Genomic DNA, 113,907 nt, shown 5'->3' with positions numbered 1-113,907 from the left:
GTCTTCGAAAAATCGATCGATGTCGGATGGAATCGACAAGTCGACTGGAAAGAAGTTGATCCGTCCTTCACCGCGACGTTCCAAATCGTGACCACGTTCCTCATTTCGTCCAAGCGCAAGGACAGTATGTCCTTCTTGTGCCAGTTGTAAGGCGGTAGCTTCACCAATTCCGCTTGTTGCACCAGTCACTAGATACGTTTTCATTTTGAATCGTCCCTTCTACATAAAAGTATGTCATTCATAACAAATTACAGGAGGGGATACCATGTTGCGACGTGTCCAATTACTTATGACGCTGCTGTTGACAGTCAGTCTGATCGGATTTCTTTCTTATTACTGGAGTGTGTACATGGTAGGATGGCTCTCTCTCGTCATCATTCTCGTCGTACTGAGTGTCTTCGTCATCATCTTGCTTGAGAACCGGAATCCGGAACGAACGCTTGTCTGGGCACTTGTCATGATGGCATTACCGGTCGTCGGTGTTTTCGTGTATTTCACCTTTGGTCAAAATTATAGACGAAAAAGAATGTTTCGTCTGAAAGCGATGCTCGATGAAGAGTCTTACATTAAATATCGTACCCAGTTTGATCATGGGATACACAATCGGGTGTTCCGACATGGACATTACACGAAAGTTGTTAAACTTATCGATTCGATCAGCCGATTGCCGATTTCGTATAATAGCCATACGAAAGTATTGACGAACGGACAAGAGAAATTTCCGTTATTGTTAGCAGAAATCCGTCAAGCAGAACGCCATATCCATTTGGAGTACTATATCGTCCGGGATGACGCACTTGCGCTAGAATTGCAAGAAGCATTGATTGAACGTGCAGAAGCGGGAGTAGAGATTCGTTTTTTATATGATGCTGTCGGTTGTTTCTCAACGGACAAAACCTACTTCAAAAAGATGGAGGCGGTCGGAATCGAAGTGCGCCCATTTTTCCCTGTCGTCCTTCCTTTTATCTCGAGTAAATCCAATTACCGGAATCATCGGAAAATCGTTGTCATTGATGGTACAGTTGCTTTCACCGGTGGAATCAATGTCGGAGACGAGTATATGGGAAAAGATAAGATGTTTGGATTTTGGCGAGATACCCACCTGTTGGTTAGGGGAGAAGCAGTCTCGGAGTTGCAACTGATTTTCCTTCAGGACTGGTACTACATGACGGGAGAACGGTTGTTTACACCGTATTACATGAAACCGCTCGAAGTCATGGCGGAAGCGACAGGGGGTGTTCAAATCATTGCGAGCGGACCGGATGAACCACATGAAACAATGAAGTCTTTATACTTTGGTTTAATCACGGAAGCCCGCAGTTCGGTTTACATCGCTTCTCCGTATTTAATTCCGGATGAGGACCTGATGACAGCTTTGAAGACCGCCGCCATGTCTGGTATTGATGTCCGAATCCTCTTGCCGAGTTTTCCGGACCATAAAGTTGTTTTTTATGCCAGCCGCTCTTATTTTGAAGACTTATTATTAGCAGGTGTAAAGATTTACGAATACAACAAAGGGTTCATGCACTCGAAAGTCATCGTAGTCGATGATGCGATTGCGACGATCGGCACAGCGAACATGGACTTAAGAAGTTTCCATTTGAACTTTGAAGTAAATGCCTTTTTGTACGGGACAAATTCAGTCCATGAATTGACACGTGATTTTTATGAAGATTTTTCGAATTCTTCACAGGTCGAACGGAGTGTCTTTATTCAAAGAAGTTTTAGTCAACGTTTGATCGAATCCATTTCGCGGTTATTTTCACCGTTGCTCTAATAAGGAGGAGTAAGATGTTTGAGGCGATGGATGAGCAAGGAAATCGAATCAACAGTCAGCTTGAGACCTTACAATCGTTAGCAGGTAAAATACTTTACTGTCCGTATTGCCAAACACGCCTTCGGATCCGGCAAGGGAAAAAACGGCTACATTTTGTTCACGTAACGGCCTGTACCGGTGAATCGTCAGAACATCAATTTTGGAAAACACGACTTGCTGCCCATTTTGAAAATTTACGATTTAAGGTTGAAATTGAGGCGGTACGGGGGCGAAGACGATTTGACCTTTTAATATGGCCCGGAGAAATCGGGATTGAGATTCAGCGCTCGAAAATGAGCGCTGAAGAATGGCGACGAAGATGGTCGATCGATCAACAAGGCGGATATCAAGTACGGTGGATCGGGTTTCATGAGTCGAGCGGTCAGTTTCTTAAGCTCGATGGCTGGATGAAACCGGCATTTATGAAGAATGGTTATATTGATTTAATCGAGCAGGAACGAATTATCCGCTACATGCATCCACTTCCGTTCGCACAACGTTTTGTAATCTGTCAGCGCGTGTCCTTGACAGTGGAGCAATTTCTTTTCCCACGTCCGGTTCCGCGACAATTCCTCGAACGACCATGGACGACACTGATAAAACACTATCGGCTTCGTCCGTTTTTTTCTTCGTTACCGCATCGTTATGTACGCTTTCCTCTTTATCACTCCAATCTTTATGTCTCTACACTTCCATCCTGGTGTTTTTTGCCCTTATCTGCGTTACTTTCCGTACCCGTCCATCCTTTTGAAATTCAAATAGCAGTTTACCTGCGTTTAAAAGGAAATTACTCCGTGCCCAATCTCCTTTCATTTCTCACAGAATGTTTGACACAGATGAAGATTCGATTTGAGCTAGCTGATTTATATGCTCTGATTGAAGAGTGGATGGCGATTATCAACTTTCTTCAATACCACCTGTCTGAACTTTTTCAAAACCGTCCTGCTGATTTATCGGCTCGTTTGGAAGAAGATCAAAGGTTAGCAGGAGCGCTTCGTTTGTTTGTCGAAAGGGAAACAGGTATAAATGAAGTAAAGGAGTGATTCATATGGCAGAAGTATTAACACGGAAAGACGTCAAGAACGAAGAAACGTGGAATTTAGAATCGATTTATGAAACGAACGAAAAATGGGAAGAGGAGTTTGAGTCAGTGAAAGCAATGCTTCCACTACTTGTCGAGTATAAAGGGCGTCTTGCACAGTCGGATGCAACTTTATATGAAGGACTTCAACTTCGTGACGAAATCTCAAGACGGCTGCATAAGCTCTATACATATGCACATATGCGTTACGATGAAAATACGGCGGATAGTTTTTATCAGGCGATGAATGACCGTGCCCGGACGCTGGCTTCGCAAATTGGTGCAACATTAGCCTTCATGACACCTGAGCTGTTGGAAGTTCCAGAAGAGACGATCGCTTCGTACTTGGATCAGAATCCGGATCTTGCGCTTTACCGTCATGCATTTGACGAGTTGAACCGTGAACGGGAACATGTCTTGTCAGAAGCGGAAGAGGCAATTCTCGCAAAAGCAGGAGAAGTTCTCGGACAGTCGGGAACGACATTTGGCATGTTAAATAATGCAGATATGAAATTCCCGAAAATCAAAGGTGAGGACGGGGAAGAGGCAGAACTGACGCACGGACGTTTCATCACGTTCATGGAGTCAAAAGATCGTTCTGTCCGCGAGGACGCGTTTAAAGCGATGTATGGGACGTATAGTCAGTATACGAACACATTAGCCTCTACTTTAGCCGGTTCCGTCAAAAAAGATAACTTCTATGCCGAGGTCCGGAAGTTCAAAACGGCCCGCGAATCAGCGTTACACGGAAACACGATTCCGGAGCAGGTATATGACGGATTGATTGAAGCGGTTCACGAACACCTTCCGTTGTTACACCGTTATGTTGCTTTACGTAAACGGATTTTAGGCGTCGATGAACTGCATATGTATGATATGTATACACCGCTCGTCAGTGAAGTCGAAATGAAGGTGACGTACGAAGAAGCCAAACAGTTGATGGTGGATGGATTAGCACCACTAGGACCTGAATACAAACATATTCTTGAAGAAGGTCTTGCGGAACGCTGGGTCGATGTCCGTGAAACACGTGGTAAGCGGAGTGGTGCCTATTCGTCAGGCGCATACGATACACAGCCGTTCATCTTGATGAATTGGCAGGATAACGTCAACAACTTGTTTACATTAGCACACGAGTTTGGTCACTCCGTCCATAGCTACTATACACGTCAGAATCAACCATACGCTTATGGTGATTATTCAATCTTTGTCGCTGAGGTAGCATCGACGACAAACGAAGCACTCCTAAATGATTACTTGTTGAAACGTGTGACGGATAAAAACGAGAAACTGTACCTCTTGAACAACCAATTGGAAACATTCCGTGGAACGTTATTCCGTCAGACGATGTTTGCAGAGTTCGAACACCAGATTCATGAAGCGGCACGTCTTGGACAAGCGCTGACACCTGAATTCTTAACTAAGACGTACTATGCCTTAAATGAAACGTATTTCGGTGAGGGTATCGTGTTAGATGAAGAAATTGGTTTGGAATGGGCACGGATTCCACACTTTTATTACAACTATTATGTCTATCAGTATGCGACAGGTATTTCTGCAGCAGCGGCACTGACTTCGCAAATCTTAGAAGAAGGAGAGCCGGCGGTCGAGCGCTACATCAATAACTTCCTCAAAGCAGGATCAAGTGATTATCCGATTGAAGTCCTCAAGGCGGCAGGCGTCGATATGACGACGAAAGCTCCGGTTGAAGCAGCCCTCCGTCAATTCGAACGGGTACTCGATGAATTTGAAGCACTGCTCGGAGAATGACAATTTTGTGAAAATATGAACAAAGGGCTTTCGAAGAGGGATGTATTCGATTATACTAAACATGTGAAGCGAATCACATTCCCCCTGATGATTCTCTTTTCCCCCATCCGAGTTTAAAAGAACGACAAAGAAGCTGCTTCCGCGATTGACGTGGAAGCAGCTTCTTTAAGTTAAGCATGGGCAGAATCTTTTAAATGACGCCATACTTTACCGTCACAATACGTCAGTGAAACGCATTTTTGTTGAAGCATTAACTTTTTCAATTCGTGTTCAACCTGCGCTTCTGTTGCATCATAGATAAATGCAATTTCAGAAGTCGTTGCGGTGTCATACCGTCTCAAGAATTGTTCGAGAGGAGGCTTTGCCTGTTTCTCAAACGGTTGTTCTAACAATTCGTTCAGAATCGATACATAAATCAAGTATTCATAATGGCCTTCAGCCTTGATTGCTTCCTCATCTCCAACAAAAGCAAGCGTCGGGAGAATACGTACGTCCCAATCGGTCACCAGTTCAGTTTCCTTTTCGAGCATCAATTGAATGGTATCTGATTCGATATCACGATGGAATTCTGCTAAATCAAGACCAAATTCCGTTAATGCTTCTGCCAATCGCATCAGGGAAGAGCGCGAATAAGCGCTTTTTCCTTCGACATTATGCAACATGCGTAAACGACGCATGAATCGCATGCCAAACGTTTTCCCCTGCAATTCAATTGCTTTTAGAATCAGCAGAGGTGACATATCACACGCTGATCGCGAAGGCGCACAAGGAATTGTTGCAATTGTCCGAAGACGGAACAGATGACCGTATTCTAATTCTAATTTCTTGAGAACGGGAATCAACCGTAAACCATCCGTTTGTGTGATGTCTAGAAAATGATAGATTTCTAGTGGTTTTGTCGGTTGTTGAATTGATGGTTCGTCCAATGAACAATATGAACCGTTGCATTGTTCGTGTTCCATCCGTTCACCCCTTTTCTTTTTTAATATCGTTACCCTATTTTAGCAACGAAAAAAAAGAAAGAGCAAAGGTTTTGCTTGTACATTTCTACACGATTAACGTGTAAGCGCTTTACGGTCCATAAAACGGACGATTTTATTTTTTGTTTCACGAAGGGGAATCTTGTTTGTTTGCAACAGTTCTTCGAACGCACGTTTACCGGCCGCGTAGTTTGTCACTTCAAATTCAAGTTCATAATCTGTGGTGCCTAAATACGTACTTTTATCTAAAACTAACAAACCGCTTTCCAGTTGTTTCTCGAATCGTTCTGTTTCAAGGCGTCCTAAATGTTCAAGTGAAGTCGTTAATTCGAATTTTTCCAACTGCTGATTCATTTCAGGAGAGTGGATCAAACCGTATTGGAATAAATCTTCCGCCTCTTGTTCGGACAAAGACACATGTGTTTCAAGTAACCCGTCGTCCTGCGGTTCTTTCAAAGTCAAAACCAAACCGGTCTTCTTTTCACGAATGCGCAATGCAGCACCGTAGCTACGAAGTTCAAACGTAGGTGTATCAAAATAGTCATTTGCTTGCCAAACAGAAGACCCGGATGTATTGTACCGTTCCATCAGTTTGGTGTAATCCGTTTCGTTTAACAGGTTTTTAAATTCAATTTCCATTTCTTGTCTCATTTCCGACCACACCTTTCTAGTTGAATGCTTGAAAATATGATACCATGAATGGTGTAGTGGAACGAATTGAACTAACAATTTAGACTAAAAGTGGTGACAATAACGATGACAAAAGAAAATTGGGACTTATTTCTCGCACCGTATCAAATCGCAGTGGATGAATTAAAAGTAAAATTAAAAGCCATTCGAAAACAATTTCAACAACGTGGGGAACATTCACCGATTGAATTTGTCACAGGACGTGTCAAACCTGTAAAGAGTATCTTACAGAAGGCTGAACGAAAATCGATTGATATCGAGTTATTGGAACAAGATATGCAAGATATAGCAGGTCTCCGGATCATGTGCCAATTCGTGGATGACATCATCCATGTCTTAGAACTGTTACGTTCACGGGGAGACTTTAAGATTGTCGAGGAACGCAACTACATTACACAAAAGAAGGAGAGTGGGTATCGTTCGTACCACATCATCATTGCTTATCCTGTCCAAACGATTGAAGGAGAAATCCCGACACTTGTTGAGATTCAAATCCGGACACTTGCAATGAATTTTTGGGCGACGATCGAACATTCTTTGAATTATAAATATCAGGGGAACATTCCCGAAGAGACACGGGAACGATTGAGGCGTGCGGCTGAAGCAGCGTTTCTGCTCGATGCGGAGATGAGTCAGCTGAAAGTAGAGATACAAGATGCTCAAGTCGTTTTACATGAACGAGAGGCGACCGAAGCAAAGAATCGAACAAAAGAGTAGGGGGATGACGATGCGTTTTGCGGTTACGGCTCGGGGCGATGAACGTTCCCATATGCTGAAGGAACAAGTAGAACAGGCGTTGATCGAACGGGGAAGTCATCGAGACGTCGTTACTCCGGAAATCGTGATTTCAATCGGCGGGGATGGTACGATGTTGCAAGCCTTCCATTCTTATTTGGATCAGGTCGAGGAAATCACGCTGGTCGGAATTCATACCGGGCATCTCGGCTTTTATGCCGACTGGAGACCGGAAGAAATGGATGAATTGATTCAACACATCGCGGACGATAACATAGCGACCGTTGAATATCCGCTACTTGAATTATCGATCGATTATGCAGACGGTTCGACGAATAAACTGTTGGCATTAAACGAATGTACGATTAAAAGTTTTAATCAGACATTGGTCTGTGATCTGTCGATTCGCGGAGAGTATTTTGAAACGTTTCGTGGTGATGGTCTGTGTATTTCAACCCCATCCGGTTCAACAGCCTACAATAAAGCACTGGGCGGGGCCATTGTGCACCCGGCGCTCGAGGCGATCCAGATCACAGAAATGGCTTCAATCAATAACCGGGTGTACCGGACGATTGGATCCCCGATGTTATTGCCGAAGCACCACGATGTCGAGATTCAACCGGTCAATCCGATTGATTTTCAATTGACATACGATCATTATGCATCGATTGTGCATCAAAATGTTAAGTCAATCCGTTGTCGTGTGTCCGATAAAAAAGTCAAATTCGCCCGATTCCGCTCTTTCCCGTTTTGGCAACGCGTCCGAGAATCATTTTTAGCAGAAGAAAGAAGTTAATTATAAAGAGGTAACGTGATGGCATTTCAAATTGAACAACAAGTAACTTCTATTGAAGATGGCTGGAGTGTCGGTCATTTTTGTACGACACGCCTCCATATTTCCCGAAAAATGTTAGTTTCGATCAAGCACCACGGGAATATTTTACGGAATGGACAACATGTCAACGTCAACGAGCCCGTTCATGAAGGCGACCGGATTCATGTCCGGTTTCCGGAAGAACAGCCTGCTCAGGACATGCATGCGACAAGCGGGGAACTCGATATCCTCTTTGAAGATGAATGGCTGTTGATTGTCAATAAACCACCGGGCATGGCTTCCATTCCGTCCCGACTCCATCCAGAGCGGTCATTATCGAATTTCGTGCTCGGTTATTACCGGCAACATCAAATTCCATACGCGATTCATATCGTCAATCGGTTGGACCGTGACACGAGTGGTTTGGTCGTTTTTGCAAAACATGCCCTTGCGCATCATCAGTTGAGCAAGATGCAACAGAATGGTTTGCTCGATCGCCGGTACGTGGCGTTGATTGAAGGATCAATCAAACCTCAGACAATTGATCTTCCGATCGGTCAAACCGATCATTCCTTCATGGAAAGAATGGTCCGGGAGGATGGTCAACAGGCAGTAACGCATATCTTAACGAGTGAGCGAATTACTGCGTTTTCGCGTGAATTGTCCCGATTGACGATTAAACTGGAGACGGGAAGGACGCATCAAATCCGGGTTCACCTTACTGCACTTGGTCATCCGTTAGTCGGAGATACGATGTATAAAGGGACACCATTGATTGCGAGACAAGCACTACACAGCGCATCTGCTACGTTTCCGCATCCGGGGACAGGTGAGGTGATGACATTCGTCGCACCGTTGCCGGACGACTTAAGTCTTTCGTGAATACCAAAAGAGTGGCACCCGACTGGATGCCACTCTTTTTTGAAGTTAATCTTCATCAAACATCGAGATACGGGACTGTGAAGCAATTGCCATGATCAAGCCGAGTCCAACCAAGTTAACAATCATCGTCGACCCTCCGTAACTAATGAAGGGAAGCGGGAGACCGGTGATCGGTAAGACACCCATCGTCATACCGATGTTTTGGAAGATTTGGAATGTGAACATGGCGACATAACCCGTTACGATATACGTTCCAAACGGATCTGCTGTTTCCAGCGCGATTTGAATCAACCGGTAGATGAACAGGAACAAGATAATTAGAACGACGGCTGCACCGATAAAGCCGTAGTGAGCTGAGATTGCGGTGAAGATAAAATCGGTATGCAGTTCGGGAACTGATACTTGCAGTTTTCCGTACCCGACACCAAACATCTGACCTGAGCCGATGGCGTTAATCGATTGGACCAGCTGATAGGAAAGGTCATCCGCATACTCAAACGGTTGTAACCAAGCCATAATCCGGTTCATCGCATGCCCCGGGAAGAAGGTGGCGAGTAAATCATTCTGGAAATAAAACAGATAAAAGAATCCGACAATTGCGACGGTCAACAAGCCGAACATAGTAAGCAACCATTTCCAGTTCAAGCCGGACAGTAACATCGCACACGCTAAGATGACGCAGAGAATCAAACCGATTCCTAAGTCAGGTTGAATGATGATTAAAGCAAGCGGAAGCAACGTAATCGCGGCCATCTTGACTAACAGCAGGAAGTCCCGTTCATGTTGGACATACCGGGCATTGTGTTCCGAAATCACCGCAGCTAACGTAACAATCAGAAAAAACTTCATGAACTCAGCCGGTTGAACGGTTCCGATGACGGGGAACTGATACCAACCGTACGCCCCTTTAATGTTTGCGACCAACGGCGTATTACGTAAAACAACGAGACCAATCAGGGAGATGATCCCTGCTCCATATAAGTACCAGTGAAAACGTTTCAGCTGCTCATAATCGATGAGAATGACGACAGACAGTGCGATAAATCCGATGATATACCACTGAATCTGTTTTGCCATGAAATTGATTTCACTGATTGCCCCTTGTAAGAAAGGTTGCGCGGTATAGATTGCGATGACACTGATGACCATCAAACAACCGAGCAAAAAAAGCAACGTGTTATCATAACGTTGTGTAAATGATTTAAAACGGTTCATTCCATCCCTACTTTCTGTCTCTTTCTATATTACCGTAATTTATCAAAATCGCAATATCAAGAGCGATGGTTGACAGAAGCGTTACGTTTTTGTAACCTAGATATAGGTGTTATTACCAGGTACTAATTTAAGGGGGAACTCATAATGAATATTTATCCTTCGCTTGAGGGAAAGACGTATGTTGTAATGGGTGTCATCAATCAACGGTCAATCGCATGGGGAATCGCACGTGCTCTTGATGCAGCAGGGGCAAGTCTTGCCTTTACGTATGTCGGAGAACGCTTCAAGGCGCCACTCGAAAAATTAGGTCAAGAACTTTCACGACCGGCGACGTATTATACGTGTGATGTCACGAGTGATGCTGAAATCACACAAGTATTTGAAACGATTCATGCCGATCACGGACAGATTTCAGGAATCGCTCACTCGATTGCTTTTGCCGATAAAGAAGCATTACGTGGTGAATTCTCAGGTGTGACACGCGAACAGTTTGCGCAAGCACTCGATATCTCGGCATACAGTTTGACGGCTGTTGTGAAAGCGGCAAAAGATTTCTTCACGGAAGATGCCTCTGTTATTACATTGACGTATCTTGGTGGCGAAAAGATGGTCCCGAACTACAACGTGATGGGCGTCGCGAAAGCGGCACTCGATGCAAGTGTCCGTTACTTAGCAGCAGAGTACGGAAAGCAGGGTGTTCGCGTCAACGCGATTTCAGCCGGTCCGGTCCGAACGGTTTCTGCAAAAGGTGTCGGTGATTTCAATTCGATTCTCGAAAGTATTGAAGAGAGGGCACCACTTCACCGTAACGTCACGACAGAACAAATTGGTCAAAGTGGATTATTCCTCTTGTCCCAGATGTCGAGCGGTGTTACGGGTGAGATTCTTCACGTCGACAGCGGTTTCCATATCTTATAATATAATAAGAATTTTCGTTCATTCCGAACTAAACTGTACAGTTAAAACCAAGGGAAACCTTGGTTTTTTGTTTTTCTTAAAGAGATTTTGGGAATAACAGAATAACGAGCTGAACTTTAGGGAGGGATATTCTATGTACCAAGTAGATTTTACGGTAGTCCAATATGTGAATCGGCAAGTAAGAGTCGATTTGGAGCGGAAAACAGAACCGGTCGCCCGCATCAATCCGATCAAGCGTGTCGAGCCGCATCATGCTGAGCTGGAAGAACAAGCAAATGCTTATGGGGTTTTGCCAGAACTAAAACTTCCCGGTCGCAAGTTCGACCGGGAAGTTTGATGTTATTGACCTGTAAATCGGAACGTTTCGTACACACTCCATGAACCATTTTCGAGTTCATACAGAAGAGCCATCTTGGTGACATCTTCTTGGAAACGGATATCTTCCATTTTCAATCGTTCGAGAACGTCGAATAATTCGACATCGGATAAATCTTGACCGATTGTAATGTGAGGTAAGAAATCATACTTCGGTGTGTGACTAAGATCACCCGAATGCAAGGCTTGATGTAATTGTTCCAATTCATCCGTCGGCATGACTTTTAAAAATAAGACATTATTCGTCGGATGGAAAGACCGAGCGCCTTGGATATGAAGTGAAACCGGTTTCGTTTGCTCTGCTACCTGATTGAGAGCAGCTACGATGGAATCAAGTTCGGTATCATCGACACTGATCCGTTCTCGCATCGTAATGTGTGGTGTGATTAACGCATACTTGGAATCGTACCGTTTTCGGTATGAATTCGCAAAATCCTGAATTCGTTTCGATGGAAACAAAACTACCCCGATGTTCATCGAAAATCCCCTACTTTCCCCTGAAATGATAACGCTTTACAGGATAATCATGACGGATTATCGGTGTGATGTCAAAGAAGTTTGAGGGGAGAGCAGCAATCCGTGTATACTTGTGAAGAACTTTGTCAGAGAGGTGGATTTTGTCATGAAAGAAAAAGCACATTCTAAAGAAGTAAAACAAGCAGCAATCGATAAGCTGCATGAGCGAGGTGTCACGATTCATGCAATTGCTGAAATCGTGTATCAAATGCAAGCACCATACACGATTGAACTTACGCTTGAAACCTGTGTCAGCTCCGTGGAACGTGTTCTCGAAAAACGGGAGTTGCAGCATGCTATTCTCGTTGGGGCAGAACTCGATATTTTAGCCGAAAAAGGATTGTTATCTGAACCGCTTTTATCCATCATTCGTAGTGATGAAGGATTGTTTGGCGTCGACGAGACGATTGCAATTGGAGCTGTCAATACGTACGGTTCGATTGCCGTAACGACGTTTGGTTACTTGGATAAGGCTAAGATCGGGATTATCAAAGAGCTGGATACAAAGGTCGATGACGGACGCGTCAATACCTTCATGGATGATATCGTAGCAGCCATCGCTGCCAATGCGTCTGGACGTCTTGCACACCGATTACGTGATAAAGAAGATTATTCGGCCGAAGAACTTGAGCAACGGAAAGGGACGTATTGATGAAACTAAATCGAAAAGCTTTAGCTGTTTCAGGAATTGCGTTCGTCATCTTTCTCGGAATCGCTATCTCCATCCGGTTGACGGGCTATTTTTTATTTGACGCGCAACTGTCCAATCGCATGTCGAAACAAGTCCCGGCTGACTATGTCAGTTGGTTCACGCAGTTAGGATCAGGAGTAGGAGCCGTAACGGTGACACTTCTGTTAACCGCCATCAGTTATTACCTGTGGCGAGATCGGGTGGGAAGTATTTGGTATCTGTTATCCTTTTTGGCGGTGGCCGTTCTCAATCAAGTTGCTAAAGCTTTTTTTGTCCGGGATCGTCCTTCACTCAATGAATTGGTTGGCGGAGTCGGCTACAGTTTTCCGAGCGGTCACTCGTCAATGGCTTTTGCAGTGTACGGTGGATTTTTGATTTTGAGTTGGCGGTTTTTAAACCGGGCCGGGAAAATCATTTTGGGAATCTTTCTTAGTCTGTTGATTTTAGCAATGGGTTCGTCACGTATTATCTTGAACGTGCATTACTTCTCAGATGTTGTTGGTGGTTTTTGTTTTGCTGCGTTCATCTTGTGTCTGTCCTATGCCTTCATCTCATCGCGACGTAAACAAAAGGAGACCGGTCATCATGTTATTAATTGATATCGATCACAGTCTGCTTTTTGATGAAACGGCGATGAAGACGATTGCAGTTCCTACTTTATTAGTAGAGCGAGTAGGAGAAGAAAAACGGTTCATGACGATGCGGACGCATTTGCGATTGAAACGTCTCGTTGAAAAGAACGGTTTGATTCCATTTACGAGCCGCACGTTTGAGGGATTCCGGCATTTGGAGTTGTTTCAAATCGATGCGAAGCCGAAATGGTCTATTCTTGAGAGTGGTAGAACCTTGCTGAAGGATGGGAAACCAGATAAACGTTATGCAAACTGGTTACGACAATACGAAGAAAACCCTTCTCTGGAAACGGTACTCCGTTATTTAGAGGAAGTGGAGCAGTTCGATTGGACCGTTTATCCGGCAGAAGCATGGGAAAAACGAATCACTCGTCCGCATCAGACGATTTTGCGCCAAGAAGATGAAGCGAAGATGCTTGATGATGTCTTTAAACAAATGAATGATTTGCAGCAAGGATAACACTTACCCGAATGGGGACACTTAATTCAAAGGTCCCATTCGGTTTTTTTGTGTAGATGGACTGTTATACGGGCACTAAAAAAGATGACTCTGATGTAATATCGGAATCACCTAATAAGCGGGAGCAGCGTCCAAAATAAAGGAAGTCGTTCAAGGTTACTTCTTATACGTTGACAGTCAAATCATCGAACCAGTACACACCAACGGTTTCCGATCCAGCGTGCGTGAGAATGGATGGACCAAACTGTGTAATTTCGATTGAAATCTGTGGCAATTTTGTTTGCAGCAAATCGCGTAATTGTTCGGCAGAAGACCGCGCGAGTGTATGGCCGATGTAAAGGGTCTGATTGTATAAACCAAACTGTTCGATTTTAGTAGCGATCTCGAATGACATTTCGTGAAAAGCTTTTTTAATCGACCGCACTTTTTTAAACGGAACCAGTTTACCGACCTCGTCGAACTTCACGATCGGTTTAATGTTCAGCATGTTGGCCAGTAAAAATTGACTGCTGGAAACACGACCACTTCGACGCATCGTCTCCATGTTGCCGATAATCAGATAGAAATGAGAGTGGTGCTTGAACTGTTCCAAGACTTGCATGACTTCTTCCGGCTGCTTACCAGCTTGCGCCATTTCGATGGAAAGACGTAACATGTTTTGTTGATTCGTAGCACCGGTGTAAGAGTCAATGGCATATAACTTAAAACCGACAGCATCCGCAGCGGCGACAGAACTGGCATACGTCCCACTTAAGCCGCTCGTGATGTGAACAGCATACGCATAATCATAACCGTCTGCTTGTAAACGCTCGTAAAGTTCAACTAACTCACCAAACGACGGTTGTGAAGTCGTCGGGATGACAGAAGAATTTTCGCGCATTTTTTGATCCAGTTGTTCAATCGACAGATCAGCATATTCCCGGTATGATTCTCCGTTGATGATGATGACTGTTGGTACGACATGGACTCCGAGTTTTTCAGCTTCCCCGGATGGGAAAAAAGCCATACTATCGGTAATCCAAGCAATCTTATCCATTAAAGCGACGCCTCCAGTAGAATTTCATTTTTTTAATCATACCATAGCGATGAAAGCGGCATCACTAGCCAATCTGTTTTTCAGGAATAGAATTTGGAGAAACGTGTCTAATCGATGAACTGATGAAGAAGGTGATCAAAACAGGCAACAGCCAAGCTAAACTTTTATCGGATAACGGCAAGAATGAATATACAGCGACTATCGGATTAGGCAAAACTTTTAACGTATGGAGAGCACTTAATAAAGAGAACAAGGCCGTGACCGATAAAGTGATTCGATACACAAGTGATGGTCTCTTCAGCAAAGAACGGATAAAGGTCAAACCAATCAGGACGATGACAATCGGATACAGGAACATCAAGATAGGTACCGCAATCGCAAGTAAGGCATCAAGTCCGACAATTGAAACGGAAAAACCTAAAACGGTTGTGATAATGCCGGTGACCGGAAGTGTGAGACGGGTTGAGAGCGACATCATATATTCTGAAAAAGCTGTGACAAGACCAACAGATGTCGTTAAACAGGCAAGCAAAATAGCGACTCCCAAAATCATCAGACCAATCGTTCCGAATGTACTTTCGGCATATTGTTGTAATAATGAAGGACCATTGATTACCCCGACTGCTCCAAAACTATTCCGACCAATGAAGCCGAGTCCGGTGTAAACCAGAGTCAGTGATAGTGCAGCAATCAATCCGGCTTGTGTCACGGTCTTTAATTGGACTTTTCGACTTTTTAAACCTCTGACATGTAGCGTATGCAGGACGATGACACCAAATACAAGAGCGCCGAGAGCGTCAAGCGTCAAGTATCCTTGAAGAAATCCCTGAATGAATGCATCTGTAAAACCATCGTACGAAGAGGCGGGGGGTTGAACTGCCGATAATGGCGTTAAGATACTGCTGATACTGAGTGTCGCAAGTGCCAACAGCAACAACGGAGTGATAAAACGACCAATGATATCGAGCAGTTTGCCCGGTTTAAGGACAAGATACAACGTGATTAAAAAGAAAACGGAAGAAGAAATCAACAGCGTCGTTTGACTAGGACCACTTAAGAAGGGAACAACACCAAGTTCATACGTGACGACGGAAGTCCGTGGAATTCCAAAAAAAGGTCCGATGGCGACATATAAAGCAAAAGTCAGTAGAGCACCGACGAATTTAGGAAGCGGACGGGCAAGTGTACTGATTCCCCCGCCGACCCATGCGACAGCAATCAATCCAGTCAGAGGTAATCCGACACCGGTAACAATGAAGCCGAGTATTGCAGGAAAAAACTGTGTTCCGGCCAGGGCACCGAGTTCAGGAGGAAAAATCAAATTACCCGCACCAAAGAATAATGCGAAAATCATAAAACCTAAAGCAAAAACATCTTTTTTACTCATAATATATCTTACCTCCTGTTTTTTTTTACGTTATTCACTATATCACCGGATGAGAAGTGATGAAAGAATTTTTAGAAAATTCATTTGTTTTCAAGGTTTATTTTTTGACTTTACCAAAAAAAGCCCATGTCATGGTTAGAAGATCTCTAACGGTGACATGAGCAGGATGTTGCAGGAATGATAAAGTAAAGGAGTAAGTGGTTTAGCTAGACGCCATGAAACGACCTTTTTTTTGTCGTCTTAATTTATGGAGGAGCCAAGCGTGAACGACTTCGCACGATTGACGAGGGAGGGTCAGTTCCACGAGTGGTTCTTGCTGCTGACCATGGATAATAAATAATCCTGTTTCTTCATCAATAGGTGAGATAGTCATTGAGCTCGCTTCATTCAACGATACTTTCAGTTCGCCTGTTGTGGCATCCTTCAATTTCAGGATGTTTCCGTTCGTTGCAAACTTGGTGAATGAACCGATACCGTTCACTTTTAACTGATCCATGCTAAATTCCTCCTTCGGTTGATCCAAACTTATTTAAATCATCAGAAAAGCGGTTCCAACTTCTAACTTCCAAAAGGTTAATCTCATTATAACGAAGTCTGGACCAGATACCAGTCTTAATTTATGTGAAAATTCCGATTAATCAGTAATGGTATTGTCATATAGAGGATTATACAAAAAACGAGCAAAAAGTACCGTATGAAAAATATGAGAAAACTATCCTGTTATCAAGTAAAAAAAGTGATTAGGATCAACGTAACTCCAAACTCCAATTTTTTTTACGATGGATCAACTCACCACGAAGGATGATCGATTCTTTTTTTGTCTCAAGATCTTCTTTCAGAACATGCATGTCTTCGTATCGACCGGCGATATAAACCGGAATGGTCGTTTGACGTGTGAACATCGATTGCCGTGTATGCGTGAAATCGATCAAAATTCCTTCTTGTAACAATTGACGCAGATTAATGATGATTTCCGCTGTAAGAGGTGAAAGGGTCGGAATACGGAGTTCGCGACGGATTTTTTGTTGCACTAATGTGGATAAGACTTGTTCGATACTGGGCCAATCTTTTAAATAAGCCGTTGCCTGTGTCCCATCATGCTCACTGAAATAGGCCCATTCGTTTTCGACGGAAGTCATGAATGGACTAGGCATTCCGCGTTTCATATGCATTAAAAACAACAGCTCTGCAATTTCAACATCTGTCAGGATATCCAGGGAATGAGAAGAACGGATATCAATGGCGTTCAGTGGAAAACGTTCTACATCATTCGATTGGACAAATTGTTCGACTTCATGCGCCTCGACATAATGAAAGGCGGTCCGCGAAGAATATTTGATGGATTTGAAAGCGGCTCCTGAGACAAGCAGGGCACTTTTTGAATCAATAGACGTGATAAAGTCCGCAAAAGTAACACCGGACATCGTCAAACGATGATTTTCGGCATCTTCATACAAGTAGAGCAGGGAGTTGGACATAAACGAGCGACTTCCTTTCGTGGTCAGGACGTGAATAAGTTCAATAGTAGCAAAACTTCTAATGAGCGAAAAGGGTATTTCCTTCTGAAAACGGGCATAATATAAAAAAGAGGTGATTGGGCATGTGGGGGTTAAGAAAACCATTCCCGGAACTAAAAACAGAACGCTTCATCTTGAGAGAACTGGAAAACAAAGATGCACGAGATCTATTTAAGATTTTATCGGATGATGAGGTCATGTATTACTACGGATCAGATCCGCTGGTCACGGTGTATGAAGCAAAAAATGTCATCAGTTACTTCAAAGAACAATTCACCCAAGGGAAAGCGATTCGATGGGCGATTGCCGACCAACAAACGAATCAACTGATTGGAACGATTGGATTTCATAATTGGTTGACCCAGTATCACCGGGCAGAAATCGGATTTGAAGTCAGCCAAGACTATTGGCAACAGGGAGTGGCCTCGGAAGCAGCACGGGCAGTCTTGACACACGGATTTGAAGACTTCGCGCTGCACCGAATCAGTGCACTCGTTGCACCTGAAAATATCGCGTCCAATGCACTGGTTCAGAAACTTGGTTTTCAAGCAGAAGGATTACTTGAAGATTATGCGTACAGTCATGGACGATTTATGGATTTAACGATCTACCGAATGCTTGCATCGGAATGGAAAGGATGACTAGTCGAATGTCGAAACAATCACTTGTGTTACTACATGGATTTGCCGGAGGAACGGATTATTTTAATCGGGTTGAAGCGAAACTGCGTCTGTCGTTTGATGTACTCGTGCTGGCTCTGCCTGGTCATGAAGGACAATCAGTCGGTCCGGAGACGATTGAAGAATTTGCCTCATGGGTGATGGAGGACTTGGAACGAAGAGGGATTGAACGGCCGATTCTGATTGGACATTCGTTTGGCGGTTATATCGTCTCCTCGATTGTCGAGATGTATTCGGAAAAAATCAATGGATTTGGTCTTGTCTACTCAACGGCTAAAGCAGATACGGACGAAGCCAAACAAAAAAGAAATCAAAACATCAGCCGAGTCCAAGAAATCGGTGTACGGGAATTTGTTGACGGGTTAGTTCCCGGCCTATTCGCTGAAGGTACTGATGTGATGATCGTCTCTGAAGCGAAGGAAATCGGTTATATGATGACTGTCGAAGGGGCAATACGGGCGCTGACAGCGATGCGTGACCGTAGAGATTTGACAGCCGTCTTAAGTCGAACGGATGTTCCAGGAGTGATCATCCACGGAACGAAGGATCCTTTAATTTCGGAAGCGAGTGCATTTGCGCCTCAAAACGAACGGATTATAAAACGTTCGACGGACAGCAGTCATATGGGGATGCTTGAGACACCGGATGCATTTTGTGAAATTTTAGAAGAAGTGTTCTCAGAGGAGAAGTCTTGAGGGCAATCTGTCTGATCAGCGTTCACCACACGGTGGGCGCTTTCTTGCTTCTTTTACGTAACCGGTTGAAAAAAGATACAAAAGCGTATGCGTTGCATTTTTAATTGAATTTCTGAATGATGAAAGGGGAGGGATTAAGATGAAAATTATAGCAATTGAACCAACACCAAGTCCAAATAATATGAAGGTCATCGTTGATGAAACGTTTTCGGAAAAGGGACAAACGTTTGAACATGCATTTGGTGCACCGGATCATGTAGCAAAATTACTGGAGATTCCAGGCATTAAGTCGGTTTATCAAGTGAGTGACTTTTTAGCCGTTGAACGGTTTCCGAAATATGATTGGCGTACGCTAGTCATCGAGATTCGCCGGTCCTTTGGCGAAGTACTCAGCGATGTCGAACAACATGAGACGGATGAGGCATTTGAGCCTGTTCATCTGTTCATTCAATTTATTTTAGGTGTACCGATGCAACTAAAAGGAGTCAAAGGACTAGAAGAAAAACGCCGCGGATTACCCGACCGGTTCCGGGAAGCTGCGCTATTCGTTCAACCTTATGTGAAGAATGTCATCAGTGACCGCCGCTGGGTCGAACAGGCACCGCGTTACGGGGATTTAGATGAAAGTTTGGCAGAAGTAGCTCAAGAAATCGAAGTCGCGTATCCAGCAGAGCGGATTGATCGCTTAAAGACTATTGCTTCAGGGGAAGAAGTCACATTTGACGGACAGGCGTTAACGTCGTCAGATTGGAAACAGCGTTTTGCAGCTCTAGATGAATTACCGATTGAATTGAACTGGGTCCCGGCATACGCCAAGATGCTTCAAGATGAAAAGATGCAGATCAGAAGACAGGCTGTAGTCAAACTCGGAATGTTTGAAGATAACCGATTAGAGCTGCTGGATTATATAACAAATGCGCTACACGACCCGTCAAGCAGTGTACGGCGAACGGCCGGAGATACGATTTCCGACTGGGCCTTGCCGGAGGCGGAAGTGATGATGATTGAAGCGTTGACGGATAAAAATAAACTGGTCCGTTGGCGGGCTGCCCGCTTTTTATTTGATGTTGGAACGGAACAATCGATTCCACGGTTAAAGGAAGCCGTGCAAGATAAGGAATATGAAGTCGCGCTTCAAGCGGAACTGGCATTGGCACGAATCGAAAGTGGGGAAGAAGCACTAGGTACGGTTTGGCAACAAATGAATCGAATGTCGGGTGAAAGTTCATAAGAACCTCAAAAAAGAAGTGTATGAAGAACCATTCGACAAAATAACAATTAAGATGTCTAGGTATATTTTACCTTCTAACGAAAAGATATGGGAAAATATGAAAAATATTTTGTAATGGTTTTGAAACGGAATTGAAATGTCGTTATAAATCACCATTTTAAAGGTGTATAACCCAACTATTTTAACATTCCAATAAATGGTTGTATTTTTTGGAATAAAGTTTTGACACGAAATGTCGAACGAGAATTTTCCGATGTTTTTCCTGTTTTGATAAAGTGAAATCACAATAACTGATTCGATTTCAAACAGCTATTCTGGTTTGACTGACATCTGACATAACAAAGGAGATTCGGGGACATGATACTTTTTGCTGAAACAGATCTAGCAGTAGGATACAAAGAACGTACGGCTTCGGGTGTATTCGTAACGATTGAAACAATGGACAGCCGGACAATTACACTTGTGGCACCGGCAACGGCAACGGATGCCATTTGCGATGAATTGTTTGTAACGGGGATTGAACAATTGTTTTCTACATCAAAAATGACAGTAGCCATTCCGGTTGCTTAATTGATGAATCAAAGAGGCAGGATGGGGGAGAACCTTATCCTGCCTCTTTTTTGTGCTAAAATTGAGAAGAGAGAAGAGAGGAGGCATTGTTTTGAAATGGATTATCCTGTTATCCTGTTTATGCGTACTGACCTTGATGTTGGCTGGATGTAACCAGCAAGAACAAAAGAAAGCGACGACACAAGGCGATGCCACGGAACAACCGATTGAAATCAAGGTGTCCGGAAAACAATTAGAACCAAACGTCGTCTTAGCTGTCGTCCAATTAAAAAATCCGAATGAACAAGCGGTGACCCTGACATTCCCGACATCCCAGCGATTTGAATTAAAAATCAAGGATGCGGATCAAAAAGTGCTCTATACTTTTTCGCAAGAGCAGGTGTTTACGCAAGCGATTGAACAAGAGCGCTTCAAAGGGTTGGAGACAAAACGTTACGAAGTAAGAATTGAGCTTCCGGATTCCAGTCATCCGACGCAAGTCGAGGCGATGACCATCCGTCAAGTAAAGGGAGATGCGATTTCCAACGGGAAAGCGCAAAATGAAATCTCGAACTAGGCAAGTATAAAAAAAGCTGAAGGAGTGTGACGGTTTCATGCAACAGGAAATCATTCAAGTGACGGGGGTCAAGCCGGTCATCGTTGCTGAAGAAGAAATTAAACAACGCGTTCAATTTTTAAAAGAGTATCTTGTGCATACAGGGGCAAAAGGACTTGTTCTTGGTATTTCAGGAGGACAGGACTCCTCATTAGCGGGTCGCCTTTGTCAACTCGCTGTTGAAGAGTTACGCAGTGAGACGAATCGAGATTATCAATTTTACGCCGTACGATTACCGTATGGTCAACAACAAGACGAGTCGGATGCCCAGCTTGCATTGTCATTCATCCGTCCGGATCATGCGTTGCGAGTCGATATCAAGCCGGCCGTTGCTGCTTCCATGGCTTCTTTTGAACAGGCAACGGGAGGCGTTTTGTCTGATTTTAGCAAAGGAAATACAAAAGCACGGGAACGAATGAAGGTGCAATATGATATAGCGGCTCATTACGGCTGTTTAGTCGTCGGAACAGATCATGCAGCAGAATTCGTAACCGGTTTTTATACGAAACACGGGGATGGAGCATGTGATTTAACACCATTGACCGGACTGAACAAGCGCCAAGGAAAACAGTTACTCCGTGAATTACAGGCACCTGAAGGATTGATTGAAAAAGTTCCGACAGCCGACTTAGAAGACAATCAGCCGGGGTTGCCTGATGAACAAGCGCTGGGCATGACATACAATGAAATTGATGATTATTTAGAAGGTAAAACGATTTCCAGTGAAAGCCAGGCTAAGCTGGAAGGTCAGTACAAACGAGTGGGACATAAACACCATATGCCGGTCTCGCCACTGGATACTTGGTGGAAATGAGTAATCCATTGCAGACGACAGCTGAAACAGCTGTCGTTTTTTTCGTCTGAAAATCGGGAAAAGACTCAAAACACATCAATAAGAGAGTCGGACGGGAGGTAAAGACATGGAATCAATTGCAGTCGTTGGTGGTGGACTAGCGGGATTATCAGCCGCAGCCTTGCTTGCCAAACAAGGAAAACGTGTTCAGCTATATGATGCAGCGATGTTAGGCGGAAGAGCGACCTCACAAATCATCAAAGGGTATACGTTTAACTACGGGGCGCATGCAGTGTACGGGCGGGATCATTCCGTGTTAAAGACGATCATTAAAAGCTTGAAATTAGAGATTACCTGGCTGGACTTTTCTTCGACGAAAGCAAAATATGAATTTTCCGGCCACTTAACTGCTGCTCCGGCTAATGCGATTGGTCTCTTGAAGACAGAAGTGATTGGCGGAACGGATAAACTTCGTTTTACATGGGAAGTTGTGAAAACAGTTCTCCGTCTTGAAAAAGGAGTGCCAGAGTTGTCAATTGGTCAATGGCTGGTGCAAGAAAAAGTCGAAGAAGACGTGTCACGCTTGATGCTTGATTTAGCGTCCAGTAATTTTTTTACGACCGAACCTGAAAACATTCCGTCAGTCGTCTATTTTGACTATTACCGGAAACTTTTTCGGACACGAAAACCGGTTTCGTATATCGCCGGCGGATGGCAAGTCCTAATTGATGAATTGGAACGTGTCCTGCAAGAACAGGGAGGGACGATTCACCGGAAAACTAAAATTACAGCGATTGAAGAAAAGGAACAAGGATACCGGTTACGTGACCGGAAAAAAACGGAATGGACTGTTGACCGGGTTGTCTTGGCGCTTCCGCCCCGTGATATGCGAAAGCTCGCCTTACCTGCCACCGTCCAATCCTTTATCGAACCTTTTGCCCAATATGAACCGGTAGAAGTTCTTGTGTACGATGTCGGAATCAGTCCATATCTCAAAACACCGTTTTCATACGTTTACGACCGTACCCATCAACTGTTCGTCACCGATTTATCTCATTACGATCCGAGTATCGCACCGGAAAACGGTCAGGTCTTACAAGTCGTCGCCTATCTTGCGCATCAGGAAGTCGGAAATCCAGATTATTTAGCGGAAAAGGTCAAACAGATTCACCGGCTTCTCGATCAGCATTATCCGCAATGGCAGGAACGTCTGGTCGTCGAACGGACAATGAAGCGGGCGATCGTTCAAGAAATCAAATGGAAGATGGGGCAAACTCCCCTCCCTAATTTTATGCAGGATGGACATAAGGAGACGATGGCTTTTGTCGGGGATTGGTGTGAAGGAGAAGGGCAGTTATCGGAATTGTCTTTCTCGAGCGCGTTGAACGTAGCAGCGGAATGGAAACAAAAAAACGCTCATTGAGCGTTTTTTTGTTTCGGATAAAAGGCAAGAGCAATCAAAATCGTAAAAGCAATCAAACTCATCATCGGAATCGTCAGGAAACCAAAATAATTGACCCACTTGATGAGGCAACCGTTCGTGCAGAGTGCTTCTCCGTCCGGTAAGCGTTCGAGTATGACGTGATAGGCTGCGACCGCAAATCCGAGTAACGTATATAATCGAAGAAAAAATCCATCGACCGGGCGATTACGGAATAAGGATACAAGCAAATAAATGGCGGTCGTATACATGAACAGACGTTGCCACCAGCACAACGGACAAGGAATGAATCCGCGAATCTCACTGAAATACAAACTGCCTAAAGTCGCGACCGTTGAGACGATCAACATAAAATGATAGCGTGACATATGTACCTTCCTCTCTAACGTGTTAAACTAATGCCATCTTATATCATGAGGAGTCGAATCATACATTGCAAGTGTCGGAAATGGAAATGTTGATTACGTTATCAGAAGAATTGAACATGAGACGGGCCGCAGAACGTCTTTTTGTCTCGCAACCTGCTCTCAGCCAGCGTCTGGTCGCAATCGAGCGGCGCTGGGCAACAAAGCTGTTCATTCGTTCATCACGTGGACTGAGTATCACCCCGCAAGGTGAAAAAGTCATCGGACTCGCCAAAGAAATGAACCGAAAAGAACTGGAGCTTAAAAGTGAATTGACGGCGGAAGAGGGGGCTGTTTACGGTACACTTCGGATTGCTGTCGCGTCCATTATGGGACAATATTGGCTTCCCCGTGTCCTGAAACGGTTTGTCGAACGTTATCCGCATGTCCGTGTCCAATTGGTCACAGGGTGGTCAAGTGAGATGATGCGCCATATGCTGGAAGAGCATTTTCATATTGGTATCATCCGCGGAAATCCTGATTGGAAAGGCGTGAAGGAACGGCTGTTCTCGGATCCGTTATATCTTGTTGACAGTGAACTGACGTCACTCGAACAGCTTCGGAAAACAGAACGTCCTTTCATTCAATTTAAAAGTGACTCGACGTACTATCAGGAGATTTTAGAATGGTGGCAGGACCGTTTTTCGAGTCCACCGGCCCGGACGCTCGTCGTTGACCAGATTGAGACGTGTAAACAGATGGCGCTTCACGGGATTGGTTTTGCCATCTTACCGGAATCAACGATTCATGAAGCGAGTGAAGTGATGCAGATTCCGCTTAAAACGTCATCGGGAAAAATTTTAAAGCGGGACACGTGGATTCTATCGACGGAGTCGATGCTTGAATTAAAACAAGTCCAAGCGTTTTGGGACATCGTCAAAGAAGAAGGAGGAAGTCAGTCAGATGGAATACGCAATTGAAATGCGCCGAGAACTTCATAAAATACCGGAGCCGGGTTTTAAGGAGTTTAAAACGCAAGCTTTTATCCTCGATCAAATCCGGTCGTACCCGGAAGATCGTGTTAGTTATGATACATTCGAAACAGGAGTATTTGTCCGCGTAAAAGGTTTAACGGGGAACCGGACGATTGGATATCGGGCCGATATCGATGGATTACCAATCGAAGAAGCAACGGGGTTACCATTTGGTTCTGAACACCCGGGCTTCATGCATGCCTGTGGTCATGATGTTCACGCATCCATCGCCTTAGGTTTGTTACGCCGGATTGTCGAACTGCCTGTCATGGATGATGTCGTCTTCCTGTTCCAACCGGCTGAAGAAGGACCGGGTGGGGCGGAACCGATGATCAAAAGCCCGCTGTTTGAAAAGTATCGTCCGAGTGAGATGTATGGTCTGCATGTCGCGCCGGAATATCCGGTCGGGACGATTGCAAGCCGGCCTGGTGTCTTGTTTGCGAGTGCCCGGGAAGTTCATATCACGATTTATGGACAAAGCGGTCATGCAGCCTTTCCGCATTTGACGATTGATACGGTTGTTGCTCAGGCGGCATTGATCATGCAACTTCAGACGATTGTCAGTCGTTCGATCAATCCAATGAACTGCAGTGTCATTACGATCGGGAAAGTGGAAGCGGGAATCCGGGAAAATGTCATTGCAGGTCGTGCTTTACTCGACGGAACGATGCGTGCGCTTAACGGAACAGACATGGAAAAACTAGAGCAACGTGTGCGTGACATCGTACGCGGCATCGAAGCTTCATTCGGCGTAAAAATCGATTTACAGTTTGGAAATCGGTATTATGAAGTCGTCAATGATCAACGAGTCGTTGATAAATTTTCGTCCTTCGTCAAAATGAATGCGAATTATATTGAGTGCGATGCTGCAATGACAGGAGAAGATTTTGGATTCATGTTAAAAGAAATTCCCGGCATGATGTTTTGGCTTGGTGTCAATAATGCTACGTCCGGATTACACCAGCCGACCCTGAATCCGGATGAAGATGCCATTCCCTTCGTCATTAATTTACTCGATCATTATTTCCGCGAATATGTCTAAACAAAAGACGTGACAATCGGCCCTTTATTCCTGAAAAAAATGGATAAAGGGCTTTCATTTTATAGAAGAGAACAGTTTTCGAACGTTTTGTGAAATAAATCACGAGTATATGTGAACAATTTGTTACATCAAACATTTAAAACAGACACAAATGATTATGTTCTCTATGATACGGATATAAACAATATATAGAAGTACGTCTAGAAAGAGGGGGCTATACACATGTTCAATGATCCAGTCATGCTCAGTCGATTATTGACAGGGCTCACATTAGCATTCCATATCATCTTTGCGACGATTGGGGTAGGGGTTCCATTGATGGTACTCGCAGCGGAGTACATCGGAATTAAACGAAAAGATTCAGACTATATTCTTCTGGCTCGACGCTGGACGCGTGGTTATATCGTAACTGTAGCGGTAGGTGTCGTAACCGGAACAGCAATTGGATTACAATTGTCGCTCCTATGGCCTTCTTTGATGCAAGTAGCAGGTCAAACGATCGCATTACCGTTGTTCATGGAAACTTTCGCCTTTTTCTTTGAAGCGATTTTCCTCGGTATTTATCTCTACACATGGGACCGGTTTAAAAATCCGTGGTTACACTGGTTAATCGGGATTCCGGTCGTCATCGGGGCAACATTATCCGCCTTCTTCATCACGACGGTCAACTCATTCATGAACTCACCAGAAGGATTTAAAATCGTCAACGGGACACTCACGCAAATCGAACCGTTAAAAGCGATGTTTAATACGGCGACACCGACAAAAGCAACACACGTCATCGTATCCGCTTACTTGACGGTTGCTTTTATCCTGGCAGCGATTGCGGCTTTCCATCTGTTACGGAAGAAAACCTTGTCGGCAGCAGAAACGGCATATCATAAAAAAGCTCTTCGCTTAACGGTCATGGCCGGATTAATCTTTGCGTTCTCAACTGCGTTAGTCGGAGATTTCTCCGGGAAATACCTGGCGAAATACCAGCCGGAAAAATTAGCAGCAGCAGAATGGCATTTTGAAACAACAAGTGAAGCCGAGTTGATTTTCGGTGGAATCCTGGATGAACAAGCGGACGGCAGTTATGAAATCAAAGGTGCCGTCAAAATTCCGTATGCTTTATCCATTCTCGCGGGCGGAGCGCCGGATACAGAAGTCATCGGGTTAAACGAATTCGCCAAAGAGGACCAGGCACCACTGTTTGTCCACTATTTCTTCGATATCATGGTATCGATCGGCATGTATTTAGCCGCCATCTCGGCCCTGTTCGTATTGGCTTTCCGACTCAAAAAGTTGAATCCATACAACAAGTGGTTGTTACGCGGTATCTTTATCGGTGGACCACTCGCCATCGTCTCGATTGAAGCAGGCTGGATGTATGCGGAAATCGGACGTCAACCGTGGACGCTCTATGGTATTATGAGAACGGCTGATGCGGCGACCACTTCGACCGCTGTCGGACCGATGTTGATTTTATTCAGTTTACTGTATCTGTTGCTCGGAACGATTTGTACAGTCGTCCTGCTCCGGATGTTTAAAAATAACCCTGTCGGCAAAGAACTCGCAGATGATCATCATACACGTGGTGAAGCGATGTTTGCGGACGACAACAAATAAGGAGGGAACGAGTTGGACATTCAAACACTTGGAATAACCGTACTTTGGACGTTCCTTTATGGATATCTCATCGTTGCCTCAATTGACTTCGGTGCCGGTTTTTACGCGTTTTATTCAAAATATACGAAACGGGATCATTTGACGAACCGTTTGATTCTCCGTTATCTTTCTCCGGTTTGGGAAGTGACGAACGTGTTTTTCGTCTTCTTCTTTGTCGGACTTGTCGGGTTCTTCCCGGATACGGCTTATTATTACGGAACAGCTTTACTCGTTCCCGCTTCAATCGTCTTAGTATTAATCGCGATTCGCGGTAGCTTTTACGCGTTTGCCAACTACGGTTCAAACGACAGCATGTTCTATACTTTCTTATATGGAGCAACAGGACTATTGATTCCGGCAGCGATGTCCACGACATTGACGATCAGTCAAGGTGGATTCATTCGGAAAACGAATGAGACAGTCGAATTCCTTGGGACGAAGCTGTTCACGAACTTTTATTCTTGGACGGTCGTCGCGCTTGCGATCGTATCCGTCCTCTATATCAGTGCCATGTTCTTGTTGTTCTATGCGGATAAAGCAAAGGACGAGAATGCAACACCATTGATTCGTAAATGGGCATTGTTCTGGAGTATTCCGACGATTGTTGTCTGTGCATTAGTCTTCTTTGGCTTAAAAAATCAAGCGGCTTGGCATTATGAAAACATCTTGAACGGTAATTGGTGGTGGTTCGCAGCAAGTTTCCTTTTCTTCTGCGTCGCGGTGACACTTGTCTACTTGAAGAAAAACTACGGGATTGCCTTTATCGCTGTTATGGCGCAATACGGGGTTGCCTGGTTCGGATACGGATACACACATCTTCCTTACATTCTTTATCCGTACATCGATATCAATAAAGCGGTCGTTAATGAAACGATGGCAACGGCACTTGTTGTGGTCTTTATCTTCGGATTGATGTTATTGATCCCGGCATTGTATTTGATCTTACGATTGTTCCTGTTTGATAACGACTATGTCAGTGGGAAAAAAGCAAAATAAACAGAACCTGTGTCACGTAACCATTCCGTGTGTCATCCATATAAAGGGTGGCACACTTTTTTGAGCGGATTTGTCATTCACTTTAAGGGATTGAAAACGGAAAACCGCATTAAAAAAGCGTTCATAGTAATTTAGAAGTGAATCGGGTACACTACTACTGAAGCAGAATTGTGAAGGAGAGTTGAACATGAATGGAGAGTTCGCAGTAATTGGTTTAGGTCGGTTCGGGGGTTCGATTGTCCGGGAATTATCAAAGAATGGATATGACGTTCTGGCGATTGATTCGGATGAAGAGCGTGTCAATGAATACATGGGGATTGCGACGCATTCTGTCATTGCGGATACGACGGATGAAAACGTCTTAAAGAGTCTTGGGATTCGCAATTTTGACCATGTCATCGTTGCGATTGGTGAAAATATTCAAGCGTCGATTTTGACGACTTTAATTTTAAAAGAGCTCGGTGTTCAATCGATTACCGTCAAAGCGACAAATGATTACCATGAAAAGGTGTTACGTAAGATTGGAGCCGACTTCATCGTTCACCCTGAACGGGATATGGGGGTCCGGATTGCGAACGGACTGATGAGTTCAAATATTTTAGATTATCTCGATTTATCACAAGAATTCTCAATCGTTGAAATCAAAGTCAGTGATCGAATGGCCAATCAGACATTAATCGACTTGGATTTGCGGAGTAAGTACGGTGCCAACGTCGTTGCAATCAAACGAGGCGAAAACGTCATGATTTCCTTACAAGCGGATGAATTGATTGAAAAAGGGGATTACCTTGTCGTCATTGGCGAAAATGATGACTTGGACCGTTTGGAACGTGCCATCCATAAAGTGAAAAATTAATATCAAAAAAGGCTGAGGAATCATTCCTCGGCCTTTTGAGTACTTGTTACATTTAAATGAGTTGGAATTCTTTCAGACCGTGTTCGATGCCGTCTTCTAGAATGTGTTTTGTGACGAAGTCAGCCGCCGCTTTTGTTTCAGCAAGACTATTGCCCATTGCGATGCCGGTTCCGACATAACGTAACATTTCTAGATCGTTCAGCGCATCTCCGAAGGCAAACGTATCTTCGCGCCGGATATTCGTCAACTTCAGGAATTGTCTGATACCATCAGCTTTTGACGAACCGACATTAATGACATCCATCGCATTCGGATGCCAGCGGATGAAGTCAAAGGCTTTGTAATTTTGAGTGTACTCGGCTTCTTCTTCAGCGGTACAATAGACAAGCGTTTGGAAGACATCATGTGTCGTAAATGCTTGCTCATCGAAGGCGGGTAAAGGAATATCCAGTTCTCCAAGGGATTCCTGGACCAACTGATCTGACGGTTTAGTTGAGAAACCCTGTGTTTCACCTAGATAGACGAGTGTATGACCGTTTTGATGTGCGCGAGCGGTTAAGTGCTTAAGATCTTCAATCGGTTGTGGGCGTCTGTAAATGACCTCGTTCTGATGAACAACGATTTGACCATTATAACCAATGATCGTATCGATGTTGAGCAGTTCGCGCACACCGGATAACATCGCCGGACCACGTCCGGTCGCGATGGCTACATAAACACCATTTGCTTGTAGCTGTTTAATTGCCTGTTTGGTCGACTCGGGAACAAAATGACCATCGTGAAGTAAGGTTCCATCGATATCGAAAAAGACGACTTTCTGATTTGCCATGGTTTCACCTTCTCTTTTTAATTGGCTGTTCAGCCGGATACATGTGGAATTATAGCATAGCGTTAACGTTTACGCCGACCTTGGTTTAGGAATAGGATGAAAAAATAGTAGGATATCGTGTATACTAATCTAAGGACAAAAAACAATGGACTGATAAGGAGTTGCTAAACATGATTTTTAAAGTATTTTATCAACCGCTTCGTTCGGAAGCCCCAGTACGGGAACGGACAGAAGTGATGTATGTTGAGGGAGAGAACATTCGTGAAGTGCGAACAGCGATTGATCACCTCATCAAAGATATCAATGTCGAATTCATCCGTGAGTTAAGCGGCGAATTCCTTGAATATGAAAAACTAAGCCCAGACTATAAGGTTGAAACGTTCGCATGAAGTTCGTTAAAAACCATCAAGCAGCCGTTTTCGCACTCGGTGGCTTAGGAGAAATCGGGAAGAACACGTACGTCGTTCAATTTCAAGATGAGATCATCGTCATCGACGCCGGTGTTATGTTCCCGGAAGATGAACTACTTGGAATTGACTACGTCATTCCGGATTACACGTACTTGATTAAAAATAAAGATAAAGTAAAAGGGGTCTTCATCACCCACGGTCACGAAGACCACATCGGGGGATTACCGTTCTTACTCAAACAAGTCAACTTACCAATTTATGCTGGGAAAATTGCACTTGGTCTCATTAAAGTAAAACTTGAAGAACACGGTTTGTTACGGACGGCCGAGTTACATGAAATTGATGAGGATTCAATCATCAAATTCCGGAAGACAAGCATTTCGTTTTTCCGGACGACACACTCGATTCCAAACTCGTTTGGCGTCGTTGTCAAAACACCGCAGGGCAACATTGTCCATACCGGTGATTTCAAATTCGATTTCACACCAGTCGGAGAACCTGCTGACTTAACAAAAATGGCGGAACTCGGCAAGGAAGGTGTTCTCTGTCTGTTATCAGACTCGACGAACGCTGAGATTGAAGGCTTTACGATGAGTGAACGTGTCGTCGGAGATACGATTTCAAACATCTTCCGTAAAGCAGAAGGTCGGATTATCTTTGCGACATTCGCTTCGAATATCTATCGCTTGCAACAAGTCGTCAATGCATCGGTCGAAGCAGGGCGTAAAATCGTCGTGTTCGGTCGGAGCATGGATAAAGTCATGATGATTGGTCAGGAACTTGATTTCATCAAAGCACCTAAAGGAACAATCATTGAACCGAATGAAATGAAACGGTATAAATCGAACGAACTGACGATTCTTTGCACAGGCTCACAAGGGGAGCCGATGGCAGCCCTGAGCCGGATCGCTAACGGGACACACCGTCAGATTTCAATCATTCCGGACGACTTGGTTATCTTCTCGTCTTCTCCGATTCCAGGAAACGTCGTTTCTGTCGGAAAAACGATCAACCAATTGTACAAAGCCGGTGCAGATGTCATGTATGGCAAGTTAAATGACATCCATACATCAGGTCACGGCAGTCAACAAGAACAATTGTTGATGCTTCGTCTCCTGCAGCCGAAATACTTCATGCCGATCCACGGAGAATACCGGATGTTGAAAAAACATATGTCGCTTGCAATGGACGCCGGTGTACCGGAAGAAAACTGTTTCGTCATGGACAACGGTGAAGTCTTGGCACTCGATGCCAATGCAGCTGCGATTACCGGTAAAATCCAAGCGAATGCCGTCTATGTAGATGGAAAAGGAATTGGAGATATTGGGAATATCGTCCTGCGTGACCGACGAATTCTTTCAGAAGAAGGATTGGTCGTCGTCGTCGTAACACTTGATTCTAAAACAAATCGTCTTGTTTCAGGACCGGATATCATTTCACGCGGATTTGTTTACATGCGTGAATCAGGTAACTTGATCAAGGATGCAGAACGCTTGTTGAAGCGTTCACTTGAGCAATCTTTGGCGAATCGAAATACAAAATGGACGGATATCAAACAAGTCATCAATGATACATTGACACCGTACTTGACTGAAAAAACACAACGTCATCCAATGATCATGCCAATCATCATGGAAGTATAAATAAAAAAGGACATTTCCTTATGTTGGAAATGTCCTTTTGTTGTTTCTTAATTAAATTAAAGCGATGAACCATATTCCTTGAACGGTTCTTTCGGATCGATTCGATTGTAAAACATGATGCCATCCAAATGATCATATTCGTGCTGGCAGACGACTGCTTTTAATCCTTTTAATCTTAATTTTACAGGATTTCCGTTATGATCGATGCCAGACAGGGTAATACGCATATAGCGCGGTACATGGCCTTCGACTTCCCGGTCAACGGACAAACAACCTTCACCGCCGGCAAGATATGTTTGTTCAACGGAATGACTGACGATTTTCGGATTGTAGATCCCGAACTCGAGAATATCATCCCCGTCTTGCAGGCGAATGGCAAACATCCGTTTGTTGACCCCGATTTGGGGAGCCGCCAGTCCGATCCCGCTACGCAAATCATATTTTTCAGCTAACTCGTCGTCCTGACTGTTGGCAAGATACTCCATCATCAGACGCATCGTTTCTTTATCTTCCTCGCTGAGGGGGAAGGTAACATCGACAGAACGTTCGTGAAGCGAAGGAACGTCTTCCCGAACGATTTCATTCATGGTAATCATGAACAACACCCCTTTCATCTAGAAAAATTATAGCATATCAAAGGAGGAATATTAATAACTAACACAGTTGTAAAATGATGAATAGTACAGAAGTAAAGCCGTTCTTCGAATGTGAGGTCATTCACAAGAACATCCGCTAAAAAAAATAAAACATTTCCTTTGATTTTATAGGTGTTACAGTTTTATACTTGTAACGTAATGAACAAGACATGCTTTCGTGTCTAGTCATGTTAATACAGTTTACTCAACTGGATAGGTACACAGATATATGTTCAAGAAAAGGTCATACGGGACTTCATTTTTTGAACACTATTCGTATGTGAGCAAATCAGTCAGAGGAATATTTCGCTGAGCACAGTGAAAGGATGAGGTGAAAAGATGAACTTAAACATGTTTAAAAACGTGGAAGAAAACTTTGAAACATTCCGCATTCTGGATGAAAAAGGTGAAGTCGTCAACAAAGACGCTATGCCGGATCTTTCAGATGAAGAACTTACGGAATTAATGCGTCGTCTCGTTTACACACGTATTTGGGATCAACGCGCAATCTCACTCAACCGTCAAGGACGTCTCGGTTTCTATGCGCCAGTCGCTGGGCAAGAAGCGTCAATGATCGGTTCACAATTTGCTTTAGATAAAGATGACTGGATTCTTCCAGGATACCGTGATATCCCGCAAATGGTTTTCCACGGCTTCCCGCTTTACAAAGCATTCTTATTCTCACGCGGACACATCACAGGTGGTAAGATTCCTGAAGGTGTTAACGTCTTAATGCCGCAAATCATCATCGGTGCACAAATCGTGCAAGCTGCCGGTGTTGCACTCGGTCTTAAGAAAAGTGGAAAAGAGCAAGTCGCAATTACGTACACAGGTGATGGCGGATCATCACAAGGTGACTTCTACGAAGGTATGAACTTTGCTGGAGCATTCAAAGCACCTGCAATTTTCGTTGTCCAAAACAACCGCTTTGCGATTTCAACACCGGTTGAAAAACAATCGATGGCGAAAACAATCGCTCAAAAAGCCGTTGCAGCCGGAATCAACGGAATCCAAGTTGACGGAATGGACGTTCTTGCTGTCTACGCAGCAACGAAACAAGCTCGTGTTGAAGCACTGAACGGGGTGCCGACATTGATCGAAACACTCACATATCGTTACGGACCGCATACACTTGCTGGAGATGACCCAACACGTTACCGTACAAAAGATATGGACGATGAGTACCAAGCACAAGATCCACTCGTTCGTTTCCGTGCGTTCATGGAAACAAAAGGTCTTTGGAACGAAGACAAAGAAAACGAAGTCATCGAACAAGCAAAAGCGGATGTAAAAGAAGCACTCGCTCAAGCAGATAAAGAACCGAAACAAAAAGTAACAGACTTCATCAACGTGATGGCTGAAAAGTTACCACAAAACCTGCAAGAGCAGCTTGATGAGTATACAGCAAAGGAGTCGAAATAACCCATGGCACAAATGACGATGATCCAAGCGATCACTGACGCAATGCGCGTCGAGATGAAACGCGACGAGCAAGTTCTCTTGTTCGGTGAAGACGTCGGTAAAAACGGTGGGGTATTCCGTGCGACAGAAGGTCTTCAAGACGAATTAGGCGAAGACCGTGTCTTCGATACACCACTTGCCGAGTCTGGTATTGGTGGTCTTGCAGTCGGATTCAGCTTAACTGGTTTCCGTCCAATCATGGAAATTCAATTCTTCGGTTTCGTATTCGAAGTATTTGATTCTGTAGCAGCACAACTCGCACGTTTACGTTACCGTTCAGGCGGCACGTACAGCGCACCTGTCACAATCCGTTCACCATTTGGTGGCGGTGTTAAAACACCTGAGCTTCATGCAGATAACCTGGAAGGATTAATGGCTCAGTCACCAGGACTTAAAGTCGTCATCCCTTCAACTCCGTATGATGCAAAAGGTCTTTTGATTGCATCAATCCGTGATAACGATCCAGTCGTTTTCCTTGAGCACATGAAACTGTACCGTTCATTCCGCGGTGAAGTGCCAGAGGGCGATTACACGATCGAACTCGGAAAAGCAGACATCAAACGTGAAGGTACTGACGTTACAATCGTAACGTACGGTGCAATGGTTCACGCATCATTGAAAGCTGCTGAAGAGCTTGAAAAAGAAAACATCAGCGTTGAAATCATCGACTTGATGACAATCAGCCCGATTGACATCGATACAATCGTTGAATCAGTTAAGAAAACGAACCGTGTGGTTGTTGTTCAAGAAGCTCAAAAACAAGCAGGTGTGGCTGCAATGGTCGCAACTGAAATTCAAGAGCGCGCAATTCTTGACCTCGAAGCACCGATTCTTCGTGTCACGGCACCTGACACAATCTTCCCATTCGCACAAGGTGAAGATTCATGGCTTCCGGACCACAAAGATATCGTTGAAAAAGTGAAAACTGTTTACAATTTCTAAGAGTGAACCGGAAAAAGAGGAGAGAGGTAATTCTCTCCTTGCTTCCGTTTTAAAGATAACAATCGACCAGAAGAGTGAAATAAAAGGAGGCTAATTCAAATGGGTTTATTTGAATTCAAATTACCGGATATCGGTGAGGGTATTCACGAAGGTGAAATCGTAAAGTGGTTCGTTAAAGCAGGCGACACAGTCAAAGAGGATGACATTCTTCTTGAAGTACAAAACGATAAAGCAGTCGTTGAAATTCCGTCACCAGTTGATGGCACAGTCAAAGAAGTAAAAGTCGACGAGGGTGTCGTAGCCGTCGTTGGTGACGTATTGATCACGTTTGATGTGGAAGGCGAAGGTTCAGCTCCTTCTGAAGAAGAAGCATCAGAGCAGCCTAAAGCGGCAGACAATGCAAAAGACGTCCAAGACACAGATAAAAAAGTCGAAGACAAACCGAATGAAGTTCAAATCCATAAATCAGAACGCGTTATCGCAATGCCTTCAGTGCGTAAATATGCACGTGAAAAAGGTGTCGACATCCGTGAAGTTCAAGGTTCTGGTGACAACGGTCGCGTTGTCAAAGAAGACATCGATGCATTTGCAAACGGTGGACAATCTTCAACTGCACCAGCAGCAGAAGAAAAAGCACCGGCAGCACAAGCTTCAGCATCTAAATCTGAAGTGAAACCGTATGTTGCAGCTCAACCTGAGCTTGAAACACGCGAGAAGATCAAAGGAATCCGTAAAGCGATTTCGAAAGCAATGGTCAACTCGAAACATACAGCACCACACGTTACATTGATGGATGAAGTCGATGTTACGAATCTTGTTGCACTCCGTAAAAACTTCAAAGAAGTTGCGGCAGCACAAGGTACGAAATTAACGTATCTTCCATTCGTTGTGAAAGCATTGACAGCAGCGGCTAAGAAATACCCTGCAATCAACGCATCGATCGACGATGTGAACGAAGAAGTCGTTTACAAAAACTACTTCAACATCGGTATCGCAGCAGACACAGACAACGGTCTTGTTGTTCCTGTCGTCAAAGATGCAGACCGTAAATCAATCTTCGGATTAGCAGATAACATTAACGACCTTGCTGGTAAAGCACGTGACGGAAAACTTTCTGGTGACGAAATGAAAGGCGGATCGATCACAATCACAAACATCGGTTCTGCTGGCGGACAATGGTTCACACCTGTCATCAACCACCCAGAAGTTGCAATCCTCGGTATTGGTCGTATCGCTGAAAAAGCGGTCGTCAAAAACGGCGAAATCGTTGCAGCACCAGTACTTGCTCTTTCATTCAGCTTCGACCACCGTCTCATCGATGGTGCTACAGCACAAAACGCGCTTAACTTGGTTAAACGTTTGTTAAATGACCCACAACTTCTCATTATGGAGGGATAAGCAATGGTAGTAGGTGAATTCGCACAAGAAACAGATTTACTCGTAATCGGGGCTGGCCCTGGTGGTTACGTCGCTGCAATCCGCGGTGCGCAACTCGGACTTAAAGTAACAGTCGTCGAACGTGAAAACGTCGGTGGTGTTTGTTTGAACGTCGGATGTATCCCGTCAAAAGCCTTGATCACAGCTGGACACAACTTCCAACATGCAAAAGGTTCAGATTCAATGGGAATCACATCTGAAAACGTCGCAGTCGACTTTTCAAAAGTTCAGTCTTGGAAACAGTCTGTTGTCAACAAATTGACTGGCGGTGTTGGTGGCCTTCTTAAAGGTAACAACGTCGAGACAGTCGTTGGGGAAGCTTACTTCCAATCTGAAGATACAGTTCGTATCATCAATGAAGATTCTTCTACACCTTACAAATTCAAAAAATGTATCATCGCAACTGGTTCGACTCCAATCGAACTTCCGGCTTTCAAATGGTCAAAACGTGTCCTTTCTTCAACAGGCGCATTGAACCTTCCTGAACTTCCGAAAAAACTCATCGTCATCGGCGGCGGCTACATCGGAATGGAGCTCGGAACAGCGTATGCTAACTTTGATACTGAAGTTGTCATCTTAGAAGGAACAAAAGATATCCTTTCTGGATTCGAGCCGGCAATGACACAAGTCGTCAAGAAAAAGCTCAAACAAAAAGGGAACATCACGATTCACAACGAAGCACTTGCACAAAGTGTTGAAGAGACAGAAGAAGGCGTGAAAGTTACGTTTGAAGTCAAAGGTGAAACACAAACTGTCGAAGCGGACTACGTCCTCGTCACAGTTGGTCGTCGCCCGAACACATCTGATCTCGGTCTTGAAATGGCAGAAGTTAAAGTCAGCGAACGTGGACTCGTCGAAATCGACGATCAGTGCCGTACGTCGAACGAAAACATCTATGCTATCGGGGACATCGTTCCTGGACCACCACTTGCACACAAAGCTTCATTCGAAGCAAAAATTGCTGCTGAAGCGGCTGCTGGACACCCGGCATACCTCGACTACAGCGCGATTCCTGCGGTTGTCTTCACAGACCCAGAACTCGCAACAGTCGGTTATACAGAAGTGCAAGCAAAAGAAGAAGGTCTTGATTACCTCGCTTCTAAATTCCCTTACGCTGCAAACGGACGTGCTCTTGCACTCAACGAGCCAGACGGCTTCTTGAAAATGATCACACGTAAATCAGACGGTCTCTTGATCGGTGCTCAAATCGCTGGTACAGGCGCATCTGACATGATCGCAGAGATGGGACTTGCAATCGAGTCTGGAATGACTGCTGAAGATATCGCACTCACAATCCACGCGCACCCTTCACTCGGTGAAATCGCAATGGAAACTGCTGAAGTTGCAATCGGTAGCCCGATCCACATCATTAAATAATCAAGAAAACCTTAAGCGGGGAGCCGACCGCTTAAGGTTTTTTTGTTTCGTTTAACCTTTCTTTAAAACAGGAAAAGGATAAAAAAGAAAGGGTGAGACACGATGGAATCGCAATTATCGCCACTCGAAGAACTGTATCATGTCTCAGAAACAGATAAAGTCAGGTTTATCGGTGTGACGACGGAACAAGCACGGTACGATTTTGGTGTCGTCTTTACCAAACAATTTTTTGGGAAGATGCTAGTTGTCAGTCTCACGAGCGGGCGCGCTGCATTGCTCGATCACACAGATGTATTGGATGCAGACGCTTTATACCGGTTACTCGGCATCGAGACCATTGATGCCGAGCCGGTAGGGGAATTTTTAGCGACACTGTTGCCGGATGTTCCGAGTTATGAACAGGCAGACTAAAAGACCGCAATTGCTTTTTCAGCAGTTGCGGTCTTTTTTTTAATGCACGTTTTTTAACGAATCGCGTTCGATTGTTGAATGACTTTGATTGTCTCGAGCGTATGATCTTCGAGTCCTTGAACGGGTAGACCGGCTTCGATATTTTCTTTGATATACGCCAAATTGTCTGTCGTAATCATTTCACCTGGAATGAAAATCGGAATGCCAGGTGGATAGACCATCATGAACTCTGCCGAGATCCGACCGACAGCATCCGCGAGTGGAATCGTTTCTGTTTCTTCATAAAAAGCATCACGCGGACTGAGGGCGAGTGCCGGAATATCGGGTAAGACGATCGAGTGGGACGCGGTTTTCGATCCCGTATCCCGGTGACGCTCTACAAGATCAGCCATTCCTGCAAGCAAGGCATCAATCGTCTCTTCCGAATCACCAGAAGTGATGATCAACAAGATGTTGTTTAAGTCTGACAGTTCGACTTCAATCCGGTGTTCTTCCCGTAAAAATTCTTCGACGAGATGGCCCGAAATACCAAGTCCTTTAACGGAAATCAACACTTTTGTCGGATCGAAGGCAAATGTCGCACTTGAATGCAAATCCGATTCACCAAACACGGCGAGATAAGGCAATTTCGCGAGTCCCATCCGCATCCGTGTCGCGAGTTCGAGCGCCCGGCGGTTCATTGCTTCTCCGTTAATCGCCAGATGGCGGCGGGCGCAGTCGAGTGATGCGAGCAATAGATAGGAAGTGGAAGTCGTCGTCAGCATCGACAGGACGGCCTGGACTTTATCCGGTGAGACGAGTCCGCGACGTACATTCAAGACGGAGCTGCCGGTCAGCGATCCTCCTAATTTATGAACACTTGTCGCAGCGAGATCTGCACCTGCCTGCATCGCAGACAGCGGCATATCATCATGAAACGCAATATGAACACCGTGTGCTTCGTCGACGAGGACAGGGATCCCTTTACTATGGGCAAGCGTAACGATGCTCTCTAAGTCACCTGCGACACCAAAATATGTCGGATTGATGACGAGGACCGCTTTCGTGTCCGGGTGAAGACTGAGAGCACGCTCGACGGCACTTGGCGTAATACCATGAGCGATGCCAAACATTTCATCAAACTCGGGGTGAATGAAAATCGGGTGCGCTCCAGAAAGAACGATAGCCGACATGACCGATTTATGAACGTTCCGGGGAACTAAAATTTTATCGTCCGGACCGACGACGCTCATGATCATTGCCATGATGGCGGTCGACGTTCCCTGAACGGAGAAAAATGTTTCGTCTGCATGAAAAGCTTGGGCTGCTAATTGATGAGCATCCTTGATGATTCCTTTTGGATGATGTAAATCATCGAGCGGCGCGATATTGATTAAATCGATATCGAGCGCATTTTGACCGATAAATGATCGAAAAGCAGGATCCATTCCTTGGCCATTTTTATGACCGGGAATATGAAATTGAATTGGTTGACGTTTCGCGTGCGCCAGCAGCGCATCGAATAAAGGTGTATCGAGCTGTGTTAAGCTTTTTGTTTGCACCAGATTTCCCCCCTTAAAACCGAATAAAAAAACAATCAAACAAGCTAACTATAACAATTTTTCATAAGGTTGCAACTGTTTTATGTTCGATTTCGTTGTAAAATAGGAAGCGTCAAGAAAGGAAGTGTCACAATGGCGGTCAATTATCCGATTAATCCGGACTGGTCTACGGACGAAATCGTAACAGTCATCCAATTTTTTAATATGGTCGAAGAGGCTTACGAAAAAGGAATCGATCGAATGGTCTTTTTGAATGCCTACCAGGCTTTTAAAACCATCGTCAATTCAAAGTCGGAAGAAAAACAGCTCGACCAGTTTTATTTTGAAGAGACAGGATGTTCGAGCTACCGGGCTGTTCAGCAAGCAAGAAAACAAACAGATGCTTTGTTGCGTTTAAAAAAGTAACGACATTCGTATCGTCAAGCACCCCCTCTTCTGACCGTTCAGAAGAGGGGGTGCTTGTTTAGAAAAAACAAAAACTGGTTATATACTACATACAAGACGATATCGTACAACTGTAAAATTGAAAAATAGATACTTTACATCTAAGTTAAATCGTACTATTATGGATTCAATCCACTAATTAGTCGCAATTGTCTGATAACTGAGTTTTTTATCCCGCGAAGGAGTGTGGTTACTGTGAAACAAGTGATCGAAGCATACAAAAGAAAAGATGCAGAAAAACGCATTCCTGTTTTGCGCCTTGAAATCGATTATGAACTTGCGACATTGCATGATGCAATCGTAGCAAGTGATACGGAAGCGATGGGTGCCAGTAAGGAACGTCTTGAAAAATACCGCCAAGAGATGGTTCGTCTTGAAGCGTAAACAAGATGATATCTTTTAAAATAGAATAAACGATAATAAAATAATCCCAAAATCAACCAGCGAAATTTTTGTTGGTTGATTTTTTTTGTTATCATGAGAATGTAGGACGGTTTGAAGGAGAAGGAAAGGGTGAGTCGGATGCAAGGGATTGAGTTACATGCGATCGATCTAATCAAACGGGCGGGCAAATATATTCGTCAAAAGATGGATCAAGCGTATCATATAGAAGAAAAAACAAATAAAAGTGATCTCGTCACAGAAATTGACCAACATGTTGAAGATTTATTGATTCAAGGAATCTTGGATCGATACCCGGATCATCATGTGTATGGAGAAGAAGGGCGAATCGTTCGTCCGGATACACTGGAAGGAACGGTCTGGTTTGTCGATCCGATTGATGGGACGATGAATTTCATCCGTCAAAAACGCTTATTCGCGATTTCGATTGCCATTATGGTAGAAGGGGAATTGCGTTACGGATTCGTGTATGATGTGATGGCTGATGAACTATTTCATGCCATCAAAGGGCAAGGGGCTTACGAAAACGGGATTCGACTCGCACCAATCCAGGATAGACCGGTCAAAGAAGCCATCATTTGTATGAATGCGACATGGGTGACGGCGAACCGGCGAATCGATTCTAATTTATTGGCGCCACTTGTCCGGGATGCGGTTGGCGTTCGGGCTGTCGGTGCGGCCTCACTGGAACTTGCGTGGGTCGCGGCGGGACGGGTCGATGGTTACATCACGATGCGAAATATGCCGTGGGATTATACAGGTGGACAAGTATTGATTGAAGAACTTGGCGGACGTGTCGGGACAATCGAGGGAATGGACATGACATATCTTGAACAAACGAGCGTACTGGCAGGAAGCCGGCAATTCGTCGAGGATGTGTTGACGTACGTGAAAAAATAAAACGCCCGTAGAGGGCGTTTAGGCTTGTTTACGTAAACGTGCTTTCAAGACGAAGCCGACTCCCATTGTCCCGATGGTCAAAAGAAGTGAGACGACGATCATGAGTACGTTTTGTTCCGCAATAAAAATACCGATGGCAGCCATTGAACCGACTGCGATGATGGCTAACAATAAAAAAAGAATCCGCATTTGTCATTTCCCCCTTGCGATACATGAACTCGTCTTTAGTTTAGCGTGAATCAAGGGCAATGAAAAGGCTTTCGCTGTCATCTTCGATCTAAGTGATTGCCAACTACCAGTCAACCTGTGCTATACTCTTAAAGTTGACCGAAAGTATTAATGGATTATTTAAATGAACAGAAAGAGGTACACACCTATGACAACAGTAGTAAGAAACGATTTACGCAACGTCGCGATCATCGCCCACGTTGACCATGGTAAAACGACACTCGTCGATGAGCTTTTAAAACAATCTGGAACATTCCGTGCGAATGAACTAGTCGAAGAACGCGCAATGGACTCAAATGATATCGAGCGTGAGCGCGGAATCACGATCCTTGCTAAAAATACGGCAATTGATTATAAAAATACACGCATCAACATCGTGGATACACCAGGTCACGCCGATTTCGGTGGTGAAGTAGAACGTATCATGCGTATGGTTGACGGCGTTATCCTTGTTGTCGATGCGCGTGAAGGCTGTATGCCACAAACACGTTTCGTATTGAAAAAAGCACTTGAGCAAGGTCTCCAGCCAATCGTCGTCGTCAATAAAATTGACAAGCCGATGGTCCGTCCACTCGAAGTTGTTGACGAAGTCGTCGACCTCTTGATTGATCTTGGAGCAGATGAAGATCAACTCGAATTCCCAGTCGTTTATGCATCGGCAGTCAACGGCTCAAGTTCATTTGACCCTGAACTTGAAAATCAAGAAGACACAATTACAAACGTACTTGATTTAATTCTTGAACACACTCCGGCTCCTGTTGACAACAGCATGGATCCTTTACAATTCCAAGTTACAATGCTCGACTACGATAACTATCTTGGACGTATCGGAGTAGGACGCGTCTTCCGTGGAGAAATCAAAGTTGGAGACAGCGTTTCGCTTTCTAAACTTGATGGATCAATCAAAAACTTCCGTGTTACGAAATTATTCGGATACTTTGGTCTGAAACGCGTTGAAATCGAAGCTGCAAAAGCTGGAGATTTGATTGCAATTGCAGGTATGGAAGATATCAACGTCGGTGAAACGGTTTGCCCGACTTCACACGTCGATCCACTCCCATTACTTCGCATTGATGAGCCGACTCTTCAAATGACGTTCATCGTCAACAACTCGCCATTCGCTGGTCGTGAAGGTGACCTCGTCACTTCGCGTAAAATCGAAGAGCGTCTTGAAAAAGAGCTTGAAACAGACGTTTCACTCCGTATCGAAAACACAGATTCACCAGACCGCTGGATCGTTTCTGGCCGTGGTGAACTTCACCTCGGGATTTTGATTGAAAACATGCGTCGTGAAGGATACGAAATTCAAGTATCTAAACCGCAGGTAATCATCAAAGTTGAAGACGGCGTTAAAGTTGAGCCGTTTGAGCGCGTTGTCATTGATACACCTGAAGAGTACACAGGTGGCGTCATGGAATCGATCGGTCTCCGTAAAGGTGAACTGACGAACATGCAAACAATGGATAACGGACAAACAAAAATGGAATTCATCGTTCCTTCACGTGGATTGATCGGATACCGGAATGAATTCTTATCTGCAACACGCGGATACGGAATCATGAACCATACATTCGAAGAATACCGTCCGTTCATCAACGCGGATATCGGTGGACGCCGCAGTGGTGTTATGGTCTCAATCGAAGCTGGTAAAGCGACTGCATATGCGATTTCTGCACTTGAAGACCGCGGAACGATCTTCATCGAGCCAGGCCTTGAAGTTTACGAAGGAATGATCATCGGTGAATGTAACCGTGACGTCGACCTCGCTGTTAACGTTGTTAAAGCGAAACAATTGACGAACATGCGTGCATCTGCGAAAGATACAACAAACGTTCTTAAACGTCCACGTGTCTTCTCACTTGAAGAATCATTAACATTCTTGAATGAAGATGAGTACTGTGAGATCACACCGCAATCAGTTCGTCTTCGGAAACAAGTATTAAACAAAAACGAACGTGAAAAACAAGACAAGCGTCGTCGTCTTGGTAAAGACTGAGCTCTTAACACGTAAGGGGGACTGGCAATGACTGCACAACCTGCCGTTGCTTCTGATTTCTCGAAATTTGATATTCCCGCCGTTGCGAAGTTGCTTGGTGTGGGAAGTGATCCGAATAACTTGAGTGCCGGCTTCAATGCACTGATGATTACGGTCGTCATCTTGACGTTAATCGTTTTTAAATTAGGATTTGCGAAAGAGTTAGCCTGGTGGAAATCACTGATCGTCTACTTGTTGCTCGCGGTGTTCTCTGCCGCTTTAACACTTGTCTTTTGGACATGGCCGATCCCTGAAGTATTGCTTGCTATGGTTGTCATTCTCGGAATTTACCGATTCCGGATGTGGATGGTCAAACGTGAGCGAGAACGAACCGCTTCTTGATTGTAAATCAACATAAAAAAGTTCCGTTTCCTTTTGGAGACGGGACTTTTTTGTGTGAAATGAAGGGAAATGCGTTCCGTGTTCGATTCCAGGAATAGTTTACGACAGGTTCGGGAAAAAAATAGCAAGAGGTGATAGATATGATCAACCGAAAATGGAGCATCCCGTGCAGTCTTGCTGTTGTTTTAGCCGGATGTTCAGAAACCACGACCGAAGATCCATCGAAATCGGTTCCGAAAACATCTGAGCCGGTCGAAAGTAATATCATTTTCAAAAATTTAAAGATACCGTGGAATATTGAAAAAAACAAACAGACCTTTTATATTACAGAACGGGAAGGGACAATCGTCAAAGGAACAGAAGGGAAGTATAGCCGGATGGAGCTCGAATTGACCGAACCGGTCGTTGCAGAAGGGGAGGGCGGACTGCTTGGGATGGCGCTTGATCCAGACTTCCAAAAGAACCGAATAGCGTATGTCTATCATACGTATGAGAAAGAGGGTGCACTTTGGAATCGAGTCATTGAAATCACGGAAGAGAACGAATCGTGGAAAGAGCAACGCGTGTTACTTGATGAGATTCCAGGTGCATCGATTCATAATGGCGGTCGAATTGAAATCGGACCGGATGGATTATTATATGTGACGGCAGGTGACGCGGCAGTCCCCGAAAACGCTCAAAAACTATCTTCTTTATCCGGAAAAATTCTCCGTATGAACCTCGACGGCAGCCCGGCGAAGGGGAATTTAAGAGAATACGTCTACAGTTACGGTCATCGTAATCCACAAGGGTTGGTTTTTGTCGATCAAACATTGTATGCAACGGAACACGGTCAGAGCGGTCATGATGAAATCAACCGGATTGAACAAAAAAACTATGGTTGGCCATTGATTGAAGGAACGGAAAAACAGCAAGGATTAGTAACGCCTTGGTACGAAGTGGGTGAAAATTCAGTTGCACCGAGCGGAATAGCAGAACAGGGGGGGAAGTTGTATTTTGGAACGCTGGTCGGTCAGAGCCTCCGGTCAATTGAAACGTCGACCTCTAAAGTGGAACAACTCGTAACGGACCAGGGGCGTATCCGGGACGTGATGACGGATGGACAACACCTGTATTACGTCACGAACAATAGCGATGGACGAGGAAATCCGTCGGATGAAGATGATGTCCTAGTTCGTCTCGAACCGTAAAAAAACTACTTTGAAAACCAAAGTAGTTTTTACCATCTTTTTTTAGTTGTCGCCCAGGTCGGATAGAGGTTGAACTGTCCTGTTTCTTGCCGCGCAACGGTCCGCTTTGTGATACGTTCATGGCATTCATCGCATATGTAGACGCGCACTGGTTTGTTTCGCAATCTTTTGGCTGTGAAGGACCAGTCGTCGATGGTTTCTCGTTTATCGCAGATGGTGCATTTAACACGCATGGTAGGTCCTCCTTTTTTTCTTAGTATATCATATTTAAGAATTATTCAACTTGAAAAAGGGATGCGTTTATTCGATATCGAATAGTAATAAAATAAGGAACGGAGGGGGTGGTATCATGGCAAATAAAGTGGAACATCGTCTGAGTGAACAGCAGATGAAGGCATTAACAGATTTACCACTCGTGTTTTTAATCACACATGATCAGAGCAAAAGCTGGCCGATTACACATGCCATCAGTTGGGTGTACGCAAAAGATGAAACAACGATTCGTTTTGCGATTGAAGCGGATTCGTTACTTGTCAAAACGTTAGCTGATCATCCCGTTTTTACACTTATTTTCTTTGCCGATCAATCAACGTACAGTTTAACGTGTACGGATGTCGCAGCCTGGGAAACGAACAATCGATTACCTTTACAGGTAGCGTTGTATGAAGGACAGATTCAAGAAGTCCGCGATATCTTATTCTACGGGGCCGCCGTGTCGGACCGGCCGCGTGTTCATAAAACGTATGATGAAGCAGCAGCTCTGAAACTTGATCAACAAATTCAGGATATTTTAAAAGGATAACATTCATCAAAACTCGACTCTAAAGGAGCGAACGATGGAATGAAAAAAATATATGTGCTCGATACCAATGTCATGCTACATGATCCGTTGTCTCTGTTTCAATTCCAGGAGCACGATGTCGTGATTCCGGCCATTGTCTTAGAAGAATTGGATGGGAAAAAACGGAATATGGATGAAGTCGGACGAAATGCACGGGAAACGGCGCGGATTCTTGATCAATTACGGGAAACCGGACATCTCCATGCCGGTGTTCCGCTCGGGAATGGAGGGATTCTACGGGTTGATATCGGAGATTCCATCAGTGAAGTTTCACCGTTCACGCATGAATCAAACGACAACAAGATTCTTGAACTGGCCTGGTCGATTCATCGGGAACAAAAAGAACAACAAAGCGGGCGGGATGTCATCCTGGTCTCGAAAGATATTTTAGTCCGGGTGAAAGCGGATGCGTATGGGTTAGTCGCAGAAGATTACTTGACGGATCATATCGCTGACCTGACAGGACTATATACGGGTTTTGTTGAACTGGTCGTTGATCAAGAATACATCGATTCTTTTTATCAAGATAAACGATTGTCAGTCGATGTTCTTCCGGAAAAAGTGCATCCGAATCAATTCGTCATTTTAAAGAGTAATGTGTCGAAAGCATCTGCCATTGCCGTCGTCGATCAAGAAATGCCGATTATTCGGGCACTATCACTCGACATCGATCAAGTCTGGGGTGTCGTTCCGCGAAACGTCCAACAGCGAATGGCATTTGAACTGTTGCTTCGGGATGACGTTCCACTTGTCACACTCGTCGGGAAAGCGGGAACCGGAAAAACATTACTGGCACTCGCGGCGGGGTTATTGCAGGTCGAAGATGAACACCGGTATAAGAAATTGGTAGTTGCGCGGCCGGTTGTGCCGATGGGCAATGATATCGGATATTTACCGGGGGAGATGGAAGAAAAACTCCGGCCTTGGATGCAGCCGATTTATGATAACTTGGAACATTTGTTCAACACGAGTTCCGGTGACGAACTAGGAAACATTTTGGCAGGGATGAAATCGATTCAACTGGAAGCCCTGACCTATATCAGAGGACGGAGTATGCCGGGGCAATTCATCATCATCGATGAAGCACAGAATCTGACGAAACATGAAGTGAAAACGATTTTGACCCGTGTCGGTGAAAATTCTAAAATTGTCTTAGTCGGCGACCCCCAACAAATCGACCATCCGTATTTGGATGAGTATTCGAACGGGTTGTCTTATGCAGTCGAACGATTGAAAGGTGAAAAGATGACGGGGCATGTCAAACTCGTTAAAGGCGAGCGGTCAAGCCTGGCCCGCTTGGCAGCAGACTTACTCTAAGCAAACGCGACAAAAAAGCCGTTTCTGTTTCCTTCACGTTAAGAAGGCACAGAAGCGGCTTTTTATATCTTTTTTTAGATCATACTACAGTTATAAGAGTCACAGAGCGGACGATTTGATCACGGTAAAGCAGATGGACAGGACCATCGCTTAACACTTTTCCGTCTTTTGAAAACTGTAAGTACAGTTCCGGTAACGTATTCAGATCAAGTTCAACCGTTTCCGTTCCTTCGAACCGTAAAGCGGCTGCGCCTTCGAACGGCTCGGCATTTTGAATGAACGGTGCAAGCGGCATGGCAAATGACCCGCGCAAGGCGGCATCTTTTTCTTCGCGCGTCATCGGTTTGTTATGGTCAGTCCGGCTGCCTTCCGTAATTCCTTTATCCCAAGCGGCCCCCATCTTGGCATAATAAGCTTCTTGTGCGTTATCTCCGACTTCTTTCCCAATGTGGTCGACTTCAATCTTCCGTTCATCGAAGATCCAAACCGTTGGGTCGATCGTCAGTGGATAGCGGACGTTACCTGTAATCGGAAAAATCATCATTATTCCCCCTAAATGTATGAGTCGTGCAAATCCATTATACCGAAACGTTGAATTGTTGGCGAAAGTAAGGTAAAGTTTAGCTATAACAGGAACGCGTCATTTGATGAGGAGGGATTGGATTGTCAACTGAAATCGGGACAGTTCATCGCCAGCGCGCTCTTGAGCTACTAGAAGCGGATGCCCATAAAATCCGCCGGTTGATCGAGGTCCAGCTTGCGAATTTAACGATGCCACAATGTCCTCTGTATGAGGAAGTATTGGATACACAAATGTTCGGATTGTCACGCCAAATTGATTTTGCCGTTCGTCTCGAACTGATTGATGCGAGTGAAGGAAAACAATTACTCGACTCATTAGAACAGCAATTATCTGATTTACATGATGCGGAGACGTGCTGATTTTCTACTCAAACGTGAAATGCGGCGTTTGGGTATTTTTTTTTAGAACTAGGAATTAGAAAAAGGACGTGTACATAATGCAATCGAAGTTTAAGGAAAAACGTGCGTTTTTTGATTATCGCCTCTTCTTCACGATGCTGATTCTGATGGCGATCAGCACGGTGATGGTTTACAGTGCCAGTGTCTGGAACGGTGGCGATTACGCAAACACCTCATTTTTTGAGAAACAATTGATGTTTGATGTGATGGCGATTGCTATCTTCTTGTTTGTCGCCCATCTGAATCATGAGATTTTCCGAGGACCATTGGTACGGTTGGCTTTATATGTCATCACGTTCGGTATGTTGACGGCAACGCTGTTTGCTACACCGTTGAACGGGGCGCGTGCCTGGTTGAATTTCGGGATTTTCTTGATTCAGCCGATCGAGCTGTGTAAATTTGTTCTCGTCATCGGTCTTGCCAACTATTTTGATCAAAAACATAAAGGGCAGATGAATGGTGTGATTGGAATCGTCCACCACTTCATTCATCGTCAAATCGCACCGGATTCATCCGGCAAGCGGATTTTGCTCAGTTTCACGGACTGGATTTTGATTCCGTTCATCGTGTTGCTCGCCCCTTATGCCATGATTATCCGGATGCAACCGGATGATGGCGGATTATTCATTTTACTCTTAATTACGGCGATGATTTGGTTTGCAGTCGGATTACCGCGCGGCTATATCGCTGTTGCCATTGTATTCGCAGCAGGAGCCGCTCTGTATGCCTGGAACAATTTTTCCGCCAATCAGATGGAACGAATCAATGCCATCTTCAATCCCTTTCTGGATGCGGAAGGAAAAGGGTATCAATTGATCAATTCGGTCATCTCGATTGCCCACGGAGGATTCTTTGGAGTTGGTTTAGGGAATAGCTTTCAAAAGTACGGTTATCTGCCGGAACCGGAGACCGATTATATCATGTCGATTATCTCGGAAGAACTCGGATTCGTCGGAGTCCTGATTGTGCTGGGGTTGTTGTTCTTTTTAATGTGGCAAGGTGCGCTCATTGCCCGGCAATCGGCTTCCATCTACTCGAGCATGGTGGCATTCGGCATTTCGTCCATCATCTTTATTCAAACCGGCATCAATATCGGAGCGATGTCCGGTCTGTTTCCGGGGACCGGTGTGACGTTACCGTTCATCAGTTACGGCGGGTCTTCGCTTCTCGTCATGAGTACGATGCTTGGTGTCGTGGCAAATATTTCGATGCAAAACAAGCACCGGATAGCGTATCATAAAGAAGTACAGGAAGCACGAAAGATGAGTGCTACGAGTTCATTACCTAAAGGGGGAGCATCAGTTGACTAAAATCAAAAAGATTCTTGTCGCCAACCGCGGAGAAATCGCGATTCGCGTATTCCGTGCGGCAACCGAACTTGGGATTCGGACAGTCGCTATTTATTCACGAGAAGATAAGGGATCGCTTCACCGGTATAAAGCAGATGAAGCATACCGGATTGGCGAGGGGAAAAAGCCGATTGAAGCGTATCTTGATATCGAAGGAATCATCGAGACTGCGAAGAAAGCGGAATGTGATGCAATCCATCCCGGGTACGGTTTTTTATCAGAAAATATTGAACTCGCTACACGATGCCGCGAAGAAGGCATTATTTTCATCGGTCCCCGAGAAGAACATCTCTACAGTTTTGGCGATAAAGTCCGTGCGCGGACGACGGCCATTGAAGCCGGTTTACCTGTTATTCCGGGTACGGATGGTCCGATTACATCAATTGATGAAGCGTATGCTTTTGCTGAAAAGGCCGGTTATCCATTGATGGTCAAAGCTTCTTTAGGCGGCGGTGGACGCGGTATGCGTGTCGTCCGGACCGAAGAAGAGTTACCGGACATGATTGAACGGGCAAAATCGGAAGCCTTAAAAGCATTCGGCTCAGACGAAATATACGTTGAGAAATTGATTGAACGTCCAAAACATATTGAAGTTCAAATCATTGGAGATGCCCATGGCAACATCGTTCATTTGTTCGAACGTGATTGTTCAGTGCAACGCCGACACCAAAAAGTTGTCGAAGTCGCGCCATGTGTCACGTTATCAGATGAGGGGCGCCAAAAGATTTGTGATGCAGCTGTCACATTGATGAAGCACGTCGGTTATGAAAATGCCGGAACGGTTGAATTTTTGGTGACACAAGACGAATCATTCTATTTCATCGAAGTCAATCCGCGTGTTCAGGTTGAACATACGATTACGGAAATGATTACCGGGATTGATATCGTTCAGACACAAATCCGAGTCGCGGAAGGGGAATCACTACATAGTAAATTAGTGGGTATTCCTGCACAAGAAGAGATTCAAATGTTAGGTTTCGCCATCCAAAGCCGGATTACATCAGAAGATCCGGAAAACGGCTTCTTGCCGGATACGGGCAAAATCAAGGCCTACCGTTCACCAGGCGGTTTTGGTGTTCGTCTCGACGGTGGAAATGCCTATGTCGGTGCTGAGATTTCACCTTATTACGATTCTTTACTCGTTAAGATTTCGACACACGGCTTAACCTATGATCAAGCCGTTGCAAAAATGAGCCGGAACTTAAGCGAATTCCGAATCCGTGGCATTAAAACCAATATTCCATTCTTAAGTAATGTATTGAAACACCATGCGTTTATCAGCGGTGATTACAATACGTCGTTCATCGATGATACAAAAGAATTGTTCATCTTCCCGAAACGACAAGACCGTGGAACGAAGCTGCTGACGTATATTGGAGAAGTATCTGTCAACGGTTTCCCCGGAATCGGAAAAATCGAAAAACCGATTGCCCGTGACGTCCGGATTCCAAAAGATCTGCCTGCCGACTATCAAGCAGGAGCTAAAGCGATTCTTGACGCGGAAGGACCATTTGGTGTCATCAACTGGCTAAAAGCACAAGAACGCGTCCAATTGACGGATACGACATTCCGGGATGCCCACCAGTCGTTACTTGCGACGCGGATGCGGACGAAGGATTTAATCGCCATCGCGGAAGCGGAAGCTAAACTGTTACCGGAACTCTTCTCAGTGGAAGCTTGGGGTGGAGCAACATTTGATGTGGCATACCGGTTCCTGTCAGAAGATCCGTGGGTCCGTTTGATGCAATTACGCGAAAAAATGCCGAATGTTTTGATTCAGATGTTGTTACGCGGAGCCAATGCAGTCGGTTATAAAAACTATCCGGACAATGTCATTCATGCCTTCGTAAAAGAAGCAGCCCAAGCAGGTGTCGATGTGTTCCGAATCTTCGACAGCTTAAACAATCCGGAATCCATTCAGCTTGCGATCGATGCTGTCTTGCCGACGGGAAAAATCGCCGAAGCAGCAGTTTGTTATACAGGCGACTTGTTCGATGCGAACCGTCCGAAATATCATCTACCGTATTACGTCAAGCTGGCGAAACAGCTCGAAGCGAGTGGTGCTCATATCATTGCCATCAAGGATATGGCAGGATTACTGAAACCGGAAGCCGCTTATGCTTTGGTCTCAGCATTAAAAGATGCTGTTGATTTGCCGATTCATCTGCATACGCATGATGCAAGCGGAAACGGAATTTACACGTATGCCCGGGCTGTCGATGCCGGAGTCGATATCGTGGATGTCGCTGCTTCAAGTATGGCCGGTCTGACAAGTCAGCCTGCCGGAGGAAGTTTGATTCATGCATTAAGCGGTCATAAACGTCAGCCGCTCGTATCTGTCCAAAAATTCGAACAAGTGTCGGACTATTGGCAGGATGTACGCCATCTTTATCAAGCGTTTGAACTTGATATGTTAGCTCCGAATCCGACAGTCTATGATCACGAGATGCCGGGTGGTCAGTACTCAAATCTTCAACAACAAGCAAAAGCTGTCGGTCTCGCGGATCGTTGGTCTGAAGTTAAAACGATGTATGCCCGTGTCAACATGCTGTTCGGTGACATCGTTAAAGTTACACCATCTTCAAAAGTCGTCGGCGATATGGCTTTATTCATGGTCCAGCATCATTTGACGGAAGAAGATGTACTGGAACGTGCCAGCAATCTCGATTTCCCGGATTCTGTCGTCGAATTGATGAAAGGGGAGCTTGGGACGCCACCAGACGGTTTCCCGAAACAAGTCCAGGCGGCAATCCTCAAAGGCGTCGAGCCGCTGACGGAGCGTCCTGGAAAAATGATGGAGCCACTCAATTTTGATGCCATCAAGCATGAACTGTTCGAAAAACTGGAACGTCCGGTGACGGAGTTTGATGCCTTGGCATACGCTTTGTATCCGAAGGTATTCCTCGATTACAGTTCGTACGTTGCACGATATGGTGATATTTCAGTTCTCGATACGAGCACGTTCTTCCACGGCATGCGTCTTGGGGAAACGATCGAGGTCGAAATCGAGCGCGGAAAAACGTTGTATTTGAAGTTGATTCAAATTGGTCAACCAAACGATCATGGTGTCCGTGTCATCTACTACGAGATGAACGGTGTGCCGCGTGAAGTCGAAGTAAAAGATATCAGCATTAAAGAAAGCTCATCAAGCCGTCCGAAAGCCGATCGTTCGAATCCGAAACAGATTGGTGCGTCTATGCCGGGTAGCGTCTTGAAAGTCTTAGTTGAGCCTGGAACGCGGGTTCGTAAGGGAGAGCAGTTGCTTGTAACGGAAGCAATGAAAATGGAGACGACGATTCAAGCACCTGAAGACGGTGAGATCAAGTCGGTCCACGTCAAAGAAGGCGAAGCTATCGCGAGTCAAGACTTATTGATTGAATTCATTTAACACACGAAACGTAAATCGGCATAAATACAGTATGACGAAAGCAGGCAAAACGCATGGCGGATTGCCTGCTTTTCGTTCATCATTATTTTAGGGAGGCACGAATATGAACATCATCTGCTGGATTCGAAGTGATTTTCGAATCGAGGACAATCACATGTTGGCACAAGCGGTCGACTATCTAGAAAAGGATGAACAGGCAAACGTCGAGTTCGTTTTTTGGGTGAACCCAGACTATATCGGAGAGTATGATGCGAGGCAACAATATTTCTTTCAGGCACTCGAACACTTCGCAAAAAACTGTAAAACACACGGGATGCCGATTCGATTCATCGAAGGGCAGGAAAAAGATTTTCTCGAGGCGACAGATATGGCAGATGTCTTATTGTTTAACGCTGAATATGTAGAACCGTTTAAGAGTCGTGACGACGGGATTATGAAAAAGCGGGGTGACAAAAAGTCGGAACGTCTACTTGACCGTCATCTGCTTCATCCACATGCCGTCAAAAAAAATGACGGTTCCTATTATAAAGTGTTTACACCATATAAAAATACTTTTTTGAAGAAAGATATCAGTAAGCCGTATCCGGTCAATCTGGATCTCCTGAAAGAACGTTATCATACACGACGTCAAAACAATGCATTTATGTTGGATTACTTTAAACAGGCGGCATCGGAGGCTGACTTTGGTGTAGGGGAAGAACAGGCGACGAAACGATTGCAGGCATTCATCAAAAACAATCTGTCTTCTTATGACGAGCAACGGGATCTGCCGGCGGTCGACGGAACAAGTCTGATGTCCCGTTACCTGCGGACCGGTGAAATCGGAATTCGGACAATCTATGAAGCCGTCAATCAGGAGGAAGGTTCGAAGGGAAAACAAACGTATCTGACAGAATTGATTTGGCGGGAATTTTATTACACGATTTTGATGCATTATCCGGAGTCCAAACGACTGCCGGTCAACGAGCAGTATACGAAGGTTGAATGGGAAACAGATGAGGCGGGCTTTAAAGCCTGGACAGAAGGGAAAACGGGCTATCCGATTGTCGATGCGGCCATGCGACAGCTCAACACGACGGGGTGGATGCATAACCGTCTGCGGATGATTGTCGCGTCCTTTTTGACAAAGGACTTACTGGTCGATTGGCAAAAAGGGGAGCGGTATTTCCAAAAAAAACTGGTTGATTATGAAGCCGCGTCTAACATTGGCGGGTGGCAATGGGCGGCGTCGGTCGGGACGGATGCTGTTCCTTATTTCCGAGTCTTCAATCCGACGACTCAGTCGAAGAAATTTGATAAGGATGGAACCTTTATCCGCCACTATTTGCCGGAACTCAAGGATTTACCTAAAACATCGATTCATGAGCCAACGGAACAACAACGACAAGATTACGATTATCCGATGCCGATTGTCGAGCATGACATGGCCCGAAAACGAGCGATTGCCCGTTTCAAATAAAACGTGCAAAAAAAACAGGGAGGAGGATTAAATCCTCTCCCTGTTTTTTAGTTGAAAGTCTAATCAGCGTAACCGGGAATCGTCTTTTCGCGTCCGGAATGCATGGTAGGCGAGGTAAGAGATGACTCCGAAATAGCATGTGATCAAGAATGCGTGTAATAACGGAACGTACGTGGCATGTCCACCAAGAACGATCCAGGCACCGGTTGCAACCTGACAAGAGATAAAGAAGGTTGCGAACAACATACCGGTACGCGAGGTCCGGTGTTTCAGGCGAATCGCCGTGTAGTGAACGAACAGCGTATAGAAGAACAACAGACCGGCCAAAATCCGGTGAATCATTTGAACCCACGCTTCGAACGTCATCGTCGGTTGCGAACAGACCGGCCAGCCGACGCAGGCATACGTCGCACCGACATGGCGGACGAACGCTCCGGTGTAAACGACGATTAACGTATAGATCAATAAGCCGTACAACAGTTTACGCAAGAACGCTGGGACCGATTCCCTGAATTCTTGACCGGGACGCTCCATAATCAAGATCGTCAAGATAAGTAAGGAAGCAAAAGAAATCAATGAGATTCCAAAATGGAGTGCCATGACGAGATCCGACTGTTGCCAAACGACGGCACCTGCACCGACGATGGATTGAATCAACATGAAAATGAAGGCCAGGAAAGCGAAAATCTTGATATCCAGGCGATCTTTGAAAGCGACAAGTGTCCAAAGACACAAGGCGATGATCAATAAACCGACGACTCCTGTTACTGCGCGGTGACTATACTCAATCATCGTTTCGACACTTGGATTAGTTGGAATCAATTCTCCGTGACAGAGCGGCCAATCGGTCCCGCATCCGTTTCCGGAATCTGTTTTCGTGACGGTCCCCCCCATGAGAAGAACGATCATCATCGTGAATGTGACAAATGCTGAAAAAATCGAGAGTTTTCGATTCAAAACGCAGCCACCACCTTTCTAGAGAAAATACATGATACTTGAAATACCTAGCAATAGTATCGCATAAAAAATATCGAAACGCTTGCAATCTTTTAGAAGAACGCTATTCTAATATTAGGTAAATATGGTGAACTGTGAGGTTAATCACATAGATTTCACATTTTGTTCATTATGTCGAAAGTATTTTCATACGTCATGACCTTGAATATGTGGTATCTTTTATAGAGAAAAGGACGTTTCGTGGCGTGTCTGTGTTATTTCTGTGAAGAAAATACGTGAATCCTACGTACAGAAAGAACGCGGACGGTTAGAAGGAGGAAACAACATGGCGAAAGTAAACGGGGAGACCCTGGACATCATGATCGAGCAATCGGATCAGCCGACGTTCAAGGACTATGTCACCCTAGCAAAGATGGGAATCGTTCGTGCGAATCTCATCACCGTCTTCGCAGGTTATGTCGTGGCAGCATCATACTTAACGGATGATGTTCTACTGTATTTGTGGCAGACGAAGTTGACATTATTGTGGACGCTTCTCGGAAGTGGACTGGTCATTGCCGGTAGTTGTTACCTCAATAACTATATCGACCGTGACATTGATTACAAGATGGAGCGGACGATGGGAAGACCGAGTGTTACCGGTAAGATGGATGGGCAACGGATATTGGCATTAGGACTTGGGATACTGGCTACCGGTACCGTTCTCTTGCTGATCGTTAACCATGTCGCGGCAGTTTTCGGATTGATTGGTTCGTTTGTCTACGTCGTCATCTATACGATGTGGTTAAAGCGGACACACACGATCAATACAGTCGTAGGTGGTATTTCCGGAGCAGTGCCACCGATCATTGGATTTGCGGCAGTCACTCCAACACTTCATATCGATGCATGGATTTTGTTTCTCATCATGTTCGTATGGCAACCGCCTCACTTCCTTGCGCTCGCCATGAGACGGACGGAAGAGTACCGGGCTGCCGGTATTCCAATGTTACCTGTCGTCAATGGTTTTGCGATCACGAAACGGCAAATTGTATGGTGGATTGCAGTTTTAGTTCCATCATCACTCCTCCTCGCGCATTACGGCATCATTTACATGCTTGTGATGGCTGCGCTTGGTGGATACTGGCTCTACATGGGACTGAAAGGTCTCAAAATCAAGGAAGAACAAGCTGAGATTAAGTGGGCTTCGAAGATGTTTTTCTTCTCGCTCTTTTATTTCACGGCTTGGATCGTGACGGTCGTACTCGTTTCTCTCTAAAACGATTTGACATACTTCACGGACACCATTAAGAAAGAAAAAAATTGGGGAAAAGAAAGTGGGGATGGTTGTGAAAAAATCAGGAAAAATGCTCTTCCGGCTTCTTCCGATCGGTTTGATGGCATTATTGTTATCAGGTTGTGGAATCCCGGAATTGTCCGCACTACAGCCTCGCGGGGAAGGCGCACAAATGCAACTTGAAATCATTAAGCTCAGCTTATGGGTCATGTTGTTTGTCCTTGCGATTGTAGCAGTCATCTATATTTACGTACTTATGAAATTCCGTCGTAAAGCTGGAGACAACACTGTTCCGAAACAAGTGGAAGGAAATCACACACTTGAAATCATCTGGACAGTCATTCCGATTCTCTTATTAGTCGTTCTTGCCGTACCAACCATCAAAACGACGGTTGAATTAGCAGATGCGAAAGAAGCGAAGAAAAATGAAGTCATCAACGTTACAGCAAACCTGTACTGGTGGGAGTTCGAATATCCAGACAAAGGTGTTTCAACAGGACAAGAGCTCGTTATTCCAGTCGGAAAACGTGTTGCTGTCAACTTAACTTCAAAAGACGTCATTCACTCATTCTGGGTACCTGCTCTTTCAGGTAAAACAGATACAAACCCGGGTCTTGAGAATGAAATGTGGTTACAAGCACAAGAAGCCGGTACGTACTACGGTAAATGTGCCGAGTTATGTGGACCATCGCATGCTTTGATGGACTTCAAGGTCATCGCGCTTGAACAAGATGATTATGATGCATGGCTTAAAGACATGAAATCAGCTAAAGAAGCAGAAACAAAACAATTGGATGCAAAAAATGAAAAAAACTGGACGACTGGCGAGCAGGTTTACGCACAAAACTGCCTCAGCTGTCACGGTGGCGGGAAAGTCGCGCCAAGCTTAACAAACTTTGGTGATCGTCAGCGTATCGCTGGATACCTCGATCATGACAAAGAAAATCTCGAAAAATGGATTCGCGATCCACAAAAAGAAAAACAAGGAACAAAAATGCCTGGTTTCTCTGAAGATAAGATTAGCGATGAAGAGTTAAGCGAACTTGCAGACTACCTATTGGACAAAAAGCTCCAATAATATTTAAGGGGGAATCATAGTGGGGACACATACTATGGGTATGCCGAAGAAAAAAACCGGCATCATGGACTGGCTAACGACAGTCGACCATAAAAAAATCGGGGTTCTCTATATCATCTCTGGATTGTTTTTCCTTCTGGTTGGTGGCGTAGAAGCCTTAATGATTCGTTTTCAATTGATTAAACCGATGAACGATTTCGTCAGCGGTGAATTATTTAACCAGTTGATCACGATGCACGGTACGACCATGATCTTCCTGGCAGCCATGCCGATGTTGATCGGTTATATGAACGCTGCTGTTCCGCTTCAAATCGGAGCACGTGACGTTGCGTTTCCGTTTTTAAATGCACTTGGTTTTTGGTTGTTCTTCTTCGGGGGAGTTTTGTTGAACCTGTCATGGTTCTTCGGCGCAGCTCCGAACGCAGGGTGGACAGCATATGCACCACTTTCAACTGTTCCAGAATCACTCGGTGTTGATTTCTACTCACTCGGATTACAGATTTCTGGTTTCGGTACACTCATGGGGGGGATTAACTTCCTCGTTACGATTTTGAACATGCGTGCACCAGGTATGAAACTGATGCGGATGCCGTTGTTCACATGGACAGCATTCGTTGCATCAGCATTGATCGTTTTCGCATTCCCGCCACTTACGGTCGGATTGTTCCTCTTGACGTTTGAGCGTCTGTTCGGGGCACATTTCTTCGATCCGGCAGCCGGTGGTAACATCGTCATCTGGGAACACCTTTTCTGGATTTTCGGTCACCCGGAAGTGTATATCTTGATTTTACCGGCCTTCGGTATCTTCTCAGAAATCATTCCTACTTTTGCCCGTAAACGTCTCTTCGGTTATACGACGATGGTCTTTGCGACAATGTTAATCGGTTTCTTAGGATTCATGGTTTGGGTTCACCACATGTTCACAGTTGGACTTGGTCCGGTTGCGAACGCAATCTTCGCGGTTGCGACAATGGCTATCGCCGTTCCGACCGGGGTTAAAATCTTTAACTGGCTCTTTACGCTATGGGGCGGTAAATTGACGTTCCCAGTTGCGATGCTCTACTCGGTTGCCTTCATCCCATCGTTCCTTGTTGGTGGTATGACAGGGGTCATGCTTTCTGTTGCTCCTGCCGATTATCAGTACCATGACAGCTACTTCGTAGTTGCCCACTTCCACTACGTTATCGTTGGTGGAGTTGTCTTCGGTCTCTTCGCAGGTCTGTACTACTGGTTCCCACTCATGTTCGGGAAACAGCTCAACGAGTTCTGGGGTAAAATTCAATTCTGGTTGTTCTTCATCGGCTTCCACTTGACGTTCTTCCCACAACACATTCTCGGTCTGACTGGTATGCCACGTCGTGTCTTCACGTACTTGCCAAACCAAGGCTGGGAAACAATGAACTTACTGTCATCAATCGGAGCAGCCTTCATGGGTGTCTCGACAATCGTTCTTGTCGTATCCATCGTTGCGGCATTGATGTCAAAAGAATACGTTAAACGTGACGTCTGGGGCGACGGTCGTACCCTCGAGTGGACACTTCCTGTCCCAACTCCAGAGTACAACTTTGCACAGATTCCACTTGTTAAAGGTCTTGACACATACTGGCTCGAAAAAATGGCTGGAAACAAAACGGTTTCGGTTTCGGAAGAAGTCGGCGATATCCACATGCCGAACAACTCGATCCTGCCATTCGTCATGTCTGTCGGTTTATTCCTTGCCGGTCTCGGATTCATTCTTCGCCTTGACTACGGTACAGTAGGTCTGATTATCGCCTTGATCGGTCTTGCGATGACACTCTTCGCAATGTTCCTCCGTTCTTGGATTGACGATGAAGGATACTACATCCCGAAAGCGGAAATCGAAAAAGATCTACGCCTTGAAGCTGAAAAGGAGGCGAAGTAAGATGGGACATCATTCAGTACCAAACAACCCGATTACGGGTATTCCGGATCATGTTGAAAAAGCAACACTTGAGGGTAAGAATAAATATGTAGCCTTCTGGTTCTTCCTTGGAGGAGAGACGACATTGTTCGCTTCTCTCTTCGGGACGTACATCGGGTTGCACAACTCCGGTGCGAAAGAAGGATTACGCAGTTACGATATTTTTGAAATGGGTCTTGTCTTCATCATGACGATGCTCCTTCTCACAAGTTCACTGACAAGTGTTCTTGCGATGATGGCGATGAAACGTAATGATGTGAAGAAAATGAAAATGTGGTTGATCATCACGCTTGCACTCGGTTTAGGGTTCCTCAGCGGTGAGATTTATGAGTTCAACCATTACTACCACATCGGTCACACGTTTACTTCAAGTGCCTTTGGATCTGCCTTCTACACATTGGTTGGATTCCACGGAGCACACGTTTTGTTCGGTCTCCTCTGGATCTCTACATTGTTGATTCGGAACTGGAATCGCGGGATTACGGTCGTTAACGCACCGAAGTATTATGTTTCAAGTCTTTACTGGCACTTCATTGACGTCGTCTGGGTCTTTATCTTCTCAGTCGTCTATCTCATGGGGATGGTGAAATAAGATGGAAAAACACGAACCGCAATTAACACGTAATCAAGTTGAACTCGAGATGAAAGCAGATCGCAGCCGCGAGATGCAGTTGCAACTCACAAGTTTCGCTTTGATGATCTTTCTCACACTGATTGCTTTTGGTGCGGTCATGGCAGAACTCATGCCACATTGGGCAGCCGGTGGATTCCTGATCATCATGGCAATCGTGCAAGTGTACCTCCAACTTTATATGTTCATGCACATGAACAATAAAGGAAATACATGGATCAAAGTCATGATGGCACTCGGTATCTTCGTCGCCTTGACGATCGTCGCGACACTCCGTCTTTTGATCTGGTAATAAATTGTGACCATTCTGCTAACGTTTAGCAGGATGGTCTTTTATTTTGGAATCGTTTTATGAGAAACCTTTACAATGAAATAGGGGAACGGTAATCTTAATCTGTAGGAAAAAGGAACGGGGTGAAAACATGTTAGGCAATTTAAGGGGATCTTTATCACAATTCGACTGGACGGTTTTATGGAGTCCATATTATGCATTACTTTTGATTGGTATATATGTTTTATACGCTGTCTTGACGGAAAAGATTCGTCGACCCGATGAAGCTGAGACGACGCTAGGGCAGAAGTTTTCGATGCTTGCGGCATTATTCGTCTATTACATCGGTTTTGGCAGTCCGCTTGACGTCCTCGCGCACATCACATTCTCTGCCCATATGCTGCAGATGGTATTCGTGTATATGGTGGCGCCACCGCTCTTGATGATGGCGATTCCAGGGTGGGTATTCAAACGGTTGTTTGAGGTGCCATATCTCGGACGGACATTACGATTTTTCATTTTGCCGTTGATTGCACTGATTTTGTTTAATTCCTTGTTCACGTTTTACCACATGCCATTCATCTTTGATTATGTCTTGACGAATTATACGGTGCACCGGATTTTCCACGGAACACTGATTTTCCTCAGCATGACGATGTGGTATCCGATCATTGCACCCGTCAACGAAGAAGACAGTTTGTCGGACTTGAAGAAGATGGTGTATATCGTGGCGAACGGTGTATTGTTGACACCAGCGTGTGCGTTCATGATCTTTAGTCAAAGTTTTCAGTACGATGCCTATCAGGATCCGGCTACTTTTGCGAAAGTATTAGCATACTGTATGCCGAATAATGATTTAAGTGGACTCAACATGGAACGACTATTCGGAACAACAAAAGATTTGCTTGAGGACCAGCGTTTTGGCGGAGTTCTCATGAAACTCGGTCAAGAATTAGTGTACGGGCTGTTCTTTGGTCTGACGTTCTTTACATGGGTCAGACGTTCTAAAAGTACTGCTGTCGATGAAGGTATGTCCTTCTCGCCAAAAGCGGATTAAATTGGGGGAAGTTGGAACATGAGTTATTTGCCGTTGATTTGTGTCTCGTTGATTGTCATCAGTGCGATTTTTGTCGCAATCGGTTGGTTTTTGATTGCGCAGACACGCCGGAATATGAAAGCACACCAATTCGTGATGACGATTGCTGCTGCGTTAGCTTTACTCTTCTTCATCATGTATGCGTTACGAACGATTTTATTGGGCAACACTGCATTTGGAGGACCCGATACGATTAAACCGTACTATACTGGATTTTTGATTTTCCATATCCTGCTCGCCACATCAGGTGGTGTCCTTGGACTGATGGCTCTTTTCTTTGCTTATAAGAAAAACTTTGCGAAACACCGTAAAATTGGTCCGAAAGCATCGGTCATTTGGTTTTTAACGGCGATTACAGGTGTTATCGTCTACTGTCTTTTATACGTGGTCTACGAGCCGGGAGAGACAACAAATGTGTTTCGGGCAATCTGGAACCATTAAGGAGGTCTTGATTTGAAGAAAAACAGTTATTTGACTGTCGCCGCAGTCGTATTGATTTTAGTGGCTGCAGCAGGCGGATATTATTATTTTTTCATGAAAGAAAAATTACCTGTCATTGCGGAACCAACTCCGTTTGAATTGACGAATGCAGTCGATGGAAAGCAGTTTAGTTCGGAAGATGGAAAAGTCAAAGTCTTGACGTTTTTCTACTCGAACTGTCCGGACATCTGTCCGTTGACGTTAAACGATTACCGCAAATTAGAAAAACAGTTACGTGCTGAAGAATTGTACGGAACAGATGTTGAACTTGTTGCGGTTACGGTCGACCCGAAAGTGGATACACAAAAAGTCCTGAAAAAATATGCGTCCAACTTCGAGGCGAATGCAGAAGGCTGGAAAGTCTTGACGGGAGACGATGTCGTCATCGATCGTCTGACACGCCAATTGAATTTCTATTATTCAAAAGCAGAAAGCGGCTTGGTCACACACGGCACGCAGATGTTCATCCTTGATCGGGATAATAAAGTCCGGGCGATTTCTTCGATGGCAAAAACGACAGACGAACCGGTTGACTTAGAGGAAGTAATGACATCGGTCAAACAACTTGCGAAGGAGTGAATACCGTGATGGAACAGCAGTATGAAGTAACAGGCGAAGTGACGGTCTCCGTACAAGCGATTGAAGAACTTTTACTCTGTACAGTCCTTGATTTCGGCGCAACTGTAGCACGGATCAAACGATTATCCGGAGACTCGATTTCATTCAGCTTGAAAGTCCAGGTCGACGCCACCCGGCTTCCGGGTTTGTATCACTATTTGCGTGAACAAGTAAACCTCCAATTAGGGGAAGATGTGCTCGACTATCTTCAGTTGGTGGCCAAGTAACCGGAACCCATCGATTCCAGCGGGATGTCCGGAAAAAGTAAAGGAGGCACTTTCTCGGTTCATGAGAAGGTGCCTCCTTTTTACAACCTTTTTTAAGAAATGGATATGCAAAAAAAAATCAAAATCCACGAAAGGTGAATTTTGATTCGTTTGATGCTTATTTTTCGAGCGTTTCAAGTAGTGCAGTCAAGCGGCGTTCGCAGTCTTTGACGATTTCAGGAGGGAACTCCTCATCGTACTCGACGCCGTGCGGATAGTAATGTTTTCCGAGTAACGGTGTCAACATCCGAACGACTGCTTGACGGTCCTCGATCTCACCTTGAATGGCATAGACCGGAATACGGAGGTAAAATACCTCGCCCGTCGATTGTTTTTCGTACTTCATGTCATACATGGCACGCTCATAATCCCATTGTCCTTCACGGACGAAACGGTGATGCGCCATAATCGTTTCGAGTAACCCAAACTTCATTTCCTTATTTTCGATTCCGAACTGTTCAAACTTCATGTGTGAATCCCCCTATACCCCAGTTTGCTAGCGTACACTAGTCTTTCCAAGCTATCATACCATAATGAAACAACCGATAAAGAAAAAGTTGTGAAGTCAATTTGAAGAATTCATGAACTTCCGTATTTTCGCTCAACGTATTCAAGAATCGTATCCGGTGCATGGATGCCGAGATGATTTAACCCTTCTCCGCCAAAGAAAACGTTAAATTCAAGCACATAAATATGACCGTCCCGGAAAATGAGATCAAATCCGGCATGATCGATATCAAGTTGCTTAGCGAGCGTCAGCACAAAGTCAAGTGCCTCCTGTGGAATGTTCTCGAAATCAAGGACACCCCCTTGAGCGACGTTATTTAAGAACTCGGTACCGCCGACCCGCCAGTAGGCAGCGAGAACGTGATCGCCGACGACGACGACACGTAAATCCTTTTCATTCGGAATATATTCCTGTACATAAAACGTATCATGTTGCGCCACGTATTTATCCCAGTCCGCGTCATTTTTGATCAGATGGACGCCTTGACCCATGGAACTGCGGACGGTCTTGGCGACGAACGGAAAACTGAACTGATCGAGTACACGGGAAATCGTGAATTCGTTTTTTCCGTAAATTTCTGTCCGGGGAATATTATCGGGAATAACGGTTTTGAAAATCCGTGTCATTTCGATTTTATCGTGACCCAAATGGAACGTCGCTGCCGAAGGGAAAATCGGTTTTTTCATTCCATAGATGATGGAATGAATCTGCCAGTATTCCGGGAACAAGATGACATCCGCCTGGGCGATTTTATTTAATGAATCAAAATGATAATCCGACTTCGCATGTTCGGTTTTGATTCCAATCGTCCGGAACATGTTAAATGATAAAAATTGCATACAATTCATTCCTTCCTTCTGAACAAATTATACACAATTCAGCGTGCTAGGAGCGAGATAAATGTTATGATATGATGGTTAAGTTAAGGAGGAGATTCGTTGTGATTTATTCAGATAAAACAGTCGACCTCATCAACGCAGCGGAAGACCTTGCATACTCTCTCTCGCAAAGCGAAACAGGTCAAGCATATAGATTAGCAAAACAGGCACGTGCAAACTCAAGACAAGCACAGGATGTGATTCGGGACTTCAACCGAATCAAGGAAGAGTACGAATTGGTGCAACGATTTGGCCGGTATCATCCGGATTATCAAACCATCACAAAAAAAGTACATGAAATTAAACGTGCACTGGATTTACAAGAGGAAGTCGCGCAGTTTAAAAAAGCTGAAAAACAATTGGAAACACTTCTCGGACAAGTCAGTCTCGTCCTGGCAGGACAAGTCTCTCCTCAAATCAAAGTACCGACCGGAAATCCGTTTTTCGATCAAGGATGCGCAGGCGGATGTTCGACTGGAGGAAGCTGCAGCTGTAGCGGTTAAGAACGACACAAGGGAGGAACGGTGTGTGATCAAGGATCGAATTGGACTTATCGTCTATGTCAATGCATTGAAAGCATCACGTCAATTGCGTCGGTTCGGAAATGTCTATTTCACTTCAAAACGGGAACGATACGTCTTTTTATACGTTGATTTGGAACGACATGAACAGGTGGTTGAACGGATTACAGAATTACCGTTTGTCGAAAGCGTCATTCGATCAGAACGACCGTTCATCAGTGAAACTTATGCAAATAAAAAAGGTAAGATACAAGAAGAAGTCTAACAGGTAGAGCGATGAGGTCATCCTCGTCGCTTTTTTGTGAAAGGATGAGAATGCATGCGGGTCATATCAGGGGAACGAAAAGGGATGCGAATCAAAGCTGTGCCTGGAGATCAGACACGACCGACGACAGATAAAGTCAAAGAGTCTTTGTTTAATGTCATCGGACCGTATTTTGACGGAGGAAAGGCACTCGATTTATTTGCCGGGAGTGGCGGTCTTGGAATCGAGGCATTATCACGAGGGTGTGATGAAGCGGTTTTTGTCGATCAACACTTTAAAGCGATTCAAACGATCAAAGAAAATTTAGAAACAACACGCTTTACAGAGCGCAGCCGCGTCTTAAAGAAGGACGTGACGGTGGCATTATCGGAACTTTCGGGCGATTCACCTTTTAAACTGATTTTTCTTGATCCACCGTATGCGAAGGAGCAACTTGCTGACCAAGTGGCGTACATAGATCAACATGACATGCTGACAGACAATGGCGTCATTATTTGTGAACATGGAACGGAGACGGAGTTACCGGATGAAATCGGTCGTTTACAGGTCATCAAACGTCTGCGGTACTCTACGGTCATCTCAATTACATTGTATGAATTTACAGAACTGGAGGAACAAGCATGAAACGAATCGCCATCTGTCCCGGGAGTTTTGATCCCATCACGAACGGACATCTTGATATCATTGAACGGGCAGCACCAATCTTTGACGAAATAATCGTTGCCGTACTGAACAATTCCTCCAAGCAACCGCTGTTTTCGGTGCGTGAACGAATGGAGCTGATTTCGAAAGTGACGGAACATTTACCGCACATTAAAGTCGATTCCTTTAACGGGTTACTCGTCGATTATGCTTCGGAGGTCGGAGCCGACGTCATCGTCCGTGGATTACGTGCCGTATCGGATTTTGAATATGAAATGCAGGTCGCCTCAATCAATAAAAAAATGAATGATCAAATCGAGACTTTGTTTATGATGACAAATAACCAATATTCGTTTTTGAGTTCATCGATTGTCAAGGAAGCCGCAAAATACGGAGCCTCCGTTGCCGGACTTGTGCCTCCTGCCGTCGAAGAAGCATTACGTCATAAATACAGCAAAGGAGAATTGAGATGAAAGCTTGGAAACCGGCACTGGCCGCTGTACTCGCAGCGATGATTGCTTTTTTTGTTCCGCTTCCGTATTTTATCTCTTATCCCGGAGATGCGACCTCGACGGAGCAATTGATTGATGTCGAAGGAGCGACGAAGGAGCCGGGGGATTTAATGATGTTAACGATTGCCCAGCGCCGGGCGACTCCGTATTTTCTCGTAGAGAGCCTATTTTTGCCGTTTGCGGATCGTTCGAGTGTCAGTGACTATTTGTATGACGGTGAGTCGGATACGCAGTATGAGAAACGTCAGAAGCTTTACATGGAAGAAGCCCAGCATAACGCGACGATTGAAGGGTATGAGCTCGCAGGGAAGAAGGCGACGGTCGATTTCAAGGGCATTTATGTAACTGGCATCATTCCGGACGGTCCGGCAGACGGGAAGTTAAAAGCGGGGGACCAAATCACGGCGGTTGGTGACGAAGCGATTACTTCATTGAGCGGATTCATGGAAACGATCAGCAGTAAAAAAGCTGGGACGGAAGTAGAGTTGACGTTCCTACGAAACAAAAAACAACGACAAACGAATATCAAAGTCAGTCAGCTGACGAAGGAATCAGAGCGAGTTGGACTGGGGATTTATGAGCCGCTTCCGATGTCTTCGGTAAAGACGGATCCAGAAGTCGATTTTAACGTCAAGGATGTCGGCGGTCCGTCGGCTGGGATGATGTTTACACTCGAGATTTACGACCAACTGACGAAGGGTGACTTAGCGAAAGGGTATAAAATTGCCGGGACAGGTACGATTGAAGAAGGTGGAAAAGTCGGTCCAATCGGCGGCGCCTGGCAAAAAGTTGTGGCAGCAGACGAAGCGGATGCAGAAATCATGTTTGTCCCGTCCGGTGAAAATTACAAAGAAGCTAAACCGTCCATAAAAAAAATCGAGACGAATATGAAACTCGTCCCGATCAAGACAGTGGAAGATGCACTGGATTATTTAGAAGCGTTGCCGGCGAAATGAGCAAAACGGCGATGCTCTTCGAGTGCGTCATAACGAGCCAAGGGCACAGCATAGGCTGCTGTGACTTGGCTTTCTTTGATGAGCCAAGGATGTTTCTCGAATGTCGAGATGACCGGGACCCGTTGTTTGATTTCGCGTAAAGCGAGGCGTCCTTTATCATTGAATGCTAACGGACGCACATAGTCAATCCGGTCAAATGCAATCTCATCAATCTCATTTGCCTTAGTTGAAGTCAATACGTAAATCAGGGCGCGTTGAAGGCTCGTCCGGGTATAACGACGCGTTTTGACAGCAGCCATGAAGTCGTCAAACGTCTCGTTTTTGCGTGCTCCTTCAATCAATCGCGGAGCCAAGGAAGAATCAATCCCGTTAAATTGCGTTAAATCATCGAGACTGGTTGTCAGAAGGCGGTGGCGGATAAACGGATAGTAGGGCTCAAATGAAGCGAAGACCGCGTTCTGCAGCGTCTCAGCGGTCAGTGCCGGCAAACCGATTAACGAGTGGTGTTTGGCATAGTAGGCGCGGATGGCCGTCGCACTCATGATGTCACCGATCGAAAGGTCATGATAGCCGCTCCCGATTCGTTTAGTCGTGTGTAAGGTAATCGTAGAGGCAGCCCGTGCGTAATAGTAGCCGAGGGTATTATTCGGCGTCGTCAAGTCCAGGGTTGTCGTCATTTCCCGAAATGCTTGGCTGGCGGCTGTTGCCGAAGACAGTCCGCGCGCTAATCCTTGTTGGACCAATTCTTGATAACGTGGACTCGCTTCATGATTTTCAGCAGCGGCATGGATGAAAGAGGCTAACTGACCACATTCGCTCCCGAACGATAAAATTTCGGCTCCGATGGTCTCCGCAATCGTTACCCCGCCGAGGGCGAACCGGTCAGCCCGTTGGACAGCGAAATAAAATGGAAGTTCGAGAACGAGATCGATTTCACCACTTGCGACAGCTGCTTGCGCGCGCGACCATTTATCTGTAAAGGCCGGTTCCCCGCGTTGTGTGAACGTCCCGCTCATGATCGCAACGATCAAATCAGCACCGGTTTCCTGGCGTGCGATTTTGGCTTGATAAAGGTGTCCATTGTGAAACGGATTGTACTCAGAAATAATTGCAGTCATTCTCATGAAACTTTCTCCTTTGCAAACCGAATTAAGTGCGGTAATATGGATGAAGACGTCCAAAAGTGTTCGTTCTCTAGCGATTTCAGTGTAAAGAAAAAACATTGACAAAACAAGATGTCCTCTCTATAATTCATATTGTTGCAATTGAGGTGATTCGGATGAAATGGTCCCTGATGCAATTGAATAAATTGCGCAATCTGGGTCAACTTCAGGTTAACGAGACGATTGAGCTTCCTGAGCTTATCGCCCTCCATCCGGATATCCGGGCGGTGCAACCTGTGCACGTTCGTGCAAATGCATCGTTTACATCGAATCAATTAATATTCAATCTCCGGATTACAGGTGAAATGACGCTTCCGGATGCCCGGACGCTGAGTGACGTCGCGTACCCGTTCGAGATTGAATCCATCGAGTCGTTCCTGCTCGAGGTTGATGCTGTTCCGAGTGATTCGGATGAGATCAACTTACCGAACGGGAATACGGTTGATCTTCAACCACTCGTGCAAGAATTGATTTTACTTCATGTGCCAGTGCAAGTGCATGGGGATGATGAAGAAAATCAGTTGGTTCAAGGGGAAGGCTGGACGGTTCTCTCTGAAGAAGCGCCAGAAGAAACTGAACCAAAAATTGATCCGCGACTTGCGGGTCTCGCTCAGTTCTTTAAAAAAGATCAGGATTCCTAATCTTTTCATAAAAAGACGAGTGTATTTTTTCAAGGAGGTGGACAACGATGGCAGTACCATTCCGCAGAACGTCGAAAACACGCAAACGTCTTCGCCGTACTCATTTCAAACTCCGTGTACCAGGTATGGTCGAGTGCCCAAACTGTGGTGAAATGAAACTTTCACACCGCGTTTGTAAAGCATGTGGCTCGTACAAAGGTAAAGAAATCGTCAGCAAGTAAGCTGAATGATCGGTATAAAAGCGACCCTAGAATCGAGCAATCGGTTTGACAGGTCGCTTTTTTTGATGAAAGAAGGAGCGTGAGCGGATGAGTAATATAGGAATCATCGGTGCCGGATCGATTGGATTGTTAATCGCGTCCTACCTTGCAGAACAACACCATGTGACACTCTATACGAGACAAACGACAGGGCACGACATCACCATCCTCCGGGATGACCAAGTCAGCCAACCGGTAGAGGTACGGCCACTTAGTCAATTCGAGTCACAAGACTTGGTGTTCGTGACGACAAAGTCGTATGATATAAAAAGTGTGATGCCTTACCTGACGACCGGAAAGATGCCGGTCATGTTCTTACAGAACGGAATGGGGCATGTGAAAGAAGCAGAGCGGGTACAGTATGCTTTGTTCGGAATCGTCGAACACGGTGCCATGAGAACGGGACGATACGCGGTGCAACATACCGGGATGGGACGCATCCGCTACGGACGAGTACCTGTTCCGATGCTTGAAGCGACACCGTTACAGTTTGAGTATGTTCCGAATATCGAGCAGGTCATGTTAACGAAATTATTCATGAATGCGGTCATCAATCCATTAACAGCCTATTACCGGATTACAAACGGTCAATTGTTGGAAGCGCCCTATGCTGAAAAGGCACACGGTATTTTTGAAGAGTTACGGAACGTCTTTCCAGAGCATCCGATCAGTTATGAAGAAATCGCACAGGTCATCAGACGGACCGCATTGAATCGTTCGTCGATGCTTCAAGATCTAGAGCGGGGAAGACAGACAGAAATTGAACCGATTGTCGGTTTTGTCCTGGAACACGCGATGAATCCGACGCCCTTACTGACTTTTTATTTTCATCAGATTAAATCTCAGGAAAAAAGAGGGGATTCGATGTGACGTGGTTTATTATCTTTCCAGTCTTCAGCTTGGTTAGTCTATATATCATTTTTTTTGCTGTCTTTCGCCAACATGGAAAAGCAGTTCGGTTTGCACTTGATTTAGGTACATTCATCGTATTGTATGGGATTCATGTCGCGTTGATTGCACTGACAGGTCAAAATTACTTAGGATGGTTATTGATTGCCGTACTCTTGATTTTTGCGGTCAACGCCTTATGGCAACGCATCAAAAAAGTGGACGTGGATTATATACAAATGATACGACACAGTTGGCGGATTACAATCTTGATTGCTCTTCCAGTTCAGTTGATGCTGTTTGGAATCGGAATTCAACAACTGTTCATTCATTGATTTTGTCAGAAAGAAGGGATTTTGTTTGAAGGTACAATCATTTCATGCCTTGTATGACGAAGATTCATTGATGCATAAAGCCTCTCGCCAGGAATTTTCGAAATACGTTGATCATATTGGAACAGAAGGAATGCGGGCAAGGAGCAGCCTTTTACAAGAACGGCAGTATCCGCATCTGAACCCGCTTGTCGACGAACTGTTGCGGCAAAATCCTAGGTTGAACGACAGCTTGAAGAGCCGTCTCGAACTGTTGCGGACAGGTGAGGCGCAAGTTGTGATTACCGGTCAACAAACCGGAATCTTTGGCGGTCCGATGTACGCCGTTTATAAATTGCTGACCTGTCTAAAGGTTGCCCGCCAAACGGAAGAACTGATCAGTCGCCCGGTTTTCCCGATCTTCTGGTTGGCAACCGAAGACCATGATTTTGATGAAATCAATCATCTGATCGTTCCGACACATGATTTCCGGACGCGGAAGCTGGCCGTCCAGGCGCCGGACTCGATTTCGCGCTCTGTCAGCCGTTTGGCCTTTGATCAGACAGCCGTTAAGGAAATCGTACGTCAGGCATTATGTACTGAACGAGAGACGCCGTATACAAAAGAATTGTTGGCATTGTCGGACCGGTTAATCGAATCCAGTTCGACATATGGAGAATTTTTCGCTTCTTTCTTAGGAGAACTTGTCGATCACGATATCATCTTCTTTGACGCGGATACGCAAGCAGTCCGTCAACTTGAAATCCCGTTTTTCGAACGGCTGATTCAAGACAATACCGAAATCCGCCAAGCCTTATCAAAAGGTATCCAACAAACCACCGAATTGCCGGATACATTTCTAAATGAAGAAGCGGCCCACCTCTTTGTTGAGGATATCGGACGCGATTTGTTATACCCGGGCCAAGATTTTGTGACGAAACAAGGGAAGACCTATACGGAACTGGAACTGTTGGCATTGCTGTATGCGAGCCCGGAACGTTTTTCAAACAGCGTCGTCACACGTCCGTTGATGCAAGATTACTTATTCCCGACACTCGCTTATATCGGAGGACCGGGTGAAATTGCATATTGGACGAGACTACGACCATTATTCCATCACTTCGATTGGACGATGCCGCTGTTGATTCCACGGATGGGGGCCGTCATGTTGCAGGCGAAGGAAGAGAAAGGGCTTCGGCGTCATGGTCTGAGCCTTGAACAAGCGCTTCAGGCAGGTGTCCCTCTCGCAGCGTTCGATGCGACTGCGATTAAACGACAATTGCATGACTCGACCATGTTAGGTGCGGTCCTGGTCGAAGAAGTCACCCGGATTGAAAAACAGGAGTTGCAGACGACTGCTGTCGCAACGAAGCTTAATAAACAGCTGCAGCTTGCCTTGGAAACAATCGTCGAACAAAAACGGCGTCTTCATGAACAAACGAATCGGTCGGATCGGGCACTCCAATATCAATTGGCACCCGATCATGCACCCCAGGAACGGATTCATTCGATCTTACCTTGGCTGAATCGCTATGGTTTGAATTTAGTTCGGACCTTGCGGATGCAATATGAACAAACTGAGGCGGAACAATTGAAAATCATGCTATAAACCTGCGAAATCAGCAGGTTTTTTTGTTTTTTTAACGAAAGATACATAAAAGTTCAAAAAATCAAGGAAACTGTCTCATTTTCGTAACGTTTTCAAGAAAGAATATGATACATTGAAAAAGAGTAACGTCCAGTTTGGACAGTGAAAGGTGAGGCAGCACATGTTTGAGCATGAAACAGTATTAAAATGGGAGTCCATTAAAGGGCTGAATATCAAACCTGACGGGATTTATGTCGATTGTACGTTAGGTGGAGCAGGACACAGTGAAGAGATCGTCAAACAGTTAACGACAGGACATCTGTACGCGTTTGATCAGGATGATGTCGCACTGGCACATGCAGCAGAACGTCTCGCGGCGTATGAAGGTCGCTTTACTTTAATAAAAAGTAATTTCGTACATTTAAAAGAAGAATTAGCAGCACGATCTGTGACAAAAGTGGACGGGATTTTATTTGATCTCGGTGTATCTTCTCCGCAACTAGACGAAGGCGAACGTGGATTCAGCTACAACTTTGATGCCCGACTCGATATGCGTATGGACCAAACGTCATCGCTATCGGCATATGAAGTCGTCAATGAGTGGCCGTATAACGACCTTGTTCGAATTTTGTTTACATATGGGGAAGAAAAGTTCTCCAAACAGATTGCACGCAAGATTGAGAAGGCACGCGAAATCGCACCGATTGAAACGACGTTTGAACTGGTCGAATTGATCAAAGATGCGATTCCGGCACCGGCCCGCCGCAAAGGGGGGCATCCGGCAAAACGGACGTTCCAAGCGATTCGGATTGCTGTAAATGATGAATTGAATGTCTTCGACCGCGCCGTCTATCAAGCAATTGATTTATTGGCTGTTGGTGGACGCCTATGTGTCATTACCTTCCATTCACTTGAAGACCGTATGTGTAAGCAAGCGTTCAAAGAGAAGTCATCGTTACCTGAGCTTCCGCAAGGGTTACCGATGATTCCTAAAGAGTTTGAACCGGAACTACGCCTGGTGACAAGAAAACCGATTACAGCAGGAGATGATGAACTCGATGACAATCGTCGATCACGCTCTGCCAAGTTACGAATCGTTGAAAAAATGAAGGAAAGTTGAGAGGAGCATTCAAATGGCAGAGCCACTTCGCAAGCCGATGCAAACCATGGAACCCGTTCGGCAGCAACCTATCCAAGAACCACGTAAGACGGAAGATATCGCACGTCGTGTTGCGGTTCGTCCGAAATATCGTCTATATCCATTTGAGAAGTTTTTGTACAGTGCGATGATTGGCGGAATCGTCCTTTTCGGCAGTATGACGATTGGCGCTCATAACGAAGCGTATAATGTAAGCCGGGATCTCGCGAAGGAAAATCAAGTCACGCAAGAGATGAAGAAAGAAAATGAACGTCTTCAACTCGAAGTGACCAACTTAAGCTCTCCAGAACGAATTTACAAGATTGCGAAAGAACAAGGTCTTGATATGCGAAAAGGGAACATCAAGGTGATTCCTAAATGAATCCACTATCTAAATCCCGACGGAGAGTAGCCATTGTCATGTTGATATTTGCTGCTCTCTTTTTGGTGTTCATTTCACGCTTTTTGTACTTATCGACGACAAAGAAATTCCACGGGGAAGACATGCTTGTCTACGCGGAAAAAAAACGTTGGGAGTCCCAGGCCACACTGCCGGCAGAACGTGGAGAAATCTTTGACCGACTGGGCTCGCCGATTGCGATTAACATCCCGTCCTATCATTTGGTCGCCGTCTACCGGTTAGGCGGGGAAAAAGATCCGGATGAGACAGTGGTCGACTTTAAGAAAACAGCGACCGGACTTGCGCCGATTCTCGGCATGTCGGTTAAAGAACTGGAAACCTATCTGATTGAAAATAAAAACCGTTCCCAAATCGAATTCGGTAAAAAAGGGAATGATCTGACGGTTGATCAGAAAGAACAGATTGATCGGTTGAAGCTGCCGGGGATTCGATTGATCGAAGAACCGAAGCGCTATTATCCGAACGGGATTTTCCTGTCCGATACGTTAGGGTTCGTCCAGAAAATCACAGAGGATAACGGACGGGTCGTCTTAAAAGGACAGATGGGTATCGAAAAACAGTATGATGAGGCTTTACGTGAATCGTTTGGTTCCCGTGTCTTTGAAAAAGATCGCAGCGGCGGAGAACTGGTTCAAGGTACTTCGAAAATTTCAAATGAGCCGAAAGACGGATCGAACCTCTATCTGACCATCGATCATCGGATCCAGCAAGCACTCGAGAAACAGATGCAAAAGATGTACAACGAATACAAACCTAAAAATGCGACAGGAATCGTAATGGATGCCAAGACAGGCGAAATTTTGGCGATGACGGATCGTCCGTCGTTTAATCCGAATTTACGCGATATGACGGATTTTACGAATTTTGCTGTCTCCTCACGGTTTGAACCCGGATCGACAATGAAGATCTTTACGTTGGCTGCTGCCATCGATGCAGGTGTCTTCCGTCCGAACGAACCGTATAAATCAGGGAGTTACAATTATAAGGGAACTGTCATCAAAGACTACAATGATGTCGGTTGGGGAACAATCCCGATGATTGAAGGGGTCTACCATTCCTCAAACGTCATGTTCTCGATCCTGACAGCTGAAAAGCTTGGAATCGAACGGTATAAAGACTATTTCAAGAAGTTTCATTTTGATCAAAAAACGGGTATAGATATTTCGGGTGAAGTAAACAGCCAATCTGATCTGTCCAAACCGTTGAATACGTTGATTACATCATGGGGACAATCGACGGCAGTGACGCCGATGCAGATTCTCCAAGGGGCGACAGCAATTGCCGGAAACGGTGAGATGGTCAAACCGCATATTATCCAAAAAGCGGACCATACGGATAAAGCGCCGTATAAAGCAAAAACGGAAGTGGTCGGAAAACCGATTTCTGCGGAAGCGGCAAAAGCGACCCGTGAAGCGTTGGATGGTGTCGTCAACAGTAAAATCGGTACTGGACAAATGTATAAGCTGAAAGATTATCGTGTCATCGGAAAAACAGGGACGGCACAGATTTCAGAAAACGGAAAATACATCCAAGGACAGTTTATTCATTCCTTTATTGGAATGGCGCCAAAAGATGATCCCGAATTGATCATGTACATCGCTGTCGACCGGCCATCGAAAAATGAGTCTTCGGTTTCCGGACCGAGTATCATGAGTCCGGTCTTCAAAAGTGTCATGAATACCGCTTTGCAATATCGAAGCATCAAACCTGCGACTCAAAAAGAGTCGGTGGATGTCAAAGCTAAAATCATTCCAAGTTATATTGGGAAAAGTATGAATCAAGCAGAAGAGATGGCGAAGGAACAGGGGGCCGTACCGGTCGTTCTCGGTGACGGGGTTGAAGTCGTCTCACAAATACCGACGCGCGGACAAGAATTCGTCAGCGGGGAACGTGTCCTCTTTAAAACAGGACGGACGTTCAAAATGCCTGATATCACCGGTTGGTCACAACGGGATGTTAAAAAACTTGTCAGTCTCTACGATTTAAAGTTAGACGTGATTGGTAAAGGTTTTGTAACCAAACAATCGGCACGAACTGGTACACTAGTGAAAGAAAATGGAAAGCTGACGGTGGAACTCGCTGAACCAAAAGAGTAAGAAACAGCGGTCTCCTGATTTCTGCAGTGAAACGAGGACGGACCGGAGTCATTCGTTGACTTCTGTTCGTCCTCGTTTGCTGTAATCGAGTGGAGGAAATAGGGATGGTAACAATTGCACAGATCGCCCAGTGGTTGGGATTGGAAGAAACCGATACACGGTCATTAAGAAATTTTGCGACGGATTCAAGAAGTACACTCACGGAAGGGTTGTATATCCCAATCCAGGGAGCACGCGTCGACGGACATTCGTTCATCGAGGGAGCAGTTGCTCAAGGCGCGATTGCTACGTTGTGGAAAAAAGGGATTCCTCTTCCGGAGAAGAACATTACGGTTCTTGAAGTCGAAGATCCATTACAGGCGTTACAGGTCATCGCACAACGGTATTTACAGCAAGTGGCACCAAAAGTCATCGCGATTACTGGATCAAACGGCAAGACATCAACAAAGGATATGATTGAAAGTGTCCTGAAACAGTCGTTTCGGACACATAAAACGGCAGGTAACTTCAATTCAGATATCGGAATGCCTTTGACGATCTTGATGATGCCGAACGAGACGGAAGTTGCTGTTCTCGAAATGGGAATGAACGGGTTTGGAGATATCGAACTCTTATCGAATCTTGCCGAACCGGATATTGCACTCGTGACGAACATTGGCGAGTCGCATGCCGAACAGGTGGGCGGACGAAGTGGAATCGCCCGAGCTAAATTAGAGATTCGATCTGGTTTAAAACCGAATGGCCATCTCTTTGTCGATGGAGATGAACCGTTGTTGGGAGAAGTGCCGGCTGAACGCATTGGGTATCATGCGACCAATACGTACATCATCGAACAGGCGGAAGCGACGTTCATCGGGACGACTTTCAAATTTGATGGTGCGACGTTCAACCTACCGGTCCTTGGCAAACACCAAATCCGGAATGCAGCGTACGCGATTGCGACAGCTCGAGCACTTGGTCTTACGGACGAAGTGATTCAGGCAGGATTGAACGAGGTACAATTGACACCGATGCGGATGGAACGATTAATGTATGGTCAAACTGCCATCATCAATGATGCATATAATGCCAGCCCGACTTCGATGAATGCAGCAATCGAGACGGTTGCAACGCTCGATGGATTTACGAATAAAGTCGTCGTTCTCGGCGATATGTATGAACTCGGTCAACAGGAACGCCTGTTGCATGCCTCTGTCGGGAAGAAGATTGCACTTCCTGTATCCCATGCTATCCTTGTAGGGGGGAAAGGGCGTTATATCGCGGATGGAATTGTTGATCCGACCGTCCAAGTCCAATTTGCGGACACGGTCGAAGATGCAGCCCGTCTGCTCCAACCGTTGCTCGGCAAGCAAACCGTTGTTTTGCTGAAAGCTTCGCGTGGACTCGCACTGGAACAAATCTTCACATATTTAAATGAAACTTAATCCTTAAAAGTAGGTGTTTGTAATGATTACATTATTCATCAGTTTAATTATTGCGTTTTTGGTTGTCGTACTCGTGATGCCAAAAGCGATTCCTTTTTTACACAGCCTTAAATTTGGTCAAGAGATTCGGGAAGAAGGTCCGGATTGGCACCAAGTGAAATCAGGGACGCCGACGATGGGTGGAATCGTCATTTTGCTGGCTATGATCGGCAGCCTGATTGTTCTCTTATTGATGGGAGACTTGGATCGGAGTCATCTGTCGTTGCTGTTCTTAACGCTTGCCTACGGGGCAATCGGTTTCATCGATGATTACATCAAGGTCGTCAAAAAACGTAATCTTGGTTTGAACTCGAAGCAAAAATTAGTTGGACAAATTGTTGTTGGTCTGTTGTTTGTCTGGTTGAGCGGTGGATTTTCGAGTCAGGCGACGTATCTGTCGATTCCATTTACGACCTGGTCGATTGATTTCGGTATCCTGTATCCATTAGTCGCGTTATTCTGGCTCGTCGGATTCTCGAATGCCGTCAATCTGACGGACGGACTGGACGGACTCGTATCCTTTACGGCTATTCCGACGTTCCTGTTCTTTGGCCTCTACGGATGGTTCATAGCCGATGAGCCAGGTGTTGCCTTATTTGCTTTTTCAGCTGTCGGTGCATTGATCGGGTTCCTCGTGTTTAATGTCTACCCGGCTAAAATCTTCATGGGTGATACCGGCTCACTTGCTTTAGGAGCAGCCCTTGCTGGTTTATCGATCTTATTGAAACTGGAATTATTGTTAGTATTGATTGGAATTGTATTCGTTGTTGAGACATTATCGGTCATCCTGCAGGTTATTTCCTTCAAGACGACAGGAAAACGTATCTTTAAGATGAGTCCGATTCATCACCATTTCGAAATGGTCGGTTGGAGTGAATGGCGAATCGTTGGAACATTTGCTTCGATTAGCTTAATCGTGGCGTTAATCGCCTATCTGTTCGTGTAATCGAAATTCGTGGTCAAGAAAGTGAGCGATTTAATGATGAAGAGTTCTGAACTGGAGAAGAAAAAAGTATTGGTCCTTGGGACTGCGAAAAGCGGAATTGCAGCAGCGACCTATCTTGTTAAGGCAGGAGCTGTCGTGACGGTGAATGATGGAGGGACTCCTTCGGAAGCCGACGTACAAACGCTTGAATCTTTGGAGGTCGAAACGGTTTTCGGAAGTCATCCGCTATCCTTACTGGATGGAACAGAATTAATCGTAAAAAATCCAGGCATTCCGTATCAGATTCCGTTATTACAGAGGGCAATCGAGCGTGGCATCCCGATTTGGACAGAAGTGGAACTGGCTTACCGTTCAACGAAAGCAGATTGGGTCGCGATTACCGGATCAAACGGTAAGACGACGACGACGACACTGGTCCATGAATTATTGAAACAGGGGTCAAGACGCGTTCATTTAGCTGGAAACATTGGTTTCCCGGCAGTTGAAGTTGCCCAGCAGACGGCTGCAGATGATGTCATCGTCATCGAGTTATCCAGTTTTCAATTGATGGGAATCGAATCATTCCAACCAGTCAGTGCAGCCTTCTTAAACTTGTCGCCGGCTCATCTTGATTATCACGGAGATGTAACGTCTTACGCGGCAGCAAAAGCACGGATCTTTTCAAACATGAATGAAGCTGGACGACTTGTCGTCAATGCAGACGATGAGGAAGTCATGCGCTTGAGCGAAACAGCGGCAGCGGAACGATTGACGTTTTCACGTCGTCAACCGGCCTATGCACATGTCGAAAACGGTATGATCTTCGTCGGTCAGACAAAAATTCTTCCGGTCAGTGAACTGGCGCTTGGCGGTGGACACAATCTCGAGAATGTCCTGGCCGCCTTGACATTGATTGAACCTTTTGGGATTGCCTTAACGGCGATTCAAGAGGTTTTGCGGACATTTGGTGGAGTCGCGCACCGGACAGAATACATCGGAGAATTTGCCGGACGAAAAGTCTACAATGACTCAAAAGCCACGAACAACGTGGCGACGGAAGCGGCCCTGTCCGGTTTTCACTCGTCTATCATCTGGATCTGTGGTGGACTCGAACGCGGTGCAGATTTGACACCGTTAAAAAGTGCGATGACCCATGTCAAACATGTCATCGGACTCGGTGAGACAGGTCAACGCTTCGCTGATCTAGCTGACGATCAACAGATCGCCTCTACGGTAACACGTGAGATGGAAGAAGCCGTTATCACAGCATTTGATGTTTCGAAGCCCGGTGATATCATTTTATTATCTCCGGCATCTGCAAGTTGGGATCAATATAAGACATATGAAGAGCGTGGCGAACATTTCATCCGTTCCGTTCAAAAAGTAGGGGGGACGGCGAAATGAGAATCGTAGTTTCAGGTGGCGGAACAGGCGGGCATATCTATCCGGCACTGGCCATGATCCGAGAAGTTGAGCGTCGTATGGCATGTGAAGTGTTATATATCGGTACTGAGAATGGACTCGAGGCGGACATTGTCCGCCGGGCAGGCATTCCGTTCGAATCAATTGAAATTTCAGGACTACGCCGTTCCTTGTCGTTTGAGAACGTCAAGACCGGTGTCCGCTTTTTGAAAAGTGTGGTCCGAGTCCGAAAGCTTCTGCGTGATTTTCAACCGGATATTGTTGTCGGAACAGGTGGTTTTGTTTGCGGTCCTGTCCTCTATACAGCAGCGAAGATGGGGTATAAGACGCTGGTCCATGAACAAAACAGCTTACCTGGAATCACCAATAAATTCTTGGCGCGTTATGTCGACCGGGTGGCATTGTCCTTTAAAGGGTCTGGTCATCATTTCGGGAAAAACGAAGGGAAAACGATTCTAATCGGAAATCCCCGGGCCTCAGAAGTTGCGATGTTGCAAATTGATCCAATCGAAGAAAAACAAAAATACGGTTTTGAACAAGATCGGCCTCTGATTGTCGTTTACGGCGGCAGCCGAGGAGCACCGGCCATCAATAAAGCGGTCGTCGAGATGATTCCCATGTTGACAGCAACTGACTGGTCATTGTTGTTCGTCACAGGCCAGGTCCACTATGAAGACATCCAGACACAAGTAGGAACATTACCGGACCGGATTCAATTGCGACCGTTCATTTACGATTTGCCGTTGATTTTAAAAGCAAGCCAGCTGGTCATCTCGCGTTCCGGGGCAAGTACGTTAGCCGAATTGACGACGCTCGGTTTACCGAGTATCTTAATTCCAAGTCCGTACGTGACGGAAAATCATCAGGAAGTAAATGCTTCTTCACTCGTCGAGACAGGAGCGAGTCTTTTGATCCGGGAATCCGAATTGACGGGGGATCGATTGTTCGATGCCTGTACGAAGGCGATTGCCGATCAAGCCGGCATGTCTAAAGCATCGCTCGCACTCGGCATGCCAAATGCGGCAAGTGATTTGGTCGATGAATTATTACGGTTGATTCAGCAAAAAAACTAAAGCATTGCAGGAATAGACCGATAAGGTACTGAAATTAAACATAATGGAGGGAGAGGCTTACGTGAAGGAACAACAACCGGCAAGACAGCCGAAGATGGATACGACTGTCCGCAGCTTAGAAGATAAAATTCCATATGTCCGTGAGCAGCGTCGGAAAAAGGCGAACCGGCGTTTAATCTATGTCCTCATCCTGATCGGTCTATTGATTGGTGTCGTCTTCTATCTTCAATCGAGTTTTTCGCGTGTCGCGACGTTTGACGTCACCGGCACCGTGAACGTCAAGAAGGAAGACATCATTCAAGCATCACGTATTAAGGTGAAGGAGACACATGCCTTCAATGTGTCGGAAGAAGCCGTGTTGGAACGGATTGAAGATGTCCCGGGTATTCGTGAAGCGACGATGAAAAAAACGTTTTTACATCATTACGAAGTTGACGTCGTCGAAGAAAAAGAGATTGCGTATGCCAAAGATAAACCGGGTGCCCGGATTGTCTTAGCGGATGGGACGATTCTTCCCGGAAAGTCGAAGGAAGAATTGTTTGATGCACCGATTCTAACAGGATTTACGGATCAGTCCCTGGAACGTCTGACAAAGGAACTCGTCAAAATCGAGCCGAAAGTCCGGAGCCGGATTTCGGAAATCGTAGCCAATGATCAGACGGACAAGGGGGGATTGAAGTTATTCATGACAGACGGAAATACCGTCTTATTGAGTACATCGGCTTTTTCTAACTCGTTGAATGAATATGTCAAGGTGATTTCCGCTTTGCCAAAAGGAAAGACTGGAACAATCACCATTGATGGAGGAATCTATTTCAAACCATATAAAGGTAAAAAATAGAAAATAACATCATGGATTAGATGGGTTTGACAAACGTTTGTTTTCATTAGTAGGAAAGCGGACACATCGTCATCAAATCGTAATCTATTAGATGGGTAAGTTAGACAATAACTTCTTTTCGTGAGGTTTTTTATAGTGTAGACTTAAACGAGAAGAAGATTGTCTCGATTCCTGTAAATATAAACAGGGACGATAGGATTAGTATTATGAAAGTGGAGGTGTCACTCCCATGGAAACGAAAGGTACGATTGCCGCACTAGATATTGGGACATCGGAAGTGAAACTCATCGTCGGTGAACTTCTAGGTGGAACACTGAATGTCTTAGCGGAAGGGTCTGCACCATCTGCAGGCGTCAAGCGAGGTGTCATCGTCGACATCGATCAAACAGTAAATGCCATTAAACAAGCGGTTGCAGAAGTGGAGCGCACACTCGGCGAACCAATTGGTGAAGTATATGTAGCAATTTCCGGTGAGCACATCCAAGTCAAAGATTGCCAAGGGATGACATCAATCAAAGGGGAAGATAACGAAATCACGGATGACGACGTGAAGGATGTCCTTCACTCAGCAATGGTGATGCGGATTCCAAACGAATTGAGCGTTGTCGATGTGTTACCTAAAACGTTTACTGTCGATCAGCAGACGGAGATCACAGATCCACGTGGAATGATTGGTTATCGTCTAGAAGTGACAGGGAAGCTGATTATCGGAGCGAAGACGATTCTACATAGCATCAAACGTTCCATCGAACGGGCTGGGTTGGAACTTGCGGGGTATGTGCTGGAAAGTTTAGCCGTCTCACGAATCGCAGCCTCGATTGATGAGTTGGAGCTGGGTGTCGGGATCGTTGATATCGGACATGAAACGACCACTCTTTCAATTTATGAAAAAAACGATTTAGTTTACACAACGACACTTGCGTACGGTGGAGATCACCTGACACGCGATTTGACGTATAAAATGAATTGTAAATACCAGGATGCGAAACTAGCCAAAGAAGAATACGGCGTCGCATTAGAAGCGTTAGGTGACCCGGAAGAGAAAGTCTCGTACGTGACAATCAACGGGGAACACCGTTTCGAACCACAGACGGAGATTGGCTTTGTCCTTGAAGCCCGTCTGGAAGAGATTTTTGAGATGATTCAGAAACGAATGACACAGGCTGGGTATACACAAATGAACAGTGGAATCATTCTTTGTGGTGGCAGTTCTTCCCTACCAGGAATTGACCAACTCGGTAAGCGAATCTTTAAACAAAGCGTGAATGTGTATCAACCAGCCAGCTTGGGGATTCGTCATCCGAAGTATGCTGTCGCTGCTGGGATGTTACGATATGTTTTATCACGCAGTGCCGTTTCGAAGTCAGGATTTGACCGTGCGGACGAAAAGGGAGTAGCCGCACAAGGCCGTGAGCAAGAGGAGTTACTTGCACACCCTTCCCAACCTTCAGTACGCGAAGAGCGACCACAGAAGGAACAGCCTCCAAAAGAGCGAAAGTCATTCAGCAGTTTCTTTGAGAAATTTTTCGGCTAAATAAAAAATTATCAGTAAAAAAAATAGGGGGCCCCTTTTATGTTGCATTTTGATGAAATGATGGACCAAGTAGCTAAAATCAAAGTCATCGGAGTAGGTGGCGGTGGATCTAACGCTGTCAACCGAATGATCGAACATGGTGTCCAAGGCGTAGAATTCATCGCTGTCAACACGGATGCACAAGCATTAAACATGTCACAGGCAGATGTAAAACTTCAACTCGGAGCTAAACTGACACGTGGTCTTGGTGCCGGAGCAAATCCGGAAATCGGTAAAAAAGCTGCCGAAGAAAGCCGCGAACAGTTGACAGAAATTTTATCTGGTGCCGATATGGTTTTCGTAACGGCAGGAATGGGTGGAGGTACCGGAACAGGTGCTGCACCGGTCATCGCAGAAATTTCTAAAGAAATCGGCGCATTGACAGTAGGTGTCGTCACAAAACCTTTCATGTTCGAAGGCCGTAAACGGATGCAACATGCTGTTTCAGGTGTTCAGAACTTTAAAGAAAAAGTCGATACACTCATCGTCATCCCGAACGATAAATTGCTTGAAATCGTCGATCGTAACACACCGATGCTTGAAGCCTTTAAAGAAGCCGATAACGTTCTTCGTCAAGGGGTACAAGGGATTACGGACTTAATCGCCGTTCCTGGTCTCATCAACCTGGATTTCGCGGATGTTAAAACGATCATGACGGAAAAAGGTTCAGCATTGATGGGTGTTGGTGTCGCAACCGGCGAACACCGTGCAACGGAAGCTGCGAAAAAAGCGATTTCAAGTCCATTGCTTGAAACATCGATTGAAGGGGCAAAAGGCGTCCTGATGAACATTACCGGTAGTGCGAACTTGAGCCTTTATGAAGTAACGGAAGCGGCTCAAATCGTTCAAAGCGCTGCGGATGAAGAAGTTAACTTAATCTTCGGATCAGTCATCAACGACAACTTGGAAGACGAAATCATTGTTACGGTCATCGCAACTGAATTCGAAAACGAACCACTCGATTTTGAAATCCCATCAGCACAAGAGATGATGAAAAACTTGCTTAAGAAAAAGCAAGCGGCACCATCACCGGTAGCTGAAGAACCTAAACCGCAAGTCGAAGAGACACCTAGTAGCTCGAACCAAGAATCAGCAAAAGGGTCAGATGTTGAAGAGACGATGGATATTCCTTCTTTCCTTCGCCGGAATAATCGTTAATCCGATATTCCAAAGACACGACTGCTAGATTAAGAGGTGTCGCGTAAGCGACACCTCTTTTTTTTAAAAAGGATGGGATGAAATGTTTGGTCAATGGATAAAATGGGATACGCCGACAGGTACTGTTCGCGCAGCGTTTACGACAAAATTTTCAGCCCCTCATGGCAAGGGCAACTTAGGACTGCACGTCAAGGATGATCCGGAAGGGGTCATCAAAAATCGTGAAGTCATCGTCCGACAACTGGATTTAGCTTTAGAAAACTCTGTTTGGGCTGAACAAGTGCACGGCAATCACGTGGAACAAGTAACGACACTCGAGTCCGGTCGTGGAGCTTCTGATTACGAAACGGCAATCAAGGGTACAGACGGACTGGTGACAACGGACTCAAACGTTTTATTGATGATGCTGTTTGCTGACTGTGTACCGCTCCTGTTCTGTGATCCGCGGACCGGTATCATTGCAAATGTTCACGCCGGTTGGCGCGGAACGGTCGCTAACATCGTCGAAGCAACTCTGACAAAGATGGAACAAGCCGGTGCCGAACGGTCTTCTATTCAGATGGTCATCGGACCCTCGATTCGTGAATGTTGTTATGAAGTCGATGGACCGGTCCTTGAAGCTGTAGATCAACTTGGTCTTGAAGAATCTCCTTACATCAAGAAAGAAGACGGGAAAGCCATGTTATCGCTTCAAAAAACCAATGCTATGTTAGCCGAACGCAGTGGTGTCGGCGATGTGCTCGATACAGGAATCTGTACGAACTGTCAGGCAGAAGACTATTTCTCCTATCGTCACGGAGATCATGGTGGACGGTTTGCCAGTTTGATTGTAAAGGAGTCTCTCGATGTCAATTTCTGAAAATGTACAACATGTCCGACAAAACATGAAACAGGCGTATGAAAAGACTGAGCAAAAAAAGCAGGTACAATTGATCGGCGTGACGAAATCAGTGTCAAGTGAAGTGGCAGCCGAGCTACTCGCTTCAGGGATAACGGCACTTGGTGAGAATCGTCCGGAAGGGTTGACCGACAAACAAACGGTCTTAGGACGTGAGGCTTGTGAGTGGCATTTCATTGGAACGTTACAGACTCGTAAAGTCCGGCAAATCATTGATCGGATTGATGTGTTGCATTCCTTGGACAGGCTGCATTTGGCGGAAGAAATCAACAAACGTGCGAAACGACCCGTCGATTGTTTTGTTCAAGTCAACGTCTCCGGGGAAGAATCAAAGCAAGGAATTGATCCGGAAGATGTCCATTCATTTTTGCATGAAGTCGGACAATATCCGATGGTCCGCGTCATCGGGTTGATGACGATGGCCCCATTGACGGAGGACGAGCAAGTACTGCGTTCAGTCTTTCATTCGCTGCGTGTGTTGCGGGATGAAGTGGCTTCCCGCCATCTACCGCACGCACCATGCACGGAGTTATCAATGGGTATGTCATCAGATTATCAGATTGCCATTGAAGAAGGTGCGACATACGTCCGAATCGGAACGACGTTAGTCCAATCATAAATTGTCTAGATATGCGAAAGGAGAATCGATATGGGATTCAAATCAAAAATGCAAAATCTATTTCTCGGTAACACAGACGATTTAGATGAACTCGAATATGAAAATGATGCTACAATAAATAAAGGTAGAGGTGCATCACAGCAAGAATACGACGAGTACTACGAGGAATCTACCCCGAGTGTTACTCAAAAGGAGGACCCTGTGAGACAATCGAACATCGTACCCATTCATACAAAAAAGACAAAATCACAAGTCATTCTCAGTGAACCGCGTGTGTTTAACGAAGCACAGGAAATTGGCGAACATCTTCGCCAAAATCGTGCTGTCATCGTTAACATGCAGCGGATGTCTAAAGATCAATCACGCCAAATGATCAATTTCTTGTCAGGTGTCGTGTTTGCCCTTGATGGAACGATTACGACAATCAGTCAAAATACACTCCTCTGTGTTCCGAACAACGTCGAGCTGGCCGGAAGTATTTCAAATCTGCTCGGTGAAGATGATATCAACCATAAGGGGTGGTAAGCATGGATTCGCAAGTCATGTACGCAATCGGTCGTACACTCAGCACGTTACTTCAATACTACAGCTACGTCATGATTGCCTATATTTTATTATCGTGGTTCCCAAACGCACGTGAATCACGATTCGGTCAAGTTCTCGCTATGTTAGTTGAACCTTTCCTCGCGCCGTTCCGACGGATTATCCCGCCCATCGGAGGTATGCTTGACATTTCACCTATTGTTGCCTTTCTTGTGCTTAATCTCGCACAGTCGGGTATTCGAGCAATCTTCCTGTAATGAGTGTCTATGATCATTATCGCGGACATGAGCGGGAGTTCGTCGATCTCGTCTTGAATTGGATCGACCATGTCGAAGCGACCTATACGTTTAAAGTGACAGATTTTCTGGATCCGCGTGAACAACAAATTACCCGAGAACTCGTCGGAACAAAATGTGCCCTCTTTTTTGAGGGCGGTTTTGAAGGCGCCGAACGACAGCGTGCGCTGATTGCCCCTGATTATTATGAGCTTGAGGCCAACGATTTTGATATTGTCATTTATCGTATCCATTATCCCACCAAATTCGTGGAGCTCTCGCATCGCCAGGTGACAGGCACATTGCTGAATGTCGGATTAAAGCGAGGGAAATTCGGTGACGTGGTCATCCAAGATCAAGTCGTCCAATTTGCCGTTGCGAAAGAAGTGGCTTCTTATATCGAAGCAAATGTCGATCGTGCGGGAAAAACGAAGATTCGGTTGTCGCTCGTGGATTCAGAAGAACAGTTGAAGATTAAGGATCAAGAATGGCAAGAAGAACTGGGATTCGTCAGTTCGCTTCGTTTTGATACGGTTGTCAGTGAAATCCTTGGTTTTTCAAGACAAAAAGCGCAAAGCCTGATTAAACAAGGTGAAAGCAAAGTGAATTATAAAATCGTCGAAGATCCAAGTTTTTTGTTAGAGGAAGGCGACTTACTGTCCCTTCGCGGAACGGGACGTGTCAAGTTAATCGCCGTACTCGGCTCGACGAAACGGGATCGGATTAAATTGCAATACGGTCTGCTAAAAGGATAACCAACAAGCTGAGGGAGGATTTCATCATGCCATTGACGCCACTTGATATTCACAATAAGGAATTTACACGTAAGTTTCGCGGCTATGACGAAGATGAGGTCAATGAATTTCTTGATCAAGTCATCAAAGATTTTGAATTGTTGCTCCGGGAAAACCGTCAACAGCAAGAAGTCATTCAAAATATGCAGTCGCGTGTCGATTACTTCAGCTCGATGGAAGAAACATTAAACAAATCCATCATCGTGGCACAAGAAGCGGCAGAAGAAGTCAAAGCCAATGCGACGAAAGAAGCGAGCTTAATCGTCAAACAAGCGGAACGGGAAGCCGAGCAATTGCAAGATGCAGCACAACGTCGAGCACAGCGGACTGATTTCGAAGTCGAACAGATGCGTAAAAAAATCGAATTGTACCGGAATCGATTCAAAGTGTTGATTGACGCACAGATGGAATTGTTGACGAGCCATGACTGGGATGCATTCGATATTTCGACCCGGGGTGCGCTTGACGAGATTCCGGCAGTTGCGTATAATGACGACGATGTCATATAAGCTAAATCAATGAGAAGGACACGTCTTTTATCAGGATACTGTCAGCGAATCGGGGACTGGTGCGAGCCCGATCAGTAAATGAAAAAAGATATCCCCTTTGAGTGTGGGACTGAACATATTCATTAAGTTCCGCCGTTTCGCCTCCGTTATCGGGCTCTTAAGTGGTAATCTGTTTGTCAGGATTGCTAGTAGGGTGGTACCGCGAGTTCAAGCCAAGCTCGTCCCTATCAGGGGATGAGCTTGGCTTTTTTTTGTACGTAAAATATAGACAAGTGAGGGAATGCCAAATGGAATACAAAGATACGTTATTGATGATGAAAACGGAATTTCTAATGCGGGGAAACTTACCGAAACGTGAACCAGATATGCAGGCACGCTGGAACGAGATGAATCTCTATGAAGCAGTTCAAGAAAAAAATGCCGGAAAACCTACATTCATCCTGCACGACGGTCCTCCCTATGCAAACGGGGACATCCATATGGGACACGGATTGAACAAAGTCTTAAAAGACATCGTCGTCCGTTATAAATCAATGAACGGATTCCGTTCTCCGTACGTACCGGGTTGGGACACACACGGACTTCCAATCGAGACGGCTCTTCAAAAAGCGGGTGTCGACCGTAAATCGATGTCGGTCGCGGAATTCCGTGAGCTGTGTGCGAAGTATGCGCTCGAACAGGTCGATCATCAACGTGAACAATTCAAGCGTCTTGGTGTTCTCGGTGACTATGACAATCCATACATCACGTTGCAACCGGAATTCGAAGCAGCACAAATTCGTTTGTTCGGCGATATGGCCAATAAAGGTTACATCTATAAAGGGAAAAAACCGGTGTACTGGTCGCCGTCATCGGAATCTGCTCTTGCAGAAGCCGAAATCGAATACCAGGATAAACGTTCTGCTGCCATCTACGTGGCGTTCCAAGTCATGGACGGAAAAAATATCTTGGAGCCGACAGATCATTTCGTCATTTGGACAACAACACCTTGGACAATTCCGGCAAACCTCGGAATCTCAGTCAGCGGTGAGTTGACATATGCACGCATCGAACACGAAGGAAAAGGCTATATCGTAGCCGAGACCCTCGTACCGGAAGTGATCGAAGCACTCGACTGGGAAAATGCTACGGTTGGTCGTGTCTTTAACGGGACAGACTTTGAGTACATCAAAGCGAAACACCCGCTCTATGACCGGGAATCACTTGTCATGCTCGGCGATCACGTCACGGCAGAAGCGACGGGTGTTGTTCATACAGCACCTGGACACGGGGAAGATGACTTCAGAATCGGTCAAGCTTACGGTCTGGATGTGCTTTGTCCGGTTGACGATAAAGGTGTCATGACAGCAGAAGCTCCTGGTTTTGAAGGATTATTCTATGAAGATGCCAACAAAGAAATCGGTGTGGCATTAGAAGAAGCCGGTGCTTTATTAAAACTGTCATTCATCAAACACTCGTATCCGCATGACTGGCGGACGAAAAAACCGGTTATCTTCCGTGCGACACCCCAGTGGTTCGCTTCAATCAAAGATTTCCGGGCTGAAATCCTCGACGAAATCAAAGAAGTCCAGTGGGTACCGGAGTGGGGCGAAACACGTCTTCACAACATGTTCAAAGACCGTGGAGACTGGGTCATTTCCCGTCAACGCGCGTGGGGTGTTCCACTGCCAATCTTCTATGCAGAAGACGGTACGGAAATCGTCACACCGGAAACAATCGATCATATCGCGAACCTGTTTGCGGCACACGGATCAAACGTCTGGTATGAGCGGGAAGCCGTTGATTTGTTACCGGAAGGATTTACCCATCCGGCAAGCCCGAACGGAATCTTCAAAAAAGAAACGGACATCATGGATGTCTGGTTCGATTCCGGATCATCTCATGCCGGTGTTCTTGCTACACGTCCGGAACTCGAACGTCCGGCTGACTTGTATTTAGAAGGTTCTGACCAGTACCGTGGATGGTTCAACTCGTCTCTTTCGACAGCTGTCGCAACGACAGGGAAAGCACCTTACAAAGCTGTCGTCAGTCATGGATTCGTCCTTGACGGTCAAGGGCGGAAGATGTCGAAATCAATCGGAAATACGATTGCCCCGATCCAAATCATGCAACAATTCGGAGCAGAAATCCTTCGTCTTTGGGTCGCTTCTGTCGACTATCAATCGGACGTCCGGGCTTCAATGGATAACTTCAAACAAGTTTCGGAATCATACCGGAAAATCCGGAATACGGTCCGGTTCTTGCTTGGAAACCTGGATCAGTTCGATCATACGACGCATCGTGTTGCCTTTGCTGACTTACCGGAATCGGATCGCTTCATGCGGACGAAACTGGATCAACTCGTTGGCAAAGTAAAAGCGGCGTATGACGCGTATGACTTTATGGCGGTGTATCAATTGTTGCATAACTTCTGTGTCCTTGACTTGTCTTCGTTCTATCTCGATTACACGAAGGATATCTTGTACATCGAAAAAGCAGATGCACCAGCGCGTCGTGCCGTTCAAACGGTCATGTACGATACGGTCGTCACATTGTTACAACTGATGGCACCGGTCTTACCGCATACAGCAGACGAAGCATGGGAATTCGTTCCTGGCGTCGAGACGGCAAGCATCTTCTTGACGGATCTTCCGGAAGCACCGGAAGTGACAGAGGAAGGATTGGCATTGATTGCGAAATGGAACAGTTTCCTCGTCTTCCGTGATGATGTCTTGAAAGCACTCGAAGAAGCACGTGCCGAGAAACTTGTCGGGAAAACGCTCGAAGCGAAACTGGAACTGGCACCAAATGACGAAACGAAAGCATTGCTTGCGACAATCCATCATCTTGAGCAGTTATTGCAGGTTTCACAGATTGAGTTCGTCGCTTCGGCGGAGAAATCATACGGGACAACAGGTATCACTGTTCTGAAAGCAGATGGCGAAAAATGTGAACGCTGTTGGACATATTCGACTGAGCTTGGACAAGATCCGGCTCATCCGACACTTTGCCCACGTTGTACTGAAGTCGTCAATTCTTTATAATGAATCAGGGAGGGGCAGCTACGGCGACTTCGTAGCGGTCCCTCATTATTTTTGGATGTGGAGGAAAAAAGAATGTGGCTTTACTTAGCGATTGCTGCTGTACTCGTCGGAGTGGATCAATTGACGAAATGGATCGTCGTCCAACAGATGACGATTGGTCAAGCGATTGAGATCATTCCCAATTTCTTTTATTTAAATTCATACCGGAATCGTGGCGCTGCCTGGGGGATGCTTGAAGGGAAGTTTGGATTTTTCTTCGTCATCACGCTGGTCGTCGTCATTGGGCTGATTTATTTTCTTTACAAAGAAGGCACAAAAAACAAAGTATTTGCTTGGAGCGTCGCCTTATTACTCGGCGGAGCGGTCGGGAATTTCATCGACCGGATGGTACGTGGAGAAGTCGTCGACTTTTTTCATTTTTATCCGTTCGGGTATAACTTCCCGATATTTAATGTGGCAGACGTCAGTTTGACGTTTGGGGTTATTCTGATGCTGATCAGCGTCATGTTTGAAGAGCGTTTGACTAAGAAGGGAACGATTGATTAAATGAATGAACAAAATGAATGGGCTGTTAAAGCCAATGGTGCTACCGGTCGAATTGATAAATGGTTAGCGGAACAACAAGACTGGTCCCGGTCACAAGTCCAGGACTGGTTAAAAGCGGGACACGTCGAAGTGGACGGACGAATCGTCAAACCGAACTATAAGATGTCCGGTACGGAAGAGATCCTCGTCCGGATTCCGGAAGCCGTCGAGCTGGAAGTTTTACCGGAAGATATCCCGCTGGATGTCGTGTATGAAGACAGTGATGTCATCGTCATCAACAAACCAAAAGGGATGGTCGTGCATCCGGCAGCGGGGCACGTATCCGGAACACTCGTCAATGCCTTGCTCCATCATTGCCAGGATTTGTCCGGCATCAATGGTGTCAAACGTCCAGGGATCGTCCACAGAATCGATAAAGATACATCCGGTCTCCTGATGGTCGCTAAAAATGATTTGGCACATGAATCCCTGGCACAACAACTAAAAGACAAGACGACAGAGCGTCTGTACATCGCGCTTGTCCACGGCGAGATTCCGCATGAACTGGGAACGATTGAAGCACCGGTCGGCCGTGACAAAAATGACCGTCAACGAATGACTGTGACGGATAAAAACTCAAAAGCCGCTGTGACGCATTTCCGCGTCCTTGACCGTTACGAAGGGTTCACGGTTGTTGAATGTAAGCTCGAGACAGGACGGACGCACCAGATTCGTGTCCACATGCGTTATATTGGTTTCCCGCTTGCCGGAGATCCGAAATACGGACCACGGAAAACGATGAAAATGAACGGTCAAGCGCTTCATGCGGCTGTTCTTGGATTCAAGCATCCACGGACTGGTGAGATGTTACATTTCGAGGCACCGTTGCCGGAAGAGATGACGTTCGAGATCAGTCAGTTGAAAAAACTTGAATTAGAGTCTTGACGTTTTTCTAATAAAACGGTAGAGTATCACCTAGAGAGCGATGCGAGACATCTGCCTCACACAACCGGTCGTCCGCGTTGACGATCCTACCCATAGCACACCTTTAAACGAGTCCGGAGAGGCTACGAAAGGGAGACACTTCATTTGTGTAGATACGTGTAGCGTGAGCTACCCACACTTATTGTCTTCAACAACCTCCTGCGACTTTACGCAGGAGGTTTTTTTGCAGAAAGGAGCAAGTGATGAAACCATCCGTCATTTTAGATGAAGCCGCAATCAGTCGGGCATTGACACGCATCGCCCATGAAATCATCGAACGCAACAAAGGAATTGATCAACTGATGATCGTCGGTATCAAGACACGTGGTGAGACACTGGCCCGCCGTCTGGCCCGCCGGATTGAAGAGATTGAAGGCAAACCGGTCCTGCTTGGTGTCGTGGACATCTCGATGTACAGGGATGACTTATCGAAAAAAAGTCTTGAGCCGGAAATCAAAGGCACGGACATGCCGGAGACGGTGACCGGAAAAATCATCGTCCTGGTGGATGACGTCCTATACACCGGACGCACCGTCCGCGCTGCGATGGATGCGCTCGTTGATCACGGTCGTCCGAGTATGATTCAACTCGCTGTCCTCGTCGACCGGGGACACCGGGAGCTTCCGATCCGACCAGATTTCATCGGGAAGAATGTCCCGACATCACGCGAAGAACAAGTCGTCGTCGCCTTATCTGAAGTCGATGACGCCGATCAAGTATTTATCAAACGTTAAACACAAATACCTTTAACGTGGTCCAGAGAGACCAGAAAGGGAGTTATCCTTATGAAAACCCACACAGCGATTCTTGATGTACAAGAACGGCCAAAACACCCCCTGCAATGGCTGATGCTCAGCCTCCAACATGTCTTCGCGATGTTTGGCGCGACGGTCCTGGTTCCGTTATTAACGGGATTAAACACATCCGTTGCCCTCGTCGCAAGCGGAGTAGGCACCTTGATTTTCCTCGCCGTCACACGCTTTAAAGTCCCGACGTACTTAGGTTCAAGTTTTGCTTATATCGTCCCGATCATTGCTGTCAGTGAACGCTGGGGAGTGGAAGATGCCCTTGTCGGTGGAATGGTCGCCGGGCTGGTCTACGGAATCGTTTCACTCGTCATCACATATACAGGGGTCGGTTGGCTGATGAAACTCTTGCCACCGGTCGTCATCGGACCGGTCATCATGGTCATCGGATTATCGCTTGCGCCGACAGCTGTCAACATGGCGATGAACGGAGCGGACGGAAAGTACAGCGGTACCTTCCTCCTCGTCGCCTTGACGACACTCGCCGTGACGTTACTTGCCATGACGTATTTCAAAGGCATGTGGAGTACGGTGCCGATCCTGTTCGGTATCTTGACGGGTTATCTGGTCGCTGTCGCGGCGGGAATCGTTGATTTCACTTCACTGAAACAGGCGAGCTTTTTCCAAATTCCTAACTTTACGGTACCGTTCCTGGATTACTCACCAACCTTGAACTGGGCAGCACTTGCACTCATCGTCCCGGTCACACTCGTCACATTAACAGAACACATCGGAGAACAAAAAGTGACATCACGGATTATCGGGCGCGAGACGCTTCTTGATCCGGGGATGCACCGGACGGTTCTCGGAGACGGACTGGCGAAGACGATTGCCTCAATGCTCGGCGGTCCGCCGGTGACGACATACGGTGAAAACAACGGTGTCATGGCCATTACCCGCGTATACAGCGTCTTTGTCCTCGGAGGCGCAGCCGTTCTTGCCATCAGCTTCGGATTCCTCGGCTATGTCGAAGGATTCATCAAAACGATTCCGACACCTGTCATGGGAGGCATCAGTATCCTGCTGTTTGGAGTCATCGCTTCGAACGGTCTGCGGACTCTGGTTGAAAGTAAAGTCGATCTTGCGGATAAACGCAATCTGACGATCACTGCTGTCATCCTGGTCATCGGAATCGGCGGGGCTGCTTTGAAAATCGGTAATTTCTCGTTAGAAGGAATGGCACTGGCGACGATTCTAGGAGTCCTTTTGAATCTGATCTTGCCGAAAACGAGTACCGAAGTGGCAGAACAAGAACAAGAATCATCACAACCGAAACGAGCAGCTAACGACTTTTAAGACGTTCCAGAGAGAACGATAAAGTGGAGGCCCTTCAGAAACAGATGGCGACATCTGTCTTCTTCAGCGCACCTTCACATCAGAAGGTGCGCTTTTTTGCGGCCCAAAGGAGAGAAGAACATGCAGACACGACAACGGATTGCCCATTTTACAAGTCTTGACGAGCTGTCGACAACTGAAATCGAACGATTGATAAAGCGGGGACTGCAACTGAAACAAGGCGCACCCGCCCGGCCGTTGCCGAAGAAAACCGTCGCTAACTTATTTTTCGAACATTCGACCCGGACCAAATGTTCATTTGACATGGCGGAATATCATCTCGGATTGCACGTCCTGCCATTCGAAACGGCGACCTCATCCGTTCAAAAAGGTGAAACGTTACTGGATACATGTAAGACGTTACAGGCGCTCGGCGTCGATGCGCTCGTCATCCGTCACGGAGAGACCGGTTATTACGAACCACTGCAACACCATCTGTCGATTCCAATCATTAATGCCGGAGACGGCAGCGGACAGCATCCCTCACAATCCTTACTGGATTTGATGACCATGTACGAGACATACGGTCATGTCAGCGGGAAAACGATCGTCATCTGCGGGGATCTCCGGCATAGCCGGGTTGCCCGCTCCAATGCACACGTCTTACAGCGGTTGGGAGCGACCGTCATCGGTTCCGGACCGAGGGACTGGTTCGATGAAACGATGGGAATCACATACCGGGAGATGGATGAGGCAGTAGCCACGAGTGATATCATCATGCTGCTCCGCGTTCAGCATGAACGGCATGCGGATAAGCATTCGTTTGCAACAGATGAGTATCATGAACGATACGGGTTAACGGAGGACCGGATGAACCGGATTCGACCGGATGCGATTGTATTACATCCCGCACCGGTCAACCGCGGCGTTGAAATTGCCGAAGAACTGGTTGAACATCCGCAATCGCGTATCTTTGATCAGATGACGAATGGTGTATTTGCGCGAATGGCGATTTTAGAACGGGCGTTTGAGACAGCAACGACAAAGGAGACGATATAAGATGGCAATCCGAATTGATCATGCGACATGGTATAAAAATGGGGAACGGCACGAGTCGAGCATTCGCATCGAAGAGGGTGTCTTGACGGAGCTCGATGCGACACCACGCGAGACGGATCAGGTGATTGATGCGACAGGTTATACGGTCGCACCAGGATTTGTCGATATTCATGTTCATTTACGCGAACCGGGCGGCGAACATAAGGAGACGATCACGACGGGAACGGCAGCAGCGGCGGCAGGCGGGTTTACGACGATTTGTCCGATGCCGAACACGCGACCGGTTCCGGATGACCGGGAGACGCTGGATGCGCTCTTTAAAAAGATTGAAGAAACGGCATCTGTCCGTGTTTTCCCTTATGCGGCGATTTCAAAAAATCAGCTAGGGCAGGAACTCGTCGCATTTGAACAACTGACCGATGCCTTTGCTTTCACGGATGACGGAGTCGGTGTCCAAAGTGCCGCTGTCATGCGGGAAGCGATGATACGCGCCGCCGCCGTCAATAAAAGTATCATCGCCCATTGTGAAGATGATTCGCTGAAGGCAGGTTGTGTCCATGAAGGAGCGTATAGTGCACGCGAAGGATTACAGGGAATCCCGTCACTGGCCGAAAGCGTTCATATCGCGCGGGATGTCTTGATTGCGGAAGCGACCGGCTGTCATTATCACGTCTGCCATGTCTCGACAAAGGAATCCGTCCGGGTGATCCGGGATGCAAAACGGGCAGGGATTCGGGTGACGGCGGAAGTCACGCCCCATCATCTGGTGTTAACGGAAGACGATATCGTCGGACGCGATCCAAACTTCAAGATGAATCCACCACTTCGGAGCGAAGCGGATCGCCAAGCATTGCTGGAGGGTTTGCTGGACGGGACGATTGATTGTATCGCAACGGATCATGCGCCGCATGCAACAGAGGAAAAAGCACTCGGCATCGAGCGGGCTCCGTTCGGAATTACAGGATTTGAGACAGCATTTCCGTTGTTGTATACGAAGCTGGTCGAACCGGGCATCGTCACGCTTGCCCAGTTGCTCGATTGGTTGTCACGTAAACCGGCTGATTTGTTTGACTTGCCATTTGGACGAATCGAAGTCGGAGCACCTGCCGATCTTGTCTTACTCGATCTAAAGACAGTTCGGACGGTTCAACCGGATCAGTTTTTCTCGAAAGGGAAAAACACACCATTTAGTGGAGAACGACTAACGGGCTATCCGGTCTTGACGCTCGTCGGTGGAGAAATTGTATTCAAGGGGGAAATGACACATGTCTAAACGGACGTTGATTTTAGAAGATGGAATGGTGTTTGAAGGAGAAGCATTTGGTGCAAGCGAGGTGACGATGGGGGAAGTGGTCTTCCAAACAGGCATGACCGGGTATCAAGAGATGTTATCCGATCCTTCCTACTGTGATCAAATGATCGTCTTAACCAATCCGTTGATCGGCAACTACGGCATGAACCGTGATGACTATGAAACGACCCGTCCGCTTGCGAAAGCACTGATTGTCCGGGAAGTCTGTCATACACCATCAAACTTCCGCTCCCAGACGTCACTTGCAGCGGCTCTAGCGGAATTCAACATTCCCGGTTTAACGGGAATCGATACCCGTCAGTTAACCCGACACCTGCGTTCAAAAGGAGTCATGCGGGGACTCCTCGTCGATGGAGCGTACGAGTTGTCCGAGCAACTGGACCGGATTCAACAGATGACGCTTGCAACCGATCAGGTCAAACGGGCTTCGACGGAACGCGCCTATGTCATCCCGGGTGCCGGTCCACGGATCGTCTTGGTCGATTTCGGTGCCAAACTCGGGATTATCCGGGAGCTTGTCCGACGCGGATGCGAAGTCGTCGTCGTCCCGCACGACGTGACGGCGAAGGATGTCTTGCGTTACGTACCGGACGGTGTCATGTTATCGAACGGTCCCGGGAATCCAAAAGATGTTCCGACCGCGATTCCCTTAATTCAGGAACTGACCGGTCAAGTCGTCATCTTTGGCATCTGTCTTGGTCATCAATTGATTGCCTTGGCGCATGGAGCAGATACGTTTAAATTACCGTTTGGTCACCGGGGAGCAAACCACCCGGTCGAAGATCTTCAAACGGGACAAGTCAGTATCACGTCACAAAATCATGGTTACGCTGTCGAGGAAGAGTCGCTGGTCGGGTTGAATCTCATGCTGACGCACCGGGCGATCAATGATGGGACCGTTGAAGGAATCCGGCATACGATCCACCCCGTCTTTTCCGTTCAGTATCACCCTGAAGCTTCTCCCGGACCGATGGATGCCAATGATTTATTTGATCAATTTTTAACAGAAATCACGAACCAACAGGAGGTCTCTCATGCCTAAACGTCAAGATATTCAAAAGATTCTCGTTATCGGATCCGGTCCAATCGTCATCGGACAAGCGGCGGAATTTGATTATGCCGGAACACAAGCCTGCCAAGCCTTAAAAGAGGAAGGGTACGAAGTCGTTCTCGTTAACTCCAATCCGGCGACCATCATGACGGATCCGACAGTAGCGGACCGAGTGTACATCGAACCGTTACAAGCAGAGTTTGTTTCCCGGATCATCCGGAAAGAACGTCCCGATGCGTTACTCGCGACTCTCGGCGGACAAACGGGTCTGAATCTTGCTGTTGAACTGGATCGACTGGGTGTTCTTGCCGAATATGGCGTCGAGCTGCTCGGGACGAAGCTGACGGCAATCGAGGAAGCGGAAGATCGTGATTTGTTCAGAAAATTGATGTTTAGACTCGGGCACGGTGTTCCGGAAAGTGAGATCGTGCATACAGTCGAAGAAGCCGAACACTTTTGTGCGAAAATCGGTCTTCCAATCATTATTCGACCGGCATATACGCTTGGTGGAACCGGTGGCGGCATCGCTGAAACGATGGATGAGTTCATCCGGATTGTCGAAGGTGGACTCAAAGCCAGTCCGGCGACACAGGTTTTACTTGAGAAATCAATCGCCGGGATGAAAGAAGTCGAATTTGAAGTCATGCGTGACGCGACGAACCAGGCAATCATCGTCTGTGCGATGGAAAACTTTGATCCGGTTGGTGTCCATACGGGTGACTCGATCGTCTTTGCTCCGACACAAACGTTATCCGACCGCGATTATCAGATGATGCGTAATGTATCGCTCGATATCATTCGTGCACTCGGGATCGAAGGTGGGTGCAATATCCAATTCGCACTCGATCCGGTGAGTTTCACGTATTATGTCATCGAAGTGAATCCGCGTGTATCGCGTTCTTCGGCACTGGCTTCGAAAGCGACAGGATATCCGATTGCTAAACTGGCCGCGAAAATCGCCGTCGGGTATGCCTTATCCGAGTTGAAGAATCCGATTACGGAAACAAGTTTTGCTTCGTTCGAACCGGCACTTGACTATGTCGTCGCCAAGATTCCCCGTTGGCCGTTTGATAAGTTTGAGTCGGCGGACCGGACACTCGGGACGCAGATGAAAGCGACGGGTGAAGTGATGGCCATGGGACGGACGATGGAGGAAGCCTTGCTGAAAGCAGTCCGTTCGCTTGAAATCGGTCAATCCGATTTACACATGACACGTTTTGCTGAAATGAATGAAGCCGATCTGCACCGTCAAATCGTCAAAGCGACGGATGAACGATTGTTTGCCCTCTATGCCGGCATCGAACGCGGTTATACCGTCGAACAGTTGCACGAATGGACAAGCATCGACCGGTTATTCTTAGAAAAACTGCATCACATCCACCGAATTGAACAGGACATCGTCAAGAATGGATTGACACAGGAACGCCTGCGTCATGCCAAACGCTATGGCTTCAGTGACCAAATGCTCGCCCGGATTACGGAACAAACCGAGACAGCTGTCCGGTCCATCCGTAACGAAGCGGGACTGCATCCAGTTTATAAAATGGTCGATACGTGTGCAGCGGAATTTGCATCCGACACACCGTATTACTACGGCACGTACGAAGTTGAAAACGAGGCGACACCAACAACACAAGCGTCGATTCTTGTCCTCGGTTCCGGACCGATCCGGATCGGGCAAGGGGTGGAGTTTGATTATGCAACGGTCCATTCCATTCAAGCGATTCGTGAAGCGGGATATGAAGCCATCATCGTCAACAATAACCCGGAGACGGTCTCAACTGACTTCTCGATTTCTGACCGGCTCTATTTTGAACCCTTGACGACGGAAGATGTACTCGAAGTCATCCGAAACGAACAGCCGATCGGGGTCATCGTGCAATTCGGCGGACAGACGGCAATCAATTTAGCTGAATCGCTGGAAGCGGAAGGGGTGAAGATTCTTGGAACGGCTCTTGAGGATCTCGACCGGGCAGAAGATCGGAAACAGTTTGAAGCGGCCCTGACACAGCTTGAAATTCCGCAACCTCCGGGGAAAACAGCTGTCACAGTAGCTGAAGCGACAGAAGCGGCAAGCGAGCTCGGGTATCCGGTTCTCGTCCGCCCGTCTTATGTCCTGGGCGGACGTGCGATGGAGATTGTCTACGGACAGCAGGAGCTGGAACATTATATGAAACACGCCGTCATTGCCTCGCCGGAACGTCCGGTTCTCGTCGACCGTTATTTGACCGGAATGGAACTTGAGGTGGATGCGATTTGTGACGGAGAAGATGTTGTCATTCCGGGCATCATGGAACATATCGAACGGGCCGGCGTCCACTCCGGGGATTCCATCGGCGTTTATCCGCCGCAACGGGTACCGCAAGCGATCAAGGATTTGATTGTCGATTATACGACGCGGATTGCCAAAGCCTTCCGGATCAAAGGATTGCTTAATATCCAATTCGTCTTTGCAGACGGAGAACTGTATGTGCTCGAAGTCAATCCGCGGGCAAGTCGGACCGTCCCGTTCATCTCAAAAGTCACCGGCTTACCGGTTGCACGCCTGGCGACGAATGTCATCTTGGGAGATACGCTCGCATCTTACGGATTGACGAGTGGCGTTTTACCGGAAGAAGAACTGGTCTCTGTAAAAGTACCGGTCTTCTCGTTTGCGAAGCTGAAGGAAGTCGATCCGTCGCTCGGACCGGAGATGAAATCGACCGGAGAAGTCATTGGAACGGACCGGACACTCGAAAAAGCGCTTTATAAAGGGTTGCTTGCCTCCGGTATGGCGATTCCGGAACACGGCCGTGTCTTGTTGACGGTCGCTGATCAGGATAAACAGGAAATGCTCGATCTCGCCAAACGCTTTACGGCACTCGGCTTTACACTTCTTGCCACGGCCGGAACAGCCGGTGTCTTGGCGGAGCACGGTCTGCATGTCCAAGTCGTCGGTAAGCTCGGTTCGGAACAAGGGTCAATGCTCGAATGGATTGAAAAAGCGGAAGTTGAATATGTCATCAATACGATGAGTCGGGATTCGCAAGTCACGAAAGACGGCTTCATCATTCGCCGGGCAGCAGCAGAAAACAATGTCGTCTGTCTGACTTCTCTTGATACCGCGGAAGCTTTATTACGGGTCATTGAAAGCCTGTCCTTTGAAGCCAGTGCCATTCAGCCATTCGACTATATGAAAAAGGTGGTGACTCGATGATTCAACTTTTGACGGTCGTGACACGACGACAAATTGCTTCAGGCGCGACAGAATTAGTCTGTCGCCGTCCTGACGCGACGCCTATCGAACCAGGGCGGTTCATGCATTTGCGGGTCGGTCCATTATTACGTCGCCCGATCTCGATTGCTAACGTCGAAGGAGATTTAATCACATTTTTGTTCAAGGAAATCGGTCAAGGTACAAAAGAACTGGCGCGTCTTCGGGCGGGGGATCAAATCGATGCACTCGGCCCACTCGGAAGCGGGTTTCCGGTCGAACATGTCGCGCGTGATGCCAAAATTGTGTTGGTCGGGGGAGGTATCGGGGTTCCACCGCTCTATTACACGATGCGTCGACTGGTCGAACGGGGAATTACCTGCGAAGCAATTTTGGGATTCGATACGGCAGACAGTGTCTTTTATGAAGACGAGTTTCGAAAACTTGGTCCGACGACGGTGACGACCGTCGACGGGACAGCAGGAATTCAAGGATTCGTGACCGCCGCACTCGACAGCAACCGGTTCGATACACTGTTCGCCTGTGGACCGGAACCGATGTTACGCTCGATTCAACAGGTTCCGATCGAACATAAGTTTTTATCGATTGAAAACCGGATGGGGTGCGGCATTGGCGCCTGTTTCGCTTGTGTCTGTCCGACACCTGACGGACATTATGTCAAAACCTGTTCCGATGGTCCGGTCTTCCGGGCAGAAGAGGTGATTCTATGAACCGTCTACATGTGACGTTACCCGGTCTGAATTTAAAAAATCCGATCATTCCGGCGTCCGGATGTTTCGGATTCGGTGAAGAGTTTGCCAAACTGTACGATTTATCCATGCTTGGAGGCATCATGATTAAAGCGGCGACCGGGGAAGAACGGTATGGCAATCCGACGCCGCGGGTTGCAGAGAGCGGTATGGGCATGCTGAATGCGATCGGTTTACAAAATCCGGGTGTCGACGGAATCATCGCACAGAAATTACCGTTTCTCAGTCAGTTTGATACAGAAATCATTGCGAATGTGGCCGGCTCGACACCAAAAGAATATGAGGAAGTCACGAGACGGATCAGCCGGGATCCGGTCGTTAAAGCAATCGAGTTGAACATCTCCTGTCCAAACGTCAAGTCCGGCGGGTTGCAGTTCGGAACGGATCCGAAGATGGCGGCTGAGCTGACACGGCGCGTCAAAGCGGTTTCCGAAAAACCGGTCTATGTCAAATTATCTCCAAATGTCACGTCGATTGTTGAGATGGCCCAAGCAGTTGAACAGGCGGGTGCGGATGGACTGACGATGATCAATACACTTGTCGGGATGCGGATCGACGTTCGGACCGGTCAACCGATTTTGGCTAACCGGATCGGCGGATTGTCCGGACCAGCCATCAAACCGGTTGCCATTCGGATGATTCACGATGTCGCCCAAGTCGTCTCGATTCCGATCATCGGGATGGGAGGCGTCATGGAAGTGGATGATGTACTCGAGATGATTTACGCAGGCGCGTCAGCGGTAGCGATTGGAACGGCAAATTTCGTGAATCCGTTCATTTGTCAGGAACTGATAACGGCATTACCGAAACGAATGGACGAGTTAGGAATTGAACACATTTTGGACATCAGGGGGAAAGCATATGGAGCAACTTTACATCGCGCTTGATTTTGAGTCAGCCAACCAAGTCGAACGATTTTTAGAAAAATTGGCACCACACCGCCCGGCAGTCAAAATCGGGATGGAGCTGTATTATGCGGAAGGTCCTGCTTTTGTCCGGCATTTGATCAAGCAAGGACATGCTGTGTTTCTCGATTTAAAAGTCCATGATATTCCAGAAACGGCCCGGCGGACGATGCGGATCATTGGTCAACTCGGTGTTGAACTGACGAACGTCCACGCAGCAGGTGGAAAAACAATGATGCAGGCGGCCCTTGCAGGATTACGTGAGACGTCGGCCGATACACGGTTGATTGCCGTCACCCAACTGACATCGACCGATCAAGCGATGTTAACCGAACTTATGATTCCACACACGATGGACGAGGTGGTTGCGCACTATGCACGCGAAGCCGAACAGGCCGGTCTTGACGGAGTCGTGTGTTCCGCTCTCGATACGACGCACATCAAGGCCATCTGTCGACCCGGATTCCAACTGGTCACTCCGGGAATCCGGCCGAACGGGACGGCAGCAAATGATCAAAAACGGATTGCGACCGTGACGGACGCCGGACGAAACGGGGCGACGGATCTCGTCATCGGACGTGCCATCACACAGGCAGAGGATCCGAAAGCCGTCTATGAAGCATTACTCTCAGAATGGAAGGGGATCAGATCATGAATCAACTGGCAAAGGCTTTACTCGAAATCGAAGCGGTCACGTTAGCACCGACGACACCGTATACGTGGGCGAGCGGGTTACGGTCGCCCATTTATTGTGACAACCGGCTGACTTTATCCAGTCCGGCCGTTCGGACGCTGATTGCCGACAAATTAGCGGAACGCATCCGGCTCTTAAACGTCGATGTCATCGCCGGGACGGCAACAGCCGGTATTCCGCATGCGGCGCTCGTCGCGGAACGACTCGGTCTTCCAATGATTTATATCCGAGGGAGTGCCAAAGGACACGGAAAAGGGAATCAGATTGAAGGACGTTTGCAAGCCGGACAACGTGTCATCGTCGTCGAAGACTTATTGTCGACGGGGACGTCCTCGATTGAAGCCACCCAAGCAGTTGAAGCAGCCGGGGCAACCGTTGTCCGGATTCAAGCCATCTTCTCATACGGCATGACACGACTGAAGGAAAACTTAACGGCGGCCGAAGTGGAAGCGGATGCGTTACTGACGTTTACAGAATTGCTGGAGACAGCTGTCGAGACGGCCTACATTTCCAAAGAAGAACAGGACGCTTTACAGACCTGGTCGGTGGATCCGGTGAAGTGGAGTGAAGCGTTCCTGGCGGTCGCAAAACAGAATTAATTACGACAGCATGAGTGAAGTGAGCCGAGCATGACGGAAATGATGAGAATCATCCGTCATGCGTTCTTTTTTTTGATACACTGAAAACAAAGAAAAGGAGCTGTTTTCAGATGTTGACCCATTATCGTGATTATGAGAGCTTCAAACAGGTTGCGGTCCCGTTGCTTGAACGACGACCTGATGTCCATCAGTTGCCGCTCGGGATACTCGAACGGGGGGATGTCCCGATTTTGATGGCGATTGCAGAAGAGGGAGACCGGACGATTGTCGTCCTGCAAACAATTGAAGAACAGGCGATCCTGGCAGGGGATGTGTTTACATACGAAGGAATTCGAAAGTTATCACGGATTTTGAACTGCCCCGGATATGTCGGCGAGCAGGCAATCATTAAACCGTTGCTGGCTTCGCACAGTCCGTTTCAAATCAAGATGGATCAAGGGATTTACGCATTGACGACGGTGATTCCTCCGGTAACGCTCGACTATGAGTTCCGTCTAATCGAGGAACGGTTTGCTGATCAGGCTGTTGCGTTCGGCTGGTCATTCATCCAAGAGACCGGCGCCTTACCCGCGACAGAACGCAGTCGTTTGAAAAATAAACAAACGATCCTAAAACATATTCAAGCAGATACCTTGTTTGGTCTGTTCGACGGGGAGCAGTTACTCGCGATGGCGTCTTCCAGTCGACCAACTGCTTCGGGTGTGACGATTTCGTATGTCTTCACCCCGCAAAAATGGCGGAAACAAGGGATTGCTTCTTACTTAGTGGCATGTTTGTCCGAGCATTTATTACAGCAGTATCCGATGGTGTCATTGTACACGGACTGGTCGAATCCGACGTCGAACAAGATTTATCAAGCAGTCGGCTTTAAACTCGTCGGACGTTCGGTACAAATTACGAAACGTCCGAAATACCAATGACCGGATGACAGCATGAAAAAGCAGCAGTGCTTTCCTGAATCATGAGGAAGTACTGCTGCTTTTGTTGTAGAAATAAGATATGTTAAAACGTCGCGATGATTTTTCCGCGGACGTGGCGCTCTGACAAACGTTGTAAGCCTTTGACGATGTCTGCCGCCGGAATTTCTTCCGTGACGAGCGGATCCAGTTCTTTTGCTGCAACGAGTTTTAGAAGCTCACTTGCCATATGACCGAGATTCCGGATGGCACGGTCATCTTCGCTCGCATAAGCAGCAGCGAGTGCGACTTCATGAACGGACGGAGAGAGCGTAAACGGTTTGACGACCGATTGATCGGGTCCACCGGCGATGAAGGCAAGTTGACCGGAAAAAGCGAGGCGTCCGAAATCCGCTGTTGCTTCATCACGACCTACCGTGTTGAAAATCAAATCAGCACCGCGACCGTTCGTCCAGTTTCGGATGGCTTCTGTCACGTTTTCTTTTTTATAGTCGATGGCAAGATCCGCACCGAGTTTCTTGACCCAATCGTGATTTTCCTTTGAGGCCGTCGTCGCAACGGATAACCCGAGACGTTTGGCAAGTTGAATACCGATTCCGCCGACACCACCTGCACCGGCATGGATGAGGATCGTTTCTTTACCGCTCGTGTTCATCTTTTGAACGATTGCTTCATAGGCGGTCATCCCGGCACACAAAATCGCCGCTGCCTCGGTGAAGCTGACAGCATCCGGAATTTTGGCCAGGGCACGGGCATCGACGACTGCATATTCCGCAAAGGTTCCGTTTTTTTGGAGGTTCGTATGGATTGCCACCCGGTCACCGGGCTCGACACCCGTTACGTTTTTCTCCACTTGTTCAACGATACCGGTTAAATCAACACCCGGAATATGCGGGTACGTCCAAGCCGGATTTTTCGTCGCTTTATAATCAACAGGATTCAAGGCGGCGGCTTGGACGCGAATCATGGCCTGCCCTTCACCCGGTGTGGGTGTTTCGACTTCTTCAAATGTCCATTGATCGATAGTGTCGCCTGCGTGATTTAGCCATGCTTTCATTTTAATACGCTCCTTCCGAGTAGGTCAGTTCATACGAATGGGAGTACAGTTCAACGAGGTTGCCGAACGGATCTTCACAGTACACCATCCGTTGTTTGCCGCCGTGCGCGACGATTTTTTCGACCATGCCTTCGATGTCCGGATCTTGAATCGCATAGTGGAAAATGCCTGTTTTCCAGAATTCAAAGTTGTTTTCCGGTTTTTCGTTGTTCGGGAACTCAAATAACTCGATCCCGACCCGGTCACCCGTCGCCATATGCGCAATGCGGAATTTTTCCCAGCCGGCTCCGAAGGCATCCGTACACATGACACCGATTGGTGAATCGTCTTCTACGACATCGGACGGTTCCATGATGATATACCAGCCCATGACCTCCGAGTAAAACGAAATGGCTTGTTCTAAATTTGGGACAGACAGTCCGATGTGCGAAAAATTACGTGGATATGTCATAACATCCAGCTCCTTTGCATTTTGATTTACGACAACGATAACTTACGATACACTCGACTGCATAGTACGCACTTTGAAGTAACTACCTGAAGGAGAGACGGAAGTAATGACGACAGAACAATTTCCAGTCAATCGGGCGCTCGCCATCATCGGCGGGAAATGGCGTCCACAGTTATATTGCACGCTAGAGGACGGTCCGAAACGTTTTTTAGAGTTACAACGCGCGATTCCCGGTATTTCCCGGAAAGTCTTGACCGATCAGTTAAAGGAACTCGAACGGCTCGGGATGGTCGAACGGATTGAATTTGATGAAGCCGTCCTGCATGTCGAGTACCGCTTGACAGACGCCGCTTATACGTTGCAACCTGCGGTAAAAGGTTTATGTGCCTGGGGAGAAGGGAACTAAATCTTCTGTTGATACCATTAATCTCAGGAGGTCATTTTAGATGAAGTTGACTTATCATGGACAGTCTACTGTCACCATCGAAACGAACGGGCACCATATCGTGATTGATCCGTTTTTCAGCGGTAACGATCACGCGATGACAAAACCGGAAGACGTCAAAGCAGATTTTATCTTGCTGACGCATGCACACGCTGATCATATGCTGGATGCAGAAGCCATCGCAAAAGCGACCGGCGCAACGATTGTCGCAACACATGAACTGGCGACTTACCTCAGCTTCAAAGGATTGAACGTGCATCCGATGAACCTGGGCGGACAGTTCGAGTTTCCGTTTGGTAAAGTCAAAATGACGCAGGCATTCCACTCTTCAAGCATCATTGACGAAGAAAAACAGACGATCACGTATATGGGGATGCCAGCCGGTTTCTTATTGACGATTGAAGAAAAAGTCATATATCATGCGGGAGATACAGCACTGTTTGGTGATATGGCGCTCTACGGTGCGCATTATGATATCGACCTCGCCTTCTTGCCAATCGGGGATAACTATACGATGGGACCTGATGATGCGTTAGTTGCAGCAGACATGCTGCAAGCGAAAGCGGTCGTTCCGGTTCATTACGATACGTTCGATTTAATCAAACAGGACGCCGAGGCATTTTGTGCGAATCTCGAAGCACAAGGGCAGACGGGTCATGCGTTAAAAATTGATGCATCCATCGAACTCTAAAATACAGTGAGCCCTTCCATGCGAAGGGTCTTCGGTAATCGAAACGGACACTTTTTCTGATAAAGCAGGAAGAGGTGTTCGTTTTTTGTTGTGCTCCAACCTCCGCCCGATGGCAATATGTGAACAATTTCGTATGATAAAGAAGGAATGTTGACAGACGAATCATAAATTCGGAATAATGGGAGAGAATTGGATGGAGGTAGACCAATGGAGGAGAACACAAGCAGAACAGAACGAAAACGCAAACAATCCTCGTTTACGCGGCTAAAGGACAAACGACGGAAAATGACGGCATCATTTGATCGGATTGGTACCCGCAAACCGATCCGGCGTCCACTGATTGTGTATGGATCGGTTCTTTTAAGTTTGCTGGTTTTATATACGGTGACGTTGTTTTTGACGACGGATTCCTTATCGCGGGGCGAAGCATTTAAAACGACGAAGCGGTATAAAACGTTGCAAATCGATGCCCCGAACGGCACGATCAACTTTGTCCGGAGTACGGACGGAAACGTTCAATTGAAATTGGTCGATAGTGCGTCAAGTCAAAAACGATTAAAGATCGGGACGTCAGGAAATACATTGACGGTGACAGGGCGAGACGGATTTGCAGCACGACTCGGGAACCGTCCGAGTGAGAAGCCGGGTGATTTTTCGATTCAAGTCGGATTACCGAACTATATGAATCGTATTGATGTCGACGCCGAGTCGATCAAAGGGATGGGTGTTTATGCCAAATCAATTAATCTGTCAGCCGAGACGATGGACTTAAATAAAATGGACGCCGACGATATTGTTCTGACAGGTAAAGGCAATGTCAAAGCATCGAATATGAATGCCGTCCATGCTGAAGTGACGGCAGAATCGGTCAGTTTATCGGAATACGGTGCAAAACTCGATTTGACCGTCTCAACGATTGATGGTCCGATTCGATTGAAACCAACGAAAGCAGCGGGAACGATTGCTGTAACGACAGAGGGAGACATTAAAGCCTCCGACCGGTATACGAAACAAAAAGACGACGATGTGGCTTTATTCGAGTTATCCAAACAAGAAAAACCGGAAGTGACTGTCGAGAGTGAAGTCGGGCAGGTGACGCTCGAGTGAAATTCCAGTTTCGTATTGGTCTCCGGACGATCAAGACCGGAATCGCTGTAGCGATTGCCCTCAGCTTTTCCTGGTATGTCTTCGGGATCTATTCAGGTATGGGCGCCGTCGCTGCCATCGTTGCGATGCAACCGACGATTCACCGGTCGTTTAAAATCGTCTTCAATCGGATTTTAGGAACGATTCTTGGATTAGTTTGTGGACTGGCGGTCGTCGCTACGCTTGGAGCAAATCCGTTGACGATTGGTCTCGCGGTCATCGTTTCGCTTGTCTTCAACTCGATGATTGGACGGACCGACATGTCGACGTTTGCCGCTTTTGCGATCGTCCTGATGTTTGAGAGTCCGACAGCAGACTATGTCCATTACGCGTTGACTCGGTCTTTATTGACGGTCGTCGGCGTCTTATCCGCTGTCGCCGTCAACTATATCGTCTTCCCGCCGCACTACGAAGACCGCTTGTTGTTGTTCGTCAAAAAGACGACCAAACAATTGATGGAGGACTGGCGGAGTCTGGTCAAAGACGATGCGAAATTACTGACGGTCCGTAAACAGGTCTTAAAACATGAGGAAATGATCATCATGTTGCAAGAAGATCAGAAATATCCACTGGTTGCCAGTGGTCAGAGTAAAGCGTTCATTCAATTGAAACAGCTTGTTGATCTGGAAGATAAATTTCTGTTGCTTCTCGAGAGTATCGCCAGTCATCGTGACTTGCCGATGTCAGACGAGCAGGAGAAGATACTTGGACAAGAAATCGATTTTCTGCTCAGCCATCATTATGATGTGATCTTTTCACATGAACGCGATCAGCCGATGTTCAGCTTTGACCAGGAAGTCAGTGAGGTCAAAGACATCATCAACGGACACTTGCTAGATTACCGGGAACAACTCGAAAAAATGAAATAAAAAACGTCGTCCTCGAGACCCTTTTTCAATCGAAAAAGAGTGAGGGCGACGTTTTGGTTTAAGGTGTCCGCAATGACTGGACGAGATCGGCGTCCGGTGTGACGTAAAGTGTCGTTTGATCCGTATAGATGACGAATCCCGGTTTTGCACCACTCGGCTTTTTGACATGACGGAGTTCTGTGAAATCGACCGGGACCTGACTCGATTCACGTGCTTTTGAATAGTAGGCGGCGACAATTGCTGCTTCTTTCAGGGTAGTCTCATCCGGCTGTTCACTGCGAATGATGACGTGTGAACCGGGAATATCTTTTGTATGCAACCACGTCTCGGACCGACGTCCAAATTTAAAGGTCGCATAATCATTTTGTTTATTGTTTTTCCCGACGAAAAATGGAATACCGGTCGAAGATTGATACGACTCGAGTTTCGGGACGAGCGGTTTCTTTTTCTTTTTACTACGCTCCCGAACATAACCTTCTTCGACGAGCTCTTCCCGCATCTCCCGAATATCTTCCGGGGAAGCGACCTCGAGTTGCGCCAGCAATGACTCAAAATAATTGATTTCGAGCTGATTTTTCTCAAGTTGCTTCGCCACTTCGATTTTAGCGGTCTTCAGTTTGTTGTACCGTTTGTAATAGCGCTGGGCATTTTCATTCGGTGAAAAGCGGGGATCAAGGGCAATCGTAATTTCCTTGCCGTCTTCCTCATAATAATCGACGACCGTTGCTTCTTTCATCCCGCGTTCGAGCTGGTACAGGTAGGTCGTCAATAATTCCCCTTTATGTTTCAACTCGTCCATCTTTTCAGTGGCGGCGAGATCACGCTCTAGTTTCGTTCGTTTGAGAATATTTTTATCGTATTCACTTTTGATGAACCGTTCCAGGTCGGCAGCCTGCTGTTTGACGCGATCCCGATTCGATTTCTGGTGGAAAAACGCATCGAGGACGTCTCCGCTAGTTGCGAACGTCTTTTCTTCAACAATCTCTCCATGATGGAGCGCGACAGGCGAGAACCGTTCTTTTCCGTTTGCGAGACGCTGGAAATAATAAGGTCCTTTCAGTTCGCCCAGTATGGAATGAATTGCCTGCGCCAGTGACGTCCGGTTTGAATGTCCGGCCCGTGATACGATCTCGGCAGTGATTTGTGGTGAAAAACCACTGAACAATCCTAATAATTGACGATCGATTTTCCCGGCATTCCAATCAATCCGGTGTAACGTCTGTTCGATGTCACCGGTCAACGGATCGATTTTATCCTGTTCCGGTGGCAATTGATACTGTAAACCCGGCATGATAGTCCGGAATGTATTTTGGCTGAGCGGAAGATGTTTGATGGCATCTAAAATTCTATCCTGTCCATCTGTCAGCAGGATGTTGGAGTGGCGGCCCATCAGTTCGATGTACAGCTTCTTGGCTTCTTCGTCTCCGAGTTCGTTTCGTGAACGGACGCGCATTAAAATGACCCGGTCACGTCCGAGTTGTTCGATCGATTCGATGAATCCACCTTCAAGATGCTTCCGGAGCATCATACAAAACATCGGGGGTTCGCTTGGATTGCTGGTCGACTCCGATGTCAGATGAAGCCGTGCGTACATGGCATTGGCCGATGCGAGCAACATCACGTTTTTTCGTTCTGCCCGGACACTGAAAATCAAATCGAGTGCATACGGTTGATGTATTTTATTAATCCGTGCTCCAACGAGCGGTTGGAGTTCCCGGACGACACGTGTCGTCATTAGTCCATCAAAAGCCATGATATTACCTTCTTTCTTGATTTCGTTTCCACTTTCTAAAGGTAACAGAAAGTGCACGTTTATGGTATGATTAAGCAGTCGAGCTGAAAAAGACCACTTGCGAACTTCCTGTCTCTACTGCTAATATGAAACAATGTGAAGTTTGTTAGATGGAGGGGTTCTGAAGTGATTTTTAAAGAGCGTGGCTTATTACTCGTATTGTCTGGTCCGAGTGGTGTCGGTAAAGGAACAGTTTGCCGTGCTTTACGCGAAGACGAAGACAACAATTTGCACTATTCGGTGTCCTGTACGACACGCAAACCGCGTGAGGGAGAAGTGGATGGTGTCCATTATTTCTTCAAGACACGTGAAGAATTCGAAAGTATGATTGCCAATAATCAATTGCTCGAGCATGCGGAATTCGTCGGCAATTACTATGGTACACCCGTCGATTGGGTCAACAAAATCTTGGATGAAGGAAAAGACGTCATCTTAGAAATTGAAGTGCAGGGTGCGATGCAGGTTAAGGAACATTTTCCGGAAGCTGTTTTTCTGTTTTTGGCTCCGCCAAGTCTACAGGAACTTCGTAACCGACTTGTTGGACGTGGAACGGAATCAGAGGAAGTCATCAAACAACGTCTTCTTGTCGCGAAAGAAGAGATTGAGATGATGGATGCTTATGATTACGTCGTCACGAATGATGAGATCCACAAAGCATGTGACAGAATTCAAGCAATCGTCACTGCAGAACATTGTAGCCGGGAACGCGTTGCGTCCTTGTATAAAAAAGCCATGGAGGTCAAATAACATGTTATATCCATCAGTAGACAAGCTTCAAAAGACGGTGCCTTCGAAATACACAATCGTGACGGTCGCAGCAAAACGTGCGCGTCAAATCCAAGACGGGAAACGCGTGAAAGTAGCGAACCCGAAATCATACAAACCAGTCGGAAAAGCGCTCGAAGAACTCTTTTCTGGTGAAGTCGTGGTTACGAACCAACCGCAAGACTAATTTTGAAGCAGCCACTCCTCATTGTGGCTGTTTTTTTCAATAAGGAGGAATTCATCATGCTAACGAATCGTAACATCCTATTATGTGTCGGAGGCGGAATCGCTTCATATAAAGCAGCGGCCTTGGCATCGAAGCTCGTTCAGGCCGGAGCGAACGTTCAAGTCGCGATGACGAAGAATGCCCAACAATTCGTCGGGAAAACGACGTTTGCCGCACTGACGCGGAAACCGGTCTATGATGATGTCTTCATTGAGCATGATGCATCCAAGATTGCCCACATCGATTTAGCAGATGAAGCCGATTTGATTGTCGTTGCTCCTGCAACAGCGAATCTGATTGCGAAACTTGCCCACGGGATTGCCGACGATTTTATCACGACGACCATCTTGGCTGCGACTTGTCCCGTCGTTGTCGCTCCGGCGATGAACGTCAATATGCTCGAACATCCGGCGACGGTACGAAATATGGACCGGCTGATGGCAGACGGAGTCCATTTGATTGCACCCGGCGTCGGGAATTTGGCATGCGGTTGGGTCGGAAAAGGGCGGTTGCCTGAAACGGAAGAATTGGTCGAGACATTATCCGGTCTTTTCGAAACCAAAAAACTGGGAAATCGTCATGTCTTGATCAGTGCCGGTCCGACGGTGGAACGAATTGATCCGGTTCGTTATTTGACGAACGATTCATCTGGAAAGATGGGCATCGCGCTTGCGGAAGCGGCTCGGGATGCCGGAGCGACCGTCACACTTGTTCACGGTCCGGTCCGTGGGACAGTGCCGACCGGTATGACGACGATTGCTGTCGAATCCGGTGAGGAGATGCTCGAAGCGATGTTAGCCGTCTATGACAAACAAGACTTGGTCATCATGGCAGCGGCGGTCGCAGATTATC

At 46.3% G+C, this 113,907-nt stretch carries 121 protein-coding genes and 1 other annotated feature (2 of these 122 running past the window's edge); of the genes, 98 read left to right on the top strand and 23 right to left on the bottom strand.

The features are described 5' to 3' along the window. Window positions 1-204 carry the start of an SDR family NAD(P)-dependent oxidoreductase gene (locus AC3IRK_RS10790; protein ID WP_131972455.1) on the bottom strand. It extends 519 nt beyond the left edge of the window, so only the first 204 of its 723 coding nucleotides appear in the window; the start codon lies at window positions 202-204; its stop codon lies beyond the left edge, outside the window. A gap of 61 nt (window positions 205-265) precedes the next feature. Between AC3IRK_RS10790 and cls the strand changes: the two genes are divergently transcribed. Genes cls through pepF form a run of 3 tightly spaced genes read left to right on the top strand, consistent with a single transcriptional unit; the run spans window position 266 to window position 4,667 of the window. After that, window positions 266-1,777, top strand: a complete 1,512-nt coding sequence (gene cls / locus AC3IRK_RS10785; RefSeq protein ID WP_489169955.1) for a cardiolipin synthase — start codon at window positions 266-268, stop codon at window positions 1,775-1,777. Window positions 1,778-1,791: 14 nt separating this feature from the next. Then, a complete protein-coding gene (locus AC3IRK_RS10780; protein WP_131972457.1) occupies window positions 1,792-2,859 on the top strand; it encodes a competence protein CoiA family protein in 1,068 nt (355 codons plus the stop codon). Window positions 2,860-2,864: 5 nt separating this feature from the next. After that, window positions 2,865-4,667, top strand: a complete 1,803-nt coding sequence (pepF, locus tag AC3IRK_RS10775; protein ID WP_188004545.1) for an oligoendopeptidase F — start codon at window positions 2,865-2,867, stop codon at window positions 4,665-4,667. A gap of 170 nt (window positions 4,668-4,837) precedes the next feature. Here the strand turns inward: pepF and AC3IRK_RS10770 are convergent, their stop codons facing one another. Further along, window positions 4,838-5,629 carry a DsbA family protein gene (locus tag AC3IRK_RS10770; RefSeq protein ID WP_114595373.1) on the bottom strand — a complete coding sequence of 264 codons (792 nt, stop codon included), beginning with the start codon at window positions 5,627-5,629 and terminating at the stop codon, window positions 4,838-4,840. A 93-nt stretch (window positions 5,630-5,722) separates the two neighbouring features. Beyond that, window positions 5,723-6,298, bottom strand: a complete 576-nt coding sequence (locus tag AC3IRK_RS10765; protein ID WP_489169954.1) for a CYTH domain-containing protein — start codon at window positions 6,296-6,298, stop codon at window positions 5,723-5,725. A gap of 105 nt (window positions 6,299-6,403) precedes the next feature. Here AC3IRK_RS10765 and yjbM point away from each other — a divergent pair, with 105 nt between their 5' ends. From yjbM to AC3IRK_RS10750, 3 genes are read left to right on the top strand one after another with little or no spacing between them, the layout of a single operon-like run. Beyond that, complete coding sequence (yjbM, locus tag AC3IRK_RS10760; protein ID WP_034769792.1) at window positions 6,404-7,054, top strand: GTP diphosphokinase; 651 nt, start codon at window positions 6,404-6,406, stop codon at window positions 7,052-7,054. A gap of 10 nt (window positions 7,055-7,064) precedes the next feature. Continuing rightward, complete coding sequence (locus tag AC3IRK_RS10755) at window positions 7,065-7,868, top strand: NAD kinase (RefSeq protein WP_114595374.1); 804 nt, start codon at window positions 7,065-7,067, stop codon at window positions 7,866-7,868. 18 nt (window positions 7,869-7,886) lie between these two features. Continuing rightward, window positions 7,887-8,768 carry an RluA family pseudouridine synthase gene (locus AC3IRK_RS10750; protein ID WP_489169953.1) on the top strand — a complete coding sequence of 294 codons (882 nt, stop codon included), beginning with the start codon at window positions 7,887-7,889 and terminating at the stop codon, window positions 8,766-8,768. A gap of 45 nt (window positions 8,769-8,813) precedes the next feature. On the opposite strand, the gene AC3IRK_RS10745 is transcribed toward AC3IRK_RS10750, so the two are convergent. Beyond that, a complete protein-coding gene (locus AC3IRK_RS10745) occupies window positions 8,814-9,983 on the bottom strand; it encodes an FtsW/RodA/SpoVE family cell cycle protein (protein ID WP_131502685.1) in 1,170 nt (389 codons plus the stop codon). A 144-nt stretch (window positions 9,984-10,127) separates the two neighbouring features. Here AC3IRK_RS10745 and fabI point away from each other — a divergent pair, with 144 nt between their 5' ends. Together fabI and AC3IRK_RS10735 are read left to right on the top strand one after the other, a co-directional pair. Then, window positions 10,128-10,901 carry an enoyl-ACP reductase FabI gene (gene fabI / locus AC3IRK_RS10740; protein ID WP_114595377.1) on the top strand — a complete coding sequence of 258 codons (774 nt, stop codon included), beginning with the start codon at window positions 10,128-10,130 and terminating at the stop codon, window positions 10,899-10,901. 133 nt (window positions 10,902-11,034) lie between these two features. After that, entirely contained in the window at window positions 11,035-11,238 is a 204-nt protein-coding gene (locus AC3IRK_RS10735) for a hypothetical protein (RefSeq protein WP_114595378.1), read from the top strand. A gap of 2 nt (window positions 11,239-11,240) precedes the next feature. Here the strand turns inward: AC3IRK_RS10735 and AC3IRK_RS10730 are convergent, their stop codons facing one another. Next, complete coding sequence (locus AC3IRK_RS10730) at window positions 11,241-11,753, bottom strand: YjcG family protein (protein ID WP_131502684.1); 513 nt, start codon at window positions 11,751-11,753, stop codon at window positions 11,241-11,243. Window positions 11,754-11,898: 145 nt separating this feature from the next. On the opposite strand from AC3IRK_RS10730, the gene AC3IRK_RS10725 reads away from it, so the two are divergent. From AC3IRK_RS10725 to AC3IRK_RS10715, 3 genes are read left to right on the top strand one after another with little or no spacing between them, the layout of a single operon-like run. Beyond that, on the top strand, window positions 11,899-12,444 hold the full coding sequence (locus tag AC3IRK_RS10725) for a phosphatidylglycerophosphatase A family protein (protein ID WP_026827879.1): 546 nt from the start codon (window positions 11,899-11,901) through the stop codon (window positions 12,442-12,444). Beyond that, window positions 12,444-13,082, top strand: coding sequence for a phosphatase PAP2 family protein (locus AC3IRK_RS10720; RefSeq protein WP_188004543.1), 639 nt, complete (start codon window positions 12,444-12,446; stop codon window positions 13,080-13,082). Before AC3IRK_RS10725 ends, AC3IRK_RS10720 begins: the two co-directional genes overlap by 1 nt. Beyond that, window positions 13,069-13,575 (top strand): HAD family hydrolase, encoded by a 507-nt coding sequence (locus AC3IRK_RS10715; protein WP_489169952.1) that lies wholly within the window; start codon window positions 13,069-13,071, stop codon window positions 13,573-13,575. The genes AC3IRK_RS10720 and AC3IRK_RS10715 overlap by 14 nt, the downstream gene beginning before the upstream one ends. Before the next feature lie 163 nt (window positions 13,576-13,738). Here the strand turns inward: AC3IRK_RS10715 and AC3IRK_RS10710 are convergent, their stop codons facing one another. From AC3IRK_RS10710 to AC3IRK_RS10695, 4 genes are all read right to left on the bottom strand, one after another. After that, complete coding sequence (locus tag AC3IRK_RS10710; RefSeq protein ID WP_188004542.1) at window positions 13,739-14,611, bottom strand: DegV family protein; 873 nt, start codon at window positions 14,609-14,611, stop codon at window positions 13,739-13,741. A gap of 64 nt (window positions 14,612-14,675) precedes the next feature. Then, complete coding sequence (brnQ, locus tag AC3IRK_RS10705; RefSeq protein WP_489169951.1) at window positions 14,676-15,998, bottom strand: branched-chain amino acid transport system II carrier protein; 1,323 nt, start codon at window positions 15,996-15,998, stop codon at window positions 14,676-14,678. Window positions 15,999-16,200: 202 nt separating this feature from the next. Next, window positions 16,201-16,494, bottom strand: coding sequence for a hypothetical protein (locus tag AC3IRK_RS10700; RefSeq protein WP_026832492.1), 294 nt, complete (start codon window positions 16,492-16,494; stop codon window positions 16,201-16,203). Between the two features lie 250 nt (window positions 16,495-16,744). Continuing rightward, complete coding sequence (locus AC3IRK_RS10695; RefSeq protein WP_489169950.1) at window positions 16,745-17,476, bottom strand: hypothetical protein; 732 nt, start codon at window positions 17,474-17,476, stop codon at window positions 16,745-16,747. Between the two features lie 122 nt (window positions 17,477-17,598). On the opposite strand from AC3IRK_RS10695, the gene AC3IRK_RS10690 reads away from it, so the two are divergent. The 7 genes from AC3IRK_RS10690 to AC3IRK_RS10660 all read left to right on the top strand — a co-directional run bounded on the left by AC3IRK_RS10690 (window position 17,599) and on the right by AC3IRK_RS10660 (window position 23,502). Further along, on the top strand, window positions 17,599-18,156 hold the full coding sequence (locus tag AC3IRK_RS10690; RefSeq protein ID WP_012370898.1) for a GNAT family N-acetyltransferase: 558 nt from the start codon (window positions 17,599-17,601) through the stop codon (window positions 18,154-18,156). An 8-nt stretch (window positions 18,157-18,164) separates the two neighbouring features. Then, the gene (locus tag AC3IRK_RS10685) at window positions 18,165-18,890 is read left to right on the top strand and encodes an alpha/beta fold hydrolase (RefSeq protein WP_131502678.1); all 726 of its coding nucleotides are present in this window, start codon (window positions 18,165-18,167) and stop codon (window positions 18,888-18,890) included. 139 nt (window positions 18,891-19,029) lie between these two features. Beyond that, complete coding sequence (locus AC3IRK_RS10680; protein ID WP_426353816.1) at window positions 19,030-20,121, top strand: virulence factor; 1,092 nt, start codon at window positions 19,030-19,032, stop codon at window positions 20,119-20,121. A gap of 357 nt (window positions 20,122-20,478) precedes the next feature. Further along, entirely contained in the window at window positions 20,479-20,691 is a 213-nt protein-coding gene (locus AC3IRK_RS10675; protein ID WP_114595387.1) for a hypothetical protein, read from the top strand. A gap of 91 nt (window positions 20,692-20,782) precedes the next feature. Beyond that, a complete protein-coding gene (locus tag AC3IRK_RS10670; protein ID WP_426353815.1) occupies window positions 20,783-21,247 on the top strand; it encodes a BsuPI-related putative proteinase inhibitor in 465 nt (154 codons plus the stop codon). A gap of 37 nt (window positions 21,248-21,284) precedes the next feature. Next, a complete protein-coding gene (nadE, locus tag AC3IRK_RS10665) occupies window positions 21,285-22,100 on the top strand; it encodes an NAD(+) synthase (RefSeq protein WP_131502674.1) in 816 nt (271 codons plus the stop codon). A 106-nt stretch (window positions 22,101-22,206) separates the two neighbouring features. Further along, window positions 22,207-23,502 carry an FAD-dependent oxidoreductase gene (locus AC3IRK_RS10660; RefSeq protein WP_489169949.1) on the top strand — a complete coding sequence of 432 codons (1,296 nt, stop codon included), beginning with the start codon at window positions 22,207-22,209 and terminating at the stop codon, window positions 23,500-23,502. Here the strand turns inward: AC3IRK_RS10660 and AC3IRK_RS10655 are convergent. Further along, window positions 23,496-23,888 (bottom strand): disulfide bond formation protein B, encoded by a 393-nt coding sequence (locus tag AC3IRK_RS10655; RefSeq protein ID WP_131502672.1) that lies wholly within the window; start codon window positions 23,886-23,888, stop codon window positions 23,496-23,498. The genes AC3IRK_RS10660 and AC3IRK_RS10655 overlap by 7 nt on opposite strands. A gap of 65 nt (window positions 23,889-23,953) precedes the next feature. Between AC3IRK_RS10655 and ccpC the strand changes: the two genes are divergently transcribed. From ccpC to AC3IRK_RS10630, 5 genes are all read left to right on the top strand, one after another. Further along, window positions 23,954-24,844 carry a transcriptional regulator CcpC gene (gene ccpC, locus AC3IRK_RS10650; protein ID WP_012370890.1) on the top strand — a complete coding sequence of 297 codons (891 nt, stop codon included), beginning with the start codon at window positions 23,954-23,956 and terminating at the stop codon, window positions 24,842-24,844. After that, window positions 24,828-25,940 (top strand): N-acetyldiaminopimelate deacetylase, encoded by a 1,113-nt coding sequence (locus AC3IRK_RS10645; protein ID WP_114595392.1) that lies wholly within the window; start codon window positions 24,828-24,830, stop codon window positions 25,938-25,940. Before ccpC ends, AC3IRK_RS10645 begins: the two co-directional genes overlap by 17 nt. A gap of 222 nt (window positions 25,941-26,162) precedes the next feature. Further along, a complete protein-coding gene (locus AC3IRK_RS10640; RefSeq protein WP_131502670.1) occupies window positions 26,163-27,551 on the top strand; it encodes a cytochrome ubiquinol oxidase subunit I in 1,389 nt (462 codons plus the stop codon). A 12-nt stretch (window positions 27,552-27,563) separates the two neighbouring features. Further along, entirely contained in the window at window positions 27,564-28,586 is a 1,023-nt protein-coding gene (locus tag AC3IRK_RS10635; RefSeq protein ID WP_012370887.1) for a cytochrome d ubiquinol oxidase subunit II, read from the top strand. Window positions 28,587-28,773: 187 nt separating this feature from the next. Beyond that, the gene (locus AC3IRK_RS10630) at window positions 28,774-29,442 is read left to right on the top strand and encodes a potassium channel family protein (protein WP_012370886.1); all 669 of its coding nucleotides are present in this window, start codon (window positions 28,774-28,776) and stop codon (window positions 29,440-29,442) included. A gap of 52 nt (window positions 29,443-29,494) precedes the next feature. On the opposite strand, the gene AC3IRK_RS10625 is transcribed toward AC3IRK_RS10630, so the two are convergent. After that, window positions 29,495-30,271, bottom strand: coding sequence for a Cof-type HAD-IIB family hydrolase (locus AC3IRK_RS10625; RefSeq protein WP_131502669.1), 777 nt, complete (start codon window positions 30,269-30,271; stop codon window positions 29,495-29,497). A 170-nt stretch (window positions 30,272-30,441) separates the two neighbouring features. Here AC3IRK_RS10625 and AC3IRK_RS10620 point away from each other — a divergent pair, with 170 nt between their 5' ends. Both AC3IRK_RS10620 and rnjA read left to right on the top strand, forming a co-directional pair. Continuing rightward, a complete protein-coding gene (locus tag AC3IRK_RS10620) occupies window positions 30,442-30,660 on the top strand; it encodes a DNA-dependent RNA polymerase subunit epsilon (RefSeq protein WP_114595395.1) in 219 nt (72 codons plus the stop codon). Continuing rightward, window positions 30,657-32,324, top strand: a complete 1,668-nt coding sequence (rnjA, locus tag AC3IRK_RS10615; RefSeq protein WP_012370883.1) for a ribonuclease J1 — start codon at window positions 30,657-30,659, stop codon at window positions 32,322-32,324. The genes AC3IRK_RS10620 and rnjA overlap by 4 nt, the downstream gene beginning before the upstream one ends. 56 nt (window positions 32,325-32,380) lie before the next feature. Here the strand turns inward: rnjA and def are convergent, their stop codons facing one another. Next, window positions 32,381-32,920 (bottom strand): peptide deformylase, encoded by a 540-nt coding sequence (gene def / locus AC3IRK_RS10610; protein ID WP_131502668.1) that lies wholly within the window; start codon window positions 32,918-32,920, stop codon window positions 32,381-32,383. 378 nt (window positions 32,921-33,298) lie between these two features. Here def and pdhA point away from each other — a divergent pair, with 378 nt between their 5' ends. The 5 genes from pdhA (at window position 33,299) to AC3IRK_RS10585 (ending at window position 38,587) form a co-directional block, all read left to right on the top strand. Beyond that, window positions 33,299-34,381, top strand: a complete 1,083-nt coding sequence (gene pdhA, locus AC3IRK_RS10605) for a pyruvate dehydrogenase (acetyl-transferring) E1 component subunit alpha (protein WP_012370881.1) — start codon at window positions 33,299-33,301, stop codon at window positions 34,379-34,381. Between the two features lie 3 nt (window positions 34,382-34,384). Then, complete coding sequence (locus AC3IRK_RS10600; protein WP_131502667.1) at window positions 34,385-35,362, top strand: alpha-ketoacid dehydrogenase subunit beta; 978 nt, start codon at window positions 34,385-34,387, stop codon at window positions 35,360-35,362. Window positions 35,363-35,461: 99 nt separating this feature from the next. Then, window positions 35,462-36,760 carry a dihydrolipoamide acetyltransferase family protein gene (locus tag AC3IRK_RS10595; protein ID WP_131502666.1) on the top strand — a complete coding sequence of 433 codons (1,299 nt, stop codon included), beginning with the start codon at window positions 35,462-35,464 and terminating at the stop codon, window positions 36,758-36,760. A gap of 3 nt (window positions 36,761-36,763) precedes the next feature. Then, window positions 36,764-38,176 carry a dihydrolipoyl dehydrogenase gene (gene lpdA / locus AC3IRK_RS10590; protein WP_489169948.1) on the top strand — a complete coding sequence of 471 codons (1,413 nt, stop codon included), beginning with the start codon at window positions 36,764-36,766 and terminating at the stop codon, window positions 38,174-38,176. Window positions 38,177-38,278: 102 nt separating this feature from the next. Beyond that, window positions 38,279-38,587, top strand: coding sequence for an SAV0927 family protein (locus AC3IRK_RS10585; protein WP_131502665.1), 309 nt, complete (start codon window positions 38,279-38,281; stop codon window positions 38,585-38,587). A 53-nt stretch (window positions 38,588-38,640) separates the two neighbouring features. Here the strand turns inward: AC3IRK_RS10585 and AC3IRK_RS10580 are convergent, their stop codons facing one another. Beyond that, window positions 38,641-40,128: an aminotransferase class I/II-fold pyridoxal phosphate-dependent enzyme gene (locus tag AC3IRK_RS10580; RefSeq protein ID WP_114595399.1), complete on the bottom strand. Its 1,488-nt coding sequence runs from the start codon at window positions 40,126-40,128 to the stop codon at window positions 38,641-38,643. 132 nt (window positions 40,129-40,260) lie between these two features. Here AC3IRK_RS10580 and AC3IRK_RS10575 point away from each other — a divergent pair, with 132 nt between their 5' ends. From AC3IRK_RS10575 to AC3IRK_RS10565, 3 genes are all read left to right on the top strand, one after another. Continuing rightward, on the top strand, window positions 40,261-40,533 hold the full coding sequence (locus AC3IRK_RS10575; protein ID WP_131502664.1) for a UPF0223 family protein: 273 nt from the start codon (window positions 40,261-40,263) through the stop codon (window positions 40,531-40,533). A gap of 234 nt (window positions 40,534-40,767) precedes the next feature. Then, the gene (locus AC3IRK_RS10570) at window positions 40,768-40,956 is read left to right on the top strand and encodes a hypothetical protein (RefSeq protein ID WP_012370874.1); all 189 of its coding nucleotides are present in this window, start codon (window positions 40,768-40,770) and stop codon (window positions 40,954-40,956) included. A gap of 138 nt (window positions 40,957-41,094) precedes the next feature. Then, the gene (locus tag AC3IRK_RS10565) at window positions 41,095-41,874 is read left to right on the top strand and encodes an inositol monophosphatase family protein (protein WP_131502810.1); all 780 of its coding nucleotides are present in this window, start codon (window positions 41,095-41,097) and stop codon (window positions 41,872-41,874) included. Window positions 41,875-41,892: 18 nt separating this feature from the next. On the opposite strand, the gene AC3IRK_RS10560 is transcribed toward AC3IRK_RS10565, so the two are convergent. Next, window positions 41,893-42,063, bottom strand: a complete 171-nt coding sequence (locus tag AC3IRK_RS10560) for a DUF5325 family protein (protein WP_012370872.1) — start codon at window positions 42,061-42,063, stop codon at window positions 41,893-41,895. A gap of 187 nt (window positions 42,064-42,250) precedes the next feature. Here AC3IRK_RS10560 and typA point away from each other — a divergent pair, with 187 nt between their 5' ends. The 3 genes from typA to AC3IRK_RS10545 all read left to right on the top strand — a co-directional run bounded on the left by typA (window position 42,251) and on the right by AC3IRK_RS10545 (window position 45,669). Beyond that, window positions 42,251-44,098 (top strand): translational GTPase TypA, encoded by a 1,848-nt coding sequence (typA, locus tag AC3IRK_RS10555; RefSeq protein WP_014970803.1) that lies wholly within the window; start codon window positions 42,251-42,253, stop codon window positions 44,096-44,098. 27 nt (window positions 44,099-44,125) lie between these two features. Further along, window positions 44,126-44,479, top strand: a complete 354-nt coding sequence (locus AC3IRK_RS10550) for a YlaH-like family protein (RefSeq protein ID WP_012370870.1) — start codon at window positions 44,126-44,128, stop codon at window positions 44,477-44,479. A 140-nt stretch (window positions 44,480-44,619) separates the two neighbouring features. Next, window positions 44,620-45,669: a PQQ-dependent sugar dehydrogenase gene (locus tag AC3IRK_RS10545; RefSeq protein ID WP_131972469.1), complete on the top strand. Its 1,050-nt coding sequence runs from the start codon at window positions 44,620-44,622 to the stop codon at window positions 45,667-45,669. 29 nt (window positions 45,670-45,698) lie between these two features. On the opposite strand, the gene AC3IRK_RS10540 is transcribed toward AC3IRK_RS10545, so the two are convergent. Continuing rightward, complete coding sequence (locus AC3IRK_RS10540; RefSeq protein WP_131502662.1) at window positions 45,699-45,902, bottom strand: YlaI family protein; 204 nt, start codon at window positions 45,900-45,902, stop codon at window positions 45,699-45,701. A 116-nt stretch (window positions 45,903-46,018) separates the two neighbouring features. Here AC3IRK_RS10540 and AC3IRK_RS10535 point away from each other — a divergent pair, with 116 nt between their 5' ends. Together AC3IRK_RS10535 and AC3IRK_RS10530 are read left to right on the top strand one after the other, a co-directional pair. Next, window positions 46,019-46,471 carry a PNPOx family protein gene (locus tag AC3IRK_RS10535; protein WP_131502661.1) on the top strand — a complete coding sequence of 151 codons (453 nt, stop codon included), beginning with the start codon at window positions 46,019-46,021 and terminating at the stop codon, window positions 46,469-46,471. 39 nt (window positions 46,472-46,510) lie between these two features. Next, window positions 46,511-47,827: a PhoH family protein gene (locus tag AC3IRK_RS10530; RefSeq protein WP_131502660.1), complete on the top strand. Its 1,317-nt coding sequence runs from the start codon at window positions 46,511-46,513 to the stop codon at window positions 47,825-47,827. Window positions 47,828-47,906: 79 nt separating this feature from the next. On the opposite strand, the gene AC3IRK_RS10525 is transcribed toward AC3IRK_RS10530, so the two are convergent. Continuing rightward, window positions 47,907-48,368, bottom strand: a complete 462-nt coding sequence (locus AC3IRK_RS10525) for a hypothetical protein (RefSeq protein WP_188004536.1) — start codon at window positions 48,366-48,368, stop codon at window positions 47,907-47,909. Between the two features lie 122 nt (window positions 48,369-48,490). On the opposite strand from AC3IRK_RS10525, the gene AC3IRK_RS10520 reads away from it, so the two are divergent. The 4 genes from AC3IRK_RS10520 (at window position 48,491) to AC3IRK_RS10505 (ending at window position 55,004) form a co-directional block, all read left to right on the top strand. Beyond that, window positions 48,491-48,769: an Fpa/YlaN family protein gene (locus tag AC3IRK_RS10520; protein WP_014970798.1), complete on the top strand. Its 279-nt coding sequence runs from the start codon at window positions 48,491-48,493 to the stop codon at window positions 48,767-48,769. Between the two features lie 77 nt (window positions 48,770-48,846). Further along, entirely contained in the window at window positions 48,847-50,118 is a 1,272-nt protein-coding gene (locus AC3IRK_RS10515) for an FtsW/RodA/SpoVE family cell cycle protein (RefSeq protein WP_188004535.1), read from the top strand. Continuing rightward, on the top strand, window positions 50,111-53,545 hold the full coding sequence (locus tag AC3IRK_RS10510; RefSeq protein ID WP_489169947.1) for a pyruvate carboxylase: 3,435 nt from the start codon (window positions 50,111-50,113) through the stop codon (window positions 53,543-53,545). Before AC3IRK_RS10515 ends, AC3IRK_RS10510 begins: the two co-directional genes overlap by 8 nt. 103 nt (window positions 53,546-53,648) lie before the next feature. Further along, the gene (locus AC3IRK_RS10505; RefSeq protein WP_131972472.1) at window positions 53,649-55,004 is read left to right on the top strand and encodes a cryptochrome/photolyase family protein; all 1,356 of its coding nucleotides are present in this window, start codon (window positions 53,649-53,651) and stop codon (window positions 55,002-55,004) included. A 63-nt stretch (window positions 55,005-55,067) separates the two neighbouring features. Here AC3IRK_RS10505 and AC3IRK_RS10500 read toward each other — a convergent pair whose 3' ends face one another. After that, window positions 55,068-55,961, bottom strand: coding sequence for a COX15/CtaA family protein (locus tag AC3IRK_RS10500; protein WP_114595409.1), 894 nt, complete (start codon window positions 55,959-55,961; stop codon window positions 55,068-55,070). 325 nt (window positions 55,962-56,286) lie between these two features. Here AC3IRK_RS10500 and cyoE point away from each other — a divergent pair, with 325 nt between their 5' ends. From cyoE to AC3IRK_RS10455, 9 genes are all read left to right on the top strand, one after another. Next, window positions 56,287-57,219, top strand: a complete 933-nt coding sequence (cyoE, locus tag AC3IRK_RS10495) for a heme o synthase (RefSeq protein ID WP_188004533.1) — start codon at window positions 56,287-56,289, stop codon at window positions 57,217-57,219. A gap of 64 nt (window positions 57,220-57,283) precedes the next feature. Continuing rightward, window positions 57,284-58,315 (top strand): cytochrome c oxidase subunit II, encoded by a 1,032-nt coding sequence (gene coxB, locus AC3IRK_RS10490; RefSeq protein ID WP_114595411.1) that lies wholly within the window; start codon window positions 57,284-57,286, stop codon window positions 58,313-58,315. Between the two features lie 34 nt (window positions 58,316-58,349). Then, entirely contained in the window at window positions 58,350-60,218 is a 1,869-nt protein-coding gene (gene ctaD, locus AC3IRK_RS10485) for a cytochrome c oxidase subunit I (RefSeq protein ID WP_026827913.1), read from the top strand. Between the two features lies 1 nt (window position 60,219). Next, the gene (locus AC3IRK_RS10480; RefSeq protein ID WP_012370856.1) at window positions 60,220-60,849 is read left to right on the top strand and encodes a cytochrome (ubi)quinol oxidase subunit III; all 630 of its coding nucleotides are present in this window, start codon (window positions 60,220-60,222) and stop codon (window positions 60,847-60,849) included. A gap of 1 nt (window position 60,850) precedes the next feature. Next, window positions 60,851-61,180: a cytochrome C oxidase subunit IV family protein gene (locus AC3IRK_RS10475; RefSeq protein WP_131972474.1), complete on the top strand. Its 330-nt coding sequence runs from the start codon at window positions 60,851-60,853 to the stop codon at window positions 61,178-61,180. 130 nt (window positions 61,181-61,310) lie between these two features. Next, entirely contained in the window at window positions 61,311-62,216 is a 906-nt protein-coding gene (ctaG, locus tag AC3IRK_RS10470) for a cytochrome c oxidase assembly factor CtaG (protein ID WP_114595413.1), read from the top strand. An 18-nt stretch (window positions 62,217-62,234) separates the two neighbouring features. Next, the gene (locus AC3IRK_RS10465; protein ID WP_114595414.1) at window positions 62,235-62,696 is read left to right on the top strand and encodes a DUF420 domain-containing protein; all 462 of its coding nucleotides are present in this window, start codon (window positions 62,235-62,237) and stop codon (window positions 62,694-62,696) included. A 12-nt stretch (window positions 62,697-62,708) separates the two neighbouring features. Further along, a complete protein-coding gene (locus tag AC3IRK_RS10460; protein WP_114595415.1) occupies window positions 62,709-63,314 on the top strand; it encodes an SCO family protein in 606 nt (201 codons plus the stop codon). An 8-nt stretch (window positions 63,315-63,322) separates the two neighbouring features. Continuing rightward, window positions 63,323-63,580, top strand: coding sequence for a hypothetical protein (locus AC3IRK_RS10455; protein WP_114595416.1), 258 nt, complete (start codon window positions 63,323-63,325; stop codon window positions 63,578-63,580). A 157-nt stretch (window positions 63,581-63,737) separates the two neighbouring features. Here the strand turns inward: AC3IRK_RS10455 and AC3IRK_RS10450 are convergent, their stop codons facing one another. Next, a complete protein-coding gene (locus AC3IRK_RS10450; RefSeq protein ID WP_012370850.1) occupies window positions 63,738-64,088 on the bottom strand; it encodes a YugN family protein in 351 nt (116 codons plus the stop codon). Between the two features lie 110 nt (window positions 64,089-64,198). After that, a complete protein-coding gene (locus AC3IRK_RS10445) occupies window positions 64,199-64,966 on the bottom strand; it encodes an ATP-grasp domain-containing protein (RefSeq protein ID WP_233494513.1) in 768 nt (255 codons plus the stop codon). A 101-nt stretch (window positions 64,967-65,067) separates the two neighbouring features. Here AC3IRK_RS10445 and AC3IRK_RS10440 point away from each other — a divergent pair, with 101 nt between their 5' ends. From AC3IRK_RS10440 to AC3IRK_RS10420, 5 genes are read left to right on the top strand one after another with little or no spacing between them, the layout of a single operon-like run. Beyond that, on the top strand, window positions 65,068-65,508 hold the full coding sequence (locus tag AC3IRK_RS10440; protein WP_131972476.1) for a YlbF/YmcA family competence regulator: 441 nt from the start codon (window positions 65,068-65,070) through the stop codon (window positions 65,506-65,508). A 25-nt stretch (window positions 65,509-65,533) separates the two neighbouring features. Further along, complete coding sequence (locus AC3IRK_RS10435) at window positions 65,534-65,791, top strand: YlbG family protein (RefSeq protein ID WP_114595418.1); 258 nt, start codon at window positions 65,534-65,536, stop codon at window positions 65,789-65,791. A gap of 54 nt (window positions 65,792-65,845) precedes the next feature. Continuing rightward, on the top strand, window positions 65,846-66,415 hold the full coding sequence (rsmD, locus tag AC3IRK_RS10430) for a 16S rRNA (guanine(966)-N(2))-methyltransferase RsmD (RefSeq protein ID WP_489169946.1): 570 nt from the start codon (window positions 65,846-65,848) through the stop codon (window positions 66,413-66,415). Next, window positions 66,412-66,906: a pantetheine-phosphate adenylyltransferase gene (gene coaD / locus AC3IRK_RS10425; RefSeq protein ID WP_131972478.1), complete on the top strand. Its 495-nt coding sequence runs from the start codon at window positions 66,412-66,414 to the stop codon at window positions 66,904-66,906. Before rsmD ends, coaD begins: the two co-directional genes overlap by 4 nt. Then, window positions 66,903-67,901, top strand: a complete 999-nt coding sequence (locus tag AC3IRK_RS10420) for a SepM family pheromone-processing serine protease (protein WP_489169945.1) — start codon at window positions 66,903-66,905, stop codon at window positions 67,899-67,901. Before coaD ends, AC3IRK_RS10420 begins: the two co-directional genes overlap by 4 nt. On the opposite strand, the gene AC3IRK_RS10415 is transcribed toward AC3IRK_RS10420, so the two are convergent. Beyond that, window positions 67,874-69,025 (bottom strand): tRNA(Met) cytidine acetate ligase, encoded by a 1,152-nt coding sequence (locus tag AC3IRK_RS10415; protein WP_214852768.1) that lies wholly within the window; start codon window positions 69,023-69,025, stop codon window positions 67,874-67,876. The two genes, AC3IRK_RS10420 and AC3IRK_RS10415, sit on opposite strands and share 28 nt — an antisense overlap. 155 nt (window positions 69,026-69,180) lie before the next feature. On the opposite strand from AC3IRK_RS10415, the gene AC3IRK_RS10410 reads away from it, so the two are divergent. The 35 genes from AC3IRK_RS10410 (at window position 69,181) to AC3IRK_RS10240 (ending at window position 105,616) form a co-directional block, all read left to right on the top strand. Further along, window positions 69,181-69,705, top strand: a complete 525-nt coding sequence (locus tag AC3IRK_RS10410) for a YceD family protein (protein ID WP_114595423.1) — start codon at window positions 69,181-69,183, stop codon at window positions 69,703-69,705. Between the two features lie 47 nt (window positions 69,706-69,752). Further along, window positions 69,753-69,926 carry a 50S ribosomal protein L32 gene (gene rpmF / locus AC3IRK_RS10405; protein WP_012370841.1) on the top strand — a complete coding sequence of 58 codons (174 nt, stop codon included), beginning with the start codon at window positions 69,753-69,755 and terminating at the stop codon, window positions 69,924-69,926. An 87-nt stretch (window positions 69,927-70,013) separates the two neighbouring features. Further along, a complete protein-coding gene (locus AC3IRK_RS10400) occupies window positions 70,014-70,835 on the top strand; it encodes a ketopantoate reductase family protein (RefSeq protein WP_131972481.1) in 822 nt (273 codons plus the stop codon). After that, window positions 70,832-71,188, top strand: coding sequence for a DUF3397 family protein (locus tag AC3IRK_RS10395; RefSeq protein ID WP_131502647.1), 357 nt, complete (start codon window positions 70,832-70,834; stop codon window positions 71,186-71,188). The genes AC3IRK_RS10400 and AC3IRK_RS10395 overlap by 4 nt, the downstream gene beginning before the upstream one ends. A gap of 25 nt (window positions 71,189-71,213) precedes the next feature. Then, the gene (bshC, locus tag AC3IRK_RS10390) at window positions 71,214-72,773 is read left to right on the top strand and encodes a bacillithiol biosynthesis cysteine-adding enzyme BshC (protein ID WP_489169944.1); all 1,560 of its coding nucleotides are present in this window, start codon (window positions 71,214-71,216) and stop codon (window positions 72,771-72,773) included. A 160-nt stretch (window positions 72,774-72,933) separates the two neighbouring features. Next, window positions 72,934-73,872, top strand: coding sequence for a 16S rRNA (cytosine(1402)-N(4))-methyltransferase RsmH (rsmH, locus tag AC3IRK_RS10385; RefSeq protein WP_114595427.1), 939 nt, complete (start codon window positions 72,934-72,936; stop codon window positions 73,870-73,872). Between the two features lie 13 nt (window positions 73,873-73,885). Then, window positions 73,886-74,272 (top strand): cell division protein FtsL, encoded by a 387-nt coding sequence (gene ftsL / locus AC3IRK_RS10380; protein ID WP_114595428.1) that lies wholly within the window; start codon window positions 73,886-73,888, stop codon window positions 74,270-74,272. Beyond that, window positions 74,269-76,407, top strand: coding sequence for a penicillin-binding protein (locus tag AC3IRK_RS10375; protein WP_131502645.1), 2,139 nt, complete (start codon window positions 74,269-74,271; stop codon window positions 76,405-76,407). The genes ftsL and AC3IRK_RS10375 overlap by 4 nt, the downstream gene beginning before the upstream one ends. Window positions 76,408-76,511: 104 nt before the next feature. Next, window positions 76,512-77,831 (top strand): UDP-N-acetylmuramoyl-tripeptide--D-alanyl-D-alanine ligase, encoded by a 1,320-nt coding sequence (locus AC3IRK_RS10370; protein WP_489169943.1) that lies wholly within the window; start codon window positions 76,512-76,514, stop codon window positions 77,829-77,831. A 22-nt stretch (window positions 77,832-77,853) separates the two neighbouring features. Then, window positions 77,854-78,816 (top strand): phospho-N-acetylmuramoyl-pentapeptide-transferase, encoded by a 963-nt coding sequence (mraY, locus tag AC3IRK_RS10365; protein ID WP_131502643.1) that lies wholly within the window; start codon window positions 77,854-77,856, stop codon window positions 78,814-78,816. Between the two features lie 33 nt (window positions 78,817-78,849). Then, window positions 78,850-80,199: a UDP-N-acetylmuramoyl-L-alanine--D-glutamate ligase gene (gene murD, locus AC3IRK_RS10360; protein ID WP_131502642.1), complete on the top strand. Its 1,350-nt coding sequence runs from the start codon at window positions 78,850-78,852 to the stop codon at window positions 80,197-80,199. Continuing rightward, a complete protein-coding gene (gene murG, locus AC3IRK_RS10355; RefSeq protein WP_489169942.1) occupies window positions 80,196-81,290 on the top strand; it encodes an undecaprenyldiphospho-muramoylpentapeptide beta-N-acetylglucosaminyltransferase in 1,095 nt (364 codons plus the stop codon). The genes murD and murG overlap by 4 nt, the downstream gene beginning before the upstream one ends. Before the next feature lie 61 nt (window positions 81,291-81,351). Further along, window positions 81,352-82,131, top strand: coding sequence for a cell division protein FtsQ/DivIB (locus AC3IRK_RS10350; protein ID WP_489169941.1), 780 nt, complete (start codon window positions 81,352-81,354; stop codon window positions 82,129-82,131). A 229-nt stretch (window positions 82,132-82,360) separates the two neighbouring features. Then, on the top strand, window positions 82,361-83,665 hold the full coding sequence (gene ftsA / locus AC3IRK_RS10345) for a cell division protein FtsA (protein ID WP_131502639.1): 1,305 nt from the start codon (window positions 82,361-82,363) through the stop codon (window positions 83,663-83,665). A gap of 39 nt (window positions 83,666-83,704) precedes the next feature. Continuing rightward, window positions 83,705-84,862, top strand: a complete 1,158-nt coding sequence (gene ftsZ / locus AC3IRK_RS10340; protein ID WP_114595436.1) for a cell division protein FtsZ — start codon at window positions 83,705-83,707, stop codon at window positions 84,860-84,862. An 82-nt stretch (window positions 84,863-84,944) separates the two neighbouring features. After that, on the top strand, window positions 84,945-85,721 hold the full coding sequence (gene pgeF, locus AC3IRK_RS10335) for a peptidoglycan editing factor PgeF (RefSeq protein ID WP_114595437.1): 777 nt from the start codon (window positions 84,945-84,947) through the stop codon (window positions 85,719-85,721). Next, the gene (locus tag AC3IRK_RS10330; RefSeq protein WP_131502638.1) at window positions 85,708-86,379 is read left to right on the top strand and encodes a YggS family pyridoxal phosphate-dependent enzyme; all 672 of its coding nucleotides are present in this window, start codon (window positions 85,708-85,710) and stop codon (window positions 86,377-86,379) included. The genes pgeF and AC3IRK_RS10330 overlap by 14 nt, the downstream gene beginning before the upstream one ends. Before the next feature lie 201 nt (window positions 86,380-86,580). After that, entirely contained in the window at window positions 86,581-86,904 is a 324-nt protein-coding gene (locus tag AC3IRK_RS10325) for a cell division protein SepF (protein ID WP_233494514.1), read from the top strand. A gap of 2 nt (window positions 86,905-86,906) precedes the next feature. Continuing rightward, on the top strand, window positions 86,907-87,179 hold the full coding sequence (locus tag AC3IRK_RS10320) for a YggT family protein (protein WP_034769807.1): 273 nt from the start codon (window positions 86,907-86,909) through the stop codon (window positions 87,177-87,179). After that, window positions 87,179-87,952 (top strand): YlmH family RNA-binding protein, encoded by a 774-nt coding sequence (locus AC3IRK_RS10315; protein ID WP_489169940.1) that lies wholly within the window; start codon window positions 87,179-87,181, stop codon window positions 87,950-87,952. Before AC3IRK_RS10320 ends, AC3IRK_RS10315 begins: the two co-directional genes overlap by 1 nt. 26 nt (window positions 87,953-87,978) lie before the next feature. Then, window positions 87,979-88,500 carry a DivIVA domain-containing protein gene (locus AC3IRK_RS10310; protein ID WP_131502637.1) on the top strand — a complete coding sequence of 174 codons (522 nt, stop codon included), beginning with the start codon at window positions 87,979-87,981 and terminating at the stop codon, window positions 88,498-88,500. Further along, window positions 88,501-88,729: a binding site (T-box leader), on the top strand. Between the two features lie 58 nt (window positions 88,730-88,787). Then, the gene (gene ileS / locus AC3IRK_RS10305; RefSeq protein ID WP_489169939.1) at window positions 88,788-91,523 is read left to right on the top strand and encodes an isoleucine--tRNA ligase; all 2,736 of its coding nucleotides are present in this window, start codon (window positions 88,788-88,790) and stop codon (window positions 91,521-91,523) included. Between the two features lie 72 nt (window positions 91,524-91,595). Then, on the top strand, window positions 91,596-92,069 hold the full coding sequence (gene lspA, locus AC3IRK_RS10300; RefSeq protein WP_489169938.1) for a signal peptidase II: 474 nt from the start codon (window positions 91,596-91,598) through the stop codon (window positions 92,067-92,069). Further along, a complete protein-coding gene (locus tag AC3IRK_RS10295; RefSeq protein WP_026827946.1) occupies window positions 92,070-92,993 on the top strand; it encodes an RluA family pseudouridine synthase in 924 nt (307 codons plus the stop codon). A 242-nt stretch (window positions 92,994-93,235) separates the two neighbouring features. After that, on the top strand, window positions 93,236-93,766 hold the full coding sequence (pyrR, locus tag AC3IRK_RS10290) for a bifunctional pyr operon transcriptional regulator/uracil phosphoribosyltransferase PyrR (RefSeq protein WP_012370818.1): 531 nt from the start codon (window positions 93,236-93,238) through the stop codon (window positions 93,764-93,766). 51 nt (window positions 93,767-93,817) lie between these two features. After that, entirely contained in the window at window positions 93,818-95,134 is a 1,317-nt protein-coding gene (locus tag AC3IRK_RS10285) for a uracil-xanthine permease family protein (RefSeq protein WP_131502633.1), read from the top strand. A gap of 138 nt (window positions 95,135-95,272) precedes the next feature. Further along, window positions 95,273-96,172 carry an aspartate carbamoyltransferase catalytic subunit gene (locus tag AC3IRK_RS10280; protein WP_188005446.1) on the top strand — a complete coding sequence of 300 codons (900 nt, stop codon included), beginning with the start codon at window positions 95,273-95,275 and terminating at the stop codon, window positions 96,170-96,172. 1 nt (window position 96,173) lies between these two features. Next, a complete protein-coding gene (pyrC, locus tag AC3IRK_RS10275; protein WP_131502632.1) occupies window positions 96,174-97,445 on the top strand; it encodes a dihydroorotase in 1,272 nt (423 codons plus the stop codon). Then, window positions 97,438-98,526 carry a carbamoyl phosphate synthase small subunit gene (locus AC3IRK_RS10270; protein WP_489169937.1) on the top strand — a complete coding sequence of 363 codons (1,089 nt, stop codon included), beginning with the start codon at window positions 97,438-97,440 and terminating at the stop codon, window positions 98,524-98,526. Before pyrC ends, AC3IRK_RS10270 begins: the two co-directional genes overlap by 8 nt. Next, window positions 98,519-101,731, top strand: coding sequence for a carbamoyl-phosphate synthase large subunit (gene carB / locus AC3IRK_RS10265; RefSeq protein WP_489169936.1), 3,213 nt, complete (start codon window positions 98,519-98,521; stop codon window positions 101,729-101,731). Before AC3IRK_RS10270 ends, carB begins: the two co-directional genes overlap by 8 nt. Continuing rightward, a complete protein-coding gene (locus AC3IRK_RS10260) occupies window positions 101,728-102,459 on the top strand; it encodes a dihydroorotate dehydrogenase electron transfer subunit (RefSeq protein ID WP_489169935.1) in 732 nt (243 codons plus the stop codon). Before carB ends, AC3IRK_RS10260 begins: the two co-directional genes overlap by 4 nt. Continuing rightward, window positions 102,456-103,385, top strand: coding sequence for a dihydroorotate dehydrogenase (locus AC3IRK_RS10255; protein WP_489169934.1), 930 nt, complete (start codon window positions 102,456-102,458; stop codon window positions 103,383-103,385). Before AC3IRK_RS10260 ends, AC3IRK_RS10255 begins: the two co-directional genes overlap by 4 nt. Beyond that, entirely contained in the window at window positions 103,360-104,058 is a 699-nt protein-coding gene (gene pyrF, locus AC3IRK_RS10250) for an orotidine-5'-phosphate decarboxylase (RefSeq protein ID WP_489169933.1), read from the top strand. Before AC3IRK_RS10255 ends, pyrF begins: the two co-directional genes overlap by 26 nt. Further along, window positions 104,055-104,696: an orotate phosphoribosyltransferase gene (pyrE, locus tag AC3IRK_RS10245; protein WP_489169932.1), complete on the top strand. Its 642-nt coding sequence runs from the start codon at window positions 104,055-104,057 to the stop codon at window positions 104,694-104,696. The genes pyrF and pyrE overlap by 4 nt, the downstream gene beginning before the upstream one ends. Window positions 104,697-104,806: 110 nt before the next feature. Further along, entirely contained in the window at window positions 104,807-105,616 is an 810-nt protein-coding gene (locus tag AC3IRK_RS10240) for a GNAT family N-acetyltransferase (protein ID WP_214852735.1), read from the top strand. Between the two features lie 82 nt (window positions 105,617-105,698). Here the strand turns inward: AC3IRK_RS10240 and AC3IRK_RS10235 are convergent, their stop codons facing one another. Together AC3IRK_RS10235 and AC3IRK_RS10230 are read right to left on the bottom strand one after the other, a co-directional pair. Further along, window positions 105,699-106,670, bottom strand: a complete 972-nt coding sequence (locus tag AC3IRK_RS10235) for a zinc-binding dehydrogenase (RefSeq protein ID WP_489169931.1) — start codon at window positions 106,668-106,670, stop codon at window positions 105,699-105,701. Between the two features lies 1 nt (window position 106,671). Further along, window positions 106,672-107,121 carry a VOC family protein gene (locus AC3IRK_RS10230; RefSeq protein ID WP_489169930.1) on the bottom strand — a complete coding sequence of 150 codons (450 nt, stop codon included), beginning with the start codon at window positions 107,119-107,121 and terminating at the stop codon, window positions 106,672-106,674. Between the two features lie 106 nt (window positions 107,122-107,227). Between AC3IRK_RS10230 and AC3IRK_RS10225 the strand changes: the two genes are divergently transcribed. The 4 genes from AC3IRK_RS10225 to AC3IRK_RS10210 all read left to right on the top strand — a co-directional run bounded on the left by AC3IRK_RS10225 (window position 107,228) and on the right by AC3IRK_RS10210 (window position 110,272). Then, on the top strand, window positions 107,228-107,527 hold the full coding sequence (locus AC3IRK_RS10225; RefSeq protein ID WP_114595454.1) for a winged helix-turn-helix transcriptional regulator: 300 nt from the start codon (window positions 107,228-107,230) through the stop codon (window positions 107,525-107,527). A 40-nt stretch (window positions 107,528-107,567) separates the two neighbouring features. Then, entirely contained in the window at window positions 107,568-108,257 is a 690-nt protein-coding gene (locus AC3IRK_RS10220; protein WP_131502622.1) for a metal-dependent hydrolase, read from the top strand. Between the two features lie 207 nt (window positions 108,258-108,464). Beyond that, a complete protein-coding gene (locus AC3IRK_RS10215; RefSeq protein ID WP_131502621.1) occupies window positions 108,465-109,364 on the top strand; it encodes a DUF4097 family beta strand repeat-containing protein in 900 nt (299 codons plus the stop codon). After that, window positions 109,361-110,272, top strand: coding sequence for an FUSC family protein (locus tag AC3IRK_RS10210; RefSeq protein WP_188004518.1), 912 nt, complete (start codon window positions 109,361-109,363; stop codon window positions 110,270-110,272). The genes AC3IRK_RS10215 and AC3IRK_RS10210 overlap by 4 nt, the downstream gene beginning before the upstream one ends. A 58-nt stretch (window positions 110,273-110,330) precedes the next feature. On the opposite strand, the gene AC3IRK_RS10205 is transcribed toward AC3IRK_RS10210, so the two are convergent. Beyond that, complete coding sequence (locus AC3IRK_RS10205) at window positions 110,331-112,025, bottom strand: Rqc2 family fibronectin-binding protein (RefSeq protein ID WP_489169929.1); 1,695 nt, start codon at window positions 112,023-112,025, stop codon at window positions 110,331-110,333. A gap of 168 nt (window positions 112,026-112,193) precedes the next feature. Here AC3IRK_RS10205 and gmk point away from each other — a divergent pair, with 168 nt between their 5' ends. The 3 genes in view from gmk to coaBC are tightly spaced (at most 56 nt apart) and all read left to right on the top strand, a layout consistent with a single transcriptional unit that may run on beyond the window. Continuing rightward, window positions 112,194-112,811 (top strand): guanylate kinase, encoded by a 618-nt coding sequence (gene gmk, locus AC3IRK_RS10200; protein WP_188005445.1) that lies wholly within the window; start codon window positions 112,194-112,196, stop codon window positions 112,809-112,811. Window position 112,812: 1 nt separating this feature from the next. Continuing rightward, entirely contained in the window at window positions 112,813-113,016 is a 204-nt protein-coding gene (gene rpoZ / locus AC3IRK_RS10195) for a DNA-directed RNA polymerase subunit omega (RefSeq protein ID WP_012370799.1), read from the top strand. 56 nt (window positions 113,017-113,072) lie between these two features. After that, window positions 113,073-113,907, top strand: the 5' portion of a protein-coding gene (gene coaBC / locus AC3IRK_RS10190; protein ID WP_489169928.1) for a bifunctional phosphopantothenoylcysteine decarboxylase/phosphopantothenate--cysteine ligase CoaBC. The gene runs 356 nt beyond the window's last position; the window shows 835 of its 1,191 coding nt (coding positions 1-835); it begins with the start codon at window positions 113,073-113,075; the stop codon falls past the right edge of the window.

The organism is Exiguobacterium sp. GL_137 (assembly GCF_057834585.1).
The sequence above is the reverse complement of the archived record's forward strand: the minus strand, read 5'-3'. Positions and strand labels throughout refer to the sequence as shown.

What these genes read in the sequence shown, in the direction of transcription:
- pepF (WP_188004545.1), top strand. Translation starts at nt 2,865, where the DNA reads ATGGCAGAAGTATTAACACGGAAAGACGTCAAGAACGAAGAAACGTGG.
- AC3IRK_RS10755 (WP_114595374.1), top strand. Translation starts at nt 7,065, where the DNA reads ATGCGTTTTGCGGTTACGGCTCGGGGCGATGAACGTTCCCATATGCTG.
- AC3IRK_RS10630 (WP_012370886.1), top strand. Translation starts at nt 28,774, where the DNA reads ATGAATGGAGAGTTCGCAGTAATTGGTTTAGGTCGGTTCGGGGGTTCG.
- AC3IRK_RS10220 (WP_131502622.1), top strand. Translation starts at nt 107,568, where the DNA reads ATGAAGTTGACTTATCATGGACAGTCTACTGTCACCATCGAAACGAAC.
- AC3IRK_RS10255 (WP_489169934.1), top strand. Translation starts at nt 102,456, where the DNA reads ATGAACCGTCTACATGTGACGTTACCCGGTCTGAATTTAAAAAATCCG.
- ftsL (WP_114595428.1), top strand. Translation starts at nt 73,886, where the DNA reads ATGGCAGAGCCACTTCGCAAGCCGATGCAAACCATGGAACCCGTTCGG.
- AC3IRK_RS10550 (WP_012370870.1), top strand. Translation starts at nt 44,126, where the DNA reads ATGACTGCACAACCTGCCGTTGCTTCTGATTTCTCGAAATTTGATATT.
- AC3IRK_RS10560 (WP_012370872.1), bottom strand. Translation starts at nt 42,063, where the DNA reads ATGCGGATTCTTTTTTTATTGTTAGCCATCATCGCAGTCGGTTCAATG.
- AC3IRK_RS10320 (WP_034769807.1), top strand. Translation starts at nt 86,907, where the DNA reads ATGGATTCGCAAGTCATGTACGCAATCGGTCGTACACTCAGCACGTTA.
- AC3IRK_RS10310 (WP_131502637.1), top strand. Translation starts at nt 87,979, where the DNA reads ATGCCATTGACGCCACTTGATATTCACAATAAGGAATTTACACGTAAG.
- AC3IRK_RS10585 (WP_131502665.1), top strand. Translation starts at nt 38,279, where the DNA reads ATGGAATCGCAATTATCGCCACTCGAAGAACTGTATCATGTCTCAGAA.
- typA (WP_014970803.1), top strand. Translation starts at nt 42,251, where the DNA reads ATGACAACAGTAGTAAGAAACGATTTACGCAACGTCGCGATCATCGCC.
- murG (WP_489169942.1), top strand. Translation starts at nt 80,196, where the DNA reads ATGAGAATCGTAGTTTCAGGTGGCGGAACAGGCGGGCATATCTATCCG.
- AC3IRK_RS10680 (WP_426353816.1), top strand. Translation starts at nt 19,030, where the DNA reads ATGAAAATTATAGCAATTGAACCAACACCAAGTCCAAATAATATGAAG.
- AC3IRK_RS10690 (WP_012370898.1), top strand. Translation starts at nt 17,599, where the DNA reads ATGTGGGGGTTAAGAAAACCATTCCCGGAACTAAAAACAGAACGCTTC.
- pdhA (WP_012370881.1), top strand. Translation starts at nt 33,299, where the DNA reads ATGAACTTAAACATGTTTAAAAACGTGGAAGAAAACTTTGAAACATTC.
- pyrE (WP_489169932.1), top strand. Translation starts at nt 104,055, where the DNA reads ATGAATCAACTGGCAAAGGCTTTACTCGAAATCGAAGCGGTCACGTTA.
- AC3IRK_RS10625 (WP_131502669.1), bottom strand. Translation starts at nt 30,271, where the DNA reads ATGGCAAATCAGAAAGTCGTCTTTTTCGATATCGATGGAACCTTACTT.
- AC3IRK_RS10545 (WP_131972469.1), top strand. Translation starts at nt 44,620, where the DNA reads ATGATCAACCGAAAATGGAGCATCCCGTGCAGTCTTGCTGTTGTTTTA.
- AC3IRK_RS10525 (WP_188004536.1), bottom strand. Translation starts at nt 48,368, where the DNA reads ATGATTTTTCCGATTACAGGTAACGTCCGCTATCCACTGACGATCGAC.
- pgeF (WP_114595437.1), top strand. Translation starts at nt 84,945, where the DNA reads ATGTTTGGTCAATGGATAAAATGGGATACGCCGACAGGTACTGTTCGC.
- AC3IRK_RS10540 (WP_131502662.1), bottom strand. Translation starts at nt 45,902, where the DNA reads ATGCGTGTTAAATGCACCATCTGCGATAAACGAGAAACCATCGACGAC.
- AC3IRK_RS10475 (WP_131972474.1), top strand. Translation starts at nt 60,851, where the DNA reads ATGGAAAAACACGAACCGCAATTAACACGTAATCAAGTTGAACTCGAG.
- AC3IRK_RS10215 (WP_131502621.1), top strand. Translation starts at nt 108,465, where the DNA reads ATGGAGGAGAACACAAGCAGAACAGAACGAAAACGCAAACAATCCTCG.
- AC3IRK_RS10330 (WP_131502638.1), top strand. Translation starts at nt 85,708, where the DNA reads ATGTCAATTTCTGAAAATGTACAACATGTCCGACAAAACATGAAACAG.
- AC3IRK_RS10295 (WP_026827946.1), top strand. Translation starts at nt 92,070, where the DNA reads ATGAATGAACAAAATGAATGGGCTGTTAAAGCCAATGGTGCTACCGGT.
- AC3IRK_RS10725 (WP_026827879.1), top strand. Translation starts at nt 11,899, where the DNA reads ATGAAAGAAAAAGCACATTCTAAAGAAGTAAAACAAGCAGCAATCGAT.
- lspA (WP_489169938.1), top strand. Translation starts at nt 91,596, where the DNA reads ATGTGGCTTTACTTAGCGATTGCTGCTGTACTCGTCGGAGTGGATCAA.
- AC3IRK_RS10465 (WP_114595414.1), top strand. Translation starts at nt 62,235, where the DNA reads ATGAGTTATTTGCCGTTGATTTGTGTCTCGTTGATTGTCATCAGTGCG.
- def (WP_131502668.1), bottom strand. Translation starts at nt 32,920, where the DNA reads ATGATTACCATGAATGAAATCGTTCGGGAAGACGTTCCTTCGCTTCAC.
- AC3IRK_RS10260 (WP_489169935.1), top strand. Translation starts at nt 101,728, where the DNA reads ATGATTCAACTTTTGACGGTCGTGACACGACGACAAATTGCTTCAGGC.
- AC3IRK_RS10480 (WP_012370856.1), top strand. Translation starts at nt 60,220, where the DNA reads ATGGGACATCATTCAGTACCAAACAACCCGATTACGGGTATTCCGGAT.
- rpmF (WP_012370841.1), top strand. Translation starts at nt 69,753, where the DNA reads ATGGCAGTACCATTCCGCAGAACGTCGAAAACACGCAAACGTCTTCGC.
- AC3IRK_RS10410 (WP_114595423.1), top strand. Translation starts at nt 69,181, where the DNA reads ATGAAATGGTCCCTGATGCAATTGAATAAATTGCGCAATCTGGGTCAA.
- AC3IRK_RS10710 (WP_188004542.1), bottom strand. Translation starts at nt 14,611, where the DNA reads ATGGATAAGATTGCTTGGATTACCGATAGTATGGCTTTTTTCCCATCC.
- AC3IRK_RS10270 (WP_489169937.1), top strand. Translation starts at nt 97,438, where the DNA reads ATGTCTAAACGGACGTTGATTTTAGAAGATGGAATGGTGTTTGAAGGA.
- pyrF (WP_489169933.1), top strand. Translation starts at nt 103,360, where the DNA reads ATGGAGCAACTTTACATCGCGCTTGATTTTGAGTCAGCCAACCAAGTC.
- AC3IRK_RS10445 (WP_233494513.1), bottom strand. Translation starts at nt 64,966, where the DNA reads ATGCAATTTTTATCATTTAACATGTTCCGGACGATTGGAATCAAAACC.
- pyrR (WP_012370818.1), top strand. Translation starts at nt 93,236, where the DNA reads ATGAAACCATCCGTCATTTTAGATGAAGCCGCAATCAGTCGGGCATTG.
- ileS (WP_489169939.1), top strand. Translation starts at nt 88,788, where the DNA reads ATGGAATACAAAGATACGTTATTGATGATGAAAACGGAATTTCTAATG.
- AC3IRK_RS10780 (WP_131972457.1), top strand. Translation starts at nt 1,792, where the DNA reads ATGTTTGAGGCGATGGATGAGCAAGGAAATCGAATCAACAGTCAGCTT.
- AC3IRK_RS10660 (WP_489169949.1), top strand. Translation starts at nt 22,207, where the DNA reads ATGGAATCAATTGCAGTCGTTGGTGGTGGACTAGCGGGATTATCAGCC.
- AC3IRK_RS10715 (WP_489169952.1), top strand. Translation starts at nt 13,069, where the DNA reads ATGTTATTAATTGATATCGATCACAGTCTGCTTTTTGATGAAACGGCG.
- AC3IRK_RS10655 (WP_131502672.1), bottom strand. Translation starts at nt 23,888, where the DNA reads ATGTCACGCTATCATTTTATGTTGATCGTCTCAACGGTCGCGACTTTA.
- AC3IRK_RS10420 (WP_489169945.1), top strand. Translation starts at nt 66,903, where the DNA reads ATGAAAGCTTGGAAACCGGCACTGGCCGCTGTACTCGCAGCGATGATT.
- ctaD (WP_026827913.1), top strand. Translation starts at nt 58,350, where the DNA reads ATGGGTATGCCGAAGAAAAAAACCGGCATCATGGACTGGCTAACGACA.
- AC3IRK_RS10530 (WP_131502660.1), top strand. Translation starts at nt 46,511, where the DNA reads ATGAAAAAAATATATGTGCTCGATACCAATGTCATGCTACATGATCCG.
- coxB (WP_114595411.1), top strand. Translation starts at nt 57,284, where the DNA reads ATGGTTGTGAAAAAATCAGGAAAAATGCTCTTCCGGCTTCTTCCGATC.
- rpoZ (WP_012370799.1), top strand. Translation starts at nt 112,813, where the DNA reads ATGTTATATCCATCAGTAGACAAGCTTCAAAAGACGGTGCCTTCGAAA.
- AC3IRK_RS10575 (WP_131502664.1), top strand. Translation starts at nt 40,261, where the DNA reads ATGGCGGTCAATTATCCGATTAATCCGGACTGGTCTACGGACGAAATC.
- lpdA (WP_489169948.1), top strand. Translation starts at nt 36,764, where the DNA reads ATGGTAGTAGGTGAATTCGCACAAGAAACAGATTTACTCGTAATCGGG.
- AC3IRK_RS10535 (WP_131502661.1), top strand. Translation starts at nt 46,019, where the DNA reads ATGGCAAATAAAGTGGAACATCGTCTGAGTGAACAGCAGATGAAGGCA.
- ftsA (WP_131502639.1), top strand. Translation starts at nt 82,361, where the DNA reads ATGGAAACGAAAGGTACGATTGCCGCACTAGATATTGGGACATCGGAA.
- AC3IRK_RS10400 (WP_131972481.1), top strand. Translation starts at nt 70,014, where the DNA reads ATGAGTAATATAGGAATCATCGGTGCCGGATCGATTGGATTGTTAATC.
- AC3IRK_RS10745 (WP_131502685.1), bottom strand. Translation starts at nt 9,983, where the DNA reads ATGAACCGTTTTAAATCATTTACACAACGTTATGATAACACGTTGCTT.
- AC3IRK_RS10695 (WP_489169950.1), bottom strand. Translation starts at nt 17,476, where the DNA reads ATGTCCAACTCCCTGCTCTACTTGTATGAAGATGCCGAAAATCATCGT.
- AC3IRK_RS10620 (WP_114595395.1), top strand. Translation starts at nt 30,442, where the DNA reads ATGATTTTTAAAGTATTTTATCAACCGCTTCGTTCGGAAGCCCCAGTA.
- AC3IRK_RS10415 (WP_214852768.1), bottom strand. Translation starts at nt 69,025, where the DNA reads ATGAGAATGACTGCAATTATTTCTGAGTACAATCCGTTTCACAATGGA.
- AC3IRK_RS10595 (WP_131502666.1), top strand. Translation starts at nt 35,462, where the DNA reads ATGGGTTTATTTGAATTCAAATTACCGGATATCGGTGAGGGTATTCAC.
- rsmD (WP_489169946.1), top strand. Translation starts at nt 65,846, where the DNA reads ATGCGGGTCATATCAGGGGAACGAAAAGGGATGCGAATCAAAGCTGTG.
- AC3IRK_RS10225 (WP_114595454.1), top strand. Translation starts at nt 107,228, where the DNA reads ATGACGACAGAACAATTTCCAGTCAATCGGGCGCTCGCCATCATCGGC.
- AC3IRK_RS10375 (WP_131502645.1), top strand. Translation starts at nt 74,269, where the DNA reads ATGAATCCACTATCTAAATCCCGACGGAGAGTAGCCATTGTCATGTTG.
- murD (WP_131502642.1), top strand. Translation starts at nt 78,850, where the DNA reads ATGATGAAGAGTTCTGAACTGGAGAAGAAAAAAGTATTGGTCCTTGGG.
- brnQ (WP_489169951.1), bottom strand. Translation starts at nt 15,998, where the DNA reads ATGAGTAAAAAAGATGTTTTTGCTTTAGGTTTTATGATTTTCGCATTA.
- AC3IRK_RS10455 (WP_114595416.1), top strand. Translation starts at nt 63,323, where the DNA reads ATGGAACAGCAGTATGAAGTAACAGGCGAAGTGACGGTCTCCGTACAA.
- carB (WP_489169936.1), top strand. Translation starts at nt 98,519, where the DNA reads ATGCCTAAACGTCAAGATATTCAAAAGATTCTCGTTATCGGATCCGGT.
- AC3IRK_RS10730 (WP_131502684.1), bottom strand. Translation starts at nt 11,753, where the DNA reads ATGAACATCGGGGTAGTTTTGTTTCCATCGAAACGAATTCAGGATTTT.
- AC3IRK_RS10505 (WP_131972472.1), top strand. Translation starts at nt 53,649, where the DNA reads ATGAACATCATCTGCTGGATTCGAAGTGATTTTCGAATCGAGGACAAT.
- AC3IRK_RS10675 (WP_114595387.1), top strand. Translation starts at nt 20,479, where the DNA reads ATGATACTTTTTGCTGAAACAGATCTAGCAGTAGGATACAAAGAACGT.
- coaD (WP_131972478.1), top strand. Translation starts at nt 66,412, where the DNA reads ATGAAACGAATCGCCATCTGTCCCGGGAGTTTTGATCCCATCACGAAC.
- AC3IRK_RS10685 (WP_131502678.1), top strand. Translation starts at nt 18,165, where the DNA reads ATGTCGAAACAATCACTTGTGTTACTACATGGATTTGCCGGAGGAACG.
- mraY (WP_131502643.1), top strand. Translation starts at nt 77,854, where the DNA reads ATGATTACATTATTCATCAGTTTAATTATTGCGTTTTTGGTTGTCGTA.
- yjbM (WP_034769792.1), top strand. Translation starts at nt 6,404, where the DNA reads ATGACAAAAGAAAATTGGGACTTATTTCTCGCACCGTATCAAATCGCA.
- AC3IRK_RS10230 (WP_489169930.1), bottom strand. Translation starts at nt 107,121, where the DNA reads ATGACATATCCACGTAATTTTTCGCACATCGGACTGTCTGTCCCAAAT.
- cls (WP_489169955.1), top strand. Translation starts at nt 266, where the DNA reads ATGTTGCGACGTGTCCAATTACTTATGACGCTGCTGTTGACAGTCAGT.
- AC3IRK_RS10565 (WP_131502810.1), top strand. Translation starts at nt 41,095, where the DNA reads ATGCAAGGGATTGAGTTACATGCGATCGATCTAATCAAACGGGCGGGC.
- AC3IRK_RS10370 (WP_489169943.1), top strand. Translation starts at nt 76,512, where the DNA reads ATGGTAACAATTGCACAGATCGCCCAGTGGTTGGGATTGGAAGAAACC.
- AC3IRK_RS10235 (WP_489169931.1), bottom strand. Translation starts at nt 106,670, where the DNA reads ATGAAAGCATGGCTAAATCACGCAGGCGACACTATCGATCAATGGACA.
- rnjA (WP_012370883.1), top strand. Translation starts at nt 30,657, where the DNA reads ATGAAGTTCGTTAAAAACCATCAAGCAGCCGTTTTCGCACTCGGTGGC.
- AC3IRK_RS10735 (WP_114595378.1), top strand. Translation starts at nt 11,035, where the DNA reads ATGTACCAAGTAGATTTTACGGTAGTCCAATATGTGAATCGGCAAGTA.
- cyoE (WP_188004533.1), top strand. Translation starts at nt 56,287, where the DNA reads ATGGCGAAAGTAAACGGGGAGACCCTGGACATCATGATCGAGCAATCG.
- AC3IRK_RS10640 (WP_131502670.1), top strand. Translation starts at nt 26,163, where the DNA reads ATGTTCAATGATCCAGTCATGCTCAGTCGATTATTGACAGGGCTCACA.
- ctaG (WP_114595413.1), top strand. Translation starts at nt 61,311, where the DNA reads ATGTTAGGCAATTTAAGGGGATCTTTATCACAATTCGACTGGACGGTT.
- AC3IRK_RS10600 (WP_131502667.1), top strand. Translation starts at nt 34,385, where the DNA reads ATGGCACAAATGACGATGATCCAAGCGATCACTGACGCAATGCGCGTC.
- AC3IRK_RS10645 (WP_114595392.1), top strand. Translation starts at nt 24,828, where the DNA reads ATGGAATACGCAATTGAAATGCGCCGAGAACTTCATAAAATACCGGAG.
- AC3IRK_RS10720 (WP_188004543.1), top strand. Translation starts at nt 12,444, where the DNA reads ATGAAACTAAATCGAAAAGCTTTAGCTGTTTCAGGAATTGCGTTCGTC.
- AC3IRK_RS10205 (WP_489169929.1), bottom strand. Translation starts at nt 112,025, where the DNA reads ATGGCTTTTGATGGACTAATGACGACACGTGTCGTCCGGGAACTCCAA.
- AC3IRK_RS10450 (WP_012370850.1), bottom strand. Translation starts at nt 64,088, where the DNA reads ATGAAGTTTGAACAGTTCGGAATCGAAAATAAGGAAATGAAGTTTGGG.
- AC3IRK_RS10315 (WP_489169940.1), top strand. Translation starts at nt 87,179, where the DNA reads ATGAGTGTCTATGATCATTATCGCGGACATGAGCGGGAGTTCGTCGAT.
- AC3IRK_RS10515 (WP_188004535.1), top strand. Translation starts at nt 48,847, where the DNA reads ATGCAATCGAAGTTTAAGGAAAAACGTGCGTTTTTTGATTATCGCCTC.
- AC3IRK_RS10770 (WP_114595373.1), bottom strand. Translation starts at nt 5,629, where the DNA reads ATGGAACACGAACAATGCAACGGTTCATATTGTTCATTGGACGAACCA.
- AC3IRK_RS10765 (WP_489169954.1), bottom strand. Translation starts at nt 6,298, where the DNA reads ATGAGACAAGAAATGGAAATTGAATTTAAAAACCTGTTAAACGAAACG.
- AC3IRK_RS10750 (WP_489169953.1), top strand. Translation starts at nt 7,887, where the DNA reads ATGGCATTTCAAATTGAACAACAAGTAACTTCTATTGAAGATGGCTGG.
- AC3IRK_RS10240 (WP_214852735.1), top strand. Translation starts at nt 104,807, where the DNA reads ATGTTGACCCATTATCGTGATTATGAGAGCTTCAAACAGGTTGCGGTC.
- rsmH (WP_114595427.1), top strand. Translation starts at nt 72,934, where the DNA reads ATGTTTGAGCATGAAACAGTATTAAAATGGGAGTCCATTAAAGGGCTG.
- ftsZ (WP_114595436.1), top strand. Translation starts at nt 83,705, where the DNA reads ATGTTGCATTTTGATGAAATGATGGACCAAGTAGCTAAAATCAAAGTC.
- nadE (WP_131502674.1), top strand. Translation starts at nt 21,285, where the DNA reads ATGCAACAGGAAATCATTCAAGTGACGGGGGTCAAGCCGGTCATCGTT.
- AC3IRK_RS10285 (WP_131502633.1), top strand. Translation starts at nt 93,818, where the DNA reads ATGAAAACCCACACAGCGATTCTTGATGTACAAGAACGGCCAAAACAC.
- pyrC (WP_131502632.1), top strand. Translation starts at nt 96,174, where the DNA reads ATGGCAATCCGAATTGATCATGCGACATGGTATAAAAATGGGGAACGG.
- AC3IRK_RS10700 (WP_026832492.1), bottom strand. Translation starts at nt 16,494, where the DNA reads ATGGATCAGTTAAAAGTGAACGGTATCGGTTCATTCACCAAGTTTGCA.
- fabI (WP_114595377.1), top strand. Translation starts at nt 10,128, where the DNA reads ATGAATATTTATCCTTCGCTTGAGGGAAAGACGTATGTTGTAATGGGT.